The sequence below is a fragment of the Acidithrix sp. C25 genome (genome assembly GCF_904848545.2).
On the sequence record NZ_CAJHCI020000006.1, the window covers coordinates 1,291,886 to 1,407,228 of the forward strand.

At 47.3% G+C, this 115,343-nt stretch carries 88 protein-coding genes and 3 pseudogenes (1 of these 91 cut by a window edge); 40 read left to right on the top strand and 51 right to left on the bottom strand.

Annotated elements, in window-relative coordinates:
- On the bottom strand, positions 1–566 hold the 5' portion of the coding sequence (locus tag ACIDITHRIX25_RS74665; RefSeq protein WP_201732815.1) for an MFS transporter. Its footprint begins 910 nt before the window's first position; 566 of the gene's 1,476 nt are visible here — the first part of the coding sequence; it begins with the start codon at positions 564–566; its stop codon lies beyond the left edge, outside the window.
- A gap of 92 nt (positions 567–658) precedes the next feature.
- On the opposite strand from ACIDITHRIX25_RS74665, the gene ACIDITHRIX25_RS74670 reads away from it, so the two are divergent.
- The gene (locus ACIDITHRIX25_RS74670) at positions 659–1,276 is read left to right on the top strand and encodes a TetR/AcrR family transcriptional regulator (protein ID WP_201732816.1); all 618 of its coding nucleotides are present in this window, start codon (positions 659–661) and stop codon (positions 1,274–1,276) included.
- Positions 1,277–1,583: 307 nt separating this feature from the next.
- Here the strand turns inward: ACIDITHRIX25_RS74670 and ACIDITHRIX25_RS74675 are convergent, their stop codons facing one another.
- Positions 1,584–2,318, bottom strand: a complete 735-nt coding sequence (locus ACIDITHRIX25_RS74675; protein ID WP_201732817.1) for a Type 1 glutamine amidotransferase-like domain-containing protein — start codon at positions 2,316–2,318, stop codon at positions 1,584–1,586.
- A gap of 312 nt (positions 2,319–2,630) precedes the next feature.
- Between ACIDITHRIX25_RS74675 and ACIDITHRIX25_RS74680 the strand changes: the two genes are divergently transcribed.
- A complete protein-coding gene (locus ACIDITHRIX25_RS74680) occupies positions 2,631–3,533 on the top strand; it encodes an SMP-30/gluconolactonase/LRE family protein (protein WP_052604124.1) in 903 nt (300 codons plus the stop codon).
- Between the two features lie 564 nt (positions 3,534–4,097).
- Here ACIDITHRIX25_RS74680 and ACIDITHRIX25_RS74685 read toward each other — a convergent pair.
- Both ACIDITHRIX25_RS74685 and ACIDITHRIX25_RS74690 read right to left on the bottom strand, forming a co-directional pair.
- Entirely contained in the window at positions 4,098–7,406 is a 3,309-nt protein-coding gene (locus tag ACIDITHRIX25_RS74685) for a putative Ig domain-containing protein (RefSeq protein WP_201732818.1), read from the bottom strand.
- Between the two features lie 1,466 nt (positions 7,407–8,872).
- Positions 8,873–10,330, bottom strand: a complete 1,458-nt coding sequence (locus ACIDITHRIX25_RS74690; protein WP_201732819.1) for an NAD(P)/FAD-dependent oxidoreductase — start codon at positions 10,328–10,330, stop codon at positions 8,873–8,875.
- Positions 10,331–11,102: 772 nt separating this feature from the next.
- Between ACIDITHRIX25_RS74690 and ACIDITHRIX25_RS74695 the strand changes: the two genes are divergently transcribed.
- A complete protein-coding gene (locus tag ACIDITHRIX25_RS74695) occupies positions 11,103–11,951 on the top strand; it encodes an aldo/keto reductase (protein ID WP_201732820.1) in 849 nt (282 codons plus the stop codon).
- A gap of 297 nt (positions 11,952–12,248) precedes the next feature.
- Here the strand turns inward: ACIDITHRIX25_RS74695 and ACIDITHRIX25_RS74700 are convergent, their stop codons facing one another.
- A complete protein-coding gene (locus tag ACIDITHRIX25_RS74700; protein WP_052604120.1) occupies positions 12,249–13,826 on the bottom strand; it encodes a phospholipid carrier-dependent glycosyltransferase in 1,578 nt (525 codons plus the stop codon).
- A 529-nt stretch (positions 13,827–14,355) separates the two neighbouring features.
- Here ACIDITHRIX25_RS74700 and ACIDITHRIX25_RS74705 point away from each other — a divergent pair.
- Complete coding sequence (locus ACIDITHRIX25_RS74705; RefSeq protein ID WP_052604119.1) at positions 14,356–15,615, top strand: MFS transporter; 1,260 nt, start codon at positions 14,356–14,358, stop codon at positions 15,613–15,615.
- A 54-nt stretch (positions 15,616–15,669) separates the two neighbouring features.
- On the opposite strand, the gene ACIDITHRIX25_RS74710 is transcribed toward ACIDITHRIX25_RS74705, so the two are convergent.
- Entirely contained in the window at positions 15,670–17,139 is a 1,470-nt protein-coding gene (locus ACIDITHRIX25_RS74710; RefSeq protein WP_052604118.1) for a cation:proton antiporter domain-containing protein, read from the bottom strand.
- Positions 17,140–17,569: 430 nt separating this feature from the next.
- On the opposite strand from ACIDITHRIX25_RS74710, the gene ACIDITHRIX25_RS74715 reads away from it, so the two are divergent.
- A complete protein-coding gene (locus tag ACIDITHRIX25_RS74715) occupies positions 17,570–18,505 on the top strand; it encodes a COX15/CtaA family protein (protein WP_052604117.1) in 936 nt (311 codons plus the stop codon).
- A 112-nt stretch (positions 18,506–18,617) separates the two neighbouring features.
- Here the strand turns inward: ACIDITHRIX25_RS74715 and ACIDITHRIX25_RS74720 are convergent, their stop codons facing one another.
- The 4 genes from ACIDITHRIX25_RS74720 to ACIDITHRIX25_RS74735 all read right to left on the bottom strand — a co-directional run bounded on the left by ACIDITHRIX25_RS74720 (position 18,618) and on the right by ACIDITHRIX25_RS74735 (position 22,790).
- Positions 18,618–18,986 (bottom strand): hypothetical protein, encoded by a 369-nt coding sequence (locus tag ACIDITHRIX25_RS74720; RefSeq protein WP_201732821.1) that lies wholly within the window; start codon positions 18,984–18,986, stop codon positions 18,618–18,620.
- Positions 18,987–19,361, bottom strand: coding sequence for an HDOD domain-containing protein (locus ACIDITHRIX25_RS74725; RefSeq protein WP_201732822.1), 375 nt, complete (start codon positions 19,359–19,361; stop codon positions 18,987–18,989).
- Between the two features lie 48 nt (positions 19,362–19,409).
- Positions 19,410–19,862, bottom strand: coding sequence for an EAL domain-containing protein (locus ACIDITHRIX25_RS74730; RefSeq protein ID WP_201732823.1), 453 nt, complete (start codon positions 19,860–19,862; stop codon positions 19,410–19,412).
- 1,335 nt (positions 19,863–21,197) lie between these two features.
- Positions 21,198–22,790 (bottom strand): class I adenylate-forming enzyme family protein, encoded by a 1,593-nt coding sequence (locus ACIDITHRIX25_RS74735; protein ID WP_201732824.1) that lies wholly within the window; start codon positions 22,788–22,790, stop codon positions 21,198–21,200.
- A gap of 399 nt (positions 22,791–23,189) precedes the next feature.
- Here ACIDITHRIX25_RS74735 and ACIDITHRIX25_RS74740 point away from each other — a divergent pair, with 399 nt between their 5' ends.
- Both ACIDITHRIX25_RS74740 and ACIDITHRIX25_RS74745 read left to right on the top strand, forming a co-directional pair.
- Positions 23,190–24,509: an MATE family efflux transporter gene (locus tag ACIDITHRIX25_RS74740; protein WP_201732825.1), complete on the top strand. Its 1,320-nt coding sequence runs from the start codon at positions 23,190–23,192 to the stop codon at positions 24,507–24,509.
- A gap of 163 nt (positions 24,510–24,672) precedes the next feature.
- A complete protein-coding gene (locus ACIDITHRIX25_RS74745) occupies positions 24,673–24,807 on the top strand; it encodes a hypothetical protein (RefSeq protein WP_283770402.1) in 135 nt (44 codons plus the stop codon).
- Between the two features lie 87 nt (positions 24,808–24,894).
- On the opposite strand, the gene ACIDITHRIX25_RS74750 is transcribed toward ACIDITHRIX25_RS74745, so the two are convergent.
- Positions 24,895–26,304 (bottom strand): GH1 family beta-glucosidase, encoded by a 1,410-nt coding sequence (locus tag ACIDITHRIX25_RS74750; protein ID WP_052606161.1) that lies wholly within the window; start codon positions 26,302–26,304, stop codon positions 24,895–24,897.
- Positions 26,305–26,576: 272 nt separating this feature from the next.
- On the opposite strand from ACIDITHRIX25_RS74750, the gene ACIDITHRIX25_RS74755 reads away from it, so the two are divergent.
- From ACIDITHRIX25_RS74755 to ACIDITHRIX25_RS74780, 6 genes are all read left to right on the top strand, one after another.
- On the top strand, positions 26,577–27,641 hold the full coding sequence (locus ACIDITHRIX25_RS74755) for a LacI family DNA-binding transcriptional regulator (protein WP_052606159.1): 1,065 nt from the start codon (positions 26,577–26,579) through the stop codon (positions 27,639–27,641).
- Positions 27,642–27,684: 43 nt separating this feature from the next.
- Positions 27,685–28,668: an ABC transporter permease gene (locus tag ACIDITHRIX25_RS74760; RefSeq protein WP_052606170.1), complete on the top strand. Its 984-nt coding sequence runs from the start codon at positions 27,685–27,687 to the stop codon at positions 28,666–28,668.
- A complete protein-coding gene (locus tag ACIDITHRIX25_RS74765) occupies positions 28,668–29,822 on the top strand; it encodes an ABC transporter permease (RefSeq protein ID WP_052606158.1) in 1,155 nt (384 codons plus the stop codon). The genes ACIDITHRIX25_RS74760 and ACIDITHRIX25_RS74765 overlap by 1 nt, the downstream gene beginning before the upstream one ends.
- A complete protein-coding gene (locus ACIDITHRIX25_RS74770; protein WP_052606156.1) occupies positions 29,822–30,919 on the top strand; it encodes an ABC transporter ATP-binding protein in 1,098 nt (365 codons plus the stop codon). Before ACIDITHRIX25_RS74765 ends, ACIDITHRIX25_RS74770 begins: the two co-directional genes overlap by 1 nt.
- A complete protein-coding gene (locus ACIDITHRIX25_RS74775) occupies positions 30,916–32,040 on the top strand; it encodes an ABC transporter ATP-binding protein (protein WP_201732826.1) in 1,125 nt (374 codons plus the stop codon). The genes ACIDITHRIX25_RS74770 and ACIDITHRIX25_RS74775 overlap by 4 nt, the downstream gene beginning before the upstream one ends.
- A gap of 120 nt (positions 32,041–32,160) precedes the next feature.
- Positions 32,161–33,846, top strand: coding sequence for an ABC transporter substrate-binding protein (locus ACIDITHRIX25_RS74780; protein ID WP_160291848.1), 1,686 nt, complete (start codon positions 32,161–32,163; stop codon positions 33,844–33,846).
- 520 nt (positions 33,847–34,366) lie between these two features.
- Here the strand turns inward: ACIDITHRIX25_RS74780 and ACIDITHRIX25_RS74785 are convergent.
- The 3 genes from ACIDITHRIX25_RS74785 to ACIDITHRIX25_RS74795 form a co-directional block, all read right to left on the bottom strand.
- Positions 34,367–35,476 carry a hypothetical protein gene (locus tag ACIDITHRIX25_RS74785; RefSeq protein WP_201732827.1) on the bottom strand — a complete coding sequence of 370 codons (1,110 nt, stop codon included), beginning with the start codon at positions 35,474–35,476 and terminating at the stop codon, positions 34,367–34,369.
- Between the two features lie 14 nt (positions 35,477–35,490).
- Positions 35,491–37,248, bottom strand: a complete 1,758-nt coding sequence (locus tag ACIDITHRIX25_RS74790; RefSeq protein ID WP_201732828.1) for an SCO family protein — start codon at positions 37,246–37,248, stop codon at positions 35,491–35,493.
- Between the two features lie 150 nt (positions 37,249–37,398).
- Positions 37,399–38,250 (bottom strand): hypothetical protein, encoded by an 852-nt coding sequence (locus tag ACIDITHRIX25_RS74795; protein ID WP_201732829.1) that lies wholly within the window; start codon positions 38,248–38,250, stop codon positions 37,399–37,401.
- Positions 38,251–38,566: 316 nt separating this feature from the next.
- Here ACIDITHRIX25_RS74795 and ACIDITHRIX25_RS74800 point away from each other — a divergent pair, with 316 nt between their 5' ends.
- Positions 38,567–39,091, top strand: coding sequence for a hypothetical protein (locus ACIDITHRIX25_RS74800; protein ID WP_201732830.1), 525 nt, complete (start codon positions 38,567–38,569; stop codon positions 39,089–39,091).
- Between the two features lie 22 nt (positions 39,092–39,113).
- Entirely contained in the window at positions 39,114–39,722 is a 609-nt protein-coding gene (locus ACIDITHRIX25_RS74805) for an RNA polymerase sigma factor (RefSeq protein ID WP_201732831.1), read from the top strand.
- A 170-nt stretch (positions 39,723–39,892) separates the two neighbouring features.
- Here the strand turns inward: ACIDITHRIX25_RS74805 and ACIDITHRIX25_RS74810 are convergent, their stop codons facing one another.
- The 4 genes from ACIDITHRIX25_RS74810 to ACIDITHRIX25_RS74825 form a co-directional block, all read right to left on the bottom strand.
- On the bottom strand, positions 39,893–40,126 hold the full coding sequence (locus tag ACIDITHRIX25_RS74810; RefSeq protein WP_201732832.1) for a GNAT family N-acetyltransferase: 234 nt from the start codon (positions 40,124–40,126) through the stop codon (positions 39,893–39,895).
- Positions 40,127–40,142: 16 nt separating this feature from the next.
- On the bottom strand, positions 40,143–40,418 hold the full coding sequence (locus tag ACIDITHRIX25_RS74815) for a hypothetical protein (protein ID WP_201732833.1): 276 nt from the start codon (positions 40,416–40,418) through the stop codon (positions 40,143–40,145).
- A 336-nt stretch (positions 40,419–40,754) separates the two neighbouring features.
- Positions 40,755–41,735 carry an aldo/keto reductase gene (locus ACIDITHRIX25_RS74820; RefSeq protein WP_201732834.1) on the bottom strand — a complete coding sequence of 327 codons (981 nt, stop codon included), beginning with the start codon at positions 41,733–41,735 and terminating at the stop codon, positions 40,755–40,757.
- Positions 41,736–42,320: 585 nt separating this feature from the next.
- Complete coding sequence (locus ACIDITHRIX25_RS74825) at positions 42,321–42,884, bottom strand: TetR/AcrR family transcriptional regulator (RefSeq protein ID WP_052606141.1); 564 nt, start codon at positions 42,882–42,884, stop codon at positions 42,321–42,323.
- 140 nt (positions 42,885–43,024) lie between these two features.
- Between ACIDITHRIX25_RS74825 and ACIDITHRIX25_RS74830 the strand changes: the two genes are divergently transcribed.
- Complete coding sequence (locus ACIDITHRIX25_RS74830) at positions 43,025–44,581, top strand: MDR family MFS transporter (RefSeq protein ID WP_052606139.1); 1,557 nt, start codon at positions 43,025–43,027, stop codon at positions 44,579–44,581.
- 209 nt (positions 44,582–44,790) lie between these two features.
- Here ACIDITHRIX25_RS74830 and ACIDITHRIX25_RS74835 read toward each other — a convergent pair whose 3' ends face one another.
- A complete protein-coding gene (locus ACIDITHRIX25_RS74835; RefSeq protein WP_201732835.1) occupies positions 44,791–46,584 on the bottom strand; it encodes an ABC-F family ATP-binding cassette domain-containing protein in 1,794 nt (597 codons plus the stop codon).
- 973 nt (positions 46,585–47,557) lie between these two features.
- Here ACIDITHRIX25_RS74835 and ACIDITHRIX25_RS74840 point away from each other — a divergent pair.
- The 3 genes from ACIDITHRIX25_RS74840 to ACIDITHRIX25_RS74850 all read left to right on the top strand — a co-directional run bounded on the left by ACIDITHRIX25_RS74840 (position 47,558) and on the right by ACIDITHRIX25_RS74850 (position 52,832).
- Positions 47,558–48,472: an HPP family protein gene (locus ACIDITHRIX25_RS74840; protein WP_201732836.1), complete on the top strand. Its 915-nt coding sequence runs from the start codon at positions 47,558–47,560 to the stop codon at positions 48,470–48,472.
- A 328-nt stretch (positions 48,473–48,800) separates the two neighbouring features.
- Entirely contained in the window at positions 48,801–50,984 is a 2,184-nt protein-coding gene (locus tag ACIDITHRIX25_RS74845; RefSeq protein ID WP_201732837.1) for an IS1634 family transposase, read from the top strand.
- Positions 50,985–51,197: 213 nt separating this feature from the next.
- Positions 51,198–52,832, top strand: coding sequence for a methyl-accepting chemotaxis protein (locus ACIDITHRIX25_RS74850; protein ID WP_201732838.1), 1,635 nt, complete (start codon positions 51,198–51,200; stop codon positions 52,830–52,832).
- A 524-nt stretch (positions 52,833–53,356) separates the two neighbouring features.
- Here the strand turns inward: ACIDITHRIX25_RS74850 and ACIDITHRIX25_RS74855 are convergent.
- On the bottom strand, positions 53,357–54,595 hold the full coding sequence (locus tag ACIDITHRIX25_RS74855) for a CaiB/BaiF CoA transferase family protein (RefSeq protein WP_201732839.1): 1,239 nt from the start codon (positions 54,593–54,595) through the stop codon (positions 53,357–53,359).
- A gap of 773 nt (positions 54,596–55,368) precedes the next feature.
- Positions 55,369–55,518: a DUF8730 family Cys-rich protein gene (locus ACIDITHRIX25_RS000000104265; protein ID WP_502756201.1), complete on the bottom strand. Its 150-nt coding sequence runs from the start codon at positions 55,516–55,518 to the stop codon at positions 55,369–55,371.
- Between the two features lie 901 nt (positions 55,519–56,419).
- On the opposite strand from ACIDITHRIX25_RS000000104265, the gene cysK reads away from it, so the two are divergent.
- Both cysK and cysE read left to right on the top strand, forming a co-directional pair.
- A complete protein-coding gene (gene cysK, locus ACIDITHRIX25_RS74860; protein ID WP_052605420.1) occupies positions 56,420–57,352 on the top strand; it encodes a cysteine synthase A in 933 nt (310 codons plus the stop codon).
- Positions 57,352–58,047 carry a serine O-acetyltransferase gene (cysE, locus tag ACIDITHRIX25_RS74865; RefSeq protein WP_052605421.1) on the top strand — a complete coding sequence of 232 codons (696 nt, stop codon included), beginning with the start codon at positions 57,352–57,354 and terminating at the stop codon, positions 58,045–58,047. The genes cysK and cysE overlap by 1 nt, the downstream gene beginning before the upstream one ends.
- Positions 58,048–58,137: 90 nt before the next feature.
- Here cysE and ACIDITHRIX25_RS74870 read toward each other — a convergent pair whose 3' ends face one another.
- The 6 genes from ACIDITHRIX25_RS74870 to ACIDITHRIX25_RS74895 form a co-directional block, all read right to left on the bottom strand.
- Positions 58,138–59,118 carry an alpha/beta fold hydrolase gene (locus ACIDITHRIX25_RS74870; RefSeq protein WP_052605422.1) on the bottom strand — a complete coding sequence of 327 codons (981 nt, stop codon included), beginning with the start codon at positions 59,116–59,118 and terminating at the stop codon, positions 58,138–58,140.
- A 743-nt stretch (positions 59,119–59,861) separates the two neighbouring features.
- Positions 59,862–61,124 (bottom strand): threonine ammonia-lyase IlvA, encoded by a 1,263-nt coding sequence (gene ilvA, locus ACIDITHRIX25_RS74875; RefSeq protein ID WP_407071676.1) that lies wholly within the window; start codon positions 61,122–61,124, stop codon positions 59,862–59,864.
- A gap of 578 nt (positions 61,125–61,702) precedes the next feature.
- A complete protein-coding gene (locus ACIDITHRIX25_RS74880; protein ID WP_082058590.1) occupies positions 61,703–64,576 on the bottom strand; it encodes an FAD-binding and (Fe-S)-binding domain-containing protein in 2,874 nt (957 codons plus the stop codon).
- Between the two features lie 418 nt (positions 64,577–64,994).
- Positions 64,995–65,636 (bottom strand): PadR family transcriptional regulator, encoded by a 642-nt coding sequence (locus ACIDITHRIX25_RS74885; RefSeq protein WP_082058588.1) that lies wholly within the window; start codon positions 65,634–65,636, stop codon positions 64,995–64,997.
- A gap of 2,028 nt (positions 65,637–67,664) precedes the next feature.
- The gene (locus ACIDITHRIX25_RS74890) at positions 67,665–68,279 is read right to left on the bottom strand and encodes a type II toxin-antitoxin system RelE/ParE family toxin (RefSeq protein WP_052607161.1); all 615 of its coding nucleotides are present in this window, start codon (positions 68,277–68,279) and stop codon (positions 67,665–67,667) included.
- The gene (locus tag ACIDITHRIX25_RS74895; protein ID WP_052607168.1) at positions 68,276–68,599 is read right to left on the bottom strand and encodes a type II toxin-antitoxin system Phd/YefM family antitoxin; all 324 of its coding nucleotides are present in this window, start codon (positions 68,597–68,599) and stop codon (positions 68,276–68,278) included. Before ACIDITHRIX25_RS74895 ends, ACIDITHRIX25_RS74890 begins: the two co-directional genes overlap by 4 nt.
- Positions 68,600–68,945: 346 nt before the next feature.
- Here ACIDITHRIX25_RS74895 and ACIDITHRIX25_RS74900 point away from each other — a divergent pair.
- From ACIDITHRIX25_RS74900 to ACIDITHRIX25_RS74910, 3 genes and pseudogenes are all read left to right on the top strand, one after another.
- A pseudogene (locus ACIDITHRIX25_RS74900) lies at positions 68,946–69,269 on the top strand (type II toxin-antitoxin system RelE/ParE family toxin); the annotation flags it as partial.
- A gap of 48 nt (positions 69,270–69,317) precedes the next feature.
- On the top strand, positions 69,318–69,623 hold the full coding sequence (locus ACIDITHRIX25_RS74905) for a helix-turn-helix domain-containing protein (protein ID WP_052607169.1): 306 nt from the start codon (positions 69,318–69,320) through the stop codon (positions 69,621–69,623).
- A gap of 218 nt (positions 69,624–69,841) precedes the next feature.
- On the top strand, positions 69,842–70,153 hold the full coding sequence (locus tag ACIDITHRIX25_RS74910; RefSeq protein WP_052607162.1) for an ATP-binding protein: 312 nt from the start codon (positions 69,842–69,844) through the stop codon (positions 70,151–70,153).
- Positions 70,154–70,169: 16 nt separating this feature from the next.
- Here ACIDITHRIX25_RS74910 and ACIDITHRIX25_RS74915 read toward each other — a convergent pair whose 3' ends face one another.
- The 4 genes and pseudogenes from ACIDITHRIX25_RS74915 to ACIDITHRIX25_RS74930 all read right to left on the bottom strand — a co-directional run bounded on the left by ACIDITHRIX25_RS74915 (position 70,170) and on the right by ACIDITHRIX25_RS74930 (position 71,642).
- The gene (locus ACIDITHRIX25_RS74915) at positions 70,170–70,409 is read right to left on the bottom strand and encodes a hypothetical protein (protein ID WP_052607163.1); all 240 of its coding nucleotides are present in this window, start codon (positions 70,407–70,409) and stop codon (positions 70,170–70,172) included.
- Positions 70,409–70,879, bottom strand: a complete 471-nt coding sequence (locus tag ACIDITHRIX25_RS74920) for a hypothetical protein (protein WP_052607164.1) — start codon at positions 70,877–70,879, stop codon at positions 70,409–70,411. Before ACIDITHRIX25_RS74920 ends, ACIDITHRIX25_RS74915 begins: the two co-directional genes overlap by 1 nt.
- 30 nt (positions 70,880–70,909) lie before the next feature.
- The gene (locus tag ACIDITHRIX25_RS74925) at positions 70,910–71,080 is read right to left on the bottom strand and encodes a hypothetical protein (protein WP_201732840.1); all 171 of its coding nucleotides are present in this window, start codon (positions 71,078–71,080) and stop codon (positions 70,910–70,912) included.
- Positions 71,077–71,642, bottom strand: a pseudogene (locus ACIDITHRIX25_RS74930) (IS607 family transposase). The gene ACIDITHRIX25_RS74925 and the pseudogene ACIDITHRIX25_RS74930 overlap by 4 nt, the downstream one beginning before the upstream one ends.
- Before the next feature lie 100 nt (positions 71,643–71,742).
- Here ACIDITHRIX25_RS74930 and ACIDITHRIX25_RS74935 point away from each other — a divergent pair.
- Complete coding sequence (locus ACIDITHRIX25_RS74935) at positions 71,743–71,874, top strand: hypothetical protein (RefSeq protein ID WP_268749171.1); 132 nt, start codon at positions 71,743–71,745, stop codon at positions 71,872–71,874.
- A 54-nt stretch (positions 71,875–71,928) separates the two neighbouring features.
- Here the strand turns inward: ACIDITHRIX25_RS74935 and ACIDITHRIX25_RS74940 are convergent, their stop codons facing one another.
- Positions 71,929–73,236: a phospholipase D family protein gene (locus tag ACIDITHRIX25_RS74940; RefSeq protein WP_201732841.1), complete on the bottom strand. Its 1,308-nt coding sequence runs from the start codon at positions 73,234–73,236 to the stop codon at positions 71,929–71,931.
- A 662-nt stretch (positions 73,237–73,898) separates the two neighbouring features.
- Between ACIDITHRIX25_RS74940 and ACIDITHRIX25_RS74945 the strand changes: the two genes are divergently transcribed.
- Complete coding sequence (locus ACIDITHRIX25_RS74945; RefSeq protein ID WP_152626206.1) at positions 73,899–74,411, top strand: hypothetical protein; 513 nt, start codon at positions 73,899–73,901, stop codon at positions 74,409–74,411.
- Positions 74,412–74,794: 383 nt separating this feature from the next.
- Here ACIDITHRIX25_RS74945 and ACIDITHRIX25_RS74950 read toward each other — a convergent pair whose 3' ends face one another.
- Positions 74,795–75,136 (bottom strand): hypothetical protein, encoded by a 342-nt coding sequence (locus ACIDITHRIX25_RS74950; RefSeq protein WP_152626207.1) that lies wholly within the window; start codon positions 75,134–75,136, stop codon positions 74,795–74,797.
- A gap of 15 nt (positions 75,137–75,151) precedes the next feature.
- On the opposite strand from ACIDITHRIX25_RS74950, the gene ACIDITHRIX25_RS74955 reads away from it, so the two are divergent.
- The 4 genes and pseudogenes from ACIDITHRIX25_RS74955 to ACIDITHRIX25_RS74970 all read left to right on the top strand — a co-directional run bounded on the left by ACIDITHRIX25_RS74955 (position 75,152) and on the right by ACIDITHRIX25_RS74970 (position 77,553).
- On the top strand, positions 75,152–75,289 hold the full coding sequence (locus ACIDITHRIX25_RS74955; protein ID WP_201732842.1) for a hypothetical protein: 138 nt from the start codon (positions 75,152–75,154) through the stop codon (positions 75,287–75,289).
- A 405-nt stretch (positions 75,290–75,694) separates the two neighbouring features.
- Complete coding sequence (locus ACIDITHRIX25_RS74960; RefSeq protein ID WP_201732843.1) at positions 75,695–75,943, top strand: hypothetical protein; 249 nt, start codon at positions 75,695–75,697, stop codon at positions 75,941–75,943.
- A gap of 127 nt (positions 75,944–76,070) precedes the next feature.
- The gene (locus tag ACIDITHRIX25_RS74965; RefSeq protein WP_283770404.1) at positions 76,071–76,553 is read left to right on the top strand and encodes a transposase; all 483 of its coding nucleotides are present in this window, start codon (positions 76,071–76,073) and stop codon (positions 76,551–76,553) included.
- Between the two features lie 86 nt (positions 76,554–76,639).
- Positions 76,640–77,553, top strand: a pseudogene (locus tag ACIDITHRIX25_RS74970) (IS1595 family transposase).
- A 714-nt stretch (positions 77,554–78,267) separates the two neighbouring features.
- On the opposite strand, the gene ACIDITHRIX25_RS74975 reads toward ACIDITHRIX25_RS74970, so the two are convergent.
- From ACIDITHRIX25_RS74975 to ACIDITHRIX25_RS74990, 4 genes are all read right to left on the bottom strand, one after another.
- Positions 78,268–79,404 (bottom strand): hypothetical protein, encoded by a 1,137-nt coding sequence (locus tag ACIDITHRIX25_RS74975; protein WP_052606472.1) that lies wholly within the window; start codon positions 79,402–79,404, stop codon positions 78,268–78,270.
- Positions 79,405–79,524: 120 nt separating this feature from the next.
- Positions 79,525–81,312, bottom strand: coding sequence for an SCO family protein (locus tag ACIDITHRIX25_RS74980; protein ID WP_201732845.1), 1,788 nt, complete (start codon positions 81,310–81,312; stop codon positions 79,525–79,527).
- A 195-nt stretch (positions 81,313–81,507) separates the two neighbouring features.
- Positions 81,508–82,905 (bottom strand): glucose-6-phosphate dehydrogenase, encoded by a 1,398-nt coding sequence (gene zwf / locus ACIDITHRIX25_RS74985; RefSeq protein ID WP_052606474.1) that lies wholly within the window; start codon positions 82,903–82,905, stop codon positions 81,508–81,510.
- Between the two features lie 295 nt (positions 82,906–83,200).
- A complete protein-coding gene (locus tag ACIDITHRIX25_RS74990) occupies positions 83,201–83,863 on the bottom strand; it encodes a hypothetical protein (protein WP_201732846.1) in 663 nt (220 codons plus the stop codon).
- 913 nt (positions 83,864–84,776) lie between these two features.
- Here ACIDITHRIX25_RS74990 and ACIDITHRIX25_RS74995 point away from each other — a divergent pair.
- The 4 genes from ACIDITHRIX25_RS74995 (at position 84,777) to ACIDITHRIX25_RS75010 (ending at position 89,961) form a co-directional block, all read left to right on the top strand.
- Positions 84,777–87,158 carry an ATP-binding cassette domain-containing protein gene (locus ACIDITHRIX25_RS74995; protein WP_201732847.1) on the top strand — a complete coding sequence of 794 codons (2,382 nt, stop codon included), beginning with the start codon at positions 84,777–84,779 and terminating at the stop codon, positions 87,156–87,158.
- 354 nt (positions 87,159–87,512) lie between these two features.
- Positions 87,513–88,148, top strand: coding sequence for an RDD family protein (locus ACIDITHRIX25_RS75000; protein ID WP_201732848.1), 636 nt, complete (start codon positions 87,513–87,515; stop codon positions 88,146–88,148).
- A 384-nt stretch (positions 88,149–88,532) separates the two neighbouring features.
- Positions 88,533–89,030 (top strand): phosphate-starvation-inducible PsiE family protein, encoded by a 498-nt coding sequence (locus ACIDITHRIX25_RS75005; protein ID WP_201732849.1) that lies wholly within the window; start codon positions 88,533–88,535, stop codon positions 89,028–89,030.
- A gap of 169 nt (positions 89,031–89,199) precedes the next feature.
- Entirely contained in the window at positions 89,200–89,961 is a 762-nt protein-coding gene (locus tag ACIDITHRIX25_RS75010; RefSeq protein ID WP_052606479.1) for a class II aldolase/adducin family protein, read from the top strand.
- Positions 89,962–90,566: 605 nt separating this feature from the next.
- Here ACIDITHRIX25_RS75010 and gcvPB read toward each other — a convergent pair.
- From gcvPB to ACIDITHRIX25_RS75065, 11 genes are all read right to left on the bottom strand, one after another.
- Positions 90,567–92,036 (bottom strand): aminomethyl-transferring glycine dehydrogenase subunit GcvPB, encoded by a 1,470-nt coding sequence (gene gcvPB / locus ACIDITHRIX25_RS75015; protein WP_502756214.1) that lies wholly within the window; start codon positions 92,034–92,036, stop codon positions 90,567–90,569.
- 53 nt (positions 92,037–92,089) lie between these two features.
- The gene (gene gcvPA / locus ACIDITHRIX25_RS75020) at positions 92,090–93,436 is read right to left on the bottom strand and encodes an aminomethyl-transferring glycine dehydrogenase subunit GcvPA (protein WP_201732851.1); all 1,347 of its coding nucleotides are present in this window, start codon (positions 93,434–93,436) and stop codon (positions 92,090–92,092) included.
- 62 nt (positions 93,437–93,498) lie between these two features.
- Positions 93,499–94,551 (bottom strand): glycine cleavage system aminomethyltransferase GcvT, encoded by a 1,053-nt coding sequence (gcvT, locus tag ACIDITHRIX25_RS75025; protein WP_201732852.1) that lies wholly within the window; start codon positions 94,549–94,551, stop codon positions 93,499–93,501.
- A gap of 301 nt (positions 94,552–94,852) precedes the next feature.
- Positions 94,853–95,368, bottom strand: coding sequence for a MerR family transcriptional regulator (locus ACIDITHRIX25_RS75030; RefSeq protein ID WP_082058757.1), 516 nt, complete (start codon positions 95,366–95,368; stop codon positions 94,853–94,855).
- Between the two features lie 320 nt (positions 95,369–95,688).
- Entirely contained in the window at positions 95,689–96,198 is a 510-nt protein-coding gene (locus ACIDITHRIX25_RS75035) for a bifunctional nuclease family protein (RefSeq protein WP_201732853.1), read from the bottom strand.
- 84 nt (positions 96,199–96,282) lie between these two features.
- Positions 96,283–97,977 carry a MerR family transcriptional regulator gene (locus ACIDITHRIX25_RS000000104270; protein WP_052606483.1) on the bottom strand — a complete coding sequence of 565 codons (1,695 nt, stop codon included), beginning with the start codon at positions 97,975–97,977 and terminating at the stop codon, positions 96,283–96,285.
- A 1-nt stretch (position 97,978) separates the two neighbouring features.
- Positions 97,979–98,380 carry an FHA domain-containing protein gene (locus tag ACIDITHRIX25_RS75045; protein WP_052606484.1) on the bottom strand — a complete coding sequence of 134 codons (402 nt, stop codon included), beginning with the start codon at positions 98,378–98,380 and terminating at the stop codon, positions 97,979–97,981.
- A gap of 153 nt (positions 98,381–98,533) precedes the next feature.
- The gene (gcvH, locus tag ACIDITHRIX25_RS75050; RefSeq protein ID WP_052606497.1) at positions 98,534–98,911 is read right to left on the bottom strand and encodes a glycine cleavage system protein GcvH; all 378 of its coding nucleotides are present in this window, start codon (positions 98,909–98,911) and stop codon (positions 98,534–98,536) included.
- 628 nt (positions 98,912–99,539) lie between these two features.
- Positions 99,540–102,056 (bottom strand): sugar phosphate nucleotidyltransferase, encoded by a 2,517-nt coding sequence (locus tag ACIDITHRIX25_RS75055; RefSeq protein WP_201732854.1) that lies wholly within the window; start codon positions 102,054–102,056, stop codon positions 99,540–99,542.
- A gap of 129 nt (positions 102,057–102,185) precedes the next feature.
- Entirely contained in the window at positions 102,186–102,827 is a 642-nt protein-coding gene (locus tag ACIDITHRIX25_RS75060; protein ID WP_201732855.1) for a CDP-alcohol phosphatidyltransferase family protein, read from the bottom strand.
- Positions 102,828–103,959: 1,132 nt separating this feature from the next.
- Positions 103,960–104,703 (bottom strand): MBL fold metallo-hydrolase, encoded by a 744-nt coding sequence (locus ACIDITHRIX25_RS75065; RefSeq protein WP_052606488.1) that lies wholly within the window; start codon positions 104,701–104,703, stop codon positions 103,960–103,962.
- 321 nt (positions 104,704–105,024) lie between these two features.
- Between ACIDITHRIX25_RS75065 and ACIDITHRIX25_RS75070 the strand changes: the two genes are divergently transcribed.
- The 5 genes from ACIDITHRIX25_RS75070 to ACIDITHRIX25_RS75090 all read left to right on the top strand — a co-directional run bounded on the left by ACIDITHRIX25_RS75070 (position 105,025) and on the right by ACIDITHRIX25_RS75090 (position 109,377).
- Positions 105,025–105,492 carry a hypothetical protein gene (locus tag ACIDITHRIX25_RS75070; protein WP_052606489.1) on the top strand — a complete coding sequence of 156 codons (468 nt, stop codon included), beginning with the start codon at positions 105,025–105,027 and terminating at the stop codon, positions 105,490–105,492.
- Between the two features lie 98 nt (positions 105,493–105,590).
- Positions 105,591–106,409, top strand: coding sequence for a cytochrome c biogenesis CcdA family protein (locus ACIDITHRIX25_RS75075; RefSeq protein ID WP_052606490.1), 819 nt, complete (start codon positions 105,591–105,593; stop codon positions 106,407–106,409).
- 105 nt (positions 106,410–106,514) lie between these two features.
- The gene (locus ACIDITHRIX25_RS75080) at positions 106,515–107,267 is read left to right on the top strand and encodes a (Fe-S)-binding protein (protein WP_052606491.1); all 753 of its coding nucleotides are present in this window, start codon (positions 106,515–106,517) and stop codon (positions 107,265–107,267) included.
- 14 nt (positions 107,268–107,281) lie between these two features.
- Positions 107,282–108,703 (top strand): lactate utilization protein B, encoded by a 1,422-nt coding sequence (locus ACIDITHRIX25_RS75085; RefSeq protein WP_201732856.1) that lies wholly within the window; start codon positions 107,282–107,284, stop codon positions 108,701–108,703.
- Positions 108,703–109,377, top strand: a complete 675-nt coding sequence (locus tag ACIDITHRIX25_RS75090; RefSeq protein ID WP_052606493.1) for an LUD domain-containing protein — start codon at positions 108,703–108,705, stop codon at positions 109,375–109,377. Before ACIDITHRIX25_RS75085 ends, ACIDITHRIX25_RS75090 begins: the two co-directional genes overlap by 1 nt.
- Positions 109,378–109,704: 327 nt before the next feature.
- Here ACIDITHRIX25_RS75090 and ACIDITHRIX25_RS75095 read toward each other — a convergent pair whose 3' ends face one another.
- From ACIDITHRIX25_RS75095 to ACIDITHRIX25_RS75105, 3 genes are all read right to left on the bottom strand, one after another.
- Positions 109,705–110,388: a methyl-accepting chemotaxis protein gene (locus ACIDITHRIX25_RS75095; RefSeq protein ID WP_249685656.1), complete on the bottom strand. Its 684-nt coding sequence runs from the start codon at positions 110,386–110,388 to the stop codon at positions 109,705–109,707.
- A gap of 530 nt (positions 110,389–110,918) precedes the next feature.
- On the bottom strand, positions 110,919–112,634 hold the full coding sequence (locus tag ACIDITHRIX25_RS75100) for an MFS transporter (RefSeq protein WP_201732858.1): 1,716 nt from the start codon (positions 112,632–112,634) through the stop codon (positions 110,919–110,921).
- 406 nt (positions 112,635–113,040) lie between these two features.
- Positions 113,041–114,423: a glutamine synthetase family protein gene (locus tag ACIDITHRIX25_RS75105; RefSeq protein WP_201732859.1), complete on the bottom strand. Its 1,383-nt coding sequence runs from the start codon at positions 114,421–114,423 to the stop codon at positions 113,041–113,043.
- A gap of 182 nt (positions 114,424–114,605) precedes the next feature.
- Here ACIDITHRIX25_RS75105 and ACIDITHRIX25_RS75110 point away from each other — a divergent pair, with 182 nt between their 5' ends.
- Positions 114,606–115,163: a MarR family winged helix-turn-helix transcriptional regulator gene (locus tag ACIDITHRIX25_RS75110; RefSeq protein WP_213333418.1), complete on the top strand. Its 558-nt coding sequence runs from the start codon at positions 114,606–114,608 to the stop codon at positions 115,161–115,163.
- Positions 115,164–115,343 lie beyond the last annotated feature (180 nt).

Here is a 115,343-nt window from a genome sequence, read left to right on the forward strand (position 1 = left end):
CGAGGCGCTAAAATAGCCAAGGTTATAGCTATAGGGGTATTGACAAAGAAGACCCACCTCCAGCTAAGATATTGCGTTAGCAATGCTCCAGCTATCAATCCAATTGAGGCCCCTGCCGCAGAGACAGCGGCAAAGATCGCTAGCGCCTCTGTTCGTTCCTTGAGATCCTCAAAGTTCGAAGCAATTAGAGCAAGCGCAGTCGGAGAGGCAATAGCCCCGCCAATTCCTTGAAGAGCTCGAGCCGCAATCAAAAGCGCACCACTAGTTGCAAAGCCACCAGCAAAACTAGCGCCAGCAAAGAGTAAGACCCCGATCATGAACATCTTGCGTCTTCCAAAGATATCGCCAGATCTACCACCCAATAGAAGCAGTCCGCCAAAGACAAGCGTATAGGCGTCTACTACCCAGGTAAGAGAGGTGGGCGAAAAGGAAAACGCTTTGCCGATAGAGGGCAGTGCAACATTTACGATGGTTATGTCGAGAACAATCATCAACTGAGCACTAGCGATAAGTGCAATGGCCAACGGTCCTGGCGCTTTATGTGGCCCTCTAATCTTCTCCGGCATTATGTTTACTCCAAATCACAAATCACAAAAAACTTCTAACTGATATACTATAAGGAACGCAAGCGTTTCTTATTCCCAAACGAGATAAAAATATGAATACCCAAAACTCCGTTACCAAGACCCGGCGCCGGGGCTGTGAACTAGAGGAAGCTATCTTTGGGGCAGCCAGAGAAGAACTCTGTTCAAAGGGGCTCTTAGCCTTCTCAATTGAGCGTGTTGCTGAACTGTCCTGCACTTCAAAAGCCTCTATCTACCGGCGTTGGCCCAATAAGACCGAACTTGTAATCGCTGCAGTTGAACCTCTTCTTCCTCGAATTAAAGTTCCTGATCAATCCAGTGATCTCACCAACGACCTAATATCAGCCGCGAGGAGCGTAGTTGAAGGATTCAATGCTCCTAGTGGAAAGATCGCTCTAGCGCTCATCTTGGAATCACGTAGAAAAGATGAACTAAGGGAGCTGGTTGACAAGAGAATCGCGGAACCGAGGCGGATGATCTTTCGAAATATTATGGAACAACACCAAAGTCAACTCGCCCTCGACAAGCAAGAGCTAAACCGAGTGGGCGATCTAATACCGTCCCTTATAATCCATGCGGCGCTTGCCAATGGCCTTCCTATCAACGAAGATCTTCCAGAGGAGATCGTCATAAATTTGGTAACACCGCTGATTCATGGAATCCAATCGCTAAAGGCGAAACAACCCAATTAAAGGCCTACGGGGCGGATCCAACCCGGTATCGAAAATTAATCAATTCTATAACAACCCGACTTCGTCAACCATATTGCTAGCCATATTGCCAACCTTGTCTTTAGGGTATAAAAACTCCCTCGAGTATCCATTTTCTGGGCATTAAAACCGAAAGAAAGTTGATAAAGAAAAAAGTTGCACTAGAGAATGAGATTGCTATAAAAGGGAATTAGTTGATTTCAAATCGATCAAACTAAGAGATTTGAGACTCTCTAAGGTGAAAAAATAGACTAAATGACAAAACTTCTCAGGTTATCCAAGACTAGCCTCATGCACCATTTATTACCCTGGGTACTATTTGATCTTCTTTCACCTCCTCGCCATCGCGCCAAACGTGATAAGCGTAGCGATCTACAACTTCAGTTATGGCCTCTTCAAATAAGGTACCAACGTAGACCAAACCCACACCGTCGTCACTGGCATACCCTTCGGGCAAAGCCCCACTTCGAATAGCCTCCTGAAAAAGCGGTCGCCGCTGGGCCTCAGAATTGTAGTGGACTCCATTCGAGTAAGGGATAAAACCAAGGCCGTTATCAACAACCCTCAAATCGGGACCAAATGAATCAGTCGTGCCGCCTATATGCCAACATATCGACCCAGCCGAGACCCCTCCTAAAACGGTTCCTCCTAGCCAAAGCCTATGCATAATCTCATCAAGTCCATGGAGCTTCCAGATAGCAAGGAGGTTGGCAACGCTCCCGCCACCGACCCAAATAACATCATGCTCGCCAAGAAAAGACTCAATATCATCCACATTCGGCATTGGAAAGAGATTCAGGTGTGATGTAGTAAATCCGCTATCTCTACCAGCTTGATCCAAAGATGCTTGGAAATATCTTTGATCACCAGATGCCGTTGAGATGTGGCAGATTGATGGTCTTCTTCCCCTAACGCCTGATCGCTCAATGGCGTGATAGATAAGTGGACCATAGGCTATTGGGTTTCGTCTACCCTGAAAAAATCCACCGGAGGTCGCAATCACAGTAGGAACGTTATTTGTCATAGGAGCAAATATACATCGTCATCGGCGCTTATGAATTGCCTTCTCATCTCCAACCTTTAATCCTTAAAAAATTGCAACTTGATCAAGTCTCAATCATCTCCAATTGATCCTTGATAACCAATTAGACCCAAATAGAAATCAGCATGATTATCAGTCAAGGAAGAAGAATGAGCAATCAACGATGGAAAATACGAGACAGCGACCTATTCGGGGAAAATTGGTGAATCGATTCAAAAATGGCCATCTCCACCTATACAGCCTGCGCTAGATTTGACTCAGTTATAGGCCATATAGATCTCGAGGAAATTAGCGATGACACAATATCAATTGGAGACAATTCTAGAAAATGGCACCTTCTTTGAATCACCACGGTGGCACGACGGCTCGTGGTGGCTATCGGACTTCTACAGCCATAGGGTGATCCGTCTCGATTCAAACAATGCTCCTGAAGTAATGCTTGAAGTACCTGGTCAACCATCAGGAATTGGATGGCTGCCTGATGGTTCGATGCTCGTCGTCTCGATGAAGGACCACCTCCTCCTTCGATCAACAGCAAAAGGAACTTCCAGCGTGCATGCTGACCTTTCACAATACAGCGGCGGTCCCTCCAATGACATGGCGATAGATGCTAAAGGACACGCTTATGTCGGTAACTTTGGATTTGACTTTATGAATGGTGCTGATCCCAAATCCACCTCAATAGTGATGGTCGATATGGATGGCACAAGCCAAGTTGTAGCATCTGAGATGTACTTCCCGAATGGCTCTGTTATCACCCCAGACGGAAAGACCCTAATAGTAGGCGAAACCATGGGTTGTCGCTATAGCGCCTTCGACATCGAAGACGATGGTACGCTCTCAAATCGCCGCACCTGGGCCGAACTTGCTCCCCTACCAACGCTCGGAACCTTTGGAGAGACAATAGGACAAGTGACCATAGCACCTGATGGATGCTCATTGGATGCACAAGGACAGATCTGGGCGGCTGACGCACTTGCCAATCGAGTAATTAGGATCGCCCCAGGCGGCCAGATTACAGACGAGATCCCTGCACCCTCTGGGATGGGCTTCTTCGCATGCATGCTTGGCGGCGAGGACGGAAAGACGCTCCTTTTGTGCAGTGCTCCGGACTCCTTTGAACACCTGCGCAAGAACAAGACTGAAGCAGTAATTATGACGACCAGAGTCGAGGTGCCCCACGCCGGTCGTCCTTAGGTAGCACATAGACCGCCACCTCTAATAAAAATAGCACCCTGGATTTTCAAATTGTGAACCATGCCACTTTGGAGTGATTGCGACCTAATCAATTTACGAGACGTCCACGATAGCTAGCGAAAGACTCCTTGAAATTAAAATCAGCAGGGCTGCATCTAGATAGATGATCACCCTAGATGCAGCCCTGTTGATTTACAAATTAATCCAATATTATGCCTTACTGCAAACCAGACGACCAATGCCATGGTAGCTGAGAGATAGAGATAAAAGTCCATATATCCAGGAGCAAAGGAGATGGAGACCCAACTTCTTGGAATTGTTCAAACACCTAAGTGATTCATCCAAAACCTCTCAGTTAAAGTCGGTGCTTAAATAACTATCGACCTGCGAATTGGACCTTCTAAGTCGATTATAAAGGTTTCAGATACGAAGTAGATGATGCATGAATATCCAAATTCAGATTAGAACGTACCTCGCAATAAGCGTGAGACCTATCGTCTAGCTCTTCTAGTAGCAGTTGAACTCCAGGCAACCCGAGTTCATATCGAGCCTCTCGAATCGAGGTCAGCTAGGTCGACTCTTAGGTTGTGATCGATAAATGATCCACCCAATCAACACCATTAAAGCAAATACTAAAAATAAAAGTTCAGTGAAAGTAATAAAAAAGCGATCTGGTCTAGTAGTTCCACTATGGCTACGCGAAGAAGAGCCACTTGGGGCATTGGAGTTAGTAACGTTTGTGGTGTTGGATGGCGGAATTGGCTCCATTAATGTGGGCTTGGTTGGAGAGGTGAAACCACTAGAAGACGACGGCGACTCAATCAGTTGAGATCCCTGAATATTGCTTGCTTGGCTCCCCGGATTCGTCAGGGTCAGATTGAAGTCACTTGGTGTCGTTGGAGAACCCTGGGTCGATGGTTGAGGATTACTAGTCCCACTTGGTGTCGTTGGAGAACCCTGGGTCGAAGGTTGAGGATTACTAGTCCCACTTGGTGTCGTTGGAGAACCCTGGGTCGAAGGTTGAGGATTACTAGTCCCACTTGGTGAAGTGCTTCCAGAAGAAGTCGCGGGATGGGCTACGACAATCAAGGTATAAGTAGCGATCGATTGTTGATGTAACAAAAGACCTGAGTCAGAGTCCAACACCCTAAAGGTAAATGACCCTTGTGCTGTTGGTGTTCCATACAAAACACCTGAGGTTGACAAGGACAGTCCATTTGGAAGATTTCCAGAGACCAAGGTCCATTCATAAGGGGGAGTTCCGCCCTGGGCATTTAAAGAAGTATTGTAATAATTTCCGACGGTTGCATCATGTGGATTCGATGCAGATAGAGCCAAAGTTGGTAGGAGATTCAAGGATGCGGAGCCTGACACTTGGCCATAATTGTTGCCATCGCCGCTATAGCTAGCATAAAGACTGTAATTACCGCTGTCAAGGGTTATCCTGCATGAAGCTGCGTTCCCAGAGATAAGCGACGAACATAGCGGGCCGTTTTCATCGAAAAAATTCACATAACCAGTTGGATTGAAGCCATTGATAGTTGCAGACAACACGACCGAGGAGCCAGCCAGCGCCACGGTTGGAGATATGGAAAGCAAAAGGGAGCTATTCGACCTATCGACGGTTATAGATTCGTTTTGAGTGGCGCTAGCGCCCAATGAATCCTTTACGCTCACCCAATAGCTGTAGGTACCCGCGGCAGTCGCCCTCCCACTCAGCGATCCAACTGAACTATCAAAGTTCAGTCCCGGTGGCAAGTGGCCGCTTTCACTGAAAATATCAGCACCCACACCGCCACTAATCGTTGGGGTGTAGCTATAGTTAGAGCCAACTAAAATCGACGAATTTGCAGGCTTGGAAGAAATGGTTATAGCTCCATTAATAGTAAGGGAGGTAGTCGCTTTCGCTTGCAAATAGTTACCATCTCCGGGATAACTTGCAATGAGATCCATTGATCTCAATACGGGCGATTCGATATTACAACTCCCTACGGAGATGGCGCTCGGGATATTCAGGATGGACAGGTCACTAAGTTGAATATCGCACAAAGGTTGATTCACTCCAGGAGTAGATATTTCAACGCTGCCCGTAGGCGGATATTTATTAGTACCATTTGCATCTTCAACCGCCACCGATACCTTGGTAGACACACCTGCTTCAGATGGTGATGGCGATGCTTTCAGGGTGATCGAAGAAGTCGCCTTTTGAAAATTAATTGTGAAATTTTGGCTTGAGTGCCCACCATAGTTGTTAGCAGTTACCCTGAAGGAATAGGGTCCACCTCCAGAGGAAACGCCTGACAATACCCCCTCAGGAGACAGGGTAATCCCCGATGGCAATGTCGTGGTGGTGTTATAGGTGATTTTTGGTGTTCCAGTAGATGTGAAGGTGAAAGATCCCTGCTCCCCATCGATAAAAGTAGTGGTGGCAGCGGAGGTTATCGACGGCGAAACTACACTTTGACCGTAATTTATCTCAATGGCTCCAACGTCGCAATATCCACTTGCACTAGAAGGCCGAGAGTTGCCAAGCTCGTCGGTCGTTGGACAAAGGGTAAAGTTCGGCTCCGAGGCACTATAGGAGATAACGGTATCGTAGGGAACCATCTCTAACCCTATCGATCCACTAGTAGGCACAAAGTATCTGGAATGTGCGTCAACTGGCGTCACTTTAACGTTACTAACATCGCCAGAAGCAGTGAAATTGCATTCCGATGAATCAGAGACATTATAACCCAATGAAAAAATAGTCCCTGTAGATTGCCCGAGGCTACAGTTGTTTATCAAATCCGTAGTATTACGATCCGTATTATCTACCACGTACGAGCCGCTCATCTTAAGCAACGAAGGGGCAAGTACTCCAGGACCGAAACCGATTCCGGCACCACCACCATTGACAGAAACGTGGTTTCCGGCAATCGTCGAAGCAATAACGGCCGAATTCTGACTGATGTTGAAGATTCCGCCACCGTCGGTTATAGTTCCAGAGATCGTTTGCCCATTTCCAGCACTTCCCGAGATAGAGTTGTGAGTCACTGACGACTCGAACATATCAAGCCGACCACCATTAAATATACCGCCGCCGTAGTAGTTAGCGGGGGAAGAGGAATAACTACTCAAACTTTCATCGATCACATTTTGACTAATCAATGAGCGGCTAATGGTCAGCCGACCACCATTATATATACCGCCGCCGTAGGCTAATTGAACGCACTGGTTTGGTGAGGAGACGAGACAAAATACTCCTATATTGCCCGCAAAATTGTTCACAATGGAAGAATCAATTATCGACATAGTGCCCGCATTGTAAATACCACCGCCATTAGTGGAGAAGTTGGTATACACTTTGACGCCATTGAGCATCGTTGTAGTCCCGCTTTGAGCGTAGATACCTCCACCATATTGATTATCTCCATCCGATAGGGTCAAATCGGTGATCGAAATTTGCTGTCCAGCTTGAGGTATTGTGATAACCGATCCACCACTCGGATTTATCGTAGTAAGGCTTGTGGGTTGAAGATCTTCCACTGTCGAATTACCGTTGGTACCCACAATTTGAAGCGAGGCAATGGACGTAGGAATGGTTGCACCTTGGCCCTTAATCGCATTTGCAAAGACGATTCCATAGACGTCAATCGTGTCACCGCTTGCCGCCTGACTGAGGGCATATTGAAGTGTTTTACAAGGTGAGGAGATATTTTGGCAGTTGTTAGAAATGTCGCTTCCAGATCCAGATACGTACAGGTTGGAACCTTGGCCTTCGACTGGCTGACTCCCAAATTGCCCTATTGAGAGCACTATGACGCAAAGACACAACAGCCAACGTAGAGCTATCCGTCGATTGCACCAACGGTTGGGAGTCAACCTAAACATAATCGCTACCTTATGATGTCAACCAGAGACAAAAAGGAACACGCCTTGGTGACCTTGAGTACAAACTCTACAATTTGTGACTTCTTGCCCTAAATCCTATTCCAAAACCATAGCACTTCACTAGAAATGAATTTCTTATCTAAGGCCAAAAACTTGCTTGTTAGGCCATTCAAAGATCAGATATTTGAGATACTCCTACGGAATATCCATGGCGTCATTAGAGCCCTGAACAACGAGCTCTTTTCAAATGAGCCCCTCGCAAATATGTGACCATCAACATAGCTCCTTATGGAACCATTGTCAGGAACATAATCTGATCTGGCGACTAACTATGAAATTAGAGAGATGGCGACAACTTTTAATCAATGTGTCATTGGGGCTAACCATAGATTCTTGCGCATTGAATTTGGACTCAACCCATTAAGAGTGCCTGGAAGAGTCCAGATCATAAGGGCAAAATAAGTTGAATCCACGCTGCTTAATCCATTTATCCAGATAATCATTTCAAATCGTTCGCAGTTGCTGATCCCAAAGCTTCATCAAAGGGACATACATCTGACGCCTAAGGGCCAACATTCTAAAAGCATCGGCAAGATCTTCACTAATTACAGATTTGCCCACAGTTTTACTTTCTAGGGTTGAAACTCGGCTCGACCTAAAGTCAAGGAGACCTCCGCAACTTGTCACTCTTAAAATGAACAAAAATTGATCAAAGCAATCTAACCACAAGTTGGATCCAAACCAAAAATAAGTTCCAACATTGAACCCATCCCATTGGATCTTTCAAAAACCAAAGGCAAGGTAGCAAAAAGTTCTAGTCAGCAAAATGATCGCATACTCAAGCGAACGAAATCCACACACCAAAAACGACAATTCGAACTCAAAAGTGTTTTATCTCAAAAATCCGCCCGAGCACCTTTTAAGACCTTTATTTGCCTATTTGTCAAACCACTAGGAGGGGACCCATTCTCTCTGAATTAAGCATCCCCTATCGAGAGCACTTGGGTTGTCCCCGCGTCAAAAGATACAACAACCCATACTGTGCCAATCACCTTGCTAGGAAATGGCTACGAAGACACTTCCATGGCTCACCCAAAAAAGTCGGATGATGGTTGACGACCCTGTTAGACAGTTCATGGTCGTCAACCCTGCGGAATATCGATTTGATTGACCTTGATAAGATTTGAATTTCTAATACCAAATTATCTGTAGCAGATAAGCTAGCTATCGGATTCATTCGCTCGAGACCACCTCAGCGCGCCCAATCAAATCAATCATGACCCTTGAGGACCATTCCTAACATTTTGAGATTAAAGACCACAAATCGCCAGCCTTGGTAGAAAAGATTGGTCCTCAGTGCAATCGTTCTGGCCGTAGGCAGTGGTGCACGAGAAATATCTTGGTTTCCATTATCCATAATTCTTCATTGGACCTTTCAATTCATAGAGCTTTAAACCTAAATTGGCCTACTCGGGGATTCGATACCATCCTGGAAGGGCTTTTGCCTTGTAGATAAAGAGATAGTGAAGCATCAATTTCACCCAGTGTCCGCCTAAGCCGATCTCGCCAGATGTCCCTTTAGAGTCTCGACCGGAGCCGGGAAAACGCTGGTAATCTGGTACAACTGGGTACATTGTCATCGCTGCAGCAGTTCCATTTTTAATTCCAGCCCCAGCAGAGGCGATGCAGGCAGCACCCATCTTGGCCATTGATGCCTTATGCAATGGGGCATCTTCTCCAAGATTAATTCGATCGGCGATCGACCTGGCCACGGTCTTTCCCATTACGCCAGATGGCATGCCAGTTCTCGGAGGAGCAGGTGAGATCACTGTTCCGTTGGGACTAGTCCTTGGTCGAGAGATGGGATGTGGCGGTGCAAAAGCAATACCAACGCCAAAGACGTTCTCGTACTTTTGGGACTGATAGGTGCTAGGCCAATCCGAAGCATTCCAATCATCGAATGTTCTAGAGGTGTAGTCAGCATCCACCTTCATAAAGCCATTGGGTGCAAATATCTCAGAGGTAATGTCATCTCCACCTTGGTCATATGCCCTTAGGTCCACACCTCTAAAGGGTGGAAGCAGCATTGCAAAATCAAAAGATAGTGTTAGTTTTGAACCATCTAGCTGCTCATAGGTGAGCACCCCTTCGTCGACTTGCTCAACGTGTGCTCCGAGGATCGCCTTCACACCTCGCTCACGAAAAAGTGACTCAGTCCACATCTTTGAGGTGGTCACAAATCCATTTTGGACAAATTCCATCCCCCCAACACCAAAGTCACCTAGCTCAAATTCATTTGTCAAATAGATAACCGTAGCGAGTTCTCTAACACCCCTGTTGCGTAGTTCATGTTCCACATTGAATGCGTATTCAAATGCGGCACCTTCGCATGTGCAGGTTCCATGGCCGACACCAATCACCAGTGTCTTTGGATCACCTTTAGCGAGCGCTTCTATGATCTTTTCAAATTCACCAGCGGTCTTAGTGGCATGGTCTGGGGTACAAACCGAAAGAGTATTGGCATCAGGACCAAGACCCGGAGTAGCCGCGAAGTTCAACTTAGGACCGGTGGCATTTATGAGATAGTCATAGTGCAATCTCTCCAGCCTGTCCTTCTCTTTCTTGGAGGTGTGGATGATCTCCACAAAAGGCTTAGTCGAAGTTTGGTCGCCTTCTGGATAGAGGCCAACCGCAAGGGCTTGGCGAAAGTCGATGCCCTTACGACGATAGACGGGCGCAAGGGGAAAGGTAACCTGCTTCGTCGTCATCTTTCCGACGCCAACCCAGATGTTGGAGGGGATCCAATTCCAATTTGAATTCGGAGAGACCACCACCACCTCGTGACTAGTATCAAGAAAGCGACGTAGATAAAGAGCAGCCGTATGACCCGAGATGCCCGCTCCTAAAATCACGACTCTAGCCATAAGTTAACTCCATTCAGAGATGGTGACCCTTTTGAGAGGCCATCAAATAATGATTCCTACAACCAATCCAAATCTCGCCAAAGCGACAGAAATGGACTCTAAAACCTAACCTTATCACCATAATCATATACCCCATAGGGTATTGTGGCCCCACTTTACGATTGATAAACAGTTCAATGCCCAACACATGGCCTATAGGGTTTTGGCGAGATTGTGCTAGTCAAAGAAAGCCACGACACAAGGTACCAGCCCAGGAGAGGAATTCAAAAAAATCCCAAGCGTCACCATGAGGTATAATCAGATCTGAATCAAGTGAGCATCAACTGATCGCTAGGGCCTAATCATGCTACCTATCGATCAAGTGAAACTAGCTAAAACCTAAACCCTAACCAACACCGCATCCAAAGGGCAATTCCGAACTAATCGTCAACTACAATTTTTAGCTTTACCAACCTCGTAATTCACAGAGCGATGAAATGGTAGCCATCTCTTGGGCCGCGCCAATTGGCCAAGGCATCGAACTCTCAATTGGGCCATTCACTTTAGCGCTCACAAAAAGAGCCACTATTCTAAAGGCAATAACGCGGTGGTTCTCGGAGCGTTTTAGCTAACCATTCGATCAAGATGATCAAATCGAAATCCAAAGAGGTTCAGACAAGGATCGCAATGGAAAAATCAGCCGTCAAAACACCTCCTTAGATGCATCTTTCCGAGAACGATTGCATAAAATAGGTAAATGATCCCTCAACTTCAATTTGGTAAAACAGGACATATGACCAGCCGAGTAATTTTCGGAGCGGCAGGATTGGGAGAATCCTCCCAGGCAACCGCCGATGCGACACTGGAGGTAATCCTCGCAGCTGGTATCAATCACATCGATACGGCGTCATCTTATGGAAACTCCGAAGAGCGAATTGCGCCCTGGATGAAAGACCACAGGAACAAATTCTTTCTAGCCACAAAGACTGGCGATCGAACCGGTGATGGAGCGCGCGCATCCCTTGAACGCTCCTTAGTTCGATTAGGCGTCGATCAAATCGACTTAATACAACTCCACAACTTGGTAGAAGAAGACGAGTGGAAGATAGCGCACTCCAAGGGTGGCGCCCTTGAAGCGTTGATAGATGCCCGTCAACAAGGACTGGTGAAGTACATTGGAGTCACCGGTCACGGAACCCGAATCCCTTCCATGCATATTCGATCACTAAGCGCCTACGACTATGACTCCATTCTCTTTCCCTACAACTACATGATGCTAACCAATCCTCAATATAAGAGTGATGTTGAAGAGTTGATAGAGATCGCAACGAACAAGAACGTGGCAATACAGACGATCAAGTCAATTGCTCGGCGCCGATGGAGTGACGACAATACCACCGATCGACGCTTTAGCTGGTATGAGCCGATAAAAGATGATGGAGCAATCAAAAGAGCCGTCGCATTTGTCCTGTCAAGGCCGAACCTCTTCCTAAATACATCTAGTGACTATTCGCTACTACCAAAGGTCATTGAAGCTGCAAACCACCTACCCAAAGATTTGGATCTAGTTGCTATCGAGGCTGACGCCCGAAGCCTTGAAATGGCTCCACTCTTTGACGGGAGCACCTTGGAGCTAATCTGACACATGCATCTACGGAAAGATTTTCAACTTTCCGTAGATGCTCTCAGGCCAGAAATGAGCCAAAAACCACCACAATTGCCAATTGGCCGGGGTGCCAAAACAGAACCCTTCGAAATTAGCCGCCTAAACATTGCTAGACAAGTGAACATAAAATGCAATAGTCATCATCCGATGGGTTTTCCATGCGAAACCTCTGTCATCTGTTTTTGAGTCATCGCCTTACATTTGCGTTTTGCCCATGACTCAAAAACAACGATTTAATTTGCTTAAAACAAGAGTGACACCAAAAAAAGAGCCCTACAACTTTGAATAGATCGTAATACCGAGGCTCTTATTGTAGGTAGATCTATAGTTTGCTCTTAGGTAACGCATCGCAACTGGTCCAACACCAGGATAAGCTCCACCTAGAACCACCGTCGTAGCAGAACGAAACCAACTCAAAACCATCTTTTGAAATGCGGGGTTAGAAGCGTCCGAAGCCACCCCGGATGCACCAAAATCAACTACACGCTCTTGGCCATTCCAATCCACGACATTAGGGCAGCCCTTAGTGAATGTAGTAAGCCTGTTCATCAAAATCATTACGGTAGGAACATCACTAACAACGCACCCTAAAGATTGAACCGCAGCCTTGGCAACCGGCGGAACAATCGGAGCGGCGGGGTTCTCGAAGATCCCCACGAAGTCACCTATGACCAATATCGCCAGCAACGCCCCAACAAAGACTTTTTGTGATTTAGCCCTATAACGCCGCCGTTGTTGTAGATCATCCAAGCCCAAGGGGGAGTTTGTGAAATACTCAAAGAGCCCAACGATGCCAAATGCGCAAAATGGTGCCACAAAACCGGCATAATGGTAATAGTAGGCCGGAGCCACCGCCAATATAGCCCCAACAATTAGGGTCGAGCCGATTCCAAATACCTCTATCGACTCCCAATTCGACGATCCAACGTTCTTGATAACCTTCAAACTAAGAGAAATGAAAGTCAAAAGAACCACAATTGCGACCAGCACCCCAACAACTTTGTCCCAATGATAGATATAGAGTTCAGACGATAGGCTAGAGATCCGCCCAAAGATAGTCAACCCGCTAAAACCTCGACGAGCTTGAGTAAATAGAATCTGGTTAAAGAACGAAAATGGCGAAGTTACAAGAAAAGGCGCGATCGGAATTAAAAAACCTAACCCGGTGGCCAAGACAAAGCGCAGACTCACACCAACAGAGCGTCTAAGAAGTATCACAGCGACAATCAGAAAAGGAAACACCGCCCATAGCTTGGTTGCTCCAGCTATGCCAAAGGAGATTCCACCTAAGCTCAGGCGCCACATCGAACTAGTAAGCTTCTGTTCCCAGAAGATTATCACTATTGCTATCAAGCAAAAAAGACAGAGAGCCGGCTCTATTAAAACGGTCTGGGCTGAGGTAATCGTCCCTTCGTAAAATGCCATTACCCCCATCCCCAGCAACAGGGAAGTAGTTTTTCGAGTCCTCAAAACCAACCCGACTAAGACTACGTTACAAAGTGGAATGAGATCGATAAAAGAACGTGCTACCTCCAGTCCAAACATAGTTCCGAAGTGGTTACCAAACCAGGTAGCAGGTAGAAGTAGATATAAAATGACCGGGGGCTGCAAAAAAGCAAAGTCCTTATAGGGAAGCACGCCATGGCCAAGATTCATCGCTGAAGCAAAATAAACACCGTCGTCGTATTCATCGACAGCTCCAATGTGGCCATGTAACATAAGCTGCAAAAGAAGAAGACTGCCAAGAACCAAAGTGATGCAACCAATCAACCAAAGCGGCTTCGCCTTGGGCTCAGAAAGATCACGCCTAGCATCGTTTGTCTTAGGTATTTTATTGAACCGTTGAATCATTTACGCCAAGGCTATTACCTGATTATTAAAGATAACCAACATTGCATCTTGCTCATTATCTCTTTAGACCTTGGTAGAGGCACCAGCCTCATTGCGATCATCAATCAATAGAAATAGGGTCAAAAGTAAGAAAAAATCTAAGTAATCTCTCCACGTGGCCCAGATAATCGAAGGGCCAACTAAGTTTCGTAATTAACAAAAATTGAAATGTATTAGAAAAAGACCGAGTACCTATCATTATCGAACTATCACCACCCAAAAAAATCAACAAATATCTATTTTTCAACCATATTTGCGGCCTCGCAAAGAAAGACGGCTGGAGCGACTATACAAGAGCTCGTTACTTCGATGCCCAAGCGCCAACGAGCCTTCGATGGACGTTCCACCAAAGGCTAACGCTTTCGACGATCTCCGATCTGAAGCCAATAAAGGCCAAAGTACTAGCCCATCGCCGATCCATCTACTCACAACGATCTCCCTTAGCACTTGAGCCCAAAATTATCAAGGGTTTTGGGCTCAAGTGAGATCGATGACAACAGAAAAATTTGCCGATCGGCTTTGGCAGCTACGAATCATCTACATTGCAAGAGCTCTAATGAGCACATCGCGGGTTATAGCGGCGATTGGCGTTCCGATCTACTTTGCAGCCAGCGGATTCTCAGCTACCAAGCTAGGAGTTGTCTTTGGGTTAGCTTCAATCTTTACCATGGTGACCTCCGCCATTATTGGAAGCATCTCCGACCGTGTTGGCCGTAAGATCTTCATGGTCGTCTACCCAATTGTGGTGAGTGTAACCCTCATCGTCTTTATCTCAACCTCGATCGCTTGGATATTGATCCTCTGTACCGTCTTGGGTAGCTTTGGTCGTGGCGGAGGAGCAGGCGCGGGCCAAGTCGGTCCGTATCAACCGGCCGAATCGGCCCTTTTAGCCGAAATTGCATCGACCAAAAGAAATGATGCTTTCGTAAAAGTTACGCAGATGACAGTAGTTGGCGCCTTGATTGGTTCAGCGGTCTCTGCCACCCTCTTTGGTTCACTGCATCCATCGCACCTAAATGGTGCAATAACAATCCCCTTTTCGATAGCTGCAATAGCTGCCCTACTAGGCGGATTGGTGGCCCTTTTAATCCAAGAAGAGAAAAAACCGACTAAAGATAAGGATTCCAAGGCGCCAAGGAGATCGTTACTTCCCCGCAACTCTATGGGATTGCTCTTTAGGTTGGCAATAACGAATTCTCTAAATGGCCTGGCCGTGGGGATGTTCGGACCGTTTTTGACCTATTTCTTTTTCGTAAAGTTCCACAGTACCCCAAATACAGTGGCAATTTTATATCTGATCACCAACGCCATAAGCCTCGGTCCAATTGGCGTAGCAACCACGCTGGCTGATCGCTACGGAAGTGTCAAGGTAACTACCATTCTACGTTTTGGTCAGGCACTTCTTTTGATCCCGTTTGCATATGCCCCCACCTTTTTGCTCGCTTCTATCTTCTACATAGTTCGCGCCACGGTTCAGCGCGCCGCCTTGCCGCTACGTTCGAGCTACGTTCAGAGCCAGGCCGACCCTAACGAACGAGCCCAAGTTGCCGCGCTGTCGAATATACCCTCTCAAATAGCCCAAAGCGCTTCGCCTCTCTTGGCTGGATACCTCTTTGACTCAATCTCATACGAGATGCCCTTTGTGGTTGGATCGATATTACAGTTTGTGAGTTCCATCTTTTATGTCCGCTTCTTTATAGATCGACCCCCTCCCGAAGAGATTGCAAACCCAGTCACCGACAGCGACTAAATACCAAAAGAAGCCACAAGGCACATAAAGACCGTAGGGGTATTGTCATTGATCTCATTCTTTATGTCGTTCAAAGGTTTCGACCAAAGCGTCATAGAGATAACTGTCACCAAGTATCAAAAGACTATCTCCCGCCAACAAAATCGTAGCTCCATTGACTGGGATCAACCCGCCATCACGAACAACCATCGAAATCCAAGCACCACCAGGAAAATTCATCACCTCTGAGATGGATGACCCATCTCCTAGTGAGTCTTTGGCCACAACCAACCTATGGACTCCATCGGGCTCATTCGCCAAACTGACGCCGATGGACCAGGGCTCTGGCTCAACGATACGCATCGGTACATAGAGAAGTCGCGCCACCATCGGTACAAAAGAACCCTGCACGACAACTGAGACGAGAACCACTATCACGATTATTCCAAAGAGGCGTGATGCTCCAGGAATGTGTGAGCTTAGAAGGTAACTCCCCAACAAGACAGGAACAGCGCCCTTCAATCCGGCAAATAAGACAAAGATGGATTGCTTAAAAGACAGCGAACTAGTCGCTAAAATCGGCCCGACAAAGAGTGGACGGACTAAAAAGATCAGTACCAGAGCGATTATCAGGCCAGGCAACCAGATATCCGAAGCCATCAATTGATGAAGATCGACCATCATTCCCAAAAAGAAAAACGCAACAATCTCGCCCAAACTCGCCAGCGCAGAGTGGAAGCGCACAATTTCACCCTTATAGGGAGCGCGCTCATCACCAATGATAATTCCTCCCAGAAAGACCGCCAAGAAGCCAGATCCATGAGCAATGGTTGCAGCTGCATAAATGATAAATATGAAAGTTAGGCTTCGAAGCGGATAGAGGCCCTCCTTTGGAAGCGGAATTGACCTCATAAAGACCAAGAGAAGGCGACCACCGACTATTCCCAAAAGCGCACCGACTGCCATTTGCAGTATAAAGTTACCTCCCACGCTCAAAAGAGAAGAAGCACCAACTCCCCCAGCGCCTATCAAAGCAACCATCAATGAAATTCCAACTGGATCATTGGCACCTGATTCACCCTCGATGAGATCCCCACTAATTCCGGAGATCTCTCTTTGACCCAACACTGAAAAGACCATAGCTGGGTCTGTGGGGGCAATCGCAGTTGCAATCAGACTCGCGGCATACCAGGAGAGACCAAAACTATAATGAATAAAGACGGCGCTGGCTATCGTCGTCAAAAAGGTACCAATAATTCCAACACCCAAGATGGGAATCAGTGCCGCCTTGACCTTGCTCCACCCGATGTGCATTCCGCCTTCAAAAAGAATGATAACAAGAGCCACTGTAACTACCTTTGAGATCAAACGTGGAGAAAGATAGACGAAGTGGGGCGCAAAGGTGGCGACAAGACTAGCGCCGACAAAGAAAAACGCTGGGGATGGTATTTTGATCAAGGAAGACAACCGGCTGGAGACAACTGCAAGTAGGCCCACGATCGAGACGATCAAAATCGTAATAGCAAAAGGAACGGTGTCTGACATAATTTCTCCTCGAGAACGAGTCCCCAACCTTGGAGACCTGTCGACCAGACTTCCCGACACGCCATTCAATACTCTAACATCGGATTTCAACAGGCATAACATGATATTTCCGCATAGAGATCTTTGGGTAACCCATCTCTCAAATGCAATACCAAAATAACGAATCGCTCACCGCAACTAGGGCCATAAGTACCTATTGAGGGCAAAATCAGCGCGCTAAAATCACCTCCTGACTCAATTCGACTGAAAACTTTCGAAATTAGATTTTCCATGCGAAAACTCCAATTAGAAGGCTATTCAAAGAAGCCAAATAGGGCATCGCCAAAAAATTAGCTTCAGCGGGATGAAAGATTAAGTTGGCTTAGCCTCTTTTGACAATGGGCGCTAAAGATCACCAAGAACCTATGGGTGAATCGACTAAACAAGGGAAATGAAATTGGCTGACAACATTCGCACTCGTACTTTAGCCCCAAAGTTGATGCCTTGGGTGGCCTTTACCACTACAGCTCTCACCTACGCGCTTGTAGGCCTCGGAAGTACGGTTCGAGTCACCAACTCGGGTATGGGATGTCCATCTTGGCCACTTTGTTATGGTCAAATCGGCCCAATCTTTAAATACCATCCGATCTTAGAGGAAAGCCACCGATACCTAGCGGGGATCGTCTCCATCTTCGTCTTTTCAACCCTGGCACTGGTCCTTGCCAATCGCGAAAGGGGACCTGTGCGCAAAGCAGCCCAGATAGCCGCAGGCTTAGTCGTCTTTCAAATCGGACTAGGCGGACTAACAGTTCTAGCGAGAAATGCACCCTGGACGGTCGCCCTTCATCTACTTACAGGACTGACCTTTCTAGCATCTACCACCGTTGTTTGCGTCCTAGGTTTCACCAAAGATCGATTCGAACACCTGTCCAGAGTGGCCCGACGTTGGGGAATGTGGTCGTTGGAAACTACACTCGCACTTTTATTCTCTGGGAGTTTGGTAGTTGGCTCCGGCGCGGGAGCTGCGTGTCCAACCTGGCCAGTATGCTTTGCGAATGGTCCAGCTCGCCTAACTGCCATAGCGCTCTTTCACCGTATGATGATGGGAGCCTCAGCAATTGTCATCGTGGCCTTCGTCGTTGCTGCTTGGTCTAGCGCCGACAAAAGGTGGAAGATGCGTTCCAAATTCCTAGTCATCCTCTTAGGTGTCGTAGCCGCCGTCGGCGCCGGCGTGGCATTGAGTAAATCAAACCCTGTCTGGGCCGACATCCACCTCGGAGTCGCCGCTGCCCTTTGGGTGACGCTGACCGTACAAGTATGGACACATGGCCTCGGTGCTAAAACTATCAGTTCTACAAAAGTAGCCGATGAGCTCACTCCCAAATAAGAGATAAACCCAAGGCGCACAAAAGATCCAATTGGGCTGATCCTTCAAACATGGCGAAACGGAATAAGACTAAAGCCGATCGTTCGACTTTAATATCTGACCATCTTCCTCTTTAGATCGCCAGGCAGATAGGCCTCGAAGGACAACAAAGTGAGTTTTCACTAAGGCGCACTTTCGAGGAGTTAGCCTCCCAAAGCGACGATACCAGCTGATCCGCTAAAGCTATAACGTCCAGATACGCCTCCTGCAACACCTCTAGGGGCATTCCAACTCCCTCTTGTGCAATCATCTCAAAGATCATGGAGGAGACAACGCCTTCCTGAATCAAGATAGCCTCCTCCAGGATCTTACCCAATAACCCTTCATAACTCAAAATTGCACTCTTGAGCACTAAGTCAACGGGCAGATCAGCAAGAATCACCTCTACTGAAATACCCAAAAGAAGGTCCAATGCAGAAAGCATACCTATCGTATATGCCACCTATGCACTTTGTAGTAATAGAAGTAGCGTTAGACTTTCGCAAAGCTTCGCACGCAAAAGTGCTGAATTAAACTGCGCTTCAAATGAGTCGATTGGATCCGAAAGCGATAATAGCATCACCCAATCTTTTAGTTTGCGCCAGCCAACCAAAGTAATGGCCTCTCGCAAAGATCTCACTCTTCGAGCTAAGCCGTTCGAACTACCATCTGCTGCAACCTTTAGAAGTCGATGAGCCAACGACGGATCGTTGCGCACCACAGCCTCAATCTCGTTCAACGAAGCATCAGGAGAGTCCAGCCTTGTGAACAACCTCGCGTTAGCGATGGCAGTTGGCTCAATGGTCCGACCTTCAATAAGCGATGGCAGTTGGCTCAATGGTCCGACCTTCAATAAGCGATGGCAGTTGGCTCAATGGTCCGACCTTCAATAAGCGATGGCAGTTGGCTCAATGGTCCGACCTTCAATAATGGTGGGACGAGAAAGCGCATAACGCTGAAACAGGTCAAAACCCAAATCATCACATCGCTCAATCTCAGCCCAGGTCTCTACCTTTTCAGCCAACAAGGAGATGTTATAGTCCTTAAACCTCTCGATCAGAGACCTAATCTTATCGTTAGCGACCTCTCGAATATCAATCTTGACGTAGGTGCAAAAAGAAATAAGTGACTCAAATCGCTCATCCCATTCAACCACGCCATCTAGAGCGAATTTGAACTCCTTCTCCGAAAGTATCCTGCAAACATCCAAGATTAAGTCCTCAGCCTCAACCGTTTCAAGAATCTCAATGACCGCTCGGTCCGGCTCAAAGATAATCGGCATATCGCCTACCAAAAGTGCACGATCTGCATTTATAAAGAGCGGCCTACCGTTCGACATTTGCTCGAACCCAATGGTATGAGAGTTCAGCATCAAATCCGCGCTTATAGTCGAATCCAATTGGTCCACGAAGCTTAGATCGTGGCCACTACGTCGAAAAAGAATCTCATAGGCAACTGTCTTTAGGCTATCACCATAAATTGGTTCACGTCCTAAAAAACACTGCTACTCGTGGGTTGCTACCCAAATAAATTAAGGTCGTTGCCTCACGCCTCGTAAGCCCATATCGGCAATACCACCTAAACCCTATAGTGAAAACTCCATAGTCGTCGAAGATACATATCATTCCAAAAAAAAATTCAAATTATCGAATAGTTCAATATAAAAATAATGCCTATAGCTATCTAAAAGATTAAACGAACTCAATAATAAATTGCTTCATTCATACTAATGGCGACAAACGAAGTCATCGATGCCTCACTATCAAGAGATGCAACTGCAATTAAAGTATATATCTGAGTCTAGGCTCTAATGGCCAGTGTAGCTTAGGCAAAAAAACCTAAAATAGGAGAGGAATAAGGCAAAGACCACCAAAGAGCCAACTATATAATAACTACTAGCTAAATTTAACTAGCCCATTAAAGAATGTCCTCGAGTTATTCAAAAAGATAAAACACATAGTTTCAAGCAATATACCTTGATCAAAGATGAAGATCAACAAACTAGATACCGTTCTTATTTGCTCAAGCTACCGATAGATAAATATGAGAGCGCATCCAAGACAGTCCAGAGCGATCAATCTTCAAGCATAAGCTTCCAATCAATGCGAGTCACCTTCGTACCGCATAGTTATGCGGCATAACTATGCGGTCTAGGGCCTCTGCCAATGATGCACCATGGGTTGCTAGCAGATTAGATGAGCTATGAGCTACATGTCGCCGAAGCTAAAAGGGCCAAATTGCGCACTGAGGATCAAAGCAAAATTGAAAGATAGGCGAATCGCCCTACCGTCTGATATGGCTTTATAGTTGCCGAGATTAGGCAATCTAAACAAACGATCTGATAAAAATGCACCAATCTCTCAGGTAACAGTAACGATCAGATGCCCGATAGATGACAAACTAGATAACATGCTTTTGCATTTCGCATAAACCGCATAATCAACGATGCAGTTACCAACGATGCTGAATCCGAAAAACAATTAAGATAGAGAATTACCGATTCAATAGATTACAAAAGCGACTATTATTACTAACTCATTCTTATCACGCTTGCAAATTTGCTAATCAATTCAGCATTAGCCTATAAAATTTAACTATGCGAATCAAAAATAAAATTAGCACATTTTTGGAATTAGCCAAGATAAATTAGCAGTCCAAAAAGATAAAAGAATAATTATTTTTCCTCATAATGGGCAGAATATTGACGTCTGAGCAGATTTTTTTGAACCTTACCTGTCGAGGTTCTCGGTAGCTCACTAACTATTTCAATTGACTTTGGAGCCTTGAATCCATCAATTTTATCCTTGACTCGAGCCAATATCTCAGTCGGATCTAGATCTTGACCATTCTTTGGAACTACGAATGCGGTGATTGCTTCGCCCCATCGGCCGTGGGGCAAGCCCACCACCGCCGCCTCGGCTATCTGGTTTGAACTTGCATAGATAGCCTTTTCGACCTCGATAGATGAGACGTTCTCACCACCTGATTTAATTACATCTTTAAAGCGATCCTCAAACCACAAAATACCATCTTTATCGAAGTAGCCGCTATCACCTGAATGGAACCATCCGCGATCAAATGCCAGCTCAGTTGCAGAGGGATTATGGAGATATTCAGTCATGGTTTGGGGTGATCGATAGACAATTTCACCCGAAGAGCCATTCGGTAGCAAACAACCGCTCTCATCCATAATTGCGACAGCCACATTTATTTGGGGAGTTCCAACCGCTCCCGAATGACTTAGTTGATGCTCTGGTCTGAAGATAGTTGTCACCGGATTCATCTCGGTCTGGCCAAATCCGAGGGCAAAATCACAGCCCAGCACCTCAATACATTGGCGCAAAAGAGTATCAGGCATTGGTGCCATCGCATAAATAGCAAGACGAAGCGAGGATAAATCGGTCTGGCTTATCGAAGGGCAATCCAGCAGTTCGCGAAACATAAAAGGTAAGCCAAAGAAGACTGAGACCTTTTCCCGCTCAATAGCTGATAGTAAAGCCTCGGCGTCAAAGCCCCGAAGAAGTACTATTGTCGCTCCAACAACAATTGCAGGTGTGCACTGACCATTGAGTTGTGCAGTATGAAAGAGAGGCATCATGGCTGCCAATACATCGTCATGTGAAAATCTATCTTCGACGCATACTCCCAAAGACTCTAAGTAGACTGCCAAATGAGAAGAAACAACCCCCTTGGGAGCAGAAGTAGTTCCAGAGGTATAAAGGTAACTTATTGCAGCTCGATCTGCAATTAGCACCTCAGGTTCGAGCCCCTCAAATTCCCCTATTACTGCCTCAAACGAATGCCAATTGCGCTCGCTGAGATCTCCGACGTTTTGAAGATCACCAGAGTGAACCACAACAATCTCATAAATCTCCTCGCAAGACGGCAATACGACATTAGCTAGCTTTAGAAATTGTTCTTCGATCACAATAGCTTTAGCACCAGAGTGATTTAGCACATATTCAATCTCGCCACCTTTCCATCCCAAGTTGATGGGTACACAGACGACACCCACCTTCGCGCAGGCAAAGTAGGAGATCAGAAATTCAGCGCAATTTCCTGCCAATATCGCCATAGAGTCACCGACTTGAAGGCCCAAGGAGCAAATAAAGTGAGAGAACTTATTTACTAAGTCATTCAGTTCATAGTAGGTAAATTGCCTCGGTCCATCGACTATAGCAACTTTATTTGGATATCGCCATGACGTTCTGGTCAAAGAGTCGCCCACATTTATACGTTGAATTAGATTCAGCTCAAGTTCGTTCATCTAAAAACCTCACTCTGGATCGATCACATGCTAAAAATAGACCTGTTATCACCAAAGATAACACTTCGAAGAGCCTGCAGTGGATAAAACCAGTCCTGATCATGACTCGATCAAGGCAACCGAAGTATCACCTTTACTTAGGAGCAAAGATGTGCCAAAGCTAAGGGGTGAAATCTCATCGATTGTACTTCTTGACAAGAAGAGATGGTACCAAACGGAAAAACTGATTCTTGATCTCTTTATTGATGCTTAATCTTCATAGAAGCTTGAACGATCTAGCTATCCTTTCAACGCGGGAAACCAACCCCAGAAATTCTTACGCCCGCTAAAGCCACTAAGGTGGTCACCCTATGACGGCTGTCTTGGACCAAGAGATCTTGTGACTCGTATAATAATTAGATGGAAATCGACCAAAAATGGCGTCAGGTAGCCAAAATTGGCCTTCCCTCCTTGGGTTCTGTATTACTTGAACCGATCCTAGGGGCCACCGACTTAGCCATGGTTGGCCACGTTTCACCTCTGGCGCTTGGTGCCTTAGGCCTGGCCATAAGTGCCATTAACTTCATTACTGTTCCGCTGGCTTCAATAGCATTCGCCTTGACGTCAAGGGTAGCCCGCCTCTCAGCCAAGGCCGATCCCAATGATTTGGCGGCCTTCGCAACGACAGCGACTATCGCTCTCTTCTTGGCCGGAGTGGTATTGGCGTTGTTACTGGTTGCAATCGTCCCACTTGTGATCTCAGCAGCTACAACCAATCCAACCGTGCGCCACTTTGGAATAATCTATCTAAGAATCTCAGTCTTTAGCCTCCCCTTCTACCTCGGATCCCAGGCAGTAGCCGCATATCTAACGGGCCTTGGAAGAACAGGAAGGGCTTTCATCGTCGAAGGAATCGTAGTAGTTGTAAATATCGCAGCTGAAGCGATATTTATCTTCGGATTTTCTATGTCAGTAGTTGGATCGGCTCTCGGTTCGCTCATTGCACAATTGCTTGGCGCTATTTTGTTCTCCTTTTCAATCCAGATAAAAGGCCTCAGATGGACTAGCACCATCGCCGCACTCGCAAACTTCATTCGGGAATTCTACAAACTTGGCGTCTCTCTCATCTCAAGGACACTCGCACTCATGGGCGCCCTCTCGGGATCGATCTACTTCGCCTCTTACTTTGGAACGAGCGATCTCGCCTCATTTCAGATTGGCCAGACCATATGGCTTTTATTCGGACTTTCCTTTGACGCAATTGCGGTTCCAGCCCAGGTAATGGTCGGCCAATGGCACGGACTCTCGGCTTGGAAGGAGATCAGAATTTGGTCCAGAAAGCTCATATTGCTTGGCCTTTTTGCAAGTGTAATAATCGCATTCGCAATGGTTATATTTAGCGCTTTCCTCGCCAAAGTATTCACTTCATCACCAGCACTAATTCCATCGGCAAAAAGGGCGATCTATGTCGTAGCTGCGCTAATGCCCCCAACCGCCTTGAGCTTTACACTTGATGGTTTAGTAAGCGGCACAGAAAGCTTCAACCTGCTTCGAAATGCCATGATCGTTGCGTTGTTAGCAATGGTCGTGGTCGACATGGTCCTTATCGTCTTCCATGTCCATATCTCTCAAACTATCATCTGGTTGCCCTTTGCAATCTGGATAACAGTTCGGGGAATCACGGTCCTTTTAGCTTGGAGAGCACTAATACGCCAAAACCTCCTAGGAAAGACCGCCTAAGGAAAGACCGCCCCAAAACGAGACGCTATGGCAACACTGCAGCTGATAGCTTTCCTCGCAAAACCTCATAAGTCCAAACCTAAGGTGAGTTGGCACGATCACAAAACTCACCTGTGGCCCCCATTCATGGAACCAATATTTATATTGGTTCCAATCAGAGGAGGTGCATACAGAGAAGATTCATGAAGCGGAGATTCACCTAGAGACGAGCTCTGCAAGAAACGGACGACTTCGGCTCAGCTTAGGTCGGCTCAGCTTAGGTCGGCTCAGCTTAGGTCTGATCAGCGGGTCGCCGTAAAAGAACCCGTCCGATGAGTCAACGACCGACCGCCAAAGAGAGCGTAACTAATTTTCAATCGTTCACTCGCTTTGGATCGACAGGAAGCTACTTCGGAAAGCCACCCTCTGAAATTACGTTCTTGTACCAATGGAAGCTATCTTTTTTGACTCTCCTGCCGGTATCATAGTCAACCCAAATGATACCAAATCGCTTGGAAAAGCCATAGCTCCACTCAAAGTTGTCCATCAAACTCCACAAAAAGTATCCCTTTACGTCAACACCACTTTCAATGGCCTGGTGAACCGCCAAAAGATGGTCGTGAACGTATTCAATTCTCTCTGGGTCTTTAACGCTTCCGTCGGAACCCACGTAATCATCGTTGGCTCGTCCATTTTCGGTGATAAAGATCGGAAAGCGACCATAGTCATCTCGCACGCGGACTAAAAGCTCTCGAAGTGCATCGGACTCTACTTCCCAGCGCATTGGAGTTCGAGGGACACCAGGGCGGCCAACACCGATAGCACCCATATCACGATCAACAAGGTTTGGAGCCTTGCTATCATCAACTAGATAACCAGCAATTCGCGCTTGATCGATTCGATCTCGTGATGCAATCGTGCTTGGAGCATAAAAATTGATACCGAGAAAATCTATTGGTGTGGAGATTGTAGCCAAATCACCCTCATGTATCTCAGGCATGATAGCGCCGTAGTGCTGCGCCATGTCATTCGGGTATGCACCTTTGAAAATAGGATCCAAGAAGATTCGATTAGCGTTACCGTCTGCCAATCTTGCTGCAGTCAAGTCCGCCTCATCAGAACTCGCCGCTCGGATATTGGCTAGATTGAGAGTAATGCCGACATTTGAAGTCGAGTGCTCTCGTATTGCCCCAACCGCTAAACCATGGCCAAGTAGGAGATGGTGTGTAGCAGCCACCGCGGCCGCCAAATCTTGGTCTCCCGGGGCATGTACACCAATGCCATATCCTAGCCAAGCTGAGCACCATGGCTCATTTAGAGTAATCCAAGAACCAATAGAATCCCCTAATGCCTCTGCAACGATCGAGGCATAGTCGCTGAAGTAGTAAGAAGTATCTCTGACCCTCCAACCACCAGCGTCCTCTAGCGGTTGAGGCAGGTCCCAGTGGTAGAGAGTCGCCACTGGCGTAACTCCCTTTTCCCGCAGGCCTTCGACGAGTCGACGATAAAAGTCAAGTCCTTCGTGATTTAGAGGCCCTTTCCCAGTGGGTTGAATACGTGGCCAAGCAATGGAAAAACGATACGCCTTCAACCCTAAATCGCTAATCAGCTCAAGGTCTTCGCCGTAGCGATTGAAGTGATCACAGGCTACATCGCCATTATCGTCATTGTGAACCCGGCCAGGGGTATGTGAAAAAGTATCCCAAATCGAGGGGCCTCTTCCCCCTTCACTGATTGCACCTTCGATCTGATAAGAGGCGGTCGCAGCACCCCAGATGAAGTCCTGTGGAAAATTAGTTTGCCTGTCCTGGGGCACTTCGTCTCGCTTTCAATTTTTCAGCAGATTACCTAGTGGTAAATCTACCGCGTTATCTTTCTATGAATTTAAGATAGCTTATTTTTGTAAGCGCTTACAGTATTTCTTAATTTTTTTTTCCTAATCGGCTTGACTACCCATATCCGCGATGTTATAGTCCTTGTAAGCGCTTACAGTAAACAACATGTTTCGTGTTCGTTTACGATAACGCAAATGTATCAAACGTTTCGGTACCAAATGGGGATTGGGTACGGACTGCGGTGGGGGTGAAAATGGATACGGAAAATACTGCTTCGTCGACGTCGACTTCAACTATTTACGACGTAGCCAAGCTCGCTGGAGTCTCCATTGCCACAGTTTCACGCGCGCTAAGTGGCAATGGTCAGCTAAAGCCAGCAACTCGCGATCTCGTTCTTGCCACAGTCAAAGAGCTACGTTTTGTACCAAACAACTCGGCACGAGGTCTCTCAAGTGGATCCAAAAAGGTGGTTGGACTTCTCTTTGTAAGAACGCCTTCCGAAGATTTCTTAGAGATCGTTCAAGAGAGCCTCCTCTTTACCGACTCTGTAATTAGAGGAGCCGAACGCACGGCTTCCGACAACGGCTATTCTCTCCTTTTAGGCGGAGTTAGTGGCTTCAAAGACGACGAAATAATCAATAAGATGATCTCCAATTGCGATGGACTGATTCTTTTGGATCGCACGGTAACTGATCGCAAAATTCCCGAAATTGCAAAACGCATTCCAACCGTCCTTCTAGCCGGTAGCGGTAAATCGCGCTCGGCTATGACGGTGCGTGTAGACAACCACAACGCGATGTATGATCTTGCTCGTCACTTGGTAGAAGTCCATAAACTAAATCAACTAGCATTTCTGTCCGGATTCGCAAACTCTCCTGACTCTCAAGCACGTCGTCAAGGCTTTGTTGAAGGAGCCATGTCCGTGGGCGCCACCGTCGAAGAAGATCCACTTTGGATCTCCGACTACACCTCCTCTGGGGCTGTGGCAGCGATCGAAAAACGTCTAGCGAAATCTAGCCGACTACCACAAGCAGTCGCGTGCGCCAACGATCAAGCCGCCATCGGGGCGATTCATGCCCTAAAGGGAGCAGGTTTAACTGTAAGTCGCGACATTGCAGTCACCGGTTTCGACGACATCTCAGTGGCACGACACGTTCATCCGCCGCTGACAACGATTCGCCAACCAATTCAACAGCTTGGCTCAGCTGCCGTAGATGCACTCTTGGGTGTCGTTGGCTCACAAAAGAAGATTCCTCCCATCAATACAGTTCTTCCAACTCAAATCGTCTATCGCCAAAGCTGTGGCTGCGAGCAATGACAATGACCACTCTCTTATATCAAGGTTCGGTGAAATAAAGCAAATGAGATTTTTAGCACGCAGGCTTGGCTTTTATGTTGTTGCGCTATTTGCGGCACTAACAATAAACTTCTTCATACCGCGTTTTCTTCCAGGAAATATCGTCGAATCGATGATGGCAAAGTATCCGTCACTCAAGCCATCGGCGCAACGCGCCCTTGAAATCCTCTTTGGAATCGGTCATAATGGTTCGCTCTTGCATCAATATATCACCTACTTGGGACAGATTTTCACCGGAAATCTCGGCCTTGACCTCCTGCAATTTCCAATCCCAGTCATCGACATTATAAAAAATGCACTTCCTTGGACTCTGGTACTAGTTGGTACAGCCACGGTCATTAGTTGGGTCCTGGGCACGGGCCTTGGAATCATAGCTGCTTGGCGCAGAGGCGGAAAGCTTGATCAACTCCTACCGGCGCTGAGTTTCCTCCAAGCGACCCCGTATTTCTTTTTAGCACTTATTCTGGTTTGGCTATTGGCACTAAGATTCCACGTTCTACCAGCGCAACAGGGCTTTTCGAATGGTTTGTCGATAGGGTTCAACTGGGCTTTTATACTAAGTGCGGCCCGTCACTCCTTATTACCAGCCCTCACCATCGTGCTCACATCGACTGCTGGCTGGATGCTCCAGATGAGAAACGTTATGATCACCACAATCGGTGAAGACTACGTCCTAGCTGCACAGGCAAAGGGCCTCTCGCCCAAAAGAGTGGTATTTACCTACGCAGCTCGAAACGCGATTCTACCTAGTATCTCTGGATTCGCTCTGGCTTTAGGCTTTGTCGTCTCGGGAACGCTACTCATGGAGATCGTCTTCAACTACCCCGGCATTGGGCTTACCCTCTATAACTCGGTAACCTCAAACGACTTTCCTCTCACACAGGGCATCTTCCTAATAATCTCTCTAACGGTACTTGCCGCTAATATCTTGGCGGATGTCTTATATGTAATAGTCGACCCCAGGTCAAGAACAAGGGCGGTGGCGTGATGTCAAAGGTCGAAAGTCCGCGATTGATAGCTCAAGGAGCTATCAAAAAGAAAAAGCGAACGATGCCTTCAATTCTAATGAATACAAAGGCAAAGGTTGGAGCGGTAATAATCGGGGTCTTCGTGGTGATCGCGATCATAGGGCCAATATTGGCTCCATATAATCCATCCACACAAAACACCCAGGCGAATCTCTCTGTAGCTGCGCCTAGCCTCAGTCACCTCTTTGGTACCGATCAACTCGGTCGCGACGTCTTTTCTCAAATACTCGTTGGAACAAGAACTACCATGGTTCTTGGCCTTGTAACTGGAATTATTGCCACCGCCCTGTCGATCATAATCGGAGTATCCGCTGGCTTTCTTGGGGGTCTATGGGATGAATTTCTCTCACTTTTCTCCAATGTCTTTCTGGTAATTCCAGCTTTGCCACTTCTCATCGTTGTTCTAGGTGAGTTTCCAGGAAAAGGTGAGACACCGACGATCATACTTCTCTCTCTCTTGGGATGGCCGTGGGGTGCCCGTGTCATAAGAGCCCAAACACTCTCGCTACGAAGTAGAGACTTCATAGCGGCCTCACGGGAGACCGGTGAAAAAACTTGGAGAATCATCTTCTTCGAGGTCATCCCAAATGAGGTGAGCCTAATTGCTGCAAGCTTTGTAGGTACAGTCCTCTATGCCATAGGCGCTTCAGTTGGCCTTGACTTTTTAGGGGTAGGCAATACAACTATCTGGAGTCTGGGAACGATCCTCTACTGGGCGCAGAACGGAAATGCACTTCAACTTGGAGCATGGTGGTGGTTTGCAATTCCGGGAGTATTCGTAGCTCTAATCGGAACTGGGCTGGTACTTTTGAACTTCGGTTTAGACGAATTGGGAAATCCACGCCTTAGGGATGCAGCAACTCAAACACGAATCAATGGCAAGATCTGGAGACCTGCCGACCCAACACCGGTAATGCGATCACACGTTGATAACAAAGGGACAAAAGATCAAAGAAGAAGCCCCAAGGCCAATCTCACCGAAGATCCGGTCCGTTTGAATCAGGTTCATTCTAGTAACGGCCATCTTGGTCAAAATTCTATGGGTTCCACAACTGTTGAAAATCAGGTCCGCCACAACAGCTCTACCCTCTCCTTAGATCAGGAAGGACAATAATGATCGACGATCAGCTACCTAAAGGGTATGATTCAAAGCCACGCTCGGAATCAAATGGGGATGCCTCGCAACCGGTCCTAGAAATAAAAGGGTTTTCGGTCGCATATCGCTCTCGTGGAGGCGACGTAAAAGCCGTTGAAAACGTCGATATCACCATCAACCGTGGCGAAGTAGTCGGCCTAGCAGGTGAATCGGGATCAGGCAAATCCACTTTAGCCTATGGAGCATGTCGGCTACTGAGGCCACCTGCGGTGATCACGGCCGGCTCGGTGAGATATAACGGTAGAAGATCAAACTATACCCCTGTAGAACTGTTGGATCTGGACCGCGATCAGCTACGAAAGCTACGATGGCGAGAGATATCGATAGTCTTTCAAAGTGCCATGAACGCACTCAATCCAGTACTTCGAATTCAAGATCAGCTCATAGACGCAATGGACGTCCATTTGGATCTCTCCAAGGACGAAAAGCTAGACAAGGTCGTCTCGGTCTTAGATATGGTTGGCATTCCTCGAGATCGTCTCCGCAGTTATCCTCATGAGCTCTCGGGTGGCATGCGTCAAAGAATTGTCATAGCCATGGCCCTAACTGTCGATCCGGAATTGGTAATTATGGATGAACCAACTACGGCTCTTGATGTCGTGGTGCAACGCGAAATTCTCTCTCAGATCGTTGAGCTCAAAGAGCGCCTTGGTTTTTCAGTCCTATTCATCACCCACGACCTCTCATTGATGATGGAGATCGCAGATCGAGTTGCGATCATGTACGCTGGCCAATTGGTTGAGGTAGGACAGAGCACAGACATCCACCATCAGCCCGCACATCCATACACGCAGGGCCTTTTGAACTCTTTTCCATCGCTTAGAGGACCAAAGCGAACATTAGCTGGGATACCTGGAGTAACTCCAGATCTAAGGGATCTACCTCCTGGCTGTCCCTTTATTCCACGGTGCAAATTTGCAAAGCCTGATTGTACCAAGGTGGAGATGCGCCTTGAAAAGGTGGAAGGAATCCTTGGAGGAAAGCACTTTAGTGCATGTCCGATTGTCATTGCAAACAATTTTAAACCATCAGAGACTGAAAGGGCACATGCGTGACAAAAGAAACTCACACAAAACCAGCTGTCTCAAAGTTGGACTCTGAACCGATTGAATCGTACGAAGTAGCCTCTGCTGCTGCAAGTCGTGGGCCATTAGTTATGCGTGCCGAGGGCATCTCGAAGGACTATCGAATCTCACGAAAAGCTGAAGGTGTCATCTCCGCTGTAAAAAATGTGAACCTAGCCCTCTATGCACGGGGCGTGGTTGCAGTCGTAGGCGAATCCGGCTCAGGAAAGTCCACTATTGCCAAGTTGCTATCTGGCCATGAAAAACTCACCAAAGGCAAGATCTTCCTCGACGGCGCTGAGATCCAAGTTGGAAATCGATCTGATTTCCGCCGTTTCAAGAGCGATGTCCAGATGGTATTTCAAGATCCATTTGCCTCTTTGAATCCAGTACATACCATTCGATACCACCTCGAGCGACCGGTGAAACTTCATCAAAAAACCAAAGGGGCAGAGGTAGAGACAGAGTTGCTGGGTCTAATCAACCAAGTCAAGCTCACCCCGCCAGATCAATTCTTAGCCAAGTATCCTCATGAGCTCTCGGGCGGCCAGCGCCAACGCGTCTCAATCGCTCGTGCTCTCGCCGCGCACCCAAGAGTCTTGCTTGCAGATGAACCCGTTTCCATGCTTGACGTCTCAATTCGTCTAGAGATATTGAGTCTGCTTGATGATTTACGAGAACGGCTCAACCTCGCAATGCTCTATATAACACACGATATAGCATCTGCACGCTACTTCGCCGATGAGATACTGGTAATGTATGGTGGCGAAATAGTCGAACGTGGCCCAGCTGAAGAGGTGACTCAAAAGCCCCTTCATCCCTATACCCAGCTTTTGGTCTCATCGTCTCCAGATCCCGACGACCTTGGATCCACCCTAAAGACAGGTGCCACAACTGTAGCTCGGCAAGCCGGTAGCGCCCTCACAAATAGCGTCGGATGCCGCTTTAGCGATCGCTGCCCCTTCGCTGATGATAAGTGTACGTCGGCTAGTCCGCCTCATGTAATGGTCGGTTCAAATAGATCAGCCGCATGCTGGCACTTAGACAAAGCGGTGCCCATAATTCATCTAGACGCCAGAAAGGAGACCGTCTCAGATACAAATAAAAGCTAAAGAAATCACACGGTTTAATCAAATAATTTGTGCGCCTCCGGTGGGGCCGAGCGGCGCACTATCAAACGACAAGTCATTTGACATTCAAAATGAAAGGCTAGCAGACGCTCTATGAAGAGAATGCATAAATCGAAAATCGGCGGTACTATCGCCGCAGCCACCATCGCTGGTGCGCTACTCGCAAGCTGTGGCAGCTCCGGATCTTCCGCGAGCTCAGGGTCTTCATCAGCTTCAACGACCGGTGCAGTCGCTAAGACTAGCGCTGTCCTGACAATGGAGTCGAGCCCTACCAGCCCGATTACTCAGAACTTTAATCCATTTCTACCATCATCGGCATCGGCACTCTTGGGTGCGACGTCCATGATCTATGAACCACTTATTCAATTTGACCTTGCCAACCCCTCGATCTCTTATCCTTGGTTGGCCACCGCATACAAGTGGAATAGCACTGGAACCGCTATCACCTTCACGATTCGCCAAGGCGTCAAGTGGAATAACGGAACCCCCCTTACGCCTGCCGACGTTGCCTTCACCTACAACTTGGTGAAGAACAATGCTGACATCAATACCGGCGGTCTCTCGATAACTGGCGTCAGCACCTCAGGTAATGATGTGACGATTAGCTTCGCCACTCCTCAATATACGAACCTTCAGAGCATCGCGAACGTCTATATCGTTCCAAAGTCGGTCTGGTCAAGCGTTGGGGATCCAGGAAAATTCGCAGACCCCAACCCGGTAGGTACTGGGCCGTACACTCTAAAGAACTTTACCCCTGAGGGCTTTACCCTTAGTAAAAACGCCAATTACTGGCAACCAGTTCCGGTTAGCACCTTGGACTTTCCTGTCTATTCCTCGAACACTACAGCGCTCGAGGCTCTACAGACCGGACAAGCACAGTGGGCTGGGAACTTTATTACCGGTTTGAATAAGCTCTTTATCAATCCGGATCCCACGCATCACAAGGCCTGGTTCGCACCGCTGAACACCAACAGCCTATTCCCGAACCTCAATCAGTGGCCGACTAATCAGCTTCCAATTCGCCAAGCCATCAGCGCAGCAATCGATCGAAACGCTATTTCATCCCAGGGTGAATCGGGTCTAGAGCCTCCTGTGCTAAATGCATCTGGCCTAGTATTGCCTACCTTTAAGTCCTATATGTCGTCGTCGCTCAACGCCTACGCCCTAAATGATAACGGTAGCGCATCGGCAGCTGATGCCATCTTGAATAAGGCGGGCTATACAATTGGCTCCAATGGCTACTACCAATATCAAGGTAAGCCAATTACGATTCAAATCGTCGATCCATCGTCTTACACCGACTACGCAGCAGACGACGAAATCGTTGCATCTGACCTACAAAAGGCACATATAGACGCTAAATTCGTAGGACTATCGGTGGCAGCATGGTCAGATGCGGTAGCCAAGGGAACCTTCCAACTCACAATGCACTGGTCAAGCCAAGGTATTACCCCATATCAGCAATACCAAGGTTGGCTAGACTCTAAGCTCGCCACTGCTTCTGCTAGCGGCGACTTCGAGCGTCTAAATAACCCAACCATTGAATCAGAGTTGTCTACCCTCGCAACTGCATCTACACATAGCGCTCAAGTAGCAGCACTGCTTCCGATCGAGACCTTTGTCGCTACTCAGCTTCCGGTCATTCCAACGGTATATGGAGCAGCCTTCGATGAGTACAACACCAAGAACTTCACCGGATGGCCCACACCATCTAACCCATATGAATCTGGTCAGCCTTCTGCACCAACTAACGAAGTGGTTGTCTTACACCTCAAGCCAACCGCATAAAACGCCCCATCAAGTGCTCATCCCTTCCTTGAAATGAACCCCAATGAGAACGGATACCGATGAGCAGATGCTATCGAGGGATGCCGCTATCCCTCGATAGCAATGGGCATAGCCCCATGCGACTTCCCCCATGTGGTCGCATGGGGCTCTATTTTTTAATCAAATCCGCCAACTTTATTTGAACGATCTACTATCACAAGCTTGAAAACTGGCTATAGTTCAATATTGCACGGTCGCAAGTCTCATCAAAGAATGGACGCAAGATTGCGGATTTGGTGGTGGCAAGGTGTGGAATATTCAAAGACGCAATCCAAATAATGAAAAGTTGGAGTATCTCAGACGATAACTTTGAAATACAAGGCCACTATTGAGATGCCTTGTGCACCAAGCCCGCAATCTATCGCACTTCAACACACATTAACTATCAATCATGAAACACAAAGACGCCACATCACCCGTTATAGCTCACATATGACGAAAGACACTCTGATTCGCAGGCGTCACTGAAGGAAACCAATATCTAGCCAAATGAGGACGCGATCTTTGAAAGGATAGTATCCACCGGCCCTCCAAAGTCGATACCACTTTGAAGATCGATCATATGAACTCCGTTGTTGAAGGGAGCAAGAACCAACGAGTGGCTTTGCAACTGGACGAAGGCACCAGCACCTATCAAGGACGATCCCAATTTAGTAGTTGCACCGCTAGAAGTGACAGCGGCCATCTTGCCGCCAGATCCACGTAAAAGAGCTTGAGGTAGATTATTAGAGTCAACGGTACATGCCACCGGCACTGCCTGGCTATTGGGCGACCCAACGACACTTGAGGTGATTACTCCCGTTGGAGAGACCAAACCTAAGGTAAGAGAACTACCCCGGCTCGAACAGATAGATACCTCTTCGGTGCTGCTCACACCACTAGTTTTCACCGGAGCTGACGACATGGATATGGGATTTGGAGAAGTTATGGTTGACATCGACCATTGTCCACTTTGACTCGAATAGATCGCCAAGTGGTAGGTGCCACCGCTACTATATTGGGCGACTACCCCATTAGAGATTCCAGCAATTCCATCAATTTGTCCAGCCACAGGAAAGGGTAACGTCCGGAAAGCGCCAGCAGCACTGCTCGGTGCTTCTTCGAGGATTCGGCCATTTGAAGTCGTAGCAACCAAGAAAATAGTAGAGTCGCTTAACCCTATGGCGTCCTTAACGGGTGCCAAAGAACCCCCAAAAGATGAACTATTCCAGTGGTACCCACCATCTTTTGTAACTATCAAGGGTGAATGAAGCATGGACTGATATGGGTAAAATCCAATCACGCCATACTTTCCTGGATCGTAGGCTATAGCAAGTCCACCTTCACCGGATATTCCAACCGGACTAATCATTTTGGCGCTCTTAGTGGTATTACTCCACAGAAAGAGCTCCCAATAGGTTAGGCTCTTGGCTGTAACCCACATCTGATTTGGCGACACAACGGCTCCGTTGGTCAAAGCGCTATCGCTCAACAGTGGCTTGGCGCTCGATGCGACTGGCACGGTAACTGAATTAGCAAATGAACCGCATGCGCTCAGAACTAGTGCGCTCACCGAAAGAGATGCAAGGCTCCCTAGATGGCTCTTTTTCAACAAATCAGTACCTTTCAAATTAACTTCTGCAGCTCTTTGCGAATCAAGGTCACGTAACTACCCGACAACTCAGAACTACCGGTATTCACTAAGAGACCACGCTCAATACCCGCCTTGTCTATAAAGTACTGAACTTGAGTATGAACCACCATTCCAACTTGCGAGACCTGAACTTGGATTCCATAGTTCTTCCATACCTTCGCTAAGGCCTGGTCGCTTCCGGTCAAGTAATACCAGTTGGAAACGTTATTTAGATGCTCAGTTTTGTTGAAGGTAGCCACATCACCAATGGAGTGGAAAATAGGATTAGCAACCACTGCTACCATGGCGACCTTCTTTCCCGATGCCCCAAGCTCACTCACTGCTTGTTTCATCTCCTGTGCCATTAAAGGACATGTGTCATAGCAAACTGGATCCAAAAAAGTCAACACAATAGCTCGACCTCCGAGGCTGGCCAATGAGACCACCTTCCCATTTGCATTAGTGAGCGAGAAATTTGGAGCGCTTGTCGCCGGAAGAGGCGCCACCCCTGAGGAGTCAACCAAGGCCATCTGGCTTGACGCAGGCCCCAAAAGAGCTACCGAAGCTACAATAAATGACAGCACCACACCAGTCCCAAAGACTCTAACCAATGCACTCTTGAGGCCCTGAGAAACCTTAAGCTCGAAGTTTCGCGGCAAAAACGCAAAAGAGATCTTGGCGTTTGCCTTTGAAGTACTAACTGGCAGAAGAAGTGAAAGTACCACCACCACCAAAGGTAATCCGGAATTGAAGTCGGTAGCAGTTGAGGAAAAGATTCCAAAGTCAGAGCCAATCCACCAGCCAAAGAGGCTAACTAAGGCAACTATCGCTACACCGACAGACCTTGGACGACGAATGAAGATCGCAATTGCCCCAATGATCGTCAAAGCCACCAAAATACCATTTGCTACAGTAGGAGATTTAAAGGCAAAGGATGCATAGGAGTTGATAACCGAAGAAAAAAAGGCGGGTTGGCGAGCCTGTGCCATCGTCTTCAACATGGCGTTCAAGCCATTCTTATTCCAATATCCCTCATACGGGAGAGCCTGTAGGAGACCACCGACAACTAGAAAGGCGGCAATGAAGATCTCCAAAGCCCGATCTGAAAGCGTCCATCTCTTTCCAGATTCACTCGCAAGCAAAAAGACGGAGATAAAGCCATAGATTACAATTGCACCAGGTGCTCCAGAAATCCATCCGGCTCCTTGGTATAAGATTCCGAATCCGTTTCCTCCGACCAGAACAAATAGCGACCAAGCCAACGAGAGATACAGCACGACCTTACGGGCAAAAGATCTCCCCAGAAACAAAAGGCCAACACCTATAAAGATCTGTATGAATGCCGTCGTAATGTCCACCTTGGTTGGCTGTGCATTCCAAATCCGAAGGAGGAAGTCCACAAATGAAGCAATTGGCGTAGGCATCCCTGAGGTAGCAGGCAGTGCTACATTAGCGACAAAGCCACCCGGCATGTCAGGGCGCAATTGAAAGAGGCCATCGATGACCCAGAGCACTCCAAAAGCTATCCTAAGAAGCTGGGCACGCGACGTCTTCGAGTAGTCGTCAACGGAGCTATCGATCACTCCCACCTTGAATTTCTTAGCGAAGAGACCCTCGATCCCCAAGAATTTAATAGCCCACGAGCCAAGAACTGCCAACAAGATTGCCCCGATAAAAAGTATCAGAAATTGACTATAAAGCGCACTTGAGATAGCTCCAAAGTCAAGAGCCGAACTCCCCATACCTGGCATTACTTGCTACCCCCCAAGATCGACGCCTTATTGACTCTTGTCGTTGGGTTTACACTTCGCACCGACAGTACTTTCTCCTTCGCAATAAAGGGGTTTGCAGATAAACCCGTCTTAAATCGAGACCTATATGACTTATATAGCTCGCCATTGCTAACCATTGATTCTCCGTTCGCAGGGTCTAGTCGACGAATAGACGTTTACTGGGTTGATGATTTGAGTAGAAGAGCTCACCAAGGAGGAACCTTGCCTAAGCGGTCTTGAGATAGAAAATAGAGTTAGCGTAAGTGCCACAGCCAAGACCAATGTAGCTGGTCTCGCTACATCTATAATGAGTCTCGCACGACGGTTTCGTCGCAAAAACTGATTCGACCCTATTATTGTCAGCTTGGCTCTTCTGGGTGGCCCTGAGACTAGAACCAACGCAAAGGAGGCCAAAGTCGCACTAACCATTGGAATCTCAATGAGATAAAACCAGGTTTTAGAGAGGCCACCTTGATTGGAGAGCAGGGTGGCTACCGCCACCAAAAGGGCACAGGCTCCAAAAGCCCATCTTAACAATCGAGCATTGCTGGGCCAACGTGATATCCCAATCGCACCAACTCCAAAGCCAAAAACCATTGCCGCCAAGAGTCGACTCTCAAAGATACCAGAATGAGTCAGTTGCTCTCCGCCTCGATAAAAGAAAAGGTCATAAGCGCCAAAGATCGACCAGACTCCACAAAGGACTAAAAGTGCCCTGATCGACCTTTTCACATAATTTCGAAGTGGACCAACGTATTCAAAGTTACCATCGTTGATAGTCCAAGGCTTGAGAAGCGTTGGAGCTCTAGATAACCCACTAAGGGCAGATCCCAGCCTCAAGGAACCGACTAGAAAATGGCGACATTCGCAACAGGTCGCCAAAACATCTTCAATCTCGTCATCGCTGATTTCACTGTCGTCTTGACCGTCGACCATCTCGGAGAAGATCGCCTGGAATCTTTCGCAATCGTGCCATTTCATTACATTGGTATTCACCTAAGATGGTGTAAAAGTTCATTTACTTGAAAAAATATTCGTATCGATTGGTTAAACGCTGAGAGTCTCTAAAGCACGAGGACGTGCAACTCACTTCCTCAACTGAGCGATCAAGAATCCGTATGCATTGAAGACGCTGGACCCTCAAAGTATTAGGTAACATATGTTTAAAACACCAATTAGCAAGAACACTACATCAGTAAAGAAAACCGATGCGACCCTGGAGAGGTCTCACTTATTTGGTACCTTGTTTAATCAGTGCGCTTTATTGAATCCACGTGCTTTAGGCTTGAGCCAAAATATGGAATGGTCCCACTTGGACGCCCTGGCTCCACATTATTGCAAATGGTACAAGATCGAATCAAAAATCACCTCAACTAAAAGTCAAGACTATGTTTTGGATGTCAAGTTCATCCCTCAAGTCGACTATGACTATTCGAAGGCGACCGTCACTCGCTCGGCCCATCCAACCTGCGAAACTACGGATAGGGCTAATTGGGCCGGGCAGAACTTTCGTGTTGTTCAATTCGCAAATATATTATGCCTTTGGCTCTCTGATCCTCACCCCCATCAATGGCACGATCAAGGCCATCCAACCAAAGAACTGGATCTCATTACCATCGATTTAGCGGCCGACCTATCTCCAGGTCTTGAACGAAGATTGGAAATCATCCCTCGCAGTACGAACCGCCCAATGAGCAACTACCCAGCCGTCCAATCTCGAAAATTCCCCAAGAAGTCAAAGCCACATGGAACAGTCGAAGGCGTCATCTATTTCGCTCCAACACATCTTGGGGTGCCAATTCGTACCTCTTTGACCATCTGATCAAGGTAGCATGATGGAAGCCATGGAGAGCAAAAGAGACCAAAGCGAACGAGGATACGCACCTTTGACAGGGAAGGGCAGTTTGGCTAACCTTCAAATTCAAAGGGCGCTAAAGAGTGCAAAAATGGGAGATCCGGACTCCTTTGAGATCGTGGTAGCCAAGTGCAATGGAATCTTTGCCTCTTACATTTCGAGGTTCCATCCAACTCCACAAAGCCAAGATCTCCTTCAGGAGTGCTACCTGCAAATATGGCGATCGCTCTCGAGCTACGATGACCGGCTAGATCCCCTACCTTGGCTAATGACTATCGTGCATCGATGCTGCATAAATGGCTACCGTAGCAAATCCAAAGGTGCTCATATACAGATCCATGAAGATCATCTCGGACAAAACGATCTAAACCATGAATCTACAATCGAACTTGACGAACTCATCGATACCCTCTCGATCGAAAAAAGAAGTGTACTATTGCTAGTTAGTGTCATAGGTTTAACCTATGAAGAGGCTAGTAGCGTCCTCGACTGCCCCGTAGGAACCATAAAATCGAGAATGTATGCAGCCCGTCGGGAACTACTTTCCGCGATTTCACAATCCTCCGCCTCCAAGACCTTGGGAGATGTAGCCAGATAGACCTGATTGCGCTATATTTCCTGGATAGTCTTTCCGACGAGAGTAGTTTCTGAAATATCCCTTTGATGAGCCGTGTTCTGTATCAAGAGTTGCTTAGATTGGACCTCGTTGAAAGACAAAGAACACCAATTCGATCTTGACTTTCGCGGAGCAAACGATTTGCCGAGGTACTAGCTACGCGCTAGTTTGTAGATATAGGCGAGTAAGGTGAGATCATCATTGATCTTTAAGTCTCTATCGGTGATGCGCTCAAATCCCATCGATGCATAAATCCTTTGTGCGATAAGCATAAAGGGCGTGGTATGGAGAAATAGCGCCTCGATGCCAGGGGTCTCATTTGCAAGATCGAGACAATGACTTACTAGCTTCTTGCCGATTCCTCGCCCTTGAGCCTCGCTTGACACCGCGAGCATCCGAATTTCAGCTTGTGTTAGGAAGGAGTCCCTCTGCCATCGAGGAGTTCATATCGTCGACAAAGGTTACACAACCCACTAATCGGCGATCGACTTTAGCTACCCAAACGGAACTTGACTCAACTCGTCCCTCGACATTTCCCAGATGCTCGGCATAACCATCATCTAGATGGTCGCCGAGCAAGTGTCGATAAGCACTCACGATCAATTCAGAAGCTTGCGAATATTCATCGGGTGCGATTAATGAAATCGCAATTTCACTGGAATCAATTCCACCATGCATTAAAGTTGTCTTTCCTACCTGTTCGATCTCTAGAGGCGCCTATTGAACAAGCAACCCAAAACCTAAAGTCAATTTTAACACTAAGTTTCTACACCTTACTTTTACAATACTGCCTTTGAATCTTCAATAACTTATCCCCAAGGGAGTAAGCAACACAAGGTATTTGAGGGGCATTTGAAGGACACCTACCAGGTCAGCCTCGCTCTTATTCTTTGCAATAAAAGAAGTTATCAGACCATCTCGATCTGAAATAACACCTCGCGCCGCTTAAGATAAGAGCGAGCCAAACCTTTATTGTCCCACACGTGACCTTTGGCCTGCTATGAAGTCAAGCCACTAGCCGTTCACTGTGGACATATCTGGGTATCTATCGCCAGAGGTAGCGCCCTTTGGAAAGACGGCCTCTATCTCTTGAAGATCTTTTGCTGAAAGCGTTACATCAGCTGCGCCGATATTTTCAACGAGGCGGGCTTCATTGGTTGTACCAGGAATCGGCACGATATTATGGCCTTGGGAGCATAGCCAAGCAATTGCAAGTTGAGCTGGAGTGACACCTTTTGCCTTTGCTAGTTCAACGACCTTTTCAACCAAAAGTACGTTCTTGGCGAAATTCTCCTCACTAAAGCGGGGATGTCTCCGTCGCGAATCATCCATCGGAAGGTCGGCCAAGGTCTGAAAACGACCCGAGAGCATCCCTCGTCCAAGGGGACTATAGGCAACAAATCCAATTCCAAGACTTTTAATGGTGGCCAAGATCTCATCTTCAGGATCACGAGTCCACAGTGAGTATTCGGTCTGAAGAGCCGAGATGGGATGTACACCATGGGCACGACGAATCGTTGCAGGACTAGCCTCGGACAGCCCTAAAAATCTAACCTTGCCCTGTTCAACAGCTTGGGCCATCGCTCCCACGGTCTCTTCAATAGGCACCGATCTGTCGACCCGATGCTGATAGTAAAGATCAATATAATCTACGCCAAGGCGTAATAGGGAGGCATCAAGGGACTTGCGGACGTAGTCACCATCCCCTCGTATTCCTAGAAATGCTCCGCTTTCATCGCGCACATTTCCGAACTTTGTTGCCAAAACTACAGAATCTCGCTTGCCGACAAGCGCCTTCCCAACGAGACGTTCATTGGTAAATGGACCGTACATATCAGCCGTATCGAAAAAGGTCACGCCTAAATCGATAGCTCGATGAATGGTCTTAATGGACTCGTCGTCGTTACGACCGCTATAGAAGTCGGACATTCCCATACATCCAAGGCCGATCTTAGAGACGATCAACCCTGATGATCCTAAGCTAACTTGTTCCATTACATGCTCCCTGCTGGATTCGTTCAAGAAACCATTCACTCACTAATTTATCAATACCTCATTATAGGCGCCATGTCTGGCGGAATTTTGAATCCTACCAAGAAGAGATGACGCCCTTGGGTCAAAAGCAACGATCGGATCAACAAACAGATCAACAAAATTGAACCGCTCGATCAAATTCACCCTGAAGCGATGGCAAAGCCATAAAACCACCAAACAACAGGTCCTCGTTCGTAGCCAAGGAACAATGAGCACCTAGTGCTATCGGTGGTGGGTGCTAACGCGAAGTAGTGCATGCCACATCGAGATGACGCTGCAAGCTATCGAGCTACGATCTTGAATTATCCAAGGCATGCCCCACCTAAAAATATCCAATACCAAGAGCGAAAGACCCTGTGATGCACTGAACCTGTGATGCACTGAAATTGAGAGGTAAAGACGCTAAGAAAAGGTCCAATCAAATCTTATGTCGAAGCTGAGGTGCTCAAATGTATTTGAAAAGGCAACCAAAAAACCGTGATCAATAAAAAACACGATATACATGGAACCATCCGAGGCCTTGACCACAGGTTGGTTTCAGAGGAATCAATTCTTAACTGAGACACCTCTAGCAAAGATCCTCGCTGATTGGGAAGCTGCCTCTTCGATACCTAGGATCCCCAAGGCATGCATCTTGGAGCTAGTTGCCAGCATCCCCCCGAAATAGCCCGCGACTACATTTGAAGAAAGATTGGGGTCAATCTCTCCACGTCTTTGACGATCCTCTATTAATTTAATCAACTTTGGTGATACAACTGCTCGAGCTAATTCTCTAGCTTGCTCACTCCCAAAGTCATGCAAGACACACGAATGGCGCAAAGATACACCTAAGACCGAACGTCCAAATCGAGCAAGAGCTTCCTCAAGGGAGAGCAACGACAGAGATAGGTTATCCAATTCAATAGCAAGCTCGTCAAAGGCCACTTGATGAAGGCGAGTCACAAGCTCTTCTCGGGTTAGAAAGTACCGATAGAGGGTTGCGCGGCCAACACCAGCAGCGTGTGCAACATCAGCCATTGACGCCAAATCGCCCTTTTCCATAAAGGCCTTTGAGGCACCATCTAATATTGCTAAATATGTCCGATCTCGAATGTCGTTATTTTCAGCCATGGAAATTTCGTCTTGTGCTTTTTGTTAGTATCTACACTTACATGATACAGCCTTTACTCAAAATAATACAATTAAGTATAGAAATGAGACAAACGAGTATCACGATTGATATACTATAGAGAAATCATCTGGAGGTAAAATTGGCCAAAACCGAACCCAGCCAAGTAAATGACGTAGACAGACCACCCCAAGAAGAATCGAACGTTCGCCTTATTATTGGCGCCTTGATGCTAGCCATGCTGCTTGCGGCTCTCGATCAAACGATCGTCTCAACTGCGCTACCTACAATTGCGGGCGACCTTGGTGGAATAAACCACCTATCTTGGGTTGTGACCGCCTATCTAATCACGTCCACGATCACCACTCCCCTTTGGGGAAAGCTCGGCGACATGTATGGCCGCAAGAAACTCTTTCAAACCTCAATAGTAATCTTTTTAGTAGGCTCTGCACTCTCTGGAATCTCTGGGAACATGACCCAATTGATTGCATTTCGTGCCTTACAGGGCATTGGTGCTGGTGGTCTAATGACCGGTGCCCAGGCGATAATCGGTGACATCGTGTCACCTCGCCAAAGAGGTCGCTACCAAGGGCTATTTGGGGCTGTATTTGGACTTGCCTCAGTTATCGGTCCACTGCTTGGAGGATATTTCACAGATAGCCTCAGCTGGCGCTGGGTCTTTTATGTGAACCTGCCAATTGGAATCGCCGCTCTGGTTGTCATCGCCGTCGTCCTAAAGCTTCCCGTTAGAGTATCCCCACATAGGGTTGACTACCTTGGCACAGCTTTAATGGCCGCATCAATAACTTCATTAATCCTGGTAACGACCTGGGGTGGAACCACTTACTCGTGGTCCTCCCCCACGATCATAGGTCTAACAATCTTTGGAGTAGTTACCCTTGTAGCCTTCGCATTGGTTGAACGAAAGGCCACCGAACCTTTAATTTCACCGGCAATGTTCAAAGTTCCATCAGTTGCAGTCCTGTCAGCCATGGGTTTTATTGTCGGTTTTGGAATGTTCGGTTCAATCGTCTACCTCCCCACCTTCCTACAGACGGTCTTCAACTCCAGCCCTACTAAATCAGGACTTCAGCTGCTGCCGTTGATGGCAGGTGTTCTCATTACATCGTTATTAACAGGTCAACTTATCTCCAAATTTGGCAAGTACAAGATCTTCCCAATATTAGGGACAGCGTTAATGACAATTGCTATGTATCTGCTCTCCACTCTTACCGCAAGCACCTCAATCGTTATATTGAGCATCTACTCATTGATTCTTGGCTTGGGCCTCGGCGCAGTGATGCAGGTCTTGGTCATAGCGGTACAAAATGCAGTACCATATGAGATGTTAGGAGTCGCAACATCATCAGCGACCTTCTTTAGATCGATTGGTGGTTCATTCGGAGTGGCGATCTTTGGTGCTATCTTTACCTCTCGCCTAACCCATAATATGGCGATCTATCTACCCAAATCGTCGGCCGGATCATTTTCAAGTAGTTCGCTAGCACTCAGTCCCTCTGCATTAGCGAAATTGCCACCCGCTATCCATGCTGGATTTGTCCAAGCGTTCGCGCACTCGCTAGATACCGTCTTTTTGATAGGCACACCAATTACGCTGGTGGCCCTCCTTCTCGCATTTCTAATCAAGGAGATCCCTCTCAGAAATTCGATTTCAAAGACACCAGCAATAGTTGAATAGGAAGTTGAATAGGCGCTCTATCTCAACACTGAAGGGGCCTACCCCATAAAGCTAAGAACTAACCATAAAAGCAGGATGCGCCATGGTAAATCCAAAGTCGGATCTACCATGGCGCAATCTTTTTCTAACAGCTATTTTCTTAAGGTGATCCCTTCTCCGCAGGTGCAAAAGTGAGGCGATCTTCCCAAGTCTCTGTCGATAGAGCTCATCTAGGCATCTTCATCTAGCATCGATAGATTCAACCAGGCCTCTTCAGCCTCACCTAGTTGCGCCGAGGCGGCCTTCATCTTGGCATCCAACTCTGCTAGTCCTCGATAGTCACCAAAGTCATGTGCGGCCATTTTATCGACCAATACTTTAATCTCCTGAGAGAGACGCTTCATCTTCTTTTCCAAATTAGAGATCTCTCTTGCCGCCTCTTTCTTTGCCTTTCGGTCCTCGCGGAGATCGTTGTTCTTTGGCTTTGTGGATTGTTCGTCAATCGTGCCGATATCAGAATTTCGATCACCTAAGAGCTCTAAAAACTGGTCTACACCTCTAACCAAATGAACAAATTGACCATTTATAAGACCATATTGCATATCGGTAACTCGCTCAATCAGGTACCTATCATGCGATACAACAAAGAGAGTGCCGGGCCACGTATCCAAAAGATCCTCAATAGCAGCCAGCATATCGACGTCCATATCATTGGTTGGCTCATCTAAAACCAAAACATTCGGTTCGCCTAACAATGTCAAAAGGAGCTGCAAGCGTCGACGTTGCCCACCGGAAAAGTCATCCACAAAAGTTGCCATAGAGTAGGAGTCGAAACCAATGCGCTCTAGAAGTTGAGATACGGAAAGCTCACGACCACCACTGTTATACGTCGTCTTGTATCGCGCTACTACCTCATGGAGGCGCTTTCCCTTTACCTGATCCGATTGAAGGATCTTTTGATCGAGACGGCCAATTCGAACAGTTGACCCTATCTTTACATCTCCCGAAGTTGGCTTTAGGTCACCAGTTAAAATTGAAAGAAGGGTCGATTTTCCCACCCCATTGGAGCCGAGAATCCCTATCCGATCACCGGGGCCAACCTTCCAAGTCAGTTGATCGATGATCTTGCGCTGGCCATAACTAAAACTCACATCATCGAGCTCAATCACCTCACGGCCTAAGCGAGATACTGCCATCGCCGAGAGCTCAACGCTATTTCTAACAGGAGGCTCTTGTGCAATCAAGACGTTAGCGGCCTCAATACGAAATTTTGGTTTAGAGGTTCGAGCTGGGGCCCCTCGGCGCAGCCAAGCAAGCTCCTTACGCATCAGATTCTGGCGTTTATTCTCAATCACGCTCGCCTGACGATCGCGCTCGACCCGAGCCAAAACATAGGAGGCATAACCACCATCAAAAGGTTCAACGATTGAATCATGGACCTCCCAGGTCGTTAGGCATACCTCATCCAAAAGCCAACGATCGTGAGTTACGATGACGAACCCCCCGACGTTGCGAGGCCACCTATTCTTTATATGGTCAGCGAGCCATGTGACGCTCTCAAGGTCTAAATGGTTGGTGGGTTCGTCTAAAAATAGGACGTCCCACTCCCCAACCAGCAAAGCAGCCAGAGCAACTCGCCGTGACTCACCGCCACTCAAATCTCCAACCTTTTGATCCCATCTACTTGGTGGTATCAATCCCGACAGGATCTCTCGCACGCCTCCTTTCGATGCCCACTCGTATTCTGAGGAATCACCAACGATCGCATCTTTGACGCTAAGAGTCGGATCAATACTTTCGGATTGACCAAGCATGCCAACTCTCAAGCCATTGCGTGCAGTGACTTTACCTGAGTCAGGATCTAACACTCCTGACAAAATCGTAAGAAGGGTAGATTTACCATCTCCATTTCGTCCCACAACACCAATTCGATCACCATCGTTAATTCCCAGTGTCACCTCATCAAAGATTGTTCGAGCTGGATAACTCAACGAAATCTTTTCCGCCCCCAGCAAATGTCCCAAGACACACCCTTCCTAACATCTTTACCCAAAGGCCCAAAACACCAAACGAATTCACAGATAAAAGGCTGAAACCGCTAAAGACCACAATCTGACATAAACAATCAAGTAAAGCGGCTAAATATCCCTAGTCAAGGATATCTAAACCACGAACAATGCTATCTAAGGCAACATTGCCTCTTTTACTCGAATCCCACCATGATCATCAATGCGGCACATTTAACCGATTGGTTTGGGGCAGCTACAGTCTACTTTTTCATTTGACCAAGTGATACATCTCGATTAGTGGAATGGGCGGTGGACTGAATGCCCGCGGGCTTTAGCCATGGGAGGTTCCAACGCCTGCCTGATTAAAACGGACCGGAATAAACACAAAAAAGCAATAGACCAGAAGATCCAACTTCACTTGCGATTCAGCCACTGATTGCCATTAACAGGAGAAAACGTTCAATCGGAGAAGTTAATTTAAACCTCTCCAATCAAGGTATCATCCACCCAAAATGCAATGGGTGAATCATCTTCGACACCAGGGTGCCTGTCCTTGACCACTTCGCCACATTTAGCCATAAGCCCAAGACAAGGCCATTGCCTAACCCGCAATCGATCTCATGGCCTGAGTGGATTTAAATGATCAAAATCGAACGATATTAAAGGCGAGCTATCTTTAATGAAAAAGAGTAAGACCAACAGACTCCCCACCATGGGCCAAGAACCCCACGGAGCACCTAGATAGAACCCAAGGCAAGATCCGAGACCGATGGTTAAAGGAGATCAAAAGTTCAATCGAATCAACTTTACGATTCAAAAGCGACGCAACATCGGAAAGCTCAAAATGAGAAGTATCGAGCCAGGGTAGATAGCAAATCAAAGCGGACTTTAATATCCACTAATTGGATTATATTATGCAATGATCTCTTGGCGCCTTGAGGGAAACTTACCATCAATCCATGAAAGCCACTAAAGACTAGGAGAAATCTTGACCAAGGCGAAGATACTTCGAATAACCATAGTCTTGGCGATTATTGTCGCCATGGTTGCCATGTCGCAACTTCTAGCCATTCCTCAGATCATCTTTCCCGAAGCGGCAGCCCTCTCTGTCGGCGCGATCTATCTGGCCAAGGATGACTGGATTGAATCACCTTGGAAGTTGGCTATATTGCCGCCTTTAGCGTCGCTAATTGGAGTTTTATCGATACGCGCTGGATTTCCAAATTCAATCTCAGTTCCGGTTTTATTCTGTCTAATAGTGATTTCACTACGTCTTTTGAAGTCGGAATTATTCCCAACAATATCTGCAGGAGTACTGCCGCTAATATTTAGGATTTCAACGCTTTATTTCCCAATAAGCGTACTAATCATCTCATTGCTCATCACCTTGATTGGCCAGCTTCTAAAACAGAGCCCAAATGGTAGTATCCAAACTCTACACCAAAGCGTTCCAAGCGACAGACAATTGAATACTACAGCTATCGTCTATAGCGCCATCGTACTAATTTGGATCCTATTTGCGTGGAATTTTCTACCCAAAGTCTCCATTGCTCCTCCCCTCTTTGTCTCTTTCTATGATTGGTTTAGTTCTAACGACCAATCACATCGTCGGCTCCTAAGGAGATTTATCTCAATAATCACAGCAGCAACGATTGGAGAGGCCGCAATACACCTCTTTCCTAGACCCCTCAGCGCACTTGTTGCGGTAGCGGTCACTTGGGCTATCATCACGCTATTGGAGGACCTACACCCGCCAACATTAGCAATTTCTCTTCTACCTTTGATTCTGCCCAACCTCAAAGCCTTTACCTTTGTAGCTGGAGTTGGAGTGACAACCATCTGCCTGGGAGCTATCGGCGTAGAAGTAAAGCGCCTGGCAAAATGGCGATCCCGGCCGCTTTGATTTATGAAAAAATATAAATAAATAGTATTTCGTCTATTGATCAAACAATTATCAGATTTCGAACCGATGGAAATTAATTCCTTTCTGTCTAGCATTTCCAAATCAAAGATACGGCCCTATTGCTTGACCCATCTTTCGCAGAATTCCCGAAAAATCGCCCCAATTGGCCCCTTTTGAGTTGATTTTTGAGGATTTTCGGCTTGGGTGATTTATAGATTTCCTGGTAGATGGGTATTAGGTCTTTTTGGGTCGCGAATGTAGTGTCCTAATTTTTGAGTAGTTTTGATTATGACTTGCATTAGCTCTGACATGGTGCTATTGTCTTGTTGTGTTTATCCGTGAAACTCCAACAGTTAATAAAAAGACCGGCGTTAGCTACAGTAAGTACCAACTCGTTGAGTCCTACCGCTGTGAAAAAGGTCCCCGTCAACGTATAGTAATGACCTTGACCGAACTGGACCTGGATAAGTCATTGTGGCCAGCTCTGGCCAATGCAATTGCCCAGAGACTCTCTGGAGTAACCTCACTCTTTGAATCAGATCCTATTATTGCCAGATACGTCGATCTAGCAATCACTAAGTATGCAATTCGTTCCGAAGTTGCAGCCGCTAAAGAAACAAGAGCTACTGAGGCTGACCTTGAGATGGTAGATCTCTCTAGTGCTAAGACTATCAATAGTAGAAGTATCGGTCCAGAACTCATAGGAAACTCGTTCTATGAAGCTCTTAGCTTCGATAAGATCCTAGAGAGTGCAGGTCTATCGGGTGAATCTCTTGGCATTGCCAAGGCAACGATAATAGCTCGTCTTATTCATCCTGGATCTGATCGAAAGACGTATTCGTATATCAACTCCAACTCTTCACTACCTGAGATATGTGGTATCGATCTCTCTAAGTTTCACAAGGATAAGGTCTATGCAATTGCAGATAAGCTCTATGACGCTAAAGGCGTCATAGAGCCAGCACTCTATAGAGCTAGCTCTGATCTCTTTAGGACGAATACCAGGCTCTTTCTCTTTGATCTAACCAACACCTACTTCGAAGGTTCTACTAAGGGGAACTCCCTAGCTAAACATGGACATTCCAAAGAGAAGCGTTTTGATTGCACATTAGTTTCTCTGGCACTACTTGTTGATCACAGGGGACTACCCATCTACTCAGAGATACATGAGGGCAATACCTCTGAGCCTAGAACTCTCATTAGCGTACTTGATGCCTTGGAGTCTCTATCGGATGGATCTCTCTTTGGGGATGTTGTTCCTACCATTGTGATGGATAGGGGAATTGCTACCAAGGCAAACCTAGAACTTCTCATTAAGCGCAATCTCAACTACGTAGTAATTGAGAGAGCTAACAAAAAGAGTCTCTATCGAAGCCATTTCATGGAGATGGAAGGCTTCACCGAGATCTACGATGCCCAAGGATCCCCAGTACTGGTGAAAAAGCTCCAAGTGGAACCACAAAAGCCACAAGGGCGAGTGAGAACACAAGTACAAGGACAAGTGCAAACGCTAGAAGAAGACACCGGCACTGACGACAATAGCAGTAATGGTGCCACCAGCAAGAATACCGGCGACAGCAGCAGCAAGGGCGACAGCAGCACCGACACCAAAATCATCAAGAGCGACAGCAGCACCGACACTGACGACTATATCCGTAATGGTGCCACCGGCAACAATATCAGCGACAGCACCGACACTGATACTAACGCCACCTCCATCTCCTCCTCTTCCACCTCCATCTCCTCCTCTTCCTCCAACAACAACACCACAACCGTGGTGTTGTGTCGTTCTTTGGGGAGATCCAAGAAGGAATCAGCGATCTCTAGTCAAGCTAACGAGAGATTCTTAGTAGATATCACTTCGTTGAATACCTCAATCACAAAGGGTTCTATATCTAAGACCACAGTTGTCTCAGAGCGTATCGGACGCATCAAGGCCAAGTACCCAAGTATTGCTTCCAAATACGAGATATCCCTTGAATATCATCAAGACCATGGCAAGATCATCAAAAAGAGACGCTTTGACAAAGTAATCAATCTCACTATTACAGAAAAACCCACTAAAGCCAAAGATGATAATCTCCAAGGAGCCTACGTCATAGACACCAGCCATAGCGAGCTAGATGCAGGTGAGATCTGGAATATCTATACGACTCTCACTAAAGTAGAAGATGCCTTTAGATCCCTCAAGAGTGATCTTGGACTTCGACCGGTCTATCATCAACTAGCTAGCCGAACTGCTGCTCACCTCTTCATCTCAGTACTTGCCTATCACCTCCTTAGTGCTATTGAGCTGACCTTGAGGCAAAATAACGATAAGAGAAGATGGTCAACCATTAAAGAGCAACTCAACAGTCACCGCCGAGCCACCATAGTTCTTACATCAGATAAAGGCGTTGTCTATCACATCCGCACTAGTGGTGTTTCTGAGCCGGTTCACAAAGAGATCTACCGTCTCTTAGGAGTTAGTGATCCCCTTAAACGGATAAAGACCATTGCGACGCATTTGTAGTGTCCCAACGTAAGACCACATACTCAACTAGCTGGGAGAATAGGTTGATTTTCGGAAAGATGGGTTGAGATAGTTAATAAAAACTATAGAGTACAAAGTCCCATAAGAGCCAAACGATCTAAAGAAGGCCCGACAAAGGCCGATTTACGTAGTTATTTTGGGGACCAAGTTTGCGCCCGATTTAGCCGAATGATCTGACACTAAGGAGTCAAAATGCAACTATTGAAAAAACTCTCTAACCTCTCAGTTAAGATGCGACTGGTGACAATCGTTGTTATGATATCGATCGTTGCACTAATCACCGCCGGCGTAGGCGTCATGCAGATGTCTAGCATCAACGCTGCTGCGCAGAATATCTATCAGAACGGTCTCCTTCCGGTCTCGTATCTCGCTTCAGCTAGAGCGAACTTCCTTACCTCAAGTGGCGACCTCACAAAGCTAGCGATCACAACCAGCCCATCTTCAAGGGCGATGCTTACCAAGGAGTTCAACAGTTCGTCGTCGTCCTTTGAGAAGGCGGTTGCAAACTATAAGTCAAATCTCCAGAGCTTTGAGGGCGCAAAGTTGGTAGTTGTGAACAAGATTCAGGCTGCGGACGCAACACTACGCTCTGCTATTTCAAATGGTGGAATGAGCCTTGCAAACCCAACCACTGCAACACGCTTTGAAAACTTGGAATCCTCCACCCTCTCACCCTTGACCGTCAATATTACAAGCGATCTTGGAACGCTCATGAACGATGAACGATCAAACGCTGCCCAACTGGCGACAAATGCAAATTCCACCAACACTCAATCCAGATTGATCATGTTTATCGTGCTGATCCTAGGACTTGGACTTTCAATCGCCTTTGCCGGCGTCACTGCCAAGACGATTCTCTCACCCATTGCATCGATGCTTCGGGCGATAGGCCGCCTCGGTGAAGGTGATCTTTCAAGCGAATCAGGAATCGATTCTACCGACGAAATTGGCGAGATGGCCAAAGCCTTCGACAAAGCAGTTAGGCGTCTAAATGAGACCCTCACTCAAATCAACAACGCAGCTACCACCCTCGCTGCTTCAACGGTTGAACTAAATGCAGCTTCCAGCCAAGTCGGCGACAATGCCTCCTCTGCTAGTGACCAGGCTTCGGTAGTTTCAGCGGCAATTGAGGAGATCGCCACCATCTTGACCAATCTAAGTTCGGGTGCAACTCAAATGACCGAGTCCATAGGCGAAATATCCAGAAGTGCCTCTCAAGCATCTGAGATAACTCAGAATGCATATGCACTGGCCACCTCTGCTGCCAAGACAATAGCTGAACTAGACAATGCGAGCGAAAAGATCGGTGGAGTAGTATCACTAATCGCATCCATTGCTGATCAGACAAATCTCCTGGCCCTGAATGCTACAATCGAATCAGCCAGAGCAGGAGAGGCTGGTAAAGGTTTCGCAGTAGTCGCTGATGAGGTCAAGGACCTGGCAATCGAAACAGCTAAGGCCACAAAAGGCATCGAGGTCCAAATTCACGAAATCAAAGAAGAGACCCGCCATGCTGTAGAAACGATCACAAAGATTGCATCGGTTATCGCAGAGGTCAACCAACTCCAAATGACAGTCTCTGCAGCAGTCGAACAACAGAGCGCAGCTACCGGTGAGATCACCCACTCCGTAGAAGAGGTGGCTGTCGGATCCAATGAGATTGCCACTAACGTAGCTGGAGTAGCGATGGCTTCGAGGTCCACGACCGATGCGATTGAGCAATCCTTGATCGCTTCAAACGACCTTGCACACCTTGCTTCTGATCTGACTGGCCTTGTAGCTCAATTTCAACTTAAGGATATCAGAGCCGAGGTAGCCTTCGCCTGACAATTTAGAAGCTAAAGATCTCCTCTGCCCCACCACCCAACCCTTATGGGGCAGAGGATTATCCATAAGCCAAAAAGACAAAGAGGACCAACTGGCTCTTTTTGTCTTTTTGGTCTCTCCGACCAATACCTCTCGCTCTCTTAGCAAGCGAACCAGAAACACAGTTGATGCCGGCTAAATAAAAGCTGATCTCTGTTCACTTACTTTCTTACAGGTTTTCTAACAACGGCTTGGGCCCAAAAGGTGTTGGAGAAAATTCTCAATTATCCCCCGAATTCATGGCCACGGCGAACAATACCGCAAAGATATTAGACGCAGATCTAAGGTCTCTTTATTTAGCTCCCAGTTGGGCTCATCGGCACTTGCGCAATGAGAGCTTTATCGGATGAGGGTCCAACCGCACTTGGGTAATTACTGATACAGCCAATAATGCGGCAAATAAAATACTCGACAACGCCAATTGATATTACCCAATGACTCTTCCTTTTCGAACAAGGCAAGACGACCTAACAAAATACCCTCACCTAGGCGATCTTGACCGCTCCAGCTCTTATTAAATCGTCGATTGCGGCTCTTGTTAGACCAGCCTCCAAAAGGATATCCAGAGTATGAAGACCCAACGAAGGTGCAGGGCGAGAAAAACGTCCCGGAGTTGCCGAGAGGCGAGGAACGATGTTAGCAACTGGAATCTCACCGAGGTCGTCATCTGGAATCGAGACCAAAATCTCACGTTCGATAAAATGACGATCTCGAAATACATCGGCTATGTCATACACGGGTCCAACTGTAGCCTTTGCCGCCCTCATCTTCTCTAGAGCTTCCTTCGAGCTCTTAGTTGCGAACCATCCTCCAAGTAGCTCATCAAGCTCATCTCGGTTTAGGATCCTTGCCGAATTGTCGACAAATCTAGGATCATCAATCAAATCGGGTCGACCTATCTCCTGAAAGATCCTCTCAGCCATCGAGGGCATCGACCCCGAAAGCGCAATATATTTACCGTCCAAACAACGATAGACGTTGCGCGGAGCCGTCGTGTTTGATGCACTGCCTACACGTTGCTTGACCTCACCAGTCAAATTATAGATAGCGGCATCAGGGCCAAGAAGTGAAAATAGAGGCTCCAGAAGGGAGAGGTCAATAACCTGACCCGCAGATAAAGCATGATCCAACGAGCGCAAGGCTAATAAAGTTGCCATCGCGCCATAGAGTCCAGCCGTCATGTCAGCTACCGGAAATGGTGGAAGGACCGGCTCGCGATCAGAAAAACCGGTGCGATCGGCCAACCCACTCATCGCCTCCACGAGGCTTCCAAAACCTGGCAACGGGGAATATGGACCATCTTGACCAAATCCCGAGATTCTAAGGATCACCAATTTTGGATTGCGCTTAAGTAGCACTTCCGGCGATAGCCCCATCTCTTCCAAGGTACCCGGTTTAAAGTTCTCTATTAGAACCTCTGACTCCTCAACCAGGCTAAGCAAGACCGCCTTGGCTGCGTCAACTCGAAGATTCAATACGATTGAACGCTTGTTTCTCGAATAAGTCTTCCAATAGAGCGACTCTCCACCATCGCGCCATGCTCGCAATGGATCACCCTCAGGAGGCTCAACTTTTATTACATCAGCGCCAAAGTCGCCGAGCAGCATTGAAGCGATATTGCCCGAGACCAGACGAGATAGATCCAAAACTCGAACCCCATCTAGGGCTCCAATGTAATCTGGGTCAAAGACCTTCTTGGCGAACTCAGCATCGTTTTGATTCAACGGATCTCCTAAAAATCACTCTATCTCATCCCGCATTTTCAATCATTGATCTCAAGGAATAGAAAAGACACAAAGATCAAAATATTTTAACTCCGATATGGCAATCTTTTACCAGAAATATTGCAAAATGATGCCTTGAAGAAGTAGGGAAATTCGAAAAATAAGTCCATCATCGAACGACTAGATGACGCGAAATCTAAGCGCTCCCGGAAACATAAGCACTTCCGGTCCAATCGAGCCCAGCCCCATTTTGCTCGAGCGCGGTTCCAACTGAAATAATCGTTGAAACGAAGAGTCATTTTCGAGCGCAATCGGTCAAAAAGATCAACTTCGGAAAGAGAACACAACCGAGGTAAATGGCCACCTAGATCCGTCACTACAATTGTTATAGATTTGAAAAATCCTAGGATAATATACCCTAGTCACTTGGGCTGGACAAGGCATTTTCCACCTCGCACCCCAATGCCAAGTGCGATAATCCAAGAGATCAATCTAACGTACAAAATATTGTGGAAGGTCGCCAGTACAACTCGCTATTTGCGGATTGGTGCTGACAGATTGGCATCTGTATTTGCACATAGCTGTGATCTATCTACAAATACAGATATATCACAACAAAATAAATATATTCTTTGGAATAAAACATGCATCCGTCAAAAAGATAATTCACAATAAGTAAAAACCTCCTTGACGGAGCAAATAAAGAAGTATCGTCGTCTTTAATTTAAAGCAAATACCGCGATAACTTTCGATGATTGATAATGATAATTCCCCTAAAACCAGCGCCTGGTCTTTGGGGCCTCGTTACTTGAACATTGGCAGCGCTTTTCTTGTGGAATGTGTCCTAGGACTTGTTCCACATGGCGTCCGCAACCTGACCAAGTTGGTTTCTTACATTTATTACACGTAACTGCACTACACATACCCTATAGGGTATATTGGATTCTGAGAAATGATGCCAAAAAATCAGTAAAAAGTCTAAATATTGCCTTTCACCTGAGCCCTTTGACCTTCTAACCGTTACATCGTTATCGAAGCCACGACTTAACTACCTAATCGGTGTAATTGTAAAGGTGGCCAAAGCAGCACTTCGGATTTAACGGTAACGAGCCCTTAAAGGTCCATTAAAACAGGTAGACCAACAGGCGTATCAAATAAGCAGATCTGCGTCACTTCGAGGAACTTTATCCAACCCGCCTGACCACATCCAAAGCTTCTATTAGAAAACATACGGCTACGAATCAATCAATCCATCCATGGGGTCTATCATCTTTATAATATGCGGACCATATCCGGATGGCGCTGCGGATATGGCTCAAATAAAAGCCCTAAAGCATGATCCGTCTCCATAACTATTGGCCAATTCAACTCCCAAAAACTACGAGGGCAAAAAATCTAATAGTGAGATCTAGCTAGATAAATCGATGGATTCAATTACAAAAAGCAAAAAAGAGGGAGTCCGACCAATTCCACAAAGTTCACCTCTGGCCAGATGATCCCAATAGCGTCTGCGAAATATTCCGTTTACACAAAGGGTTTAACTAACAAGAATGCCACCTTGGCACGAAATCGATAGAGGTGACCCTAAAGAAGTCAATCTCGCAAGGGTCAAATAGCAGTTGGTAAGAAGTCATATCGCAACCATAGGGGTCAAATTTGCGAAAACTATTATCCGACTTATCACCATTGGCTAGCAATCCTTCTATCAAAATCGTAAAACTAAGGATGAACTTTACACTTTGCACTATTGTTGAGTTGACAGGTCGGCTTTTGATTAGTGGCGAGTAACTTTTAATTGAAAGCCTCATTAGATTTTGGAGAAAAATGAATATCGCAACAGATGTAACACAACTTGTTGGCCACACGCCCTTAGTGGCGCTCAATCGACTTACATCGAGCTCCAAGGCTCGAATCGTGGTCAAACTAGAGTTTTTCAACCCGGCACATAGCGTCAAGGATCGAATCGGTGTAGCCATGATTGATGCTGCTATGGCAGCAGGCCTAATAACTCCAGAGACGATAGTCGTGGAACCAACCAGTGGAAATACTGGAATTGCTCTAGCGATGGTCTGCGCTGCACGAGGGATAAAGTGCATCCTGACAATGCCAGAGACGATGTCCAAAGAGAGGCGAATGCTCTTGCGCGCATACGGCGCGCAACTAATCCTAACGCCAGGAGCCGAGGGCATGGGTGGCGCTATAGCTAAAGCACAAGAGCTAGCGGCCTCAGATCCTAAATATTTCGTTCCACAACAGTTTGAAAATCCCGCCAACCCCTCGATTCATTACTCCACAACTGGCCCTGAAATCTGGCAAGATACCGATGGTACTGTAGATATCTTTGTCGCTGGGGTTGGCACTGGTGGAACAATCTCTGGCGTTGGCTCATATCTAAAAGAACAAAACCCAGCGATCAAAATTGTTGCTGTGGAGCCTTCAGCTTCACCGGTGCTATCTGGAGGAGCAAAAGGACCTCACCCCATCCAAGGAATAGGTGCGGGCTTTATCCCGAAGAACTATGACGCTAAGATCGTGGACGAAGTCATAGGGATTGACAATGAATTAGCCTTTGAGACTGCACGTGCGGCGGCAACTGAAGAAGGTCTGCTGGTCGGGATCTCCTCCGGTGCCGCAATAGCAGCCGCACTTGAACTAGCTAGCCGTGACGAAAATAGCCACAAACTCATAGTGGTAATAATCCCATCCTTTGGAGAGAGATACCTCTCTACACCGCTCTATGCAGGTTTAGCTGAATAATGATGGTCTTAGATCTCTTACGAAAGGACATATCCGCGGCCCTAGAGCGCGATCCGGCAGCGCGAAACAGATACGAGGTGGTCCTGTTTTATCCTGGATTTCATGCCGTGGCAGCCTATCGCCTCGCGCACCAACTATGGCAAGGCGGGAACCATCTGGGGGCTAGAACCATCTCGGCTTTGGCGTATCGATGGACTGGGGTTGATATCCATCCTGGGGCGACAATTGGCTCGGGCTTCTTTATAGATCACGCCTCTGGTGTAGTCATAGGCGAGACCGCTGTCGTAGGCGACGATGTGACCATGTACCACCAAGTGACTTTAGGCGGCCGTGGCGATCAGACCGGAAAAAGACATCCAGATATCGAAGATCGCGTCGTACTTGGCGCAGGCGCCAAAGTCCTCGGACCCATCCGAGTAGGCCATGACAGCAGAATAGGGGCCAACGCGGTCGTAGTTCGAGACGTGCCGCCCGGATCGGTTGTAGTTGGTGTTCCAGGTCAAGTCATCTCCAGAGCTTCACGCTTTGAAGGCACCCCTCTGTCGAACCTAGAGATGCCAGACGCCATTGGTGATGGCCTAAAATCACTAATCGATAGAGTCGACGAGATTGCAGCTACGGTTGGCCAGCCAAGTAAAAAAGATATTCGGCCCCGAAGAGATGGCATGTGGAGCTATGAGGACTTTTCAATCTAAGTGTCAATCTAAGTAATAAAGACTTCACCTTGGATCACTAACACCAGGCTGGGTGATCCAAGGATGTTTTTTCGCACAGCTATTAATAGTTTAAAGCGCCATGATGTGATTCATAAAGTCCAGGAGTGACTGGTTCACGATCTCGGGCGCCTCTTGTTGCGTCCAATGACCACAGTCATCGATCAGTTTTGCCCGAAAAAGGCCAGGCAGGACGCCATCCATCTTAGCAATCATGGCATCGGCTCCGGGGAAATGGACTACCGGATCCACCTTGCCAGCTAGGTACATCGACGGCAGTGTGATCCGTGCTCGACTCCATGGTTCGGTAAGCTCCCAATTTCGATCGAGATTTCGATACCAGTTCAATGGCCCTCTAAATCCATTCCCACGAAAAGCCTCCACGTATATCGCTAAGTCTTTCTCGCTCAACCATTTTGGGGGCTCTTTGGGCAAGGGTGGTGCCTCAGCAAAGAAACCCCGATCAGCCGGCGAGTGCATCTTCCAAGGACCATTTACCGCGAACGAATCAGCTGAGTTACCGTAGAACATCGAGAAGATAGAGGTGGATAAGTCACCTTCAAAGTCTGCCTCGGCCCTACCCTCCAACTGAAAATACAATTGATAAAAGTCCTCACCAGAGAGTTCTCTCATTCGCACAGTCGGCTGAAAGCTTCCTCTTGGTCGATACGGAACGCTCAATCCAACGACTCCAGCGATTCGATCAGGTCGAAATAGTGCCGTAGACCAAGCCACAGGAGCACCCCAATCGTGACCCACTACTACGGCTTTCTCCAGGGAACGGAGATCCATGAGCGCAATTACATCTCCAACAAGATGCAAGATATTATATGCATCTATATCTTTGGGAGCGCTAGAGCCCCCATATCCACGTTGGTCAAGTGCAATAACGCGAAATCCACGCTCGCTCAGAAACTCAAGCTGGTAGCGCCATGAATACCAACTCTCAGGAAATCCATGGAGAAAAATGATAGGATACCCCTCCCCAGCTTCAACGTAATGGATACTCTGGCCGTTGATGGTTGCCCTATTATGTGAAATATTAAAATTCATCTCCATTACCTTTCAGCAGAGTTGGTCAAAACAAAGTAACGAAGTCAAATCCCTACGATCAAACAAGACGCCAATAGAATACCTCCAACCACGGTACTTTGTCGGTAAATCTACGATTTGACCCGCCTGGTGACTTGAAATTAAAAAAGGCGCAACAACCTATGATCCAAACAGAGCCACATCAACCAATGACATTGGCCGCCTTGCGACCGAACCAACTGATAATTCACCAGATCGTCCAAAGCGCTATTTTCGGTCACTTAGATTGAGCATTGTGGAGCGAGATCCTTGATCTGTTGTCGTTCGGCATAAATTTGAGCCAATAACTCGATTACCTACCGAAAGATTTACAACATCCCGCCAGAACCTTGCATCTAAATTGTGGTAGCGGACATGGCGAATTTATCACGGTAAATCATCACGGTAAATCATCACGGTAAATCATCACGGTAAATCATCACGGTAAATCATCACGGTAAATCATCACGGTAAATCATCACGGTAAATCATCACGGTAAATCATCACGGTAAATCGTCACGGTAAATCGTCACGGTAAATCGTCACGGTAAATCATCACGGTAAATCGTCACGGTAAATCGTCACGGTAAATCATCACGGTAAATCATCACGGTAAATCGTCACGGTAAATCGTCACGGTAAATCATCACGGTAAATCATCACGGTAAATCATCACGGTAAATCATCACGGTAAATCATCACGGTAAATCATCACGGTAAATCGTTACAGTAAAAATGTGAAAAGCGGAGATCCGGGAGGAACCTGCTCTATCTCCAGCGGGCTATTTTGCATTCTCCAAAGAAGACCACTCAGTGAATCTGGACTCTCTAAGTCGATTCCAACAAGCGCAGGGCCAGTCTCTCGGTTACTTTTTTTGACGTACTCAAAGACAACAATATCTTCTCCGTCAGAAAGAACCTCCTCTAGAAATCTTCGAAGTGAGCCAGGTTCTTGGGGAAAGGTTACCAAAAAGTAGTGGCGTAACCCTTCGTGCACCAGGGAACGCTCCAGAATCTCTGAATAACGACTTACGTCATTATTTCCTCCGGACAAAATCGCAACGACAGCTCCCTTTGACCTATCGATCGCAATTCGAGAGAGTGCTGCAGTGGCTAGAGCGCCTGCGGGCTCTGTGATGATTCCCTCGTTTTGGTAGAGCTCTAACATCTCAGTACAGATAGCACCCTCTGGAACCAAGACGATCTCGTCTACGAGATCACGCACTATCGGAAATGTGAGATCCCCAACCCTGCCAACAGCCGCACCATCTACGAACGAATCCATTTGCTCTAGCGCGATTGGACCATTATTGGCAAGCGCCTTTGTCATGGAAGGTGCCCCCGTTGGTTCCGCCCCAATAATTGTGATATCGGGCCTTTGGCTGCGCAACCACAGAGCAATTCCAGCTATCAGCCCTCCCCCGCCAACCGGCACGACCACAGTAGACACATTAGGAGTGGGAAGTTGCTCTAAGAGTTCAACCCCTACAGTCGCCTGACCAGCAATAGTGCGAGGATCGTCAAATGCATGGACAAAGACCGAGCCGCTGCGAATCTCATCACGGCGAGCAGCAAGACTTGCATCGTCGTAGCTATGGCCGCCGATAACTATCTCGACCCAGAGACCCCCAAATTCCATAATTTTCTGTCTCTTTTGCCGAGGAGTAGTTGCCGGAAGAAAGATCTTACCTTTGATGCCGAGCTTATTGCAGCTATAGGCTACGCCTTGAGCGTGGTTACCCGCACTAGCACAGACGACGCCCATTGCTCGCTCTTGGTCACTTAGGCTAGAGATGAAGTTGTAAGCTCCCCGTATCTTATAGGAGCGAGCCAATTGAACATCTTCGCGCTTGAGCAGGACGTCAACGCCAAACTTGTTAGTTAATCGACTGCTGTGATCTAGCGACGTTCTCTTCACGACGTCTGATAAGAGCTGAGCCGCCCGCTTGATCGAATTTACATCTAGAATTTCCGACATCGTTCTCATCCCACCAATTGGCTAAATCTAGGAGTTTTCCCTCAGTTGATTCTATGTCAGATGCTCCATCCCGCATGTGAATAACTTTGCTTTCAAGTAAAGCGAGGTCCCAAGCATCCTTGGGATATCACGTATCCCAAGCAATCGTGGCCTAATCAAATAGAGATGGGGTCCTTTATTACCTATACAGTCCAAAAGAGCGCTACGTAGCGGAACCACCAGAGCAAAAGAGAAAGCATCTAGTGACTGTTGCTCAAAGCTAGCAAGTTGCTTGAGGTGACTGTCGACTTAAAATCTCTTATGAGCCCTCTAATTCGCCAGAGGAGCCCACAATGAATATTCCACAAACCTCCACTAACACAGCACTCCCACTTGGGATTAGCTCGTTGTGGATCACAATTGTGATGTCGCCATCGCGCGGATACCTTGGAAGATTGGGCCTAAGCTAGCCAAATAGAGCGCTTGTCTAGTCCATCTTTGGTCAACAGTTAGATAACTTCTGGTTCCATCTAATCAAGGTTTTATCCAAGAGGATAACCGCGAAAGATGAAATTCACCAAGCTACCACCCAATGATCCTTGTCGGCTTTACTTTAGACCCCTCAACATGATCGAACCTAGATGAAGTGGAACCTTGTCAGTAAGGTCGCTAACCTGCGACCGACATGAAAAACCATCTGCCACTACAACCGCATCGCTAGGTGCCTCATTGATCTGAGAGATAATAGATCTTTGTGCGACTCTGACTGATAGATCGTAGTGAGAGAGTTCCATCCCAAAGTTTCCAGCCATCCCACAGCATCCAGTCACTGTCAAAAGATTAGCACCAGTTGCTTTAAGCAACTGAAGGTCATCGTGGACTCCTATGTCTGCATATTGATGGCAATGAGGCTGCCAAATCAAGGTTTCACCTCTTAGATTGGGAGGTTGCCATGAAGATCTGGGACTATTGGCAACTCTCATCAGAAGCTCCGCCAAAGTCACCGTAGCGTCACAGACCGACTTCGCACCTTCGCCTTTATGGAGTTCCACCAGGTCGCTTCGGAGAACACCTGCGCATGACGGCTCGAGTACCAACACCAAATAACCAGAGGAAGTTAGTGGAAATAGCCATTCAACAAGGCGTCGAAGCTTTCTTCGAGCTATCTCAAGTTGGCCAGTAGAGATCTCAGTAATAGCCATAGAGAGCTCCTTTGGCGCCACCACTACCTCTATCTCCAGTGTTCTCAACAGTTCCAAACAATCTTCGAGAACCCATGGAGAAAAGTGGTTATTGAACGGATCCACCATCAAAACTACTCGCGACATTGACCCCTTCGAGGAGGCACCAGAAAGACTCTTTGGTCCCAATCTCTCATCGTCTAATCCTCCTTCTTGGGGGACCCCACGACCTAAAGCAGATCCCGAAACGGAGTTACCTTTGAGGGTACTGACAAACGACCTTTTAGCAAAAGGTGGCAGCGTTCGTCGTCGATCGATACCCGCAACCTTCTCCATTGCCAACTTAGCAAAGTCATTTGTCAGTACCTTGTTCGCCAAATTTGGGAAAGCTCCTCCTAGCTCCGCCCAAAAGGAGAGGCGACCTAACAGATAATGATTCATCGGCCTCATGCGATGATTGTAAGCGTTGAACAAAACCTCTGCCTTGTAACGGGCCATGTCGACGCCAGCAGGACAGTCCCTGGAACATGCCTTGCAGGATAGGCAGAGATCTAAGGCTTCATGTACCTCCTTGGACCGCCATCCACCTTTCACAAACGTTCCATTTAACATCTCTTGAAGAACTCGGGCACGACCACGAGTCGAATCTTTTTCATCCAATGTTGCGACGTAGGATGGACACATAACGCTATCGTTAGCCCCTTGGGCTAAACGACACTTACCCACGCCAACGCATCGATGAACTCCGGCTCCAAAGTCACCGCCATCGAGAGAAAAACCAAATCCTTTCCTTCGTGGAAATTCTCGCACTCCCTCTAGCCGAAGCGAATCATCAAAGGCGGCAGGTTCGACCAGTACGCCCTTATTCATCACATGATTGGGATCAAATAAGCCCTTAAACTCCGCAAATAAGGAGATCATCTGCGGAGAATACATCTTTGTCAGAAGCTGACTCCGAGCGCGACCATCGCCATGCTCTCCCGAAAGCGAGCCATCATAGGAGACCACTAAATCACTAGCACTCTCCATAAATGCCCTAAAGCGTTGCGGATCAGACTCTAGGTCAAAGTCGATCCGCGAATGGATGCATCCCTCTCCAAAATGGCCATAGATCAGGCCGTCAAAACCAAATTCACCAAGCAGATCCTGGAAGTCGACGAGATAATCTCCCAGTCTAAAAGGAGGAACTGCTGCATCTTCGAATCCTGGCCATGCCGCTTTACCAGCTATTGTCCGTCCGGCCAAGCCTGCACCGTCGTCTCGAAGTCGCCAAAGCATCCTCATCGCGGTCGTGTCACGAACCACAATAGAGTCTATGACGCCGCTGGTTAGGGTGACTGCTTTAGCGCTAGCGAGAGCCTCCGATAAAGTTTCTCCTGCGCATTCAACAAAAAGCCAACCTTTGCCCTTAGGCAAAGTTGCCGAGACACCTACTCGCTTTGGGCCACTGCGCAACCGCTCGAGCAGCCGCGAGTCAAAGCCTTCTATGGTTTGAGGAGCCATAGCCGCAATTGCCGGCGCGGCATAGGCCGCAGTGATCATATCGCTATAGCCAAGGATCGCTAGGACAACTACCTTTGGCGCTTCTATCAATTTCAAGGTTGATTCAATTACCCCTACGGTAGTACCCTCGCTACCAACCAAAGATCGAGCTAGCCGCCCCGGATGGCCTGAAAGAAGATCCTGCAGCGAATAACCAGATACTTGACGTGGAAAGCGCCCTAATTGAGCGCTGATCAATCCTTCGTGGTCAGCTATCAACTTGGACAATCCTGGGACAACCTCTAAATCATCTTTAGCTTGAAACACACGGCCTCGACCATCGACCACCTTGAGGCTAGCCACATTGTCTTGGGTCTTTCCATAAGCAATGGAATGTGCCCCACAGGAGTTATTGCCGATCATTCCACCAATCGAGGCACGCGAATGAGTTGAGGGATCTGGACCAAACAAAAGACCAATTGGACTTAGGAAACTCGCCAATTCATCTAAGATCAAACCGGGTTGCACCGTCGCGGTCTTGGCCTCTGGATCGATATCTATAACCTTGTTCATATATCTCGTCGTATCCAATACGATTCCTGAACCAATTGAATTACCAGCGACAGATGTTCCACCTCCACGCATAGTAATCGATAGACCCGTCTCGTTTGCGACGTCAATGGCACCTAAGACTTCATCACCCGATCCTGGGTAGACAACCGCACTCGGAACTATTCGATAGTTAGAGGCATCGCTAGAGTACTCGGCCCGACGTCTCTTTGAGATGTCGACGTCTTTGACTCCATTTGAGAAAAGCATCTCCACCAAGGTTTGCTGGAAGCCGTTACTGGAACTTTTTCGCTCGAGTGGCTTTGAACCGTCGCGCAATCTACTCACCACATTCCGTCTCTGAATTCATATGAGCCTAGAGCCAAAAACTCTACCCTTGGTGAGTCTAGAAATCCTATCTCTAAAAGAAACGGCGAAATATACTTCTGAAAGATCCTGGCTGCACCTTGAGATCCAAGATGGAGAAAAGCGCTAACCCTGTCTTATTCTCCTCGTAGAGATAAAAAGGCGTGCCACACCTGCCGAAGCAGAAAGTGACACGCCAAGGGTAGAAAACTAAGGTCTAACTGAACCATAAGGCCATGGCCAACCGAGACCTTAGCCCTAGTCCGAGTGTGTAATCAAAAGTCACCTCACTCGAACGATCATTGCCCGCGGGGTCGAGGCTCTATTCCCCAGAACCATCGTCTCCGGCAAGAATCTTATATATCGCCTTGCGAGCTGCGATTAAAACTTCGAGAGCTCGCTTTTGTTGATCCTTAGTTCCTGCCTGAAAGACCTGCATCAAGGCTGAAGCAAATGCGGCACCTTCACGCCTGATATCGAAAAATATCGTCTCTGGGCCGTTGGCCATCTCCTCCCATGGAGGCGCGCTTCGTGGATTCTCCGCAAGATATTGTTGTCCTGCTTCGCTAAGACTGTAGATCTTCTTTCCATCCACAACCGAAAGGGTAATCAAACCCTCATCTTCTAATGCCTGAAGCGTGGGGTAAACAGAACCTGGGCTGGGTTGCCAAACTCCATTGCTTCTGGCCGATAGCTCCTGAATAATCTCATATCCATGGCGTGGCGCCTCTGCTATCAGGGTCAAAATACCAAATCGCACATCACCTCTACCAACCTTTGGACCCCGTCCTGGTCCAAAACCGGGGCCAAAGCCTGGCCCAAAACCTGGGCCAAAACCGCCACCGAATCCACGTCCAAACCCTCCGGGACCGCCGTGACCTCGGTGGCCAAATCCTTCTCCACGATGATCATGACGATGATCTGACCTACCGCACCCGCATCCTCTACCTTCACAATTATGCATATCAAATTTCCTTTTCTCTAATCTTTATCTTGTAATCAATATTATCACGATATATCGCAACTCATACTTAAAGCAATCTTTAAATCTAAAAGTTCCCATCGTATAGAAGGATTATCACCAATGGGAAAAATTGCTACTGCGCAGCAAATTCACCTTGTCGTAGATCTAACTCCACAAACCGTGCGTCGGATTGAAATTTGACTACAATTTCAGCAATTCATTGGGTAGCCAGGTCAAAAAGATCCCTTCCAACACAAACACCCAATCCCCGTCAGGTTCATGGCACGTTAAAGCCTGTTCTTTGGATTTTGGTTATCCAATTAGAGATAGAGCAATCGAAGAAATTTTGATACTCGGCCTATCCATTCATATGGCTATCAATAGGGGCGTTAGAAGGCTATATGGGACCATAGTTCACTAAAACTAATGTCAACCAACTGCTCTAGCCCGTCTCTAAAATCCAGAGAGCTAGAAGACCACTCATCATTTATTGGTCCAAATAGAAAACCACCTCTGAATCGGTCTGATTTAGGGGGTTGGCGACTACTCGGTCTAGGGTGACTGGAGCGATCTTCCCTCTACCGCTCCAGTCAAACCGGAAGTGAATCTCTCGATTCATCCGCCTTCCTGCTCGCTACTGCTCTGTGTTGGCTCATCCTCATTGCTGAGTTGGCTAGTTCGCTGCAGTCCATTCGACTGTGTTGCCAGCAACTGGGGTTACCCACTAAGAGTAGACACTGACTTAAGCAGTTTTTGCTCTTACTTCTAAGGCTAACTCATAATTGACTGGTGAGATGTTCTTAGGTCTTCGAATGTCGCCGTTTGCTGTTGTAAAAATTCTTTTACCACTTTATTCCAGCTCTTAATTCAGAGATGTCTTTGAAGACATGTCTCAAGAAGTATTCATGCTTGAAGACCGACCAGAAGGATTCAGCACTGGCGTGATTGTAACAGGATCCCATTTGCGCCATGGAGCGAATGATTCCATTTTCTTTACAGAGAGGGGATTCTGTGCGACGATCTAAGAATTGGCTTTCTCGATCGCTACGGAACACCGCTCCTCGGCAATTGCTACCTCTGGTATTAATTGCCTGACCTAGAGCTTCTAGCACTATCTCGAGCCTCATATTTTCATAAGACGCTATGGCCAAGCACTCTTCCTCGTTTACTCCAACATAAGTGCTCGTCTCTAACCTACACACAGATATGCAGATCTATCACCTATCTTCATGCAGGTGATGTCGGAGGGTCAAACGCTATCTAAAGGTCCCTTGTCAAAATTCCTATCAAGAAAAGTCTCTTGGATATGTGGCCTTAGAGTCACAAATAGTGGTCACTACTTTTTAGTAGCTTTGGGCTAACTTAGGATATTGAAAGCTCACGCATCTTTTCTGCGACAGTGTTATGGCTAGTTGGCTCACCTTGTAATTACAATTGCGCCGTTATCCTTGGTGCTCCGTAGATACCTATTGACTCTTGTTAGTGGATTTCAAGAATTTTAATCTTCAGAGTCTTTGTGGCCAACTCAGTGGAACATTGTCTATCTTTGACTTGCCTCCACTTGTAATAGCCAGCCCGAGAGACCTCAAGTAGTCTGTCCATCTGTAGATATTTGTAAAGTTCGCTCACTTACGCTTCCGTTGATGCAAATCTCTCTTGCTTGGTGGATTCTCATGCGTTGTACGCGGCTGTTTTTCTAAAAGAAGGTCTTGTCCTTCTGCAATTCTGCCACCTCCCTTGACACCTAGGGCTCACGGTGAAGTCGTATGAGCTATTGGCGTTCAGCAGTACTCAGAGGCTATTTGCTTGTGATTTCGCTAGCTTCGATGCGTCGACGTTCATCGCGGTGTTGCCAGCGGCGTTTAATTGACCCACCTTAAACGGTATTTAATTGACCCACCCCCCCCAACAAGACTCTCTGTGGAGCTACAAAAACCACAGAGGAGGATTCAATTGCTGAAGGGTGGATCATTAATGAACTTATTAGAACTTAGAGCCAAAGGACACGTTTATCTCGAGAGGAGTAAATCAGCGCGAACGATAAGCCACCCACGCTGACATGGCTTGGCGCTCAGTGAGTGCCTCGACGTCGCTTCGTACGTAGCCCGCGAGGTTGACCAGATCATCGAGCAACCATGCAGGCGCGAGTGTGTCGTCGGTTGTGGGATGCGACGGCGCGGTACGGCGCTTCTTCGTAAGACTGGCTTCGAGAAGGGCCAACACCTCTTCGAATGTTTTGGTTTGAGGACCTTCGGGCAGTGTAGCTACCCGTCGACGCATCTCGGTGTAGACCTCGCTATCCTTTCGAGCGCCAACGGCCCAGATTTCACCAATGTCGACGATTAGCTTTCCGGTATCGTCAAAAGTCACTCGCCACACAATGCGCCAGTCCCGATCACCCACGGTCAACTTGCGATAGCCGTGTAGTCCGCCGCCGAGAGGGGCGCCCGCTTCGGGGTTCCTCTCGATGAGCAAAAACTTCTTCATCGCCCATTCGAGCGCAGGGCGATTCTTCTTTTGCAGCGCAACCAGGTCGTCAATCGCGCCTTCGGTGAAGCGAAGCTCCGTATGATGCGCACTGGGGTGACGATCGGTTCTCCGAGATGACGGTTCGTCTCTTTGACTACCTTTGGACGGAGTCACTCTCGACCAGCGGCCAGGTCCTCAGCAACTTCTCGTTCGAGAACGGCTCGATCAAATCCGAATCGAGAGAAGACGTTGTCGAGTGAAGTTCGTTCACCGTTGTCGGTGGCGGTACGGATAAGAACGACCGCAAGATCGCGTAAGTCCCGTTCGGCCTCTTGGTAGCGATGGAGTTCGCTCACTCCGATAATCGCCGCGACAGGACGGTGGTTGCGCTCGACCGTAATTGACGAACCGGATTCGGCGTCACGAGCTAGTCCGGCGATGCCGCGTTTGGCGGCGTCACTAACGGAGATGATGTAGTTGGGTGTGCGGGTCACAAAGAAAAGTATACATGAATCTGTGCAGATTCTGTCGTCAGATACGCAAGCCATTCGAAGAGGCCAGTCGGTCAGGCTACTTGGACGCCAAAACATCCAAAGATGCTGGTCCTCAGCCGGTAAAGGTTAGATTCCGGTTCTTATTGTGTGACCCAAGGTCCATTCGTCGTGCTTATCACAACATTCTGCCTGGCAGATCTCCTACCTCTTTTCCGTTCGCTCTCAAGGTCGAAACCGGCTTAGCCTGAGGGACAGACGTCGCGTCTATGCCGGTCACGAGGGAATACTCGGTGGAAGCGACACTTTGCTTGGCAAAGTCTCACAACTCTTGAGTTATACACCCTATATGTTGTATACTGTCCTTTTGTGGGAAGTGAATCTCGAATTCATCGAGTCCTGGCTCTATGACCTTGATCAGAACTCTTACGAACAGGTTATTGCTGCTTTAGAGTTGCTCATCGACCGAGGCCCACAACTTGGACGTCCGTTGGTCGATACCGTGAAGGCATCACGTCACAAGAACATGAAGGAGTTGCGTCAAGGATCTAGAGGGCGTTCTGAGTTGAGGATTCTCTTTGCCTTCGATCTAGAACGAAACGCAGTTCTTCTAGTGGCGGAAGACAAATCGAGAAGTTGGAAGAAGTGGTATGAAGTGAACATCCCAGTTGCCGACAACCTCTTAGATGAGCACATTGGGAAACAAAAAAGGAGGAATTTGATGACAAAGAATTTGGAGCATATGCTGGCCGGACGTCCGGTCAACCGCGAGGTTGTGGAGGAGCACAAAAAGCGAATGCTTACCGAAGTTCGGTCTTACCGCCTTCGTGAACTGCGCGAAGCTTCTGACGTCACCCAGGTAGAACTCGCTAGTCGCCTGAACGTCAGTCAGAATCGCGTTTCACGTATCGAACATGGCGACATCGAACGCACACAACTCGACACTCTACGCAAGTATGTCGAGGCATTCGGCGGTGAATTGAGAGTTGAAGTGGAGATTGGCGACGAACGTTTTCTGATCGCATAACCGCTGTATCAATCACTCAGGCCGGATCAAACTGAGCTAGATGACGTGGTAACTTCGCAAAACGGTGGTGGCAACATGGCAAGGACATAGCCACAATTGCTGACGAATGGCAGATCGCAACACTTCGGTCGGTCGGTCGGCTGAGAATTTATTAATGCACGACATTTGCATATCAAATATTTACAAAAGGATACTTATATACAAAAACCCTAGGGTTTTTGCCAGAATATCGGCGTGGTGTAAACAAAAGTCAGGTTGCTGAAGCGGTTGGCCGAGATACTCCTTGGTGGCGAGACCCAAACTGGGCGGTAATTGATAGAGATTTGCGCGAATCAGACGCGTCACAACTTAGCTACTATCCCTCAGCTCTAGACGATATCCGCATTGGCGGTCTCTACATGCTCTACGGTCCTCGACGAGTTGGTAAGTCTGTATTGGTAAAACGCACAGTCCAAGCGCTTCTTGACCAAGGAGTGAATCCACGTCAAATTATTCGGGTAACCGTAGATGTGAGGTTCCGTTGCATCTGAGTGATAAATGGTGAGTCTACTCACTAGATGCACCTTTTTCAAGGTTCATCCCTCGGGCTTCATTCTCACTCGCCCGAGGGTCGTTCTTGCCTCTTTGAGCACCGCCAGTATTGCTAGCGGTCTTATGTTCTCTCTTGCGATGATGAGTCAACCCATCATCGCAACTGCCGCCTGTACCAAATGGCCTGGCCCTACTTTCGGCAACCACCCCATGAAAGCCCAGGTCATGACCATATTGGTGTCTGGATTTGGGCACTACAGTTGAGCAATCACCTTCTTGGTTCGAGCTAGGGTATCTACTACTCCAAGAATAGAGTAGATCTCTTTTTGGGTAGAGTTTGGAGTAGAGGAGATACGAAGGTTATGTAGACGTTTGTTATCATCTAACATCGTTACGTTCAAGCGGCTATGGGTAGACACTTGAGCAAGAATGCTGTGAACACTTCTTTTGTCACCGGCTTGAGATAAGCTAAGTGCAATTGCTCCATAGAGGTGATAAGCAACTACTGAGATAAATAGATGAGCAGCGGTACGACTAGCTAGTTGGTGATAGATCGGTCTCATCCCTAGATTGCTCTTTAGGGCTTTGAATGCATCCTCTACCTTTGTTAGGGTCATATAGAGCTTCCAGATCACTTCTGGTTCTAGATCGTTCCTATTGGTCTCAATCACATATGCACCATAGAGAGTCTCAGCTGCTTCTTTTACTTTTGGTTTCTCAGTCAAAACCAGCTCTGAACCTTCTCGCCGGTATCGTCACATAGCTGCAAATAGTACGCTGACTGACTCTAGTGCATCTCGGTATTGCTCGAAATCTCCGGTGAGCGATACTTTCCTTGTTGGGTTACCTTCGTCAAGAAGAACTTTACACCCAGTTAGTTCGGACACTTTCTGAGCCTGTGCTTTTGTCCGCATTATCGCGATCATGAGCACACCGCATCAATAGCACGCTGAGCTTTGTTAGTAGCCGAACTGCGACCGTAGAGGCGGACACAGAGAGACGTGAGCAGTTCCGTGACATCACGCACTAAGTCATCGTCTACCTCGGCTGGATCTACCACAACCAATTTCCTGGACTGAGCCTCAAGTGCAGCCTCTATATATTCAGCTCCAAACCGGCAGAAGCGGTATCTGTGTTCTACCAGAATCGTGTCTACTGTTGGGTCTTTAAGTAACGACAGAAACTTTCGCCTATGTCCGTTAAGGGCCGAACCAACTTCGGTTACTACGCGATCTATTGAGTACCCGTGCTCTGTAGCCCAAGTGAGAACTCTGGCAACCTGGCGATCTAGGTCTGATTTTTGATCTACAGAAGACACTCGTGCATATATGACGGCAGACTTAGATACGGACGGTTGAGACTCTAGATCTCCCACCAATATGGGTTGCCCTACTTTAGCGCAGGGACAGGCAGAGTACCGGCACGATACCACTTATATGCCGTTTGAGGATGTATACCTTGGGACAGTGCCCACTCACGTAAGTTCATTACATATCGTTATAGAACATCTTTGTGCCAACTGTTACAACCCCATATTTAGTGGACACCTGTTAAGCCAACGTAGATTGTTGGTAGAAAGGATGTCACCATGGGAGCAACAAGGCGTAAATTTACCCTTGAGTTCAAGACTGAAGCTGCTCATCGAGTTATAGATTCCGGAAGGAACATTCCAGAACTTGCGACTCGATATGTCAAGGGCATATGTCGTGCGCTCGAGTAACCAGCAGGGTCAACTTATGTTGGGGAAAACCCAATGTGGCACGGCCATAATCCATCAGAAACGACGACGGAGCCGAAGTTTGAGGGGGCGACCGTCGGGATCGAAAATTAACCGGTACGCAATTCCGGCCCAACGTCGACTACTAGTTGGGACGGAATCAATGACGTGCGAACGGACTCGACTCAGCGGACGGTTCCCTTCTCCGAGACTCGGCCGCCAGTCTTCGAGTTCGCGGGCCGTCTTCTTCCAGAGATCGGAACCGTGAGCCAAATCCAAAAGCTCCAAATCGGCGGGCGAGCGTCCGAGGTGTTCAGCCCAAAGCGCCAGCCGCAACTCGCGCGCAAACTTGCGGCTTCCGTCACCGAGTCCACCCGGATCCACAGGAATCCGGTCGTCGAGTGCGCTATCAATCACCGCGCAGGAAAGTTCCGAATCATGGGTCCACGAGCGGCGATTCAGATTGTCCGAACCGACAGTGGCCCATACGTCGTCAATAACACAGACCTTGGCGTGAACGTAGATGGGGGTTCCCGATTCGTTCTCGACGTCGTAGATCCCTACCCGCTCGCCGCCGGCTTTCTTGATGATATCAATGGCCCTCGCCTGAGCGAGCCTGCTTGGTGGCCCCGACAACTTTCCGTCCTTATCCGGGTAACGTGGGACGACACCGATGACTTGCAGCCCCGGCTGTCGACATAATGCTTCGGCGAGTAGTCGTGCAATTTCGATAGACCAAAAATATTGGTCCTCGATGTAGATCAACGACCGTGCTCTCTCAATCGCCTTGGCAAACGCTCGCGCTACGCTTCGTTCGCCTTCAGGCGCGAAAGGATACTTGGGACGTTTCGAAGGATAGGTCCGAAGCACTTGCACGGCGTGACCGCCCTGTGTCGGTGGATCGTCGAGACGCGCGGGGAGGGGACGAGCGACACGATCGCGCGACATGACTTGTGAGAACAACGCCCTCAGTCGACCCGCGTGATTGAGTGCGGTCTGATCTTCCCATCGTTCCCGGAACGTGCCGTCGAGTTCAGAAATGGCTGGTCCACGGATTTCTAGTTGGACATCGTGCCAGGGAGGACGGCGACCGAAACGAGGGTCTAATTTGATGACTTGATGATCTCCAAGGTGGTCGGTGTCATCTCGACGACCATGGCTCAGGTCGATTCCGCCGATGAATGCAACGTCATGCGCAGGACAAGTGGGATGTCGAAGAATGACCAACTTTTGGTGGTGCGATCCGCCTCGGCGCACTCGCTCGTCAAGCAGAACTTCGCCACCCGCCTCGGTCACGTCGATTGCCAGGCGTCGATTCCTCTTAGAGCTAAACCCGAAACGGTCACTGTGCGAACGCCAGAGCAACCCTCGAATGTCGACTCCTTGTCGACATAAGTCAGCCAATAGGGTCGCGATAGACGTCCCGTCACCGGAGACGCGTTCGTCCGCGTCTCCTCGCCAATCGGTGAAACGGACTTCATCATGAAGCTCCAGGCTCGAGAAGACTTCTTCCAGTCTGGTGAAATACGAGAACCCATCAATATGGAACGAAACGTGATTACCTTCGGTCCACGCGACTCCCGTGGACCGATGCAAGTCGATCTGGGTCATTGGGTTGCCCCGCTCTATTGAGTTCAGAAACCAGTCATCGTAACGTATCATGACCAAACGTACTATATTAAGTATCGAGACGTCCAATCATCGCTGCAACGCACCAAAGCTGCCGACCGCGCAATCTGTTACACCGCCTGATGCTCCATCACAGGCTTCCACCTTTGTGCACGATCCTCGTCGCGCCAATATGAAACCGTAATACCAAGACCATCGTGTGCACTATAAATCGTTAACGTTAAAACCAGTGTTCTGTGACTATGGAGGTTGGCTTCGAATGTGGTGATGGCCATGAAAATGCTTTATGGCAGAATCAATAAATCAAGGTCTTATCCACGATAGGCGAACTCGTTTAACGATCCATATTGACGAACGCTGTCAGAGTGATATCCAATAAGTAAGAGGGGATGTTCACGGTGGATACTAGAAGAATAACAGGAAAGATCGCAGTTGGATTGGGGGCATTGGCTGTTAGTGCGCCAGCCATTGGCGTTAGTGCAACCACTGCATCTGCACAAAGCGCGAATATTTCGGCGGTCTCCGGAAAGAGTGTAATTTCCATAAAACCCACACCTATGAGTGAGAATTATTATTACCAATATCGAAGTACTGTCGCGACGCCGGGTCTGGCCATCTCGCCTAATCTCCTTGTGGGTGGAGGCGGAAGTGCTGACACGTATTCAATTATCGAGATCACGCCATCTGAAGAGGAAACGATTTTGGCTGCAGGAGCGACCGGAATCGGAGCCATGATTACCCTTGGATGCACCCTATGGTGGTCAGGGATAGGAGCAACCGCATGCGTCGGGGCTATCGGGGCGGCGGGCTATACCGTCATCACGCTGATCCAACGTGGACAGTTCCCCTATATTTACGTATGGTGGGACGATACCACTTCTAGTTATGCAGGAACAACCGTTGTCTGGTAGCTCGTCGTGGGGGGTACGACAGAGGCGAAATTTCACGGGTCTGGCAGTCGCATTCACAATAAATGTGAGCGTACTGGCCACGGCCTCCGCCAAGGGGGACTCGTTCGAGAGATTGCTAGTGTTGTTGGTAATCCCTATGTCTTTTGCTGGGCTGTGCATCTTCGTCGCGGATCGGAGATGGCAAAGGAAACATTCCCCTCGATAGCAAACCACTAGGCGTTGTTAATAACTGAACGAGCCGAGCCAAGTGCCCCACTTACCGCTCGAACTCCCATCAATGAGAAGCTATAGTGGCGTGCGGTTCTCAAGCGAAATGGACCGGGTACGAGGGGGTCTTGTACCCCATTCCCTCGCAACAGGAGTTGAATCTTTGAGGATATTATTCAGTTCATGTTAACAGTGATAAACCGACAAAAAATGACGTGATCAGCCGCCTTTTTGGACACCTGATGATCAAAGTCACAAAGTGATAGCTTTGCTTTGGAGTTGATCTTCTTCGCAGCTACCAGCCTTCTGTACTTCTTTGATCCATTCTTGCACTTACTGATCTTGTGCTGAAGTTGACCGAAAGCCTTGTTTCTTTGACGCTTGATAGCTCGGCCTTCTCTCCCATTGATGATTGTCACATCTATGGTCTTGGCATCTACCCAAGTGGCTAATGCCATAGGGTTAATGATCCCCTCATCAATAGCGGTGACGGCGTCTCCATGGGAACTTTCGCGCACCGTCTCATAAGGGATATGCAGGCTGAACCGCGGGTGATCTCGGTCCCAGCACAGTTGGACCTCACCCCAGAGCTCAGGGTTGACATTCTTGTTGGTTTAGGAGGCTCTCCTAACCCTCATGTGGGTCACCAAGACCCCATAACCGATAAGTAACGCCTGTACGATAAGAACTTTTGGGTCTTTAAAAGCATTGAATGAAACGTGCACGGTTTGTGACCTCTAAATTTGAAGTTACTAACACACAGATTTAGGAGATCTAACCGTGCACGCTAACTCTCTAGTCAAGCAGTTGCTTGACGTTAAAGGTGTCATTGTCAACGATATTTTTATCTCAAAAGATGAAATTGTTGTAGATGTCAAACTTGCACGATCCAAACTCGCATGTCCACCGTGTTGTTGAATAAGCCGTAAATTCAAAACAAAATACCGCTACGACATCAGAACTTATCAACTCTCGCTGGAGACATCTTGACATGGGAATACGTCGTACTTGGATCTCTTGTGCCCTACGGAGACCGAAATGCCCCAATCATGGAGTAATCACTGAGTCAGTGCCATTTGGGTGACCGGTATCGCAAATTTCGCTTCACGAGAGACTTTGAACATCTAGTTGCCGGCTCAACCGCAAAGATGGATAAAACAACAGTTACGAAGCTCACCCGGATTGCTCAGAAAACAGTTGGTACGATCTGTGAGAGAGTAGTAGCCAAAGAGATCGATCCAAAGCGACTAGAGAAGCTCTCAATAATAGGGGTAGATGAGATTGCCTATCGTAAACACCATAAGTACATAACCCAAGTTATTTAGAGCCCGTAACAGATCATGAAACTGGAAAGATCGTCTATGGAGCAGAAGGAAAAAGCGCTAAGAGTCTAGATGGGTTCTTATGTGAGCTTGGTTCGCAACGTTCCAAGCTCTCACACAAGTAGCAACAATGGACATGGGACCAGCTTTTGCTAAAGCTTTCGCTGATCGCACACCAGATACTCAAATCGCACTCGATCCTTTTCATGTCGTTAAATTGGGCACTGAGGCCCTGGAGGAGGTAAGATGCGACCTATGGCGCCAACTGAGAAAACTTCCTACTCCAGATTACGCCCGTAGGTTTGTGAGTGCAAGATGGGCATTACTAAAGAATCCTGGTGATTTGACTCAACGCCAAAATGAGACTCTACGTCAAATAAAGTCAACCGCTGCAATACTTCTAAAGCCCTTAGAGATGAAAGAATCCCTAAGAGGGATATTCGGTACTGGATTATCCAATGACGAAGTAGCTGAGTTCTTGGATTCCTGGTGTGCTCGTGCTTCACGATCACAGATACCTAGCTTTGTCAGATTATCAAAGACAATTCGAATCATACTTATCAAGTTTCGTAAGTTTCGCCTCCACCGAGACCAGATTGGAGCTAATCTTTAGTAGAACAGATGTTCGATAAAGGAGGCATGGTGGATATCTCAGGCTTTATGGTACGCTTCGCTTCAAAGTAAGCATGTGAAGATCATTTGATCAAATTGCTATTGCTATGAGGGATTTAGATGCTCAAAGTGTAACTTCGATCAATTTACTTTAGTAAGGCCAAATCATTTCAAGAAATGCAGCGTCTCGAGCTCCACTTTTTCAATGTAAATCTTGTCACCGTCAAACTAGCGTTACCTCCGGAACCATCTTCCATCGAAGCCATATCTCTTTATCCAAGTGGTTCTCCGCTATCTATCTATTGTCCAACGACAAGCGTGGTCTTTCGGCTACTACCATTGCTAAGTTCGTTCAAGTATCTTATTCGACTGGCTGGTTGATGCTAAATAAGCTACCTAAGGCAATGGCTGAGCGTAATAGCTGAGCGTAATGGCTGACCGAAATGGTTTATATAAACTTGGAGGAAACGTCCAGGTAGATGAGTTCTTTTTAGGTGGTGAGAGCCATGGCAAAGGCTAAAGAGGAAAGGGAACAAAACAAACCAATGTCCTAATTGGAGTGTCGATTAGCAATGGTGCTCCTACTCATTGCTTCATGGAAGTAATCAAAGATACCACTGCTAAATCATTCAAAGATGTTTTTGTGAGACGTTTAGATTCCGATACCAAGCTGATAAGTGATGGTAACCCAAGTTACGGGGTATGTGCTGAAAGACCTTGGACTAGCGCATTCGATCACTCTATCCAAAGACGAACAAGCACATGTAACATTCAAATGGCTCAACATCCTGATAGGGAACTGCAAGAAATTTATCGACGGAACATACCACGGACGTGAGGAACATAAGCAACTTTACCTCGAGGAATTCGCATACCGATTCAACCGAAGGCACTTTGAAATGTCCTTGGTAGAGCGACTTCTCAATACATGTGTGTTTGCGTCTCCACATCCGCTACTCCGCGAATCTGATTCCAAAATGGCTCTTGCTTACGAAACTTGATAAGTATGATTCGAATCCATAAAGCTGGAATTATGGCTGCTATTGAGCCCCCTAGCTTGAAAAGGGTGTCTCCAATGGAAGGCTTGAGGGTCTAAACAATATATTAGATCCGCCATTGCTAGATGCTATGGTCTTCACTCTGCAAAATCAACACTTGGCTTGGTGATGCTTTCATGCGGTCCGATTGATCTCAAGCTCCCCTACGAAAGGGTTGCTTGATCCACATCTATGTTAGGAGAGCCCAATTTTATTTAAGGATCCAGGGGCAATTGCGATCTTATCTATCGCAACTTATCGTTACACATGGAGACTTGGTGCGAGACGAGTCTTGGTTCATATGGATCATTTACCCTAGTTCCCAGCATTGCCCTGACTCACACGAAGGGCGACGTTATTCCAATTCCCAGATAGTCATAGATCCGTTAGTGGGATAGATACTATAGTGGGTATTATTGAGATCTCAAGTTAGTTATTGATTGTCACCCCAGGAGTCTTTAGATAGGTCGCCGCCTACCTGTATTGTCCAAAGCCAAAGGCCCAATCTGAATTAGAAGCTAACTTTTCACCCTTAAATCCGAAGTCCTGGCAAAATAGGTCTCTAGCAGCGACATAGAAGCAACTATAGAACGAATCTAAGGCCGTACCTCGCAATGTTGCACCTCAGCCTCAAAGGAATCTAATTCCCCAACAAGGATCGAACCCAATAAAACAGATCTAGCCTGGATTCGCCACGAGAGTCAGAGAACCTCCCGACTTCCAACTAGATCCGCCATCGCTCGTTAAAAATGAAACGACATTACCGCCGACGCTGGCTAAAATGACGCCACTTTTAATACTTGAAAACGATACCGCTTCGATCGCTCCACCTACGCCCTTTGTGAATACGGGCGAGAGCCATGCACCTTTAGCCGCACCATAGATATGCAATAGCGAGGCGCCGCCTAAAATCGAGTCCATTAAATAGATATCACCAGAAGGGTTACCCCCAACGATTGGAAGGCCCTGGCTCTCTATCGCCTTTGAGACTCCAGAGCTTGAAACTACTACAGTTTGATAGATATTGGCTTTCTCGAAAGTAACTGCCACCTCAAAGCCATTGCCGCCAAAGCCCATGGGAACATATGAGGCGACGATACGACCAAGGTTGCTTGAAAAGGTTGAGATCTCAGTCCAGCTTGCACCGGAATTGGAAGTCTGCCAGATCCCCATAATCCCTTTATTCGTTACCTGGGGATCGATTAGCGCGACTCCCTTTGATGGATTATTGACGTCAAAGCCGATCGCCGAGGCCGACTCTTCGCTAGAGCGTGTTGGACTCTGAGCAACCACCTGGTTCTTTCCCCCCAAATAGCGCACTATCTGACTCGATTTGCCGCCTCCCACTAGCACAAATAGATTATGGACAGAAAAAGCCATCGGCTGTCGAACGCTCAGAATCGGCCTAGAAGAAAATATAGGAGGCAACAATCCACCTCTTTGAACCTCAAAGACTACTGAATTCTTCTGGTCTTGATAGGGGAAAAAAGCCCACGCACTGTCTCCTGAGGAAGACTGCGCATAGGCAATGCCGTGGCGTGGTGAGATATTCGTTGGTATCTTCAAAGTCCACAACTTCCCTAAATTATTCGAGAAAAAGCTGGACCAATAGGGGGAAGTATAGGTCGTCGCCATCCAGGAGTTCGCCCCACCCGAAAGGTTCCACAGGTTTAGATAACCAAAGGTTGGGAGTGTGGTCGTGGAAGTTACGCTCGTGACGGTGTATGGAGAAGGAGCGCAAGAGCTAAGCAGCACCGCCCCAAGGGCTAAGGGAGTTACCGCTTTTAGGAAATGCTTAATGCTAAAAAACCGCACTCGGAATGACCTTTCCCTGGTTTTTAAGGGTGGTATGGGGTAGTCCTTCGTATTGGAAGATTGCCAAACTAGATAATCGGTCTCGAGGATATGGAAAGGGCGAAATCGGTGCAAAAATCATCACGGATGCAATACTCCAAGAGTCGCTGAGATAAAGTTCTCATAGGATTTGACTAGAGATGCTTGTGAACTTCCACTATCTTCCATAAAACCAACCTCTCTACCGTTACCATCGATAAAGTAAATCAATTGGGGATTGGCAACTCGCCCTATCGGAGCTTGTGCGGGTGATGCCGAATATTGCTTCCAGAGGGCATAGAGATCAGAAAGAGGCCCCGTCACGAAGTAGAGATTTCTAACCGAGCCAAGACCATTCTCGTTCAAAAATTGATCTATCGAAGCAGCCGAGGTGAACGAGGGGTTGATATCGATCAAAAGAATCGCGACATTTTTACCCGCCGATCCTAGAGATGAAAGACTATTGAGCATCTCCTTAACCATCGTCGCAGAGACGTTCCAAGCAACCGGATCCACAAACGAAGCAACCACTACCTTGTTGGCAAAAGTTCCCATTGTAACTTGAGAACCATTTTGATCCACCAGTGAAAAGTTAGGCGCGCTTTTATTGGTCGCTACGAGGCCCCCTCCATCTGCCACCGCTCCGTAATAACTCGCGCTTGCGGCAGCCGAGGGCAAAAGAGCCATAATGGGTACTATGGCGACCAATGCACCTATTAGTCCGGCAGTGATTCCAAATCCTCTTGGATCTCGCCGATACTCCTCCTCGATCACGACCACTCGCCTTGAGGGGACTAGAGCATCACCACTGATCACTATCAACCCAATAGTCAAAACGATTAGTGGCAAGGGAGAATTTGGATCCACCGCATATGGCACAAAGATTCCAAAGGCCATTCCGACCCACCACGCAACCAAGGTTATTGCAATCGATCCGAAGGCAAAACCCTTGTTCTCCTTGGCAAAGGCAATACCAAGGCCGACCAAGACCATAGAAACGATAAAAATCAAATTCCAAAGCGAGGCAGATGAACTGGTCGCAGTCGCCATGAAAGCCATTGGGCCACTTATGAAGCTTGGTAGTGCTAAATTGGCATCCACCCGAAAGATCCCTGAAAGGCCCGATGCGCTCCAAAAGCCTTCAGATGGGAGCGCTTGGAGCAGTGCCATCAAGAACCAAAAAAGGCCAAAAGTCAACCGAGCCCAGCGTTGAACGGTTCCATCGCGAAACCGTGAAGAGGGCACAAGCAGGAGAACTCCGCCCAAAAGATACAGAAGACCGCCGCCTGGCGCGCCTGAAAAAAATGAGGCTCCGTTGGTTGCCAGCATTCCGAATCCTTCAACAAAGATCCAGGTTATGGCTCCCATTGATATAGCAAGCCATCCGACCACTTTACGAAGGGGGCCTCTGGATGCAAAGAGCATCAAAATCCCAATCGATGCCTCTAGCCAAAACTTGGCAACGCTAGCTCCCACTGGATCAAAACGCCAAAGATAAAGTCCCGCTCTCATCACCCACGAAATTGGCGAAGGTTGATTCACCAGCGCCGGTGAGATGTAGTCACTTATCATATTGGCTGGAGCGTTCGCTCTATTTGACATGATCGCATCGACAATCCATAAGATTCCGAATGATACTCTGATAAAGGCCACGCCTTTAGATTCGATCTCACCATCTCCGCCGGAGGGTTCCAAAAGGAGGACTCGACGCAAAGTAGTCATTATGCGACCAAAGGGTCTTCCCGCCATAAGAGTCCTATTAGAGGAGGCGAGATAGATCAAAAGATAGCAAATTAGGGCAACGATTACGATTATCCCGCCAAATACCGCGAGCCGTTGAATTACCGCACTAGAAGTATTGGCAGAAAGTGCCTCACCCGGCAAATTCATAGTCAAATACTCCCCAACTACAAAAGACGTCCCACAACTCGACCGCTCCAACTTCTGCGATCGATAAATTTCACTTCAAAAGATGATAAACGCTACTTTATGCTTTACTGCAAAAAAACATCGGCGACCAGCATATACTAGTCGCCGATAAATAAATAGTAATTAGGACGTTGAGTCATTGTCGAATGATCTAAATCATCCCCACATTGACCATCCGCCTAGATTTTCAACAAGCCTGAATGAACTCTCTGGGCCGTTGGATCCTCGATAATAGATCTGACACTCAGGTGGATCGGTGATTATAGGCTCAACGATTCGCCACGCCTCAATAACTGCATCCTGGCGCGCGAAGCGGGAGAGATCACCCCTTATTGCGTCGTGCAAAAGTATTTCATAGGCTTCAGAGTTTCCGGCCGACGCCTCTGGATCGGCTACTTCGAGATCAACTGGCATTGGGATCAGGTCCGACCCAGGCTGCTTCACATGGAGCCGAAGCGTGATTCTTTCACTTGGCTTGAGCTCAAAGCGCAACTCATTCGGCAACATCGACTTGGAGGAGAGCTCACCAAAAAGGCGCGAAGGTGGTTCTTTGAAACGAACTACCGCCTCTGTAGTAGTGGTATTTAGATATTTACCGGTTCGAATCAAAAACGGAACCCCAGCCCAGCGCCAGTTGTCGATCACAGTTCGCATTGCAACAAAGGTCTCAGTATGAGACATTGGGTCAACGCCAACCTCATTACGATATCCTTCGTATTGGCCTCTAACAAAGTCATCGCGAGATGGAACCCTCATCGCCTTGAGGACCTTCAGCTTCTCATCACGCAGAGCGTCTGGATCCGATGATGCCGGTGGCTCTAGCGCCAACAGTGCGACCAATTGCAGAAGGTGGTTTTGAACCACGTCGCGAGTTGCACCGATGCGATCGTAAAAACTCCCGCGATTTTCTATGCCAAAGTCCTCAGCCATCGTAATCTGCACACTGGAGATAAAGTTTCGGTTCCAAATTGGCTCTAAAATCGAGTTCGCAAAACGGAAGACCAATAAGTTTTGAACTGGTTCCTTGCCAAGAAAGTGATCAATTCGATAGATCGAGTCCTCACTAAAGTGGCGATGCAGATGGGTATTTAGATCAATCGCTGACTCGGTATCGCGTCCGAATGGCTTTTCGATTACTAATCGAGCAGATCGAGTTATGCCTTGGGCTGCAAGACCGTCGACCACGATCTCAAACATATCAGGAGGTACCGCCAGATAAAAGATTGGACGGTGATTTCGACCCAGCTTTTGCTCTAACTTTTGATAGATCGATGGATCTAAATAGTTTCCAGATACATAAGAAAGAGTTGAGCACATCTCATCTAGCACATCCATCTCGATATCTTCGCCCGCGAGCTTTATCGAAGATATCGCATAATCTCTAAATTCACCATCGGTCCACTCGGTTGCTGCAACGCCGATAACTTGAGCTGGAAGAAGCCCATTTCGAGCAAGTCGATAACAAGCTGGTAGTAGTTTCTTTTGGGCGAGATCACCCGAAGCTCCAAAAAGCACTAAGGCGTCTGATTTGGCTCGCTTTTTCTTACTCATCATCTCTTCAACAAACCACCTAACCCGCAATTCCTACGGCTCGTAACTTAAATTTATTATCAGGATCCCATAACGACGCTTGCTCAAACAATGGATATACAAAGGGGCACCCTACTGCCGCTCCTCCTATTTCCGCACTAATTCCGCATCGTTCGGCTCCTTAGCCATTATCTATAGTGATCGCGCTTCAGAATGGACTTCATTAGCACCAAAATCATTCGAGGTGGCCACTTCCTTTACGGTCATGGAGCTCAAAAAGAAGCCGATTTCAATCAAATCCTTTGACCGAAAAGGTAAATCAAGCCTCGACACTAGAACCACCGGCCATCAAATCTCGACCAAATCTCGGCTTTGAATCGACGTTTCGAAAAAGAGACTTAACCAGTGACGGATCCATTTCAAAGTCACTATTGGATAATTCATAGGCTGCGCCTTGGTAAAGCTTCAATATCTCCGCATTCATAGCCTCTAAAGTATCTCTGGCGTAGTGACCCGCACCAGCCTTTGTAGAGAGATGAACGACATTGCCCTCATTCGAAATAGCGTCAAGCAAGGGAAAAACCATCTCAAAATAGTCGTCAAATCCAGATACAAAAATTTGCGAACTTCTCTCGGATAAATCACCATCTATCCAAAAGTCCATATAGCCGACTAGCAAATCATAAAAAGAGTTGGCGTTTCTCTTTGACTGCTGGTGATCCGATTGGGTCGCATCCAAGACTAGGTCACCAGCTGCTAATATGGCGAGCATTCCATGGATAAAGTCACCAGGAAGTTCGCATTCCGGATCTGTTACAAAAATGATTCTGGGCACCGGCAATTGTTCGACGAAATCATGGAGACTTTCACCTCCGTCACCGCCCACTGAACCACGATGGGTCAGAACTTCATTCCCCAAGTGGCAAAGTCTGCCACTTAGTTGATCATGCAACAAACCTTGACCAATCAAACCAATCTTCATATAATCTCGAAATCCTCGTGCAAGAACACTTCTGATCGATCCGAGACAGAATTACCTCTCGACCGACAATTACCATGGTACGCAATCAAAAGTCTAAACCGATAGGGCGATGTTGCGAATCTTCCGACACAGGGTATGGACGATTGCCTAATTCCTAGTAACACCTACAACCCTTAAGGCTACTTGATCAAAGTTGGATATAGATAGTAAGGTTTGATCATTAGCGCCCATCACGACTAAACAACCATAGTCGATACGCACAAAGAAATAGAGGTCGCGATGGCCAATTCCGGAGGCCTCAAGCCGCCAAAAAGCCAACGCCAGCAGTTTCGACCTATAAGTGCCCTTTTGAGTTGCAAAAGCCCGAGCTTACATCGGCGATAGGCCGACAATTCAGATCACCTGTGCTCGCGCGCCCCACGACGCAGTTAAAGGCTGCCAATTCCTTGACCGATAGTGGTCAGAGACCTAAACGGTGCCAGAGTCCAAATCGTATCCGTCCGCCCGAAGTGCCTCCTCCACTGTTTTGAGTCATTATTCATTGACATCCAAATCACTAGCTAGATGTCCGAGCCTTGCCACGTGCTGTGGTTTCTCCCATGAGACAACCAACAGCTCCAACTATTACTTGATTGTTCGCATCTATGTCTCCGATCCTGTTTTGGGTCATTAGATGGAGACCTGCCAATCACTTAATATGAGTACTCTCGAAATGAATGTGCAGATAGCAAGGCCAAAATATTGGATTTACCCTACGGACGAAAGCCTGCCTTGGTGCTCATTCAAAACTGCGCAAATTTCAAAGACAACTACGACTCAAACAATTTACATAACAGCAAAAGTCATTTGAATTTCATTATTTAGCTTTCTGCGCACAACCCGAACCAAGCTAGCCAAGCGATAGTATTCAAATATGACGAACGAAACTTCTCACCAGGTTGCTCTTTCAGATAGCCATGACTTCATCACGGTGATCGGCGCACACGAAAACAACTTGAAAGGAATTGACGTAACAATCCCAAAACGGCGTCTCACTGTCTTTACTGGAGTATCCGGCTCCGGGAAAAGCTCATTGGTCTTTTCCACAATAGCCGCCGAATCCCAGCGTCTGATAAACGAAACCTATAGCGCATTTGTACAGGGATTCATGCCCACGATGACTCGACCTGATGTCGATCTCCTTGAAGGATTGACGACCGCCATCATAGTGGATCAACAACGGCTCGGGGGAGATCCTAGGTCTACCGTTGGAACGCAAACCGATTCAAACGCATTGCTTCGGATTCTCTTTTCAAGGTTTGGCAAACCCTACTATGGCTCCCCTAACGCCTTTTCGTTTAACGTTCCATCAGTAAGGGCCAGCGGATCTATTACCGTAGAGAAGGGTAACGCAAGAGCCGTTAAGACCACCTTTCAAAGACTGGGCGGAATGTGTTCAAAGTGCGAGGGGAGAGGAACCGTCTCTGACCTAGATCTGAGTGAACTATACGATGAAAATAAATCACTAAACCAAGGTGCTATCAAAGTACCTGGCTATGGACCTGACAGCTTTTGGACGCTCAAACCATTTACCGACTCCGGCTTTTTAGACCCTGACAAAGCAATAAATCAATATTCCAAAAAAGAACTGCACGACTTTTTATATCACGAACCAGTTCGAATAAAGGTAAACAATGTCAATGTCACTTACGAGGGACTGATCCCAAAGATCCAAAAATCAATGCTCTCCAAGGATCAAGAGGGGCTGCAACCTCATATCAAAACATTTATAGAGAGAGTTGCGACATTTTCTATCTGCAACGAATGCGATGGTACGCGACTCAACGAAGGAGCTCGATCGTCAAAAATTAACGGCCTTTCGATTGCGGATGTATGTGCAATGCAAGTCAGCGATCTCAATTCATGGATCAAAGGAATCGATGAACCTTCAGCTGCCCCCCTTTGCGATTCCCTAAGCAAAACCTTTGCCGCATTTGTAGAAATTGGCCTCGGATACCTGACATTAAATCGCCCCACTAGCTCACTCTCTGGCGGCGAAGCCCAACGAACCAAGATGATCGGCCATTTAGGTTCTTCACTGACCGATGTAACTTACATCTTCGATGAACCAACTATTGGACTTCACCCCCACGACATCGAGAGGGTGAACCAACTGCTTCTGCGACTTAGGGATAAGGGAAATACCGTCTTGGTCGTCGAACACAAACCCGAAATGATAGAGATCGCGGATCATGTCATCGACTTAGGTCCAGGCGCAGGTAGTGAAGGTGGCCGCGTTTGCTTCAGCGGAAGCGTCAACGACCTAATTCTAAGTGACACTCTTACAGCCAAGCACTTTGGCTACCGCGCTTGCCTAAAGCCACATATCCGCAGCTTCATCCAAAAGCTGGAAATTCGTGGTGCCAATAGCCACAATCTCAAGAGCGTTGACGTCGATATTCCGCTTGGTATTTTGGTGGTCGTAACCGGAGTAGCTGGTTCAGGCAAGAGCTCGCTACTCGCTGGGTCAGTAGCAAAAATGGATCAAGTTGTCTATATTGACCAAAGCCCGATCAAAGGATCCCGCCGCAGCAATCCCGCAACCTACACCGGCCTTCTCGAACCAATAAGAAAAGCGTTCGCAAAGGCAAATGGCCTAAAGCCCGCGCTCTTTAGTTCCAACTCAGAGGGGGCTTGCCCCAATTGCAATGGAGCTGGAGTCATATATAGTGATTTGGCGATCATGGCTGGAGCATCCGTTGTTTGTGACGAGTGCGATGGAAAAAGATTTTTGCAATCAGTTCTTGAATACAAGCTCGGGGGCAAGGATATTTCAGAGGTCTTATCGATGTCCGCAAATGAAGTTCGCGACTATTTTGGAAGCCTGCAAACAAAGATCCCGCTCGCAGAGCAAACTGTCACAAGATTGATAGAGGTAGGACTTGGCTACATTCGAATTGGTCAGCCTTTGACAAGTCTCTCTGGTGGTGAGCGTCAACGACTAAAGCTCGCAACGCAAATGGCAGAGGAAGGCGATATCTACATACTCGACGAACCAACTACGGGCCTTCACCTAGCTGACATCGAAAAATTGCTCCATCTTCTTGACCGCCTGGTCGACGGCGGTAAGAGTGTTATTGTCATAGAACACCACCAAGCAGTAATGGCTCATGCCGATTGGATAATCGATCTAGGTCCCGGTGCGGGACACAACGGCGGCGAGGTGGTCTTCAACGGACCGCCCTCGCAGTTGGTTGAAGAAAAATCCACTCTGACGGGAAAATACCTAGCAAAATATCTCGAAAAAAAAGACTAAGTAACTTCAACGATGCATAACCTTGACACTTCCAGAGGCAAATTAGCTTCAATATACCCCAGCAGGAACCTAGCCATGGTTGGCTTCTAGGACTCTCCAACATTGGTTTTAACGACTCTATCATAATTCAATTGAGCTTCTCGCTAACTTCACCGTGATGCAAAACTGGTTTCCAAAGGGGTCCTTTTCCTCACAATGATTGCTAATCACAACGAGAACGCTGACATTATGGATAAGAAAACTGACCCTAATGAAAAGCATTACAAAATCCCTTATCGATCAAGTTCGAACCTCGGATAAGATAGAGGAAAAGGCTGTGTTTTTGCGGTATCAAAAAACGGGAAGGATTTAGTCGTGCTAGAGAATGAGGATTTCTTTCGAACGACACCTCGATCCAATCAAATCAATAACTATTCAAATGACCCAAACGACCGATCGACGAGGAGAGGCCGAAGGAGCTCTTTCTCCGCAGAAACCAACAATGCGTACGGAGGCTTCAATCCTTATATAGCCGGATCAGTTGAACCCGCGAGCTTCTTTCGTCGTTTAGGCGCCACCTTGGTAGATTCACTTTTGGCCGGCATAGTCGCAGGAGTTGGATATTACATCTCCTTTAACATAATTTCGACCAACTCTAACGCGTCCGTGGCACAGCTCACCTTTTCTGCCGTAGCGTTAAACCTTATTTTTACAACGATTTATCAGATCTTTTTAATCGGCAAATTTGGTCGAACACTCGGTGACGTCGTTACCCGTACCCGCATCGTAAACCAAGATATGCAAATACCTGGTTACGTAGCCGCAACAAAGCGCTTGGCAGTCACCCTAGTGGTGCAACTTTTAGCAGCACTGTCACTTTCAACCTTCGGACTCGTTATTACATTTGTCGACGATCTTTGGATGCTATCTGACAAGAACCGACAGACAATACACGACAAAATCGCTGGTACTTATGTTATTGTCGACCCAGCCCCTCGACGCGCTCAATAATTAGAAACTGTTTGGCCAAACATCGATTAACTCACCTTCTAATAACAAGTATGCCAACGAAAAAGTATTAGCGGGGAGGTAAATTCGCATAGATGCGTCTTTCATCTTTATCCCCTTTAAACGCTAATCGAGAAAGCCCTAGCATTACGGCGTCTACAATCCATTCTTTGGAATTCACTCGTTCACTCCCCCATTGCATACCCATACGTGAGGTAACATCCTCCCCGCCCTTACGGACTGCGTATTCTGGCGATATTTGATAAACGAAATGCTATGTCCAAAAAGATCGCTCAAATGGTTGAGGAGAAACTCACCCCTTCGTGTCATTAATTGCCATTCCAAGGGAATTTGAAGAGGACCACGAACGATACAGGGTAACTCGACGTGTATCGTGTCGTCATGCCCCTTTTAAAAGAGACCGGATATGTCAAAAAAATAATTGAACAGGTTGAAAAAGTATTGTATCTTCTGGTAGGTACACTACTTGTGATAATGGCTTTGGCCGTCTTCGTGCAATCAGCAGCCGATCTCTCAAAATTGACGTTTTCAAGTTTTGTAAACTCACAGATCGCAAAACTCCTAAACGATGCCCTCTTTACCATTATCATCCTTGAGCTACTCTCAACTGTGGTTTCACACCTTTTCCGGGGAGGATTTCAGCTAAAGGCATTTTTGGTAATTGGGATAATTTCATCGGTACGACGGGTTCTCGTTATAGGAGCACAATTATCCACTACCTCCACAATTACTAATTCATCCTTTAATCGTGGAATCATTGAGCTTGGAGTCGACGCGGGCGTAGTTCTCCTTCTTTCTGTTGCACTCGCCATCAATCGAAAGTATTCAACCGACAAAGAGAAAAAATCTGACGCTGTCCACTAGTACAAATTAAAGCTCAATTAATCTTGCTTGCTTCATCGAGCGCTGACAATGTTATGCGTGGCGAGCAACAATGAAATCACAACCAACAAAATAGCCAATCTCCAAAAACATTAGCTGAGAATGATCTATCATTGAAACAAGAATGCTATTTCGTTGATTTGGGGAACACATGGCTAATCTCACCTTTCCATCAAGACCACGTTTTGATTCATTCGAGGACGAACGCCTCTATCGAAAACAACGACTCGCCGCTGGCTTTAGATTGTTTGCCAAGATGGGCTTTGATGAGGGCGTCGCTGGCCATATAACAGCGAGAGACCCTGAACGAAAAGACTGCTTTTGGGTAAATCCATTTGGTATGGACTTCTCTATGGTCCGAGTCTCGGATCTAATTCTGGTCAACGACGAAGGAGAAGTCGTAGAAGGTACATGGCCAGTCAATGCAGCCGCCTTTGCAATTCACTCACAGGTCCACAAAGCACGGCCAGACGTTGTGGCAGCCGCTCACGCCCACTCCATTCATGGCAAAGCATTTTCAACCCTTGGCACTCTCTTAGACCCAATCACACAGGATGCCTGTGCCTTCTACGGCGACCATAGTCTCTTCGATGACTATTGCGGCGTTGTCTTAGAAGCTGAAGAGGGGCGCAGAATCGCATCTACTCTTGGGTCGTCAAAGGCTGTAATCCTTAGGAATCACGGCCTCCTTACAGTTGGACAAAGTGTTGACGAGGCTGTCTTTTGGTTTATCACCATGGATCGATCTGCCCAAACCCAATTACTTGCACAAGCAAGTGGAACCCCTATACTTATCGACCACGAGATGGCGAAGCTCACATCAACCCAAGTAGGTACCAATGTCGCTGGGTGGTTTAGCTTTCAACCGCTCTACGAACGAATAGTTCGCGAACAGCCCGACCTCCTCGAATAGATCATCATCGACCCGATCCGAAGTCGATAATCAACCAAAGAATCTTTGCACTTGGGTGCTCAAACCCATGATCTTCCGATAGTTACTGCGATACCCTTGGCCCAATTCTGTCCTTGATTCGACCTACCAACAAAAAGGTGATCTAACCACAAGATCACATCGAACAACAAAAAGGTGGAAGTGGTGGCCCAACCAATCGGACTCCCTACCATCTTAAAAATAGGAACCGCAAATAGCCAGGTCAAAGTGGCACAGGGCGATTTTCAATGCATCGTTGATATCACAAACCAGACAAACTGCCTAGTCGAAGAACCTGCCTAGCAAAAAATTTACGTCAATTCATTTAGCCAACTAGTGACGTACTCGCCGCAAAGATCGAAGACCCGAGGAGATTCAAGAGATCAATGACCAGTTCTCTCCAATGGCACTGCTTGGTCGTAGTTCGCTCCTTGGGTAAGTCATTGACTCCGAAGATATAAATCGCACGAAAGTAACTTGATGACTCTCAAATTGAAAAAGTCTTTAGAGAAAACCATAGATTCCAGATCCCACTAAATAAAGCCCCAACGGCCAAGACAAATCAAGGTGCGCAAGGGCTTTTATCTTCATTTTGAATGGGCATCTACAGTTGTTATCAAGGTACGCGCAGCGCGGGCCTCGTCAACTCGGGTCACCGGGGTTCGCCTAGGGGCTCCTGCCATTTTTGATGCTGCATCTTCATCGAGTGCATCTTTGGCAAGCTCGATCAATGCCTCAGCCATCGCATCAAGAGTCTGTCTCGACTCCGTCTCGGTTGGTTCAATCATCAAAGCTTCATCTACAATGAGTGGAAAATAGACAGTCGGAGCATGAAACCCCTTGTCCAGAAGGCCCTTAGCTATGTCAAGTGCTCGAATTCCAAAGCTCTTTTTTAGAGCCGCAGTCGATACAACAAACTCGTGCATACAAGTAGCCTCGTAAGCCGGGGGATAATAGCTGGAGATCATGGCCTTTAGGTAGTTAGCGTTCAAAACTGCTATCTGAGACATCTGTCGAAGTCCCTCGCCGCCTAAAGCCTTCATGAAGGCTAAAGCACGAGCGTAAACTACGGCATTTCCATAGAAAGAGTGAACCCGCCCAATGGATTTACTCGGAGTGGTCCACTTTATACCGTCATGACCACGGACAGGATATGGACCCGGTAGAAAGTCAAGCAACTTCTCGGCCACCGCTACAGGGCCAGAACCCGGACCACCACCACCATGTGGTGTAGCAAAGGTCTTGTGCAAGTTGGAGTGGACTATATCAAAGCCCATATCGCCAGGGCGTGCGATTCCTACAATCGCATTGAGATTGGCTCCATCGTAATAGAGAAGGCCGTCCACGTCGTGGATCGCCTTTGCGATCTCTGCGATATCTTCTTCAAAAAGACCAACAGTATTGGGATTGGTCAGCATGATACCTGCGACATCATCGCCGACCAAGCTCTTCAATAGCTCTAAATCGACTAATCCCTTTTCATTTGAGGGAACTGTCACCACTGAATAACCCGCCAACGAGACCGATGCCGGATTAGTCCCGTGCGCAGAGTCAGGGATCAATATCTTAGTCTTATGATTTCCTCGATCTAAATGATACGCCTTCATCATCAAAAGGCCAGTAAGCTCGCCTTGTGCACCCGCAGCAGGTGACAAAGTTGCTCCAGCCATTCCAGTTATCTCTTTGAGGTAGCTTTCTATCTCAAGCGCAATTTCGAGCCACCCCTGAGAATAAGAAGAAGGAAGGTGGGGGTGCACCCCTGAAATACCCGACATTCCAGCAACTGTATCTGCGAGCTTCGGGTTGTACTTCATAGTACAAGAACCCAATGGGTATGCACCTAGGTCAACAGAGTACTGTCGATGCGTCAATCGAGTAAAATGACCCACTAGATCTCGCTCAGATACCTCGGGCAGAGCTACAGGTTCACTCCTAAGATAGGCGAGCGGAAGGTGGTCGCTAGCGTCCACAGATTCTATACCGCTATCTCTTATTGCACCACATCGGCGACCCGAAACAGATATCTCAAAGATGGTAGGTTCGCTATCTCCACCCATTAACGGAATCGAAGATGCTCGACCTCCGCTGGCAGCTCCATAAACTTCCTTTGTCATCTAATCACCTCTACTAGTGCTCCAACATAGCGATCTATCTCGGTCCGAGTCCGCTTCTCCGTCAGAGCGATCAAAAGGTCGCCCTCAAAATTATCGATTGCCAAAGATCCTTCAAGTGCCACACCGGCCAAAAATCCCAATGGATGCATCTCGTCTATTACTGTTGATGCGCGCTTTTTGAGTCTCACTGGGAACTCTCTAAAGCTTGGGAGCCTTGTCTCAATGGTGGTGAGACCCTCGCTAACAAGGCGCCGCTCGAGATAGACACGCGAACTCAAGCAGCTCCTTCCTACGTCTAAGAATCCCGATTTACCCAACCATGTAAGTTGGATTGCCGCCCATATCGCCATCAAAGTCTGATTGGTGCAAACATTCGACGAAGCCTTCTCTCGTCGAATATCCTGCTCGCGAGCGCGCAGTGTTGTAACGTAGGCTCGCTTGCCATTCATATCGAGAGTCTCACCTACAAGGCGCCCCGGCAAAAATCGTACAAGCTCGTTGGAGACGGAAAATAATCCAAGGTAGGGTCCGCCAAAGGAGAGAGGGATGCCAAGCGGTTGCCCTTCTGCAATTGCGATATCTGCGCCATAGCTTCCAGGCGACCTAAGAAGTGAGATCGCAATCGGATCATAAGCCACAACCATTAGAGCTCCCGCTGAGCTAGCAAGGCCACGTACCGCCTCAAGGTCCTCTACAAAACCCAGAAAATTGGGGTAACCAACTACTAAAAGAGCGACTCCGTCAAGGTTGGTGGGCCAAATAGTAGCGCCATCGGGGCCAATAGGGGCGATCTCAATCTCGTGGCCAGGACCTTTAGCAAAGGTCTCTGCAACTTCGCGCCAATTGGGATTAATGCCCCCTGAGATAACCACTCTCGAACGTTTGGTCTTAACGCAACCCAGGTTGATCGCTTCAACCAAGGCGGAAGCTCCATCGTAAAGTGAAGCGTTCGAAATTCCAAGACCTGAGATCCGACTTACCATGCTCTGGAACTCAAACAATCCCTGCAAAACACCCTGTGCCACCTCTGGCTGATACGGTGTATAAGCAGTTACGAATTCACTCCTTGAGCCAATAGAGGAGGTAACTGAGGCTATATCGTGATCATAAGAACCGCCTCCAGCAAAGCAGACCAGGTCTCGGTTGGATGGATGATTCATCGCCGCGTAATCGGCCATGACATCTATTACCTCAAACTCCGACAGAGCTTTCGGCAATTGCAAATCCCGCCTAAGTGCTACTGCATCTGGAATAGATGCATATAACTGGTCAAATGAGTCTAGGCCCAAAAAGGTGAGCATTGAATCAATCTCAGCTTGAGTATGAGGAGTGAAACTCGACAAGGAATGCCTTTCTTTGGAAAAATAATATCTTTGAATCGTCTAATTGCGCGACAAGGCCTTATCTATTTGACCTTGGCTACAAATGGAAGCGGGCATATCTCGCCTTGAATCACTCGATCACCAGAGTGAAGCTCGACCGCATCACCGAGACTTTGATTCACTGGTGCAAAACACATTGCGATTCCGACCTCTAAAATCGGAGAATAATTTCCCGAAGTTGACTTCCCAACTACTTCGCCCTTGAAGATCAGATCCATTCCATCGCGCATTGGTTGGCGACTTTTGCCCTTTACTCCAACTAATTTACGATGAATGCCTCGCTGCGACTCGGCCACCAAGGCGTCACGCCCTATAAAATCGCCCTTAGTCAAAGAGACTGCCCAACCGAGATTAGCTTGAAATGGAGTAATACCTCTCCCCAGTTCATGGCCGTGAAGCGGTAGGCCCGCCTCTAACCTAAGAGTGTCTCTAGCCCCAAGACCAGCCGGCACAACACCGACCTCTAGCAACTCATCAAAGATCTCAAGAGCGATCTCGTTTGGGACCGCTAGTTCAATACCGTCTTCGCCGGTATATCCAGTTCCAGCTACTAATACGTCATAGCCCTTATAGGAGAGTTCCTCTACCCTAAAACGCGGCACACGAGCACCCTCAGGAAAAAAACGCCCGAGAAAAATCCTTGCTTTTGGTCCTTGAACTGCTAATACGCTTCGGTCGGCGGTCACGTCTTGCCCGCCGATGGAATTTATAACCGAGCTTGTATTAGAGGCATTAGGCATCACGTCAAACCTATGCTCGCTCACCCACCAGACTATAATGTCGTCTACAACAGACCCTTCGACATCGAGATGATGTGTGTATTGAGCCCGCCCAGGATTTATCTTGGCTAGATCGTTTGTAAAGGAACGCTGAAGAATCTCTAAGCTATCCTTACCTGCCAAGCGAACCGTGCCGAGATGCGAAACGTCAAAGACAACAGCACCGCGCCGACACGCAAGATGTTCTGCGACAGTACCAGTTTTATAGGAGAGCGGCATCTCCCAACCACCAAATGGTACCATCTTGGCGCCTAGTTCCCGATGCCTATTGTTTAGAAATGTAGTTTTAAAATCCACCTTATGAACCTTAGCTCATTCGACACTTCTTTATGGTTGCTAACGATACGGGCGAGCAAGAATAAGCTACAACCGGAGGTTTCAAGGTTGTTAAATACGCCAAATGACACCGTTTTCAGACAAAGGGTATCCTAAACGAAAGCACGACCTACCCAATAGATCCCAGGTCTCTCTTCTAAGGTTGCTGACCATAGTTCCATGGATCGTCGCGATATGGCCGCCATCACTGCGAACCCGTCTAAATCAGGAAATAAGGCCTATCATAAGTGAAGCTATTCTTAGGGAATCGCCAAAAAAGAGATTAACGAACATCCTTTAGATCCATCATCGCACCCACAGGTACCGTGGTGTCGTCTAGGTCTGGAAGTTCGTCACTCAACGATGGACGAGGATCTATCGAGACTATATCCGCGTCAACCTCGTTACGTATATCACCAAAGGCCATTACCATTCCAAAGACCATCTGATTTCCACGCAGCAAGTCGACCAAATTCTCACCGTCTTGAGCAAAGACTGATTTGGAACCACTGACAACGAGAACAGGGGCACTTGCGCCGGAAAGGTCCGAGATCGACTCCAGCGACGCTAGAGCGTTTCGAACGCCTTGAAGCGAAAGACCGTTATCGATCAATTTCTTGATCATCTTCAACTTTAAAAGATCGTCATAGGAATACAGTCGTTGGCTGCCACTGCCGTGGGCATCAGCTATCGAAGGTCTAATTAAGTCCGTTCGCGCCCAATAGTCAAGTTGGCGGTAACTAATCCCTACGATCTTTGAAGCCAAATGGCCACTGTAACTTTTTAGTGGTGTAGTCATGGACAACTAGATCGACCTTTGTTATTGACTGAACTCGTATCAGCCTACTTTATCATCGTAATCTATCGAGATAACCTTAACATCTTTCGAACCCAACTTTATGGTCGACATGAACGACAATCTCAGTTCTCTAACCGAATAAATATCCCAAACTAAAGATTCCTAAAGTCATATTCGTTCAGTATCTAACTTGAGAGGCGAGTTAAAATCTTTCGATATAAAGACTTAAATCGCCGGGCACTTGGTGATGAAATCAACAAGAGATCAGATCCCGGATTCTTAGGCTAACCAAATCTATGAGACAGCCAGTTGCCTAGAGCCTAGGCAAAATCATCTGGATTGATATTGTCGAGAAATTCACGAAACTCATCCAAAACAGCGGGGTCTTCATTTGGAGTCTCGACGATTTCGTCATAGACCTCCTCATCTTGAACCACTACACCCTCTTTGGCGATCAACTCATCATTTACAAAGAGAGGAGCGCTGACCCTTATCGCGAGAGCGACCGCATCAGATGGTCGGGCAGAGACAACGAAGTTACCACTACCTGAAGTGAGATGAATATCGGCGTAGTAAGTCGAATCGCGCAGATCAACGACTACTACACGATCAATCGACGCACCTAGAGCACGAACCATATCCACAGCAAGATCATGCGTTAGAGGCCTAGGGGCCTCATAACCACGTTGAGCCATTGCAATAGCCGTCGCCTCAGGGCCACCAATAAAAATCGGTAGGCTACGATGTGGCTCCTGAACCTCACGAAGAAGTATCAAAGGAGTATTAGATCTAAGGTCGACCCGCACAGAAGATAACTCGACTTCTATCATGACACACAGCCTAGACCCACCGTCGGTCAAATAAATTTCCAAATTGAAAAATTAACTCTTTGGCTACAAATTAGCCCTCATAGCTCAACGTTGCTGATCACCTAAAAGTTGAGCTATGAGGTCACCTAGGAGAATGGATCGAAATCGGTCCACATTCTCTTCAAGGATCTTTGCGGTCTCCTTAGCACGGCGCTTGGAGCGAGCGTTGCTGCCACCTAGCGCAGTTGCAATAATCTGTTCAAACATTCCATATTCTTTTTCAACCGAGACCCGAATCGACTTCAGATGACGTGGTCCAAAGCCCAGCTGGGAAAGACTCTTGCACAATTTGACTAGCTCGACACTGCGTCTTGGATATATCAGCGATCCCTGGTGACGACGACCTTTTACAATTCCAAATGCATCTAACTCTGTCAGAAAGACCTCTGTCACCCCTGCCTCACGTGTCAACCCTTTGAGTGTCAAAAATCCTTCAGGAACGTCCTGCGCTGCTGGATTCAGCGCTCCGACTATCGCCTTAGCGGAATTGGTCCGAGGGACTCTATGTCGAGGAGTTTTACCAATTGGCTCACCCTGTAGAGCGTTGTCTTGAACCTTTGCCAGGGGCCTGCCAATTTGAATATCTGGAACCTTAGGCTCTGCCTGCTGGCTAAGATCTGGGTTCGACTCGACTACCTCCCTCGAAGGATTCGAAAAGTTAGTCGTTGCCTCCCTGGGACCGACCGGACGAGGAGTTCTGCGCCTTTTGGTCGAAGAGACATGAGAATCGCCAGAAGCCAAAATAGCACTAGGCATAACTGGTTCAACAGAGGTAGCCTCTAGCGAACCATCACCTATCAAATTGGGCGATTGGCTAAGTTGTGGATCATTTGCGACAGCGGCGATCTCTCCATCGGACTCGGGTGATTCATCCGCTCCAACCGATTCAATAGGACCATTTGGCTCTTTTTGTGCTTTGTCTACTACAAAATCACTCGAAGTTGCAACAGATAGATCAATCTCGAAGGGCTCAGGAAAATCTTCTGCTTTGAAGGATGGCTTTGGCGAATCATCGATTTGCCTCGATCGCTTCCGAAGCGGCTTTTTCAACTCGCCGCCCTTAGCCACAGAGTCGCCGACCAATGGCTCAACACCGGGTGTCAAAGAGGAAGGAGTTGGAGAGCTAGGGCTATCAAGTGGCACCAGATCTGACAAATTCAGTTTGGATGGAATGTCGCTGCGAGTTAATTTATTAATGTCTCGCAGAAATTCCGCATCTAACGTGGAATCCTCTTTGTCGCAGGGCAACTCTAGTAACTCCGAGCGCTTTGTATGGGGTCTAGAGCCACTCCTATATGCTACGACTCGTCCAACTGCGGGATTTTCAACCTCAAGGTCCTCAGAGCGAGTTGAAGTAGAACCCTCAGTAGCTGGGCTTATACCTTCAATCTCAAATGCTTTTTCGTTTTCCAGACCCAACAACGGTTGGTCGTTGCGGGTCGCACGGTCCGCCTTGGTTCTTCGTCCACCGACACTTCGTTCCAGCTGATCTAATCCAAATTGTTCACGGATTACGCGCAGCGGAAGGTACTGGTCTCGTTGGAGACGCAAGATTGAAGCCAAACGCTCAATATCTTTTGCTACAAACTTCCGAAAACCTGATGTCGTCCGCTCAGGTGCAATCAACCCCTGCGACTCGAGAAATCGAATCTTTGACATTGATATATCTGGAAATTCTTTTTGTAAAAGAGTTAGCGTTTCGCCTATCGATAGCGGTAGTTCCGGATCCTCTGCCCCCACTCTAATCCTTTGTGACAATTAGAAAGAGCAACTTGTATTTTCCAATCTGGACTTCATCGCCGCTCTTTAATACTTCAAAGTCCGAACGCTTATGATTAACATAGGTCCCATTTAGAGAGCCCACGTCGCTAATCGTATACTCGTCGCCTTCTCTCACTATTTCCGCATGGCGCCGAGATACAGTTACGTCATCCAAAAAGATATCACTAGCGGGATGCCTTCCAAGAGAAGTTCGGTCTTTTTCTAAATTAAACGAAGTACCAGCACTTGGACCGCCCTGCACGATAGTCAAAGCGCTTCCATTTTTGGCACCTTCAATAAGACTGGCAATCAGATCATCGCCCAATTCGTAAACCGGCTCGACCGAAGCAAGGGTGCCAGTCACCTCGTCGCTGTGATGCATTGCATCACCACAAGAAGAGCAATAATTAGCTCCCGCTTGATTCAAATGGCCACAACTACGACAAATAGACAAACCGTCAAACCTCTTGAACTTTTATCGCCGATACTCAAAGACCGACACCCACTCTTACGCCGTCAGATTCGCGCACAAGCTCTAATGTGCCGTTAGCTCATCATAGTCAGTTGAACTCATTGTCTCGAGATCGCTCTCATCGCCAAATTCAATAATGGCAATCCAGCCATCTTCGTAGGGGGATGAGTTTACCAGTTCCGGTGAGCTAACGAGTGACTCATTTACTTGAACGATATTTCCGCTCAGAGGCGAGTAGATATCAGAGACCGATTTGGTCGACTCTACCTCCGAAAATGAATCTCCCTTGGTCACAGCAACTCCCACCTCTGGGAGTTTCACAAAGACGACGTCACCTAAGGCGTCCTGTGCAAAATCGGTAATACCAATCTTGACTCGATTACCATCTACGAGTGCCCACTCGTGATCTTTGGTATAGCTTCTATCATTGGGATTGATCATATGAGACAACTTAGCTTTCAAAAAGGCCGAAACACTCCTAAAAATCGGACAATTCATCTTAGAATCAATTGAAAGTTCTTGAAGCCACAAAAGCTCACCCTCGCATAGATGCTTGAGGCGAACTCCCGTCCCCAGGTTAGCCAAACAAGAGATCTATCTTTTTATCAACAAGCTAATCCCAGATACACACAGAACTATTTTGATTTTCCGATCAATCCGAAAAGATTTTGATCTCACTGACCAAATTTTGCCAATCATAAAAGATCCACCGCAGATCCAACAGTCAATATCATGATTGATAAAAGACGAAAAGTCGCAAATGAAGACATTCATTTACCTCATTATCTACCTTAGTGAACCTCCCCAACCAAAACGGCGGAGCCAGAAGCCCCGTCCTTAAGGGCGGGGAGGTTCACTAAGGAGTAAGAGTCCGCAACTGCGATGCTACTGCAATCACACCTTCAACGGCAGCCTTGTTTGCTGAGATAGAAGCAAGGAGAGTGCTGTCTTTTATTCAAAAACAATCAAATCAAAGATCGCTACTAAATTAAAGTCATAAGTAAGAAAAAATTATAGGGGTCCACCTTTTTAAAGGCCGACCCCTATTGATCTATTAACGAAGACGAAGTTAACGAAGGCGAAGTCCAGATGAGTCGTTCACTATTACCGCGATTCTCTCCCTCAGAGAACTCAAAATACTTACTCCTTCAATTTCAGAGTCACTCTCCACCCATATATGCGTAATTGGCTCGACGGGATCTGGAGCTACCAAATACCACGATGAATTGGTCTCTGCATATATTCCATCGATGAGCGTGGTCTCTTGATCGCCGATACCATCCAAAAGGATCCTCATCACAATTCCCTTGGACTCCCAAGGAGTAATAACGGAGTCGTGAATTACTCGAATTGGCTCAATCTCCCCAACGACCTCGGCAAGGGTTCTATTGGTAACAGCCAAAAGCGAGAGAAGCTGGACCAACGCCGCGCAACCATCATATCCAGGAAGAAAGTTGGGAAAGATAAAGTTTCCTTCAACCCCAGCTACCAAATCACGGCCACGGGTAGCAGGCGAGGCCGCCTCCATAAGGCCACTTGTGGATCGCTTTGTAAAATGCAAGGTGCCGCCAAAACGCGTAACTGCATTTCGAAGAGCCTTTGGAGATCCAATAGGTACCGAAATCTGAGCCGATGGATTGGCCTCAGCGATTAACCGACAGAATATCACCTGAGATTCGAAGCCACTCAAAATTCGGCCCGTATTGTCCACGAGGATAATCTTCTCCCCAACAGAGTCGATTCCAATTCCAAATTCCGAACGTGATGTAACCACTAACTCAGAAAGGCGGCTCATGTTAGCAGACTGATCCGACTCGACAATTCGTTTCGTGGATGAGAAGGGGTTTATCCCCAAGACATCACCGCCGAGTTTCGACAAGACACTAGGAAAGATATGAGACGAAACACCAAAGCCATAGTCAACTACGAACTTAAAGTTACGATCTCGAATCCGACCTATCTCGGCTTGCTCAAGCAAGCTCTGGGCGTAAAATTCGGTATTACGGGCGGGAAAGTCCAATTCGCCAAGTTCAGAAGCCAAAACATTTCGAAAATCTTCTCGAGCTAAGCCACGTTCAATTTTGCGCTGCGAGGCCTCGTCGAGGTCAATTCCATTCTCATCGATGAATCGAATGACGACCGACTCCGGATCATCAGGATCCAGAACGACCGCTAGCCCCCCCTTGCTCGATGTATTTCGCACGTGAAAGCGCAAAGCTGGAATCGGTGCCACCTCGAGGTCCGCTACGTCAATTCCAACTGCATTCAATCCCACCATGAGTGCACGCTTTAACATTCGTGCCGCCCTAGAGGAGTCTCTGGCGGTCGATATTCTAGCACCAGGCTTCAAATTTGAACCAAATGCCATCGCGAGTCTAAGAGCAAGCTCAGGGCCGATATCAACATTAGCGATACCCGATACGCCATTGGATGAAAAGACACTTCTTGTCCCTTTGGACTCCCAAACGATCGATGTCAAAACAGTAGCACCGGATTGAACCGTCTTTGAAGGATAGATCTTCACCTTGGAAAAGAGCTGCGCACCATCGCCTACATAGCAGTCCGAGCCCAGGACAACTCCGTCTTCGGTGTGCACGCTTCTCCGCAAGTCACAAGATTTTCCAACGATAGTACCGCGGATAATGCTACCTTCACCGATGTAGACATTCTCATGAATAACAGAGCGGTCAACCTCTGCGTGTTTAGAGATACGTGAATTAGAGCCGATTACGCTATAGGGCCTTATCTTGGCTTCCGGACCGATTCTACAGTTGTCTCCAATAATAATTGGACCTTCAAGCAAAGCAGTGGGATGTACCTCGGTCCCATCACCAAAGTAGACACCCTTGTCTACCATAAAACCAAGAATTTCAAGATCTACACGATGATCCAAAATATCCTTATGCGCATTCAGGTATGCTTCCAAGGTCCCTACGTCTTCCCAATAACCTTCGCAAACCATGGCGTGGATCGGAATCGAATCCTCCAGTAGACGCGGAAAAACATCCTGAGAGAAGTCTAGGGCTTTACCAACTGGCATATAGGAAAATATCTCCGGCTCCAGAACATATATGCCTGTGTTGATAGTGTCGGAAAAGACCTGTCCCCAGGTTGGCTTTTCGAGAAAGCGACCTACAGTACCATCGTCATTTGTCGTAACGATACCGAACTCCAGCGGATTCTCCATTGATTTGAGGCCGATGGTAGCTGTAGCTTTGTTGGACTGATGGAACTCAAGCAATGCACCCAAATCAATATCGGTTAGAACGTCGCCAGAGATAACCATAAAAGTCGACTCTAAAAGTTCACGACAATTCCCAACTGACCCAGCAGTACCAAGGGGTGAATCCTCATTAGAGTAACTAATCCGAATTCCAAACTCCGAGCCATCCCCAAAGTAGGTTCGAATCGCGTTTGCCATGAAGGCAACTGTGATAATCACCTCATCAAAGCCATGTTTTTTCAGAAGCGTTATTATGTGCTCCAACATCGGGGCATTTCCGATTGGCAACATCGGCTTTGGAGCGGTTGCCGTTAACGGCCGCAAACGGGTCCCCTCACCGCCAGCCATTATTACAGCTTTCACATAATCCCCTTCCAGCGCTACGAACTAGTCTCTTGGTGTGAAACTAGCAGGATAGCCACCCATTTATCAACATTTTGGTAATATTTACAGCCATCTAGGCAATTATCTACAAAATTCATAGTTCCTCGCTCAACGCGAAGGCGGCAAAACATTGCCTTTCAAAACCGGTATCAAGACTTTAGTCACGTAATTAAAGGCCGCCAAATAAAGGGTTACTATCCCGATTATTGCTAGTCCGAGGCCAATAAGGTGCAAAAATGAAAGATTCGGCGACTTAGACTCCCCCGCCACCAAAGTAGGCAACGCACACAAAAGTGCAAATGTACCTGCCTTACCTAGCCATATTACGTCTAGGCGATAGCTCCTGGTCTTATAGAGATAACTCGACAGAAGTGAGATAAAGACCTCTCGAACCATGATCACAATTCCAAGCCAAAGCGGAATCCATCCCTGTATTATTGCAGTTATCCCAACAGCGATGATCACTATTCGATCTGCCGATGGATCAATAATCTTTCCCAGTTCAGAGACTTGATTAAAGTGCCGAGCAACATAACCATCTAAAAAATCTGTAAGACCAATAAAGACTAAGATGGCCGTAGCTAAAACAAATTGTCCACGTCCTACTGCCTCGTATATCGCAACCGGCAAAAGACATAGTCGCGCCACCGTAATTAGGTTAGGTACAGTCAACACGCGTGAATTTGAATCGAATCTATACTGATCTATGTCTTTTGGTGATACACCATTTGGTTCTGTAGATTCCGTCAATAATGGACCTTTCTCCACGCTCTTACACATCTACCCAAATAGATCTCGACCTTAGTGCTTATGCTAGATACCTCGAAGAACGTTTTTCAACTTAGCTTCTAAATACAACTATCTATCCTAATTCTAACCCGATGGTATCTAAAAGAGGATCTCGCCAACCCGAAGGTAAAAGTCATAGAGATAGCAACAGCGACCCTAGAGAGAGTCGCTGGAGGCATTGACCCATTTATACGAATCCGATTGCAATTAGTTTTGTTCACATCACATGGGTGTGTCGGCCGCCCTGATAAAAAGATCTCCACTTGACCTTCATTTAGTATTTGTGAAACCTTTGGACCGCACAAGAAGTTAGGTTGATGAAGGGAAAATAATGATTGCCAAATTCAACCCGTTACAACATGTGTCCCAGAAACTTGTCCTAAAAACACGAGACCACCGCGCAAAAGGGAATCCGCAAAAAGGGACCTCGATCACTTGCCCAGTTTCATCAAAAGAGAGATGAAACTAACGCCAGGATGCCTCTTGACAAAGAACTCTTGGCCATTACGTGGCTAATGGATGCCAAATCATATGGATGCACCAGCACTAAACAACCTAGCTACAGTCATTGGTAGCCAACAATCTTTCGGAAAAAATGACTTAGCTGGAACAGCGGTCATTATATTTACCTATCCGGCCGACCAAAATAATTACCCCAATGAGCACATAGGGCCTAAAAGAGTCCCAAAACCGCTAATTTGCTCGTCCAGCAACTCAAAGAATTCAAAAGTCGATTGAGCTGGGATTCTAGAAAGGCAACTAATAGTGATTCGGTTGCCATCTCGCTAAAATGCCAAGGGTCTCTAAATGGGGTATAGTGCACTATCTCACCCTAGCGCTGGGCTTATTGCCAATTAGACAGCATGGGCCTAGTTGGTGGTTTTAGCCTCAAATCTACTAAACGATTCGTGAGCCAGGAAGAGCCAGGAAACCCGAGGAGTCCTTCGATCTAAGACTTTACGATGGAATCTAAAAGTATCTAAAACCGAACTACCGTAAATAGAACTACCGATCAATACATCACGGAATCGATCTTCACAATAAGCGAAAACCAGCAAAACCAAGGCTCAATCCTCTAGTTCAGACCTCTAGTTCAGACCTCAATTACATCGAAATCGTTAGCAATTAAAATCTCCCCTGAATACTTCGTCGATGCAACTTGGCGAGCCTGATTCGGGTCATTTGGATAGGCTACGTGAGTAATTACCAAACGAGCAACGCCTGCGGCTTCGCCAAGCTCACCTACTTCAAGAGCATCCATATGAATTCCGCGAGAAGACCATCTAGGCCTCTCAATCCAGGTTGACTCCGCCAATAGGATGTCAGCATTTTGAGCAAGGGCAACCAGAGAATCGCAGTAGGCACTGTCTGCGCTATAGACGATCGTGCGACCGTCCGACTCTGTAATTTTTATACCCAAAGTCCCATCGACATGATCAGTTTCGCAAAAGGTTAGCTCAAGATCACCCAACAAAATCTTAGAATTAACGTCAATCTTTCGAAAGTCAAAGACTTCCGCCAACGCTAGACCCGTAAGATTACACAGAGCCTCATAGGTGACCGCGGTAGCAAGTAATGGTAATTTATCCACCTTCGCACCGGGCACAAACTTCATAAAATGAAAGAGTGAGACCAGATCGGCCAAATGATCGTGGTGACGATGAGAAATAAATACTCCGGAGAGCAGTGAGGTCTCGCTCACGGCCAAAAAGTTAGAAAATGAACCATTGCCAAGATCCATCAGTAGATTCGACCTCTCCGATGTCACCAAATAACTGGAACAGGCCCTCAAGGGTGCCCCATAGGAGCCTGCTGAACCACAAATAGTAAGCTTCATTGGATTCCCGTATCTTTAGCTAATGTGCGTTATTAGAGCATATCACTCATGGCCGCCCACCAACGAAGATGGCTTCATAGCCCTATAGGGTTTACAGCTCATAAGCATCCTAACCTTCACAAAAGTATTCACAAAAAAGGGCCAAAGATGCTTTAGAGGACCCAAATGATCACAGATAGACAACCAAAAGTGTGGGTTCAACTTGATCGAAAAAGACGCGTGGTTGAATGAGAGCAATATTTCCGAAAAATACTTCATCATAACTGTCGGATAAGAGTGCGGAGATGCGATAATTATTACGGGTGGTGCAGGTTGTCTAAGGTGTTCTTTGCATTTTCGATACCAATTATAGGTATTTTGTTTCTCGGAATTGCACCGGCAGTTGGCTGGTCTCGACAAAAACGAAAGATTGAGGAGGCTCGCCTAAAAAGAGCAAGATTGCATTCGAGCGAGCGCGCGCGATTGATCGCTCAAAGTTTTCCAACTTCCCAATCCGCCGAGATCACCGGAGTCGTCAACTTCGATGCAACCATTTTGATAGGTTACAAAAGGGACTTTCCTAAGGATGGCTCATTGACCCCAGGTGAGACTGTCGGAGCGGACGGAACAGTAACGGGAACTTGGGTCGCTTGGACGCACAATTGTGCAGAAAGCGATATAAGCCGCCTTCAAACCTGGAGCAGCGATACGAAATCAATCGTATACCAAGTTGATAGTCAGAGCTCTGACCTGACCTTCATTGAGCCAATATCACAAGAGAAGGTAAAAGTCCAGCTCGTTCCGTCATAGGCCCCAAGGCAATTCAACCAAACTAGATTAACTAGCACGAAACCGCTTTAGGGTGTTGGCGTCCAAGATTTAAATCTCGAGCAGGAAAAAGGAGACACGTGGCAACAAGTCTTGGTTATATCGTAGCCTTTGGCGGTGGGATAATCTCATTCGCATCGCCATGCGTATTGCCACTTGTGCCCGCCTATCTTTCAATTATTACCGGCATAGACATTCGAGATAAAAAGCGCATTGAAGACAAAAAAGATTCACCGACAATCACAACTAAGGTCAAAACCCAATCCAAAACAGTCGAATCAATTAGTTCTACTCAGTTCCAAGTCGCCAAAGCGACACTCTATTTTATTTTAGGTTTTGGAACGGTATTTGTACTCTTAGGCATGACGGCGACTGCCTTGGGACGCTCGATCTTTCATAGCCACATCTTGATAGGACGAATTACGGGTCTCTTAGTCCTGGTGATGGGCGTTTTTATAGTAATCGGTGGTCTAGGAAGGTTCAACATCTTCGCGTCGGAAAGGCGGTTTCATCCTAACATTGCACGCCTTGGCCGATTTGGGCCAGCAATCGCCGGGGTCGCCTTTGGCTTTGGATGGACACCGTGTATCGGGCCAATACTCTCATCTATTCTGGGAGTTGCAGCAAGCCAAAAAAGTGTGACGCAAGGAGCAATCCTGCTCGTCTTTTACAGTTTAGGTCTAGGGGTTCCTTTCATGATTACGGGCCTCGCCTATACCAGAATCAAGACGTCATTCGATTGGCTAAAACGTCAAAGTTCCAAACTCTCTCTCATCTCTGGATTCGCCTTAATATTCTTTGGATTGCTATTAGCGATGAACAGATTTTCACTTGTTACGATCGCCCTAAATGGCTTCTTCACGAAAATTGGCCTCTCCAAACTCGTATATTTAGGTTAAATTCCACTTCAAAGGCAAATTTAAATTTGAAGTGCTTCTCAGTTTGTAATTGATCATGTATCTATGTAGAATTTCAAAAACATTTACTGCAAGGTATCTATCGTTATGAATTCCCAAAAGATTGCAATCTTTGAAACCTGTCTAAACGGCGCACTATTTAGCCGAACCACCCAGGCCACTTTCAACGTTTTAACCAGGTACGGATACCAGGTGCATCTCCCAAAAACACAGGTGTGCTGTGGTCAAATGCACTTCAATACCGGCTATCCGGATCTGATCTCGGAGATGATTCGTTCGTTCGTTAAAACCAATATCGACTATGACTACGTCGTCTTTCCATCAGCTTCCTGTGCTGCAATGGTGCGCGAAAACTATCTCGAACTTGCGGGAGGATTTATGAGCCCAACCAATGTTCACAAACTTGCATCGATTCTAAATCGTTCATTCGAGCTCGTTGAATTTATAGATACCTACCATCGAGAAGATGTATCTAGCTCATACTTCCCCCATAAAGTAGTATTACATCCCACATGTCACTCAGTGCGATCGTTGGGTCTATTAGAGCCATCACTTAGAATTCTAGGCTCGGTAGACGGGATTGAATTGATCACAAACCCCACTCAAACGACCTGTTGTGGCTTTGGCGGTACGTTTTCAGTAAAAAACAATGACGTCTCTGAAGCGATGCTAGAAGATAAAGTCAACTCCATAATTTCCCTAGATGCGCAATATTTAGTCGCACTCGACAACTCTTGCCTGATGCATATAGGCGGAGGGCTCAAAGAAAAGGGATCGCAGATAAAGACGCTACACATAGCTGAAATACTCGCTAGCACTAAAGAGTCAGCTCTAGTTTAAGTGAACGGGAAATAATGTCTCAATATCCAAGAAAAGCAGCACTTGGGCAATCAGGCGAGATTAAATTCTCGAAATTAGCCCACGAATTTACAAAGATTCCAGCCCTAAGAGCCAACCTAACCAACGCCACCGGAACGATTAGAAACAAAAGGGCTTCGGTAGTTTCTGAGGTCAGCAATTGGCAGACAATGCGCACCAGAGCCGCAATGATAAAAGATGACTCACTCGCTAATTTGGACGACCTGATAAAGACTCTAATTCAATCAGTCCAAGAGCGTGGTGGTCAAGTTCACTTTGCTCATGACGCTCGCAGTGCTAACGAGATTATCGTTGGAATAGCCAAAAGCCATAACTTCACTGAGGCCATCAAGGTCAAATCGATAACTACCGATGAAATTGGGGTAAACGACGCTCTTGCAAAGGCGGGCATCAAAGCACAAGAGACGGATTTAGCCGAACTGATAGTGCAACTTGCCGGGGAAATGCCTAGCCATATTCTGGTGCCAGCTATTCATAAGAACAGAGATGAGATAGCCGAACTATTTTCGTCCACAATCTCTAAGACAAAACTTGAGAACTCTCCCGCAATCCTCGCAGAGGCAGCTCGCGTTTATCTAAGAGAGAAGTTCCTAAGTGTACCGTTCGGAATCTCTGGGGCAAACTTTGCTGTGGCCGATTCAGGTTCAATTGCAATAGTTGAATCCGAAGGAAACGGTAGAATGTGCCTCACCCTTCCAGATGTCCTAGTTACAGTCATGGGTATCGAAAAGGTCATCAAATCATTTCAAGATGTACCGCTCTTTATGGAACTCCTAGCTAGGTCATCCACTGGCGAACGGATGAACCCCTATACAACTATCTTCCATGGCGTAACACCAGGCGATGGCCCCCAGGAATTCCATTTGGTGCTACTGGACAATAATCGATCCTCGATCCTCTCAGATCCGGTCTCGTTTGAGACGCTACGATGCATCCGCTGTTCGGCTTGTCTGAATGTCTGTCCCGTCTATGAAAGGGCTAGCGGATTTTCATATGGATCCGTATATCAAGGTCCAATTGGCGCAATCCTTGTACCACAGTTGCTTGGACCCGAACAAGCCGGCTCACTAGCATTTGCTTCGACACTATGCGGCGCCTGCTATGAAGTCTGCCCAGTAAAGATTAACATTCCAAGGATACTGACCTACCTAAGGAGCCGAGCCAACGAAGCCAATACCTCTAAATCTCAGCGTCGCGCCTTTGCCGTCGCCTCAGTCGTGATGTCGAATCCAAAACTCCTTCGAACGGCGTATGCTGGGGTAGGTTTTGGCAACGATCTTGCCGCCAAAATTCCAAAGAAGCTAATAGACGCTATTCCATTGATGAATAAATGGACCAAATCTCGAGGAATACCTAGTTCGCGACGGATTAATAAAATCTCCGGGAAGGAAAAATAATGAGCGGACCACACGACAATCCAGATCCATTAGAAGAAGGCGTATCCGCTATCTCGGTGGCGATTCGCCGCAACCCTAAGCTCGCGCAAGTACCATCGCAATATCGTCGCACTCCGAACCCTACCCATCAGGTCGAACATAACTTACTGGGAACATTTGTCGAGTTGGCGCGCGACTACAAGGCCATAGTAGAAGTCGTATCGAGCAAAAACGTCTCGAAACTACTTTATGAATTAACCGAAAAAGACTCCCAAAAATCTTTAATAATGCCCGAGTCGTTACTTCAAGATCTACAGCTAAACATCTTGGACGATTTGCGGACGCACTTCGATCTAACTATGGATGATCCAAAACTAAATGCCTCGCAAATCTCACAAATCAACGCCTCGCTCACTGGAGCGTCCGCTGCTGCCGCCACAACCGGGTCGATAATTCTAAATAACCCAGTTACCGACGGTCGACGGATCATCTCCTTGGTTGTCGACTACCACTACTGCCTCTTGCGCGCCAGCTATATAAAGTCAAGCTTTACCGAAGCTATGGCAATGGTAAATCTAAAATATCCAATTACAGTAGTCTCTGGGCCCTCCGCAACCTCAGACATTGAACTATCAAGGGTTGAAGGCGTCCACGGTCCTCGGAAATTACGCATATTGGTCTTGGAGGATCGCTAAATCACGCTGAGGCATTAGATTTACACTCCAGGTTCTTCTTGAAAAGTCGTGGGAAGTAAACTAAATAGCTTTAACGAATCGAACTCAGCACGAATTGTGTGATTACACATTCCACGCGGTCGAACAACTAAAAACTTTAATCTCGATCCATCACTTCGAGTTAAAATTATGAACTTATTCCATAGAAATTGCCCTTTTCTATGGAATATCAATTTCGAACTCTATCATGGGAAGTAGTTTTTAACTCTTCAGTGGCTCCTCGTAGAACTTAGCCCGAGATACCTCGTTGCACTTCAAAAGACCAACTGGGACAAAGTCAATAAATTATCAAAAACCGCTGGAAAGCATTGATACATTTTGAGCAATCGTTTTAGCCATAACTGACTGTTGTTCAGTCGCAGCGGCGATTTGTTCAATACGCTCTGCGTTTCCACTGATCTTACCCACGATATCAAATAGCACAGCAGAGGTGTTTTGTATTAGAGCATCGCCCTCACCGGTTCGCTCGAGGCTTTGGGAGACCAACGTCACCAAATTAGCTGCTTCATTTCTAATCTCAGAAATCGTCCCGGCAATTTCAGTCGCTGCCGTTCGAGATCGCTCTGCCAGACTTCGAACTTCATCTGCGACAACCGCAAATCCAAGACCCGCATCTCCGGCTCTAGCTGCCTCAATAGCTGCATTTAGAGCAAGCAAATTGGTTTGACCTGCTATTGACTTAATCGCTGCCACGATGGTATCGATTTTCTCCACGCGACTAGCCAGTTCGATAATCCTAGCTTCCGTATCCGCCATAATCTCCGAAACTTCACCCATGGCCGTTGAAGCTCGTTCTGCAGAGGCAAGTCCTACTTTAGCTGCGTCCTCCGCCCCCTTCGCACCCATTGCGGCCTCCTGGGCACCTCTGGCCACTTCATCAATTGCGATGCTCATCTGATCAGTAGCATTTATTATCTCAGAGACTTCATTCCGTGCATCTAGCTGATAACTTGGCGAATCTAGGACAACCATGAACCCCTCCAGTCGGGAATTCCCGAACATAACAATCAAACATATTTCCGTCGGTTAATTTTCGACCTAATCGGTGGTCGCCTTGAATAAAGTCCTAGACGGGCCACCGTTGGTACAAAAATTATCAAATAACGAAATATTGCCTTTCTCGAGCTAAGAAATCGGTTCCATCTTCCGCGAGATCTCAACCGATACAACCGTTCTTGACTCATCATGCTCACCTCTAGCGAGCGACTATCCAAAGGCAAAAAGCTCACGCAGTCGAGAAGACCTGGGCTCGATCGACAACATAAGGGCGAACCCTAAGGAGATAAAGGCCACGTCAGTTTGTGGGTAAGAGATCAAGAGCCAGCGGTTATTAGTTATTTCGCCAAAGAGATAACAAAACTAACAGATCTAAAAGTAGAAACTAGATGGAGCAGCTAATTGGCAAACCATACGATTTTACAATCACATAGATAAAGATCATTTGCCAAGAGCTCTTCTAAAATCCAATGAGCCATAGACCTTTTCATCGCCATCTGACCATTTCAGATCACAATCGCGCGTTCGTCCAAATTGTCCTTGGGCCAACCTGGCAGTGCTAGGGTCAATAAAAACGTAAGTACAAATACAGCGATTTCAAAGCTCAAAGTATCTCTCAAGCTAACTAAAAAGTCCCCTTGTGCTGCATTTTGAGCCGCATTGAAAAACATTGAAACTAACTGTTTCTTCACTTTAGGAGCAATCGGTGCTATTTGGATTGCACCGCCAACTTCTATGCAACTGTGTGGAAGTGCACTCGGATTCTTCTCCGTTGCGCGGTCGTGAATGCATGTCACAAAGAGGTTGGTACCGACCTTTACCAGTGGAGCTGGAAGTCCAAGTGATGTCAGTTCTGCCGTGATTGGCGGTAATTGCGCTCGAGCAGCTTGATTGGCGTTCGCACCTAGAAATCCAAAAAATATAATTGCAATAAGCGCAACCCCGAGTGCCCCACCGATCTGCTGTACCGTAGAGAGACTCCCAGACGCACTACCAATTGCCTCCTCTGGGACTCGAGCGAGCACCAAAGAGGAGGCTGGCCCTACGAAGAGTCCCACCCCAATTCCAGCTATAAAGAGAGGAACGATCAACTTAAATCCGCTAAGTTGAGCACCGACATGATACAACAGACGAATCAATAGCCACATTGAAATAGCCAAAATCAGCGATCCCGCGAGCATCAAAATTCTCGCATCTTTCGACCTAGTCCGAGTTGTCAAGAACGAAGAAAGAACAGACCCAATCGCAAAAGGAGCGGTCGTTAGCCCTGCTGCTAGAGGCGAGAACCCATTCCCCTCTTGAAGAAAGATAGAAAATGCGAAAAAGAAAGGCGCAATACCAAGGAAAAATATCAGGAATAAAATCAACCCCACCCCAAGGGAACGGGTACGAATTGCCTCAATTGACACAAGCGTAACGTTTCCATGGCGATATCGCAAATATTGATGGACTCCAAAGCCCCCAATAACAAAGACCGATCCAATCAACATCGCAACCATCGAATTCGGCCAAGAAGAAGCCCTGCCCTCAATAAGTGGATAAAGCGCCATCACCAAGCCAGTGGTAATCAAAAATGCTCCCATGGAATCCACGCTCGAGGAGGTCGAGGATTTTGATTCACCAAGCAAAAATAGAGCCCCGACGAACGCAGCCACGCCAATTGGAACGTTCACATAGAAGATTAGGCGCCAATCAAGATTGGCGATATTCGCCTTTATAAGTAGTCCACCGATTAAAGGACCTGCGATAGTTGCAAGCCCTATCGTGGCTCCGTATATTCCAAAGACCTTACTTCTTTGACTTGACGGAAAAGTCACCTGGATAATCGATAATACTTGGGGAAACATCAATCCAGAAAAGAATCCTTGCACCACGCGACCAAAGACCAAAACGCTAACGTATGGCGCTGCCCCACAAAGGCCAGAGGCTATTGCAAAGCCAGCCATGCCAATCAAAAAGAGACGTCGCCTCCCAAAAACATCCCCGAGACGACTAGCCGTCATCAAAGTCGCTGCAAAGCTAAGTTGGTATCCTGCTACAACCGCCTCAACCGATCCAAACGAAGCATGCAAGTGACTTTGTATCGAAGGAATGGCAACATTTACGATGCTCACATCCAAAAGTTGCATAAAAGTTGCCGCCAAAATAATCGGCAAAATTGCTAGAGAAGTACGCCCTAATGGCCCCTTTTCTACTTCAACTCCCAACTCAACTCCAGTCATCACCTTGACTACCATTGACAAAACTAGCATCTTTGATTTAGTCGCAATATTCATTAAACGAATTAATCTGTGACGTAGCAATGAGTTGGACCCTTGCGAATTCGCAAAAAGTAAAGCCCCTGAGTCAAGTCGAATCTTTCATAGCCCAAGAGATCCACCTTTAAAAAGATGCAACCGAAGAATATGACAGATAGCTAAGAGCAAATGAAAACATCAAAGAGGACGACCAACCAAAACCAAGGGCGGAATAGGTCGAAATAACGCCATTGCAAAAAGCTACAACGACACATGAGCAAAGGCGCAACTACTGACCCGAAATCCTGCTGGGAAACGCAGCGATTCCAACGGCCGAAAGCCAACAGAGAAAAGCCTGCGAATTTAGGGCAAATCTACGAAAGTCCTTGGTTCAAAGGTGATATGCGTATTCAATGAATTCCCAGTCGGTTACGTAGCGACTAAATCGCTCAATTTCATCGCGCTTTAGGCAGATAAAGGCATCAACAAACCCATCGCCTAGAAGTTCGACTAGTTCTTCGTCATCGCGAAGTGCCTCAATTGCATCTCTTAAGGTTCTAGGCAAAGCAATAAGGTCCCTCGGATCTCCTGTTCTTACTTCTGGGAGCGTTAGCTCCTCTTTGATTCCCAGATATGCCCCAGCAAGGAGTCCTGCGATCGCCAAATAAGGATTTGCAGATGCATCGCCAAGGCGAAGCTCCATCCTTGTCGAAAGCCCTCGCTGTGACGGAATTCGAATCATAGCACCCCGGTCGTTCAACCCCCAATCCACCAACCATGGAGCAAATGTTCCTGGAGCAAAGCGTTTATATGAATTAATAGTCGGGCTGCACAGGGCGGTGACGGCTCGGGCATGACGTAAAACTCCAGCGATTGCACTCCTTGCGAGATCCGAGAGTCCATCGGGACCCCCTTTATCCTCGAAAAGGGGACGTCCGAGGTCATCCAAAATGGAAAAATGCAGATGAAAACCAGATCCACTCTCGCCGTTGAATGGCTTAGCCATAAATGTCGCCAGCTTGTTAGTTTGACGGCCCATCTCCTTTATGGCAGATTTGAATCTAAAAGCACGATCAGCCGCTTCGGTAGCTATGCAATGCCAAAGATTTATCTCAAATTGTCCCGATGAAAACTCGTGATTGGCACCAAAAGCACCTATCTCGAACCCCTCTAGCATCCTAAGGCTATTCAATAGAAAATTCTCCGGATCTCCCTTTAGGCCCGAAGAATAAATATTCCCACCGCCCAACCCATATCTTTGCCACCCAGAATTGCCATCGGGCTCTAGAAGATAAAATTCGAGCTCTGGGCCAACAAGAGGCACTAACCCCATCGCAGTTAATTTTCCTTGGACCCTTCGCAAAACCTCTCGTGGATCTTCTGCAACTGCTGTCCCATCGAGATTCTGTAGGTCTAATATTCCATGGGCAACACCTGCCTCCCAGGGGACAGCCTTCAATGTACCTATATCCAAATAGCCCAGGATGTCGCCTGCCGTTTTCACAGCTTCGATCCGGCTTTGGCCCGTTGCGGCCCCATCGGTCCTTCGATAGATCTCAGACGAAAATGGTACGCCATTTGAAAGTACGCTCACCATGGACGATACAAGTATGTCCCGACTTCTCTCAACTCCCATCAAGTCACAAAAGGCCAATCTAAGCACGTCGATCCGAATATCTTTTAGGCGAACCACAAGCTCGCTGAGTGCACTAAGATCGATCTGACCCACATATCCTCCACTTCCAACGTCGCCCTTGGCGGGGAAAACCCCCAAATTTTTCTTGCCCAGACAAAGATCAAAGAGACACACAAACCATAGGAGTAATACCTTGTTGGACGTAAAGACTTACTCCAACGACAACACCAACTATACAGGGCGCCTTGTGAAACAATTGGCCGACTTTATCGATCCAAATCAAGTTAATAATGAGGGTGATACCAACTGAGAAGTTAACTATGTGCGACTACCATATAAGTGTGACAGGCCATTACACGCTCGCAGAGACAGAAAAGACCATGGAAGCCCGATTGAGCGGCCTGCCGATTGACTTTGTAGCGCAAAGTGCCATTGCAAACCTCTATCGTGCCGCTAACTCAACTCGGAAATATTTCACAAACACGGTTCTGCGACCAATTGGACTTTCGTGGACAGGTTTCGTCGTACTCTGGGTAGTTTGGATCTGGGACGGCATCGAAGTTCGCCATGCCGCCGAGGAAGCTGGCATTTCAAAATCTACTCTTTCTGGCGTTATAAAGACGATGGAAGCACGCGGGTTCATTGAGCGAATTACCGATCAGACAGACCGTAGACTCGTTCACCTCAAGGTCACCGAATCAGGCACCGAGATGATGACTGATCTCTTTCCCAAATTTAACCAGCAAGAGACCTTCGCAGTCTCGTGTCTCTCACGCTCAAGTATTGAAAGCTTTGCAATAAATCTCAGGCAGATCATCTCGCACCTAGAAGCACAGATGGTCGACGTCGACGTCTACAACCACAGCGAAGAACTTTAGGCTAACAACTAGAAACCAAGCCATTTATTTTAGATAACTACCCATAGCAATTAGCCATAAAAGCTTGAAATTAAACTGGCCCCTTAAACCTCAAAAACCTTCAATACTAGTTCGCCAACCCTATCATCTCCCATACTTTCCAATTTGACTACCAAACAATGTGTGATAGGATGCTCCATC

Coding starts and splice junctions, on each gene's coding strand:
- ACIDITHRIX25_RS74820 (WP_201732834.1), bottom strand. CDS start 41,735: ATGGAACAAGTTAGCTTAGGATCATCAGGGTTGATCGTCTCTAAGATC.
- ACIDITHRIX25_RS75110 (WP_213333418.1), top strand. CDS start 114,606: ATGTGCGACTACCATATAAGTGTGACAGGCCATTACACGCTCGCAGAG.
- ACIDITHRIX25_RS74760 (WP_052606170.1), top strand. CDS start 27,685: ATGAGATTTTTAGCACGCAGGCTTGGCTTTTATGTTGTTGCGCTATTT.
- ACIDITHRIX25_RS74700 (WP_052604120.1), bottom strand. CDS start 13,826: ATGATTCAACGGTTCAATAAAATACCTAAGACAAACGATGCTAGGCGT.
- ACIDITHRIX25_RS74885 (WP_082058588.1), bottom strand. CDS start 65,636: ATGCATAATTGTGAAGGTAGAGGATGCGGGTGCGGTAGGTCAGATCAT.
- ACIDITHRIX25_RS74850 (WP_201732838.1), top strand. CDS start 51,198: ATGCAACTATTGAAAAAACTCTCTAACCTCTCAGTTAAGATGCGACTG.
- ACIDITHRIX25_RS74690 (WP_201732819.1), bottom strand. CDS start 10,330: ATGGCTAGAGTCGTGATTTTAGGAGCGGGCATCTCGGGTCATACGGCT.
- ACIDITHRIX25_RS74800 (WP_201732830.1), top strand. CDS start 38,567: ATGGAATGGTCCCACTTGGACGCCCTGGCTCCACATTATTGCAAATGG.
- ACIDITHRIX25_RS75100 (WP_201732858.1), bottom strand. CDS start 112,634: ATGACTGGAGTTGAGTTGGGAGTTGAAGTAGAAAAGGGGCCATTAGGG.
- ACIDITHRIX25_RS74670 (WP_201732816.1), top strand. CDS start 659: ATGAATACCCAAAACTCCGTTACCAAGACCCGGCGCCGGGGCTGTGAA.
- cysK (WP_052605420.1), top strand. CDS start 56,420: ATGAATATCGCAACAGATGTAACACAACTTGTTGGCCACACGCCCTTA.
- ACIDITHRIX25_RS74870 (WP_052605422.1), bottom strand. CDS start 59,118: ATGAATTTTAATATTTCACATAATAGGGCAACCATCAACGGCCAGAGT.
- ACIDITHRIX25_RS75045 (WP_052606484.1), bottom strand. CDS start 98,380: ATGCATCACAGCGACGAGGTGACTGGCACCCTTGCTTCGGTCGAGCCG.
- zwf (WP_052606474.1), bottom strand. CDS start 82,905: ATGATGAGTAAGAAAAAGCGAGCCAAATCAGACGCCTTAGTGCTTTTT.
- ACIDITHRIX25_RS74980 (WP_201732845.1), bottom strand. CDS start 81,312: ATGAATTTGCCGGGTGAGGCACTTTCTGCCAATACTTCTAGTGCGGTA.
- ACIDITHRIX25_RS75035 (WP_201732853.1), bottom strand. CDS start 96,198: ATGATAGAAGTCGAGTTATCTTCTGTGCGGGTCGACCTTAGATCTAAT.
- ACIDITHRIX25_RS74710 (WP_052604118.1), bottom strand. CDS start 17,139: ATGTCAGACACCGTTCCTTTTGCTATTACGATTTTGATCGTCTCGATC.
- ACIDITHRIX25_RS74825 (WP_052606141.1), bottom strand. CDS start 42,884: ATGGCTGAAAATAACGACATTCGAGATCGGACATATTTAGCAATATTA.
- ACIDITHRIX25_RS74705 (WP_052604119.1), top strand. CDS start 14,356: ATGACAACAGAAAAATTTGCCGATCGGCTTTGGCAGCTACGAATCATC.
- ACIDITHRIX25_RS74935 (WP_268749171.1), top strand. CDS start 71,743: ATGGGAGCAACAAGGCGTAAATTTACCCTTGAGTTCAAGACTGAAGCT.
- ACIDITHRIX25_RS75010 (WP_052606479.1), top strand. CDS start 89,200: ATGGCTAATCTCACCTTTCCATCAAGACCACGTTTTGATTCATTCGAG.
- ACIDITHRIX25_RS74735 (WP_201732824.1), bottom strand. CDS start 22,790: ATGAACGAACTTGAGCTGAATCTAATTCAACGTATAAATGTGGGCGAC.
- ACIDITHRIX25_RS75090 (WP_052606493.1), top strand. CDS start 108,703: ATGAGCGGACCACACGACAATCCAGATCCATTAGAAGAAGGCGTATCC.
- ACIDITHRIX25_RS75085 (WP_201732856.1), top strand. CDS start 107,282: ATGTCTCAATATCCAAGAAAAGCAGCACTTGGGCAATCAGGCGAGATT.
- ACIDITHRIX25_RS74805 (WP_201732831.1), top strand. CDS start 39,114: ATGGAGAGCAAAAGAGACCAAAGCGAACGAGGATACGCACCTTTGACA.
- ACIDITHRIX25_RS74755 (WP_052606159.1), top strand. CDS start 26,577: ATGGATACGGAAAATACTGCTTCGTCGACGTCGACTTCAACTATTTAC.
- ACIDITHRIX25_RS74880 (WP_082058590.1), bottom strand. CDS start 64,576: ATGCTTTTCTCAAATGGAGTCAAAGACGTCGACATCTCAAAGAGACGT.
- ACIDITHRIX25_RS75065 (WP_052606488.1), bottom strand. CDS start 104,703: ATGAAGCTTACTATTTGTGGTTCAGCAGGCTCCTATGGGGCACCCTTG.
- ACIDITHRIX25_RS74685 (WP_201732818.1), bottom strand. CDS start 7,406: ATGTTTAGGTTGACTCCCAACCGTTGGTGCAATCGACGGATAGCTCTA.
- gcvPB (WP_502756214.1), bottom strand. CDS start 92,036: ATGGGTGGAGATAGCGAACCTACCATCTTTGAGATATCTGTTTCGGGT.
- ACIDITHRIX25_RS74770 (WP_052606156.1), top strand. CDS start 29,822: ATGATCGACGATCAGCTACCTAAAGGGTATGATTCAAAGCCACGCTCG.
- cysE (WP_052605421.1), top strand. CDS start 57,352: ATGATGGTCTTAGATCTCTTACGAAAGGACATATCCGCGGCCCTAGAG.
- ACIDITHRIX25_RS74925 (WP_201732840.1), bottom strand. CDS start 71,080: ATGATCGCGATAATGCGGACAAAAGCACAGGCTCAGAAAGTGTCCGAA.
- ACIDITHRIX25_RS74730 (WP_201732823.1), bottom strand. CDS start 19,862: ATGTCGAACGGTAGGCCGCTCTTTATAAATGCAGATCGTGCACTTTTG.
- ilvA (WP_407071676.1), bottom strand. CDS start 61,124: ATGAGAACGATGTCGGAAATTCTAGATGTAAATTCGATCAAGCGGGCG.
- ACIDITHRIX25_RS74995 (WP_201732847.1), top strand. CDS start 84,777: ATGACGAACGAAACTTCTCACCAGGTTGCTCTTTCAGATAGCCATGAC.
- ACIDITHRIX25_RS74675 (WP_201732817.1), bottom strand. CDS start 2,318: ATGACAAATAACGTTCCTACTGTGATTGCGACCTCCGGTGGATTTTTT.
- ACIDITHRIX25_RS74815 (WP_201732833.1), bottom strand. CDS start 40,418: ATGCATGGTGGAATTGATTCCAGTGAAATTGCGATTTCATTAATCGCA.
- ACIDITHRIX25_RS74955 (WP_201732842.1), top strand. CDS start 75,152: ATGCAGGCTGAACCGCGGGTGATCTCGGTCCCAGCACAGTTGGACCTC.
- ACIDITHRIX25_RS74780 (WP_160291848.1), top strand. CDS start 32,161: ATGCATAAATCGAAAATCGGCGGTACTATCGCCGCAGCCACCATCGCT.
- ACIDITHRIX25_RS74695 (WP_201732820.1), top strand. CDS start 11,103: ATGACCAGCCGAGTAATTTTCGGAGCGGCAGGATTGGGAGAATCCTCC.
- ACIDITHRIX25_RS75030 (WP_082058757.1), bottom strand. CDS start 95,368: ATGACTACACCACTAAAAAGTTACAGTGGCCATTTGGCTTCAAAGATC.
- ACIDITHRIX25_RS000000104265 (WP_502756201.1), bottom strand. CDS start 55,518: ATGTGTAGTGCAGTTACGTGTAATAAATGTAAGAAACCAACTTGGTCA.
- ACIDITHRIX25_RS74790 (WP_201732828.1), bottom strand. CDS start 37,248: ATGCCAGGTATGGGGAGTTCGGCTCTTGACTTTGGAGCTATCTCAAGT.
- ACIDITHRIX25_RS74990 (WP_201732846.1), bottom strand. CDS start 83,863: ATGAAGATTGGTTTGATTGGTCAAGGTTTGTTGCATGATCAACTAAGT.
- ACIDITHRIX25_RS74765 (WP_052606158.1), top strand. CDS start 28,668: ATGTCAAAGGTCGAAAGTCCGCGATTGATAGCTCAAGGAGCTATCAAA.
- ACIDITHRIX25_RS74795 (WP_201732829.1), bottom strand. CDS start 38,250: ATGAAATGGCACGATTGCGAAAGATTCCAGGCGATCTTCTCCGAGATG.
- ACIDITHRIX25_RS74680 (WP_052604124.1), top strand. CDS start 2,631: ATGACACAATATCAATTGGAGACAATTCTAGAAAATGGCACCTTCTTT.
- ACIDITHRIX25_RS75095 (WP_249685656.1), bottom strand. CDS start 110,388: ATGGTTGTCCTAGATTCGCCAAGTTATCAGCTAGATGCACGGAATGAA.
- ACIDITHRIX25_RS74740 (WP_201732825.1), top strand. CDS start 23,190: ATGGAAATCGACCAAAAATGGCGTCAGGTAGCCAAAATTGGCCTTCCC.
- gcvH (WP_052606497.1), bottom strand. CDS start 98,911: ATGATCAATCCCAATGATAGAAGCTATACCAAAGATCACGAGTGGGCA.
- ACIDITHRIX25_RS74905 (WP_052607169.1), top strand. CDS start 69,318: ATGACAAAGAATTTGGAGCATATGCTGGCCGGACGTCCGGTCAACCGC.
- ACIDITHRIX25_RS75080 (WP_052606491.1), top strand. CDS start 106,515: ATGAATTCCCAAAAGATTGCAATCTTTGAAACCTGTCTAAACGGCGCA.
- ACIDITHRIX25_RS74715 (WP_052604117.1), top strand. CDS start 17,570: ATGAAATTGGCTGACAACATTCGCACTCGTACTTTAGCCCCAAAGTTG.
- ACIDITHRIX25_RS74965 (WP_283770404.1), top strand. CDS start 76,071: ATGGACATGGGACCAGCTTTTGCTAAAGCTTTCGCTGATCGCACACCA.